The organism is Paludibacillus litoralis (assembly GCF_037646705.1).
In the GTDB taxonomy this organism is placed as follows: domain Bacteria; phylum Pseudomonadota; class Alphaproteobacteria; order Rhodobacterales; family Rhodobacteraceae; genus Pikeienuella; species Pikeienuella litoralis.
Window position 1 is genome coordinate 135,665 of the sequence record NZ_JBBHER010000007.1, and the last position, 112,020, is coordinate 247,684.

109 protein-coding genes and 2 tRNA genes (2 of these 111 only partly in view) are annotated in these 112,020 nt (G+C 66.5%); 47 read left to right on the plus strand and 64 right to left on the minus strand.

All coding sequences use genetic code 11. From position 1 onward, the window contains the following. The 4 genes from WG921_RS13470 to WG921_RS13485 form a co-directional block, all read left to right on the plus strand. Positions 1-1,010, plus strand: partial view of a cyclase family protein gene (locus tag WG921_RS13470; RefSeq protein WP_340109763.1) — the 3' portion only. It extends 34 nt beyond the left edge of the window; only the last 1,010 of its 1,044 coding nucleotides appear in the window; its start codon lies beyond the left edge, outside the window; the stop codon is at positions 1,008-1,010. Positions 1,011-1,182: 172 nt separating this feature from the next. After that, entirely contained in the window at positions 1,183-2,244 is a 1,062-nt protein-coding gene (locus WG921_RS13475; protein ID WP_340109764.1) for a TRAP transporter substrate-binding protein, read from the plus strand. A gap of 135 nt (positions 2,245-2,379) precedes the next feature. Further along, complete coding sequence (locus WG921_RS13480) at positions 2,380-3,045, plus strand: TRAP transporter small permease subunit (protein ID WP_340109765.1); 666 nt, start codon at positions 2,380-2,382, stop codon at positions 3,043-3,045. 3 nt (positions 3,046-3,048) lie between these two features. Then, positions 3,049-4,662: a TRAP transporter large permease gene (locus WG921_RS13485; protein ID WP_340109766.1), complete on the plus strand. Its 1,614-nt coding sequence runs from the start codon at positions 3,049-3,051 to the stop codon at positions 4,660-4,662. A gap of 40 nt (positions 4,663-4,702) precedes the next feature. On the opposite strand, the gene galE is transcribed toward WG921_RS13485, so the two are convergent. The 4 genes from galE to WG921_RS13505 all read right to left on the minus strand — a co-directional run bounded on the left by galE (position 4,703) and on the right by WG921_RS13505 (position 8,045). Then, positions 4,703-5,692 (minus strand): UDP-glucose 4-epimerase GalE, encoded by a 990-nt coding sequence (galE, locus tag WG921_RS13490; RefSeq protein ID WP_340109767.1) that lies wholly within the window; start codon positions 5,690-5,692, stop codon positions 4,703-4,705. Positions 5,693-5,725: 33 nt separating this feature from the next. After that, positions 5,726-6,520, minus strand: a complete 795-nt coding sequence (locus WG921_RS13495; protein WP_340109768.1) for a 3-deoxy-manno-octulosonate cytidylyltransferase — start codon at positions 6,518-6,520, stop codon at positions 5,726-5,728. 3 nt (positions 6,521-6,523) lie between these two features. Next, positions 6,524-7,315, minus strand: coding sequence for a 3'(2'),5'-bisphosphate nucleotidase CysQ (cysQ, locus tag WG921_RS13500; protein WP_340109769.1), 792 nt, complete (start codon positions 7,313-7,315; stop codon positions 6,524-6,526). Between the two features lie 100 nt (positions 7,316-7,415). Further along, a complete protein-coding gene (locus tag WG921_RS13505) occupies positions 7,416-8,045 on the minus strand; it encodes a glutathione S-transferase family protein (protein WP_340109770.1) in 630 nt (209 codons plus the stop codon). 205 nt (positions 8,046-8,250) lie between these two features. Here WG921_RS13505 and WG921_RS13510 point away from each other — a divergent pair, with 205 nt between their 5' ends. After that, positions 8,251-9,339: an isocitrate/isopropylmalate dehydrogenase family protein gene (locus WG921_RS13510; protein WP_340109771.1), complete on the plus strand. Its 1,089-nt coding sequence runs from the start codon at positions 8,251-8,253 to the stop codon at positions 9,337-9,339. Positions 9,340-9,373: 34 nt separating this feature from the next. After that, entirely contained in the window at positions 9,374-10,621 is a 1,248-nt protein-coding gene (gene kynU / locus WG921_RS13515; protein WP_340109772.1) for a kynureninase, read from the plus strand. A gap of 149 nt (positions 10,622-10,770) precedes the next feature. On the opposite strand, the gene WG921_RS13520 is transcribed toward kynU, so the two are convergent. After that, entirely contained in the window at positions 10,771-11,610 is an 840-nt protein-coding gene (locus WG921_RS13520; protein ID WP_340109773.1) for a LysR substrate-binding domain-containing protein, read from the minus strand. Between the two features lie 136 nt (positions 11,611-11,746). On the opposite strand from WG921_RS13520, the gene WG921_RS13525 reads away from it, so the two are divergent. From WG921_RS13525 to WG921_RS13540, 4 genes are all read left to right on the plus strand, one after another. Beyond that, positions 11,747-13,075 (plus strand): aminotransferase class I/II-fold pyridoxal phosphate-dependent enzyme, encoded by a 1,329-nt coding sequence (locus WG921_RS13525; RefSeq protein ID WP_340109774.1) that lies wholly within the window; start codon positions 11,747-11,749, stop codon positions 13,073-13,075. A 189-nt stretch (positions 13,076-13,264) separates the two neighbouring features. Beyond that, complete coding sequence (locus WG921_RS13530; protein WP_340109775.1) at positions 13,265-13,711, plus strand: HIT family protein; 447 nt, start codon at positions 13,265-13,267, stop codon at positions 13,709-13,711. 3 nt (positions 13,712-13,714) lie between these two features. Beyond that, complete coding sequence (locus WG921_RS13535; RefSeq protein ID WP_340109776.1) at positions 13,715-14,464, plus strand: NTP transferase domain-containing protein; 750 nt, start codon at positions 13,715-13,717, stop codon at positions 14,462-14,464. 395 nt (positions 14,465-14,859) lie between these two features. After that, positions 14,860-15,567, plus strand: a complete 708-nt coding sequence (locus tag WG921_RS13540; RefSeq protein WP_340109777.1) for a hypothetical protein — start codon at positions 14,860-14,862, stop codon at positions 15,565-15,567. Between the two features lie 3 nt (positions 15,568-15,570). Here the strand turns inward: WG921_RS13540 and WG921_RS13545 are convergent, their stop codons facing one another. Together WG921_RS13545 and WG921_RS13550 are read right to left on the minus strand one after the other, a co-directional pair. Then, positions 15,571-16,557, minus strand: coding sequence for an ELM1/GtrOC1 family putative glycosyltransferase (locus WG921_RS13545; protein WP_340109778.1), 987 nt, complete (start codon positions 16,555-16,557; stop codon positions 15,571-15,573). After that, positions 16,554-17,912, minus strand: a complete 1,359-nt coding sequence (locus WG921_RS13550) for a lipopolysaccharide biosynthesis protein (protein ID WP_340109779.1) — start codon at positions 17,910-17,912, stop codon at positions 16,554-16,556. The genes WG921_RS13545 and WG921_RS13550 overlap by 4 nt, the downstream gene beginning before the upstream one ends. Before the next feature lie 107 nt (positions 17,913-18,019). Here WG921_RS13550 and WG921_RS13555 point away from each other — a divergent pair, with 107 nt between their 5' ends. The 3 genes from WG921_RS13555 to WG921_RS13565 all read left to right on the plus strand — a co-directional run bounded on the left by WG921_RS13555 (position 18,020) and on the right by WG921_RS13565 (position 20,763). Next, entirely contained in the window at positions 18,020-18,913 is an 894-nt protein-coding gene (locus tag WG921_RS13555; RefSeq protein WP_340109780.1) for a hypothetical protein, read from the plus strand. Between the two features lie 160 nt (positions 18,914-19,073). Then, positions 19,074-19,994 carry a hypothetical protein gene (locus tag WG921_RS13560; RefSeq protein WP_340109781.1) on the plus strand — a complete coding sequence of 307 codons (921 nt, stop codon included), beginning with the start codon at positions 19,074-19,076 and terminating at the stop codon, positions 19,992-19,994. Between the two features lie 40 nt (positions 19,995-20,034). After that, complete coding sequence (locus WG921_RS13565; RefSeq protein ID WP_340109782.1) at positions 20,035-20,763, plus strand: phosphocholine cytidylyltransferase family protein; 729 nt, start codon at positions 20,035-20,037, stop codon at positions 20,761-20,763. Positions 20,764-20,767: 4 nt separating this feature from the next. Here WG921_RS13565 and WG921_RS13570 read toward each other — a convergent pair whose 3' ends face one another. The 19 genes from WG921_RS13570 to tsaD all read right to left on the minus strand — a co-directional run bounded on the left by WG921_RS13570 (position 20,768) and on the right by tsaD (position 42,821). Then, a complete protein-coding gene (locus WG921_RS13570) occupies positions 20,768-21,868 on the minus strand; it encodes a CDP-alcohol phosphatidyltransferase family protein (protein WP_340109783.1) in 1,101 nt (366 codons plus the stop codon). 375 nt (positions 21,869-22,243) lie between these two features. Beyond that, entirely contained in the window at positions 22,244-23,059 is an 816-nt protein-coding gene (locus WG921_RS13575) for a hypothetical protein (protein ID WP_340109784.1), read from the minus strand. Further along, positions 23,049-24,791, minus strand: coding sequence for a thiamine pyrophosphate-binding protein (locus tag WG921_RS13580; RefSeq protein ID WP_340109785.1), 1,743 nt, complete (start codon positions 24,789-24,791; stop codon positions 23,049-23,051). The genes WG921_RS13575 and WG921_RS13580 overlap by 11 nt, the downstream gene beginning before the upstream one ends. A gap of 27 nt (positions 24,792-24,818) precedes the next feature. Next, the gene (locus WG921_RS13585; RefSeq protein ID WP_340109786.1) at positions 24,819-26,117 is read right to left on the minus strand and encodes a TRAP transporter large permease; all 1,299 of its coding nucleotides are present in this window, start codon (positions 26,115-26,117) and stop codon (positions 24,819-24,821) included. Beyond that, complete coding sequence (locus WG921_RS13590) at positions 26,114-26,644, minus strand: TRAP transporter small permease (protein WP_340109787.1); 531 nt, start codon at positions 26,642-26,644, stop codon at positions 26,114-26,116. The genes WG921_RS13585 and WG921_RS13590 overlap by 4 nt, the downstream gene beginning before the upstream one ends. 53 nt (positions 26,645-26,697) lie before the next feature. Continuing rightward, positions 26,698-27,726, minus strand: coding sequence for a DctP family TRAP transporter solute-binding subunit (locus WG921_RS13595; protein WP_340109788.1), 1,029 nt, complete (start codon positions 27,724-27,726; stop codon positions 26,698-26,700). Between the two features lie 29 nt (positions 27,727-27,755). Continuing rightward, positions 27,756-28,730 (minus strand): alpha-ketoacid dehydrogenase subunit beta, encoded by a 975-nt coding sequence (locus tag WG921_RS13600; protein WP_340109789.1) that lies wholly within the window; start codon positions 28,728-28,730, stop codon positions 27,756-27,758. After that, positions 28,730-29,698: a thiamine pyrophosphate-dependent dehydrogenase E1 component subunit alpha gene (locus WG921_RS13605; RefSeq protein ID WP_340109946.1), complete on the minus strand. Its 969-nt coding sequence runs from the start codon at positions 29,696-29,698 to the stop codon at positions 28,730-28,732. Before WG921_RS13605 ends, WG921_RS13600 begins: the two co-directional genes overlap by 1 nt. A gap of 215 nt (positions 29,699-29,913) precedes the next feature. Next, entirely contained in the window at positions 29,914-30,684 is a 771-nt protein-coding gene (locus WG921_RS13610; RefSeq protein WP_340109790.1) for an amino acid ABC transporter permease, read from the minus strand. A gap of 15 nt (positions 30,685-30,699) precedes the next feature. Continuing rightward, a complete protein-coding gene (locus WG921_RS13615) occupies positions 30,700-31,455 on the minus strand; it encodes an amino acid ABC transporter ATP-binding protein (protein WP_340109791.1) in 756 nt (251 codons plus the stop codon). A gap of 188 nt (positions 31,456-31,643) precedes the next feature. After that, positions 31,644-32,459 (minus strand): transporter substrate-binding domain-containing protein, encoded by an 816-nt coding sequence (locus WG921_RS13620; RefSeq protein WP_340109792.1) that lies wholly within the window; start codon positions 32,457-32,459, stop codon positions 31,644-31,646. A 212-nt stretch (positions 32,460-32,671) separates the two neighbouring features. Further along, positions 32,672-33,490 (minus strand): transporter substrate-binding domain-containing protein, encoded by an 819-nt coding sequence (locus WG921_RS13625; protein WP_340109793.1) that lies wholly within the window; start codon positions 33,488-33,490, stop codon positions 32,672-32,674. 165 nt (positions 33,491-33,655) lie between these two features. Continuing rightward, positions 33,656-36,814, minus strand: a complete 3,159-nt coding sequence (locus WG921_RS13630) for a multidrug efflux RND transporter permease subunit (protein WP_340109794.1) — start codon at positions 36,812-36,814, stop codon at positions 33,656-33,658. A 12-nt stretch (positions 36,815-36,826) separates the two neighbouring features. Next, the gene (locus tag WG921_RS13635; RefSeq protein WP_340109795.1) at positions 36,827-38,044 is read right to left on the minus strand and encodes an efflux RND transporter periplasmic adaptor subunit; all 1,218 of its coding nucleotides are present in this window, start codon (positions 38,042-38,044) and stop codon (positions 36,827-36,829) included. After that, on the minus strand, positions 38,032-38,625 hold the full coding sequence (locus WG921_RS13640) for a TetR/AcrR family transcriptional regulator (protein WP_340109796.1): 594 nt from the start codon (positions 38,623-38,625) through the stop codon (positions 38,032-38,034). The genes WG921_RS13635 and WG921_RS13640 overlap by 13 nt, the downstream gene beginning before the upstream one ends. A 77-nt stretch (positions 38,626-38,702) precedes the next feature. Continuing rightward, positions 38,703-39,896, minus strand: a complete 1,194-nt coding sequence (locus tag WG921_RS13645; RefSeq protein WP_340109797.1) for a TIGR03862 family flavoprotein — start codon at positions 39,894-39,896, stop codon at positions 38,703-38,705. Between the two features lie 41 nt (positions 39,897-39,937). After that, entirely contained in the window at positions 39,938-40,735 is a 798-nt protein-coding gene (locus WG921_RS13650; RefSeq protein ID WP_340109798.1) for a phosphodiesterase, read from the minus strand. A 54-nt stretch (positions 40,736-40,789) separates the two neighbouring features. After that, a complete protein-coding gene (locus WG921_RS13655; protein ID WP_340109799.1) occupies positions 40,790-41,713 on the minus strand; it encodes an NAD(P)H-dependent glycerol-3-phosphate dehydrogenase in 924 nt (307 codons plus the stop codon). Then, a complete protein-coding gene (gene tsaD, locus WG921_RS13660) occupies positions 41,706-42,821 on the minus strand; it encodes a tRNA (adenosine(37)-N6)-threonylcarbamoyltransferase complex transferase subunit TsaD (RefSeq protein ID WP_340109800.1) in 1,116 nt (371 codons plus the stop codon). The genes WG921_RS13655 and tsaD overlap by 8 nt, the downstream gene beginning before the upstream one ends. An 87-nt stretch (positions 42,822-42,908) precedes the next feature. Here tsaD and hemC point away from each other — a divergent pair, with 87 nt between their 5' ends. The 5 genes from hemC to WG921_RS13685 all read left to right on the plus strand — a co-directional run bounded on the left by hemC (position 42,909) and on the right by WG921_RS13685 (position 47,766). After that, positions 42,909-43,871: a hydroxymethylbilane synthase gene (gene hemC, locus WG921_RS13665; RefSeq protein ID WP_340109801.1), complete on the plus strand. Its 963-nt coding sequence runs from the start codon at positions 42,909-42,911 to the stop codon at positions 43,869-43,871. Positions 43,872-43,885: 14 nt separating this feature from the next. After that, positions 43,886-44,584 carry a uroporphyrinogen-III synthase gene (locus WG921_RS13670; protein ID WP_340109802.1) on the plus strand — a complete coding sequence of 233 codons (699 nt, stop codon included), beginning with the start codon at positions 43,886-43,888 and terminating at the stop codon, positions 44,582-44,584. 71 nt (positions 44,585-44,655) lie between these two features. After that, a complete protein-coding gene (locus tag WG921_RS13675; RefSeq protein WP_340109803.1) occupies positions 44,656-45,981 on the plus strand; it encodes a COG4223 family protein in 1,326 nt (441 codons plus the stop codon). Between the two features lie 16 nt (positions 45,982-45,997). Further along, the gene (locus tag WG921_RS13680; protein WP_340109804.1) at positions 45,998-47,527 is read left to right on the plus strand and encodes a heme biosynthesis protein HemY; all 1,530 of its coding nucleotides are present in this window, start codon (positions 45,998-46,000) and stop codon (positions 47,525-47,527) included. Positions 47,528-47,689: 162 nt separating this feature from the next. Next, a tRNA-Arg gene (locus tag WG921_RS13685) sits at positions 47,690-47,766 on the plus strand. 271 nt (positions 47,767-48,037) lie between these two features. On the opposite strand, the gene WG921_RS13690 is transcribed toward WG921_RS13685, so the two are convergent. Continuing rightward, positions 48,038-48,113, minus strand: a tRNA-Lys gene (locus tag WG921_RS13690). A gap of 201 nt (positions 48,114-48,314) precedes the next feature. Here WG921_RS13690 and WG921_RS13695 point away from each other — a divergent pair. Next, positions 48,315-49,670: a sigma-54-dependent transcriptional regulator gene (locus tag WG921_RS13695; protein ID WP_340109805.1), complete on the plus strand. Its 1,356-nt coding sequence runs from the start codon at positions 48,315-48,317 to the stop codon at positions 49,668-49,670. Positions 49,671-49,674: 4 nt separating this feature from the next. Here WG921_RS13695 and WG921_RS13700 read toward each other — a convergent pair whose 3' ends face one another. The 4 genes from WG921_RS13700 to WG921_RS13715 are packed head-to-tail and all read right to left on the minus strand — an operon-like array spanning position 49,675 to position 53,065. Then, complete coding sequence (locus tag WG921_RS13700; protein WP_340109806.1) at positions 49,675-49,962, minus strand: DUF2312 domain-containing protein; 288 nt, start codon at positions 49,960-49,962, stop codon at positions 49,675-49,677. After that, complete coding sequence (locus WG921_RS13705; protein WP_340109807.1) at positions 49,962-50,282, minus strand: 2Fe-2S iron-sulfur cluster-binding protein; 321 nt, start codon at positions 50,280-50,282, stop codon at positions 49,962-49,964. Before WG921_RS13705 ends, WG921_RS13700 begins: the two co-directional genes overlap by 1 nt. 60 nt (positions 50,283-50,342) lie before the next feature. Then, the gene (locus WG921_RS13710) at positions 50,343-51,812 is read right to left on the minus strand and encodes an MATE family efflux transporter (RefSeq protein ID WP_340109808.1); all 1,470 of its coding nucleotides are present in this window, start codon (positions 51,810-51,812) and stop codon (positions 50,343-50,345) included. A gap of 2 nt (positions 51,813-51,814) precedes the next feature. After that, a complete protein-coding gene (locus tag WG921_RS13715) occupies positions 51,815-53,065 on the minus strand; it encodes an MFS transporter (RefSeq protein WP_340109809.1) in 1,251 nt (416 codons plus the stop codon). A gap of 181 nt (positions 53,066-53,246) precedes the next feature. Here WG921_RS13715 and WG921_RS13720 point away from each other — a divergent pair, with 181 nt between their 5' ends. Next, the gene (locus WG921_RS13720) at positions 53,247-53,927 is read left to right on the plus strand and encodes a molecular chaperone DjiA (protein WP_340109810.1); all 681 of its coding nucleotides are present in this window, start codon (positions 53,247-53,249) and stop codon (positions 53,925-53,927) included. A gap of 6 nt (positions 53,928-53,933) precedes the next feature. Here the strand turns inward: WG921_RS13720 and yihA are convergent, their stop codons facing one another. The 5 genes from yihA to def form a co-directional block, all read right to left on the minus strand. Then, entirely contained in the window at positions 53,934-54,587 is a 654-nt protein-coding gene (gene yihA / locus WG921_RS13725; RefSeq protein ID WP_340109811.1) for a ribosome biogenesis GTP-binding protein YihA/YsxC, read from the minus strand. Continuing rightward, positions 54,584-55,336: an MOSC domain-containing protein gene (locus WG921_RS13730; protein ID WP_340109947.1), complete on the minus strand. Its 753-nt coding sequence runs from the start codon at positions 55,334-55,336 to the stop codon at positions 54,584-54,586. The genes yihA and WG921_RS13730 overlap by 4 nt, the downstream gene beginning before the upstream one ends. Position 55,337: 1 nt before the next feature. After that, a complete protein-coding gene (yidC, locus tag WG921_RS13735) occupies positions 55,338-57,149 on the minus strand; it encodes a membrane protein insertase YidC (protein WP_340109812.1) in 1,812 nt (603 codons plus the stop codon). Positions 57,150-57,279: 130 nt separating this feature from the next. Beyond that, complete coding sequence (gene fmt, locus WG921_RS13740) at positions 57,280-58,194, minus strand: methionyl-tRNA formyltransferase (RefSeq protein WP_340109813.1); 915 nt, start codon at positions 58,192-58,194, stop codon at positions 57,280-57,282. A 58-nt stretch (positions 58,195-58,252) separates the two neighbouring features. After that, a complete protein-coding gene (gene def / locus WG921_RS13745; protein ID WP_340109814.1) occupies positions 58,253-58,768 on the minus strand; it encodes a peptide deformylase in 516 nt (171 codons plus the stop codon). 94 nt (positions 58,769-58,862) lie between these two features. Between def and WG921_RS13750 the strand changes: the two genes are divergently transcribed. Together WG921_RS13750 and WG921_RS13755 are read left to right on the plus strand one after the other, a co-directional pair. Further along, positions 58,863-59,201, plus strand: coding sequence for a DUF952 domain-containing protein (locus WG921_RS13750; RefSeq protein ID WP_340109815.1), 339 nt, complete (start codon positions 58,863-58,865; stop codon positions 59,199-59,201). Beyond that, positions 59,198-60,259 carry a quinone-dependent dihydroorotate dehydrogenase gene (locus WG921_RS13755; RefSeq protein WP_340109816.1) on the plus strand — a complete coding sequence of 354 codons (1,062 nt, stop codon included), beginning with the start codon at positions 59,198-59,200 and terminating at the stop codon, positions 60,257-60,259. The genes WG921_RS13750 and WG921_RS13755 overlap by 4 nt, the downstream gene beginning before the upstream one ends. Here WG921_RS13755 and WG921_RS13760 read toward each other — a convergent pair. Beyond that, positions 60,250-60,657, minus strand: a complete 408-nt coding sequence (locus tag WG921_RS13760) for a Smr/MutS family protein (protein WP_340109817.1) — start codon at positions 60,655-60,657, stop codon at positions 60,250-60,252. The two genes, WG921_RS13755 and WG921_RS13760, sit on opposite strands and share 10 nt — an antisense overlap. A 229-nt stretch (positions 60,658-60,886) precedes the next feature. Beyond that, complete coding sequence (locus WG921_RS13765; protein ID WP_340109818.1) at positions 60,887-61,534, minus strand: Tim44/TimA family putative adaptor protein; 648 nt, start codon at positions 61,532-61,534, stop codon at positions 60,887-60,889. A gap of 136 nt (positions 61,535-61,670) precedes the next feature. Here WG921_RS13765 and WG921_RS13770 point away from each other — a divergent pair, with 136 nt between their 5' ends. Together WG921_RS13770 and secB are read left to right on the plus strand one after the other, a co-directional pair. Further along, positions 61,671-62,147 (plus strand): FxsA family protein, encoded by a 477-nt coding sequence (locus WG921_RS13770; RefSeq protein ID WP_340109819.1) that lies wholly within the window; start codon positions 61,671-61,673, stop codon positions 62,145-62,147. Between the two features lie 71 nt (positions 62,148-62,218). After that, positions 62,219-62,719: a protein-export chaperone SecB gene (gene secB / locus WG921_RS13775; protein ID WP_340109820.1), complete on the plus strand. Its 501-nt coding sequence runs from the start codon at positions 62,219-62,221 to the stop codon at positions 62,717-62,719. A 1-nt stretch (position 62,720) separates the two neighbouring features. On the opposite strand, the gene dnaQ is transcribed toward secB, so the two are convergent. From dnaQ to WG921_RS13800, 5 genes are read right to left on the minus strand one after another with little or no spacing between them, the layout of a single operon-like run. Next, positions 62,721-63,428, minus strand: coding sequence for a DNA polymerase III subunit epsilon (gene dnaQ, locus WG921_RS13780; RefSeq protein WP_340109821.1), 708 nt, complete (start codon positions 63,426-63,428; stop codon positions 62,721-62,723). After that, complete coding sequence (gene coaE, locus WG921_RS13785; RefSeq protein ID WP_340109822.1) at positions 63,413-64,024, minus strand: dephospho-CoA kinase; 612 nt, start codon at positions 64,022-64,024, stop codon at positions 63,413-63,415. The genes dnaQ and coaE overlap by 16 nt, the downstream gene beginning before the upstream one ends. Further along, positions 64,021-64,857, minus strand: coding sequence for a shikimate dehydrogenase (locus WG921_RS13790; protein WP_340109823.1), 837 nt, complete (start codon positions 64,855-64,857; stop codon positions 64,021-64,023). Before WG921_RS13790 ends, coaE begins: the two co-directional genes overlap by 4 nt. After that, positions 64,854-65,450, minus strand: coding sequence for a Maf family protein (locus WG921_RS13795; RefSeq protein ID WP_340109824.1), 597 nt, complete (start codon positions 65,448-65,450; stop codon positions 64,854-64,856). Before WG921_RS13795 ends, WG921_RS13790 begins: the two co-directional genes overlap by 4 nt. After that, positions 65,447-66,262 (minus strand): pyruvate, water dikinase regulatory protein, encoded by an 816-nt coding sequence (locus WG921_RS13800; protein ID WP_340109825.1) that lies wholly within the window; start codon positions 66,260-66,262, stop codon positions 65,447-65,449. The genes WG921_RS13795 and WG921_RS13800 overlap by 4 nt, the downstream gene beginning before the upstream one ends. A 382-nt stretch (positions 66,263-66,644) precedes the next feature. On the opposite strand from WG921_RS13800, the gene hemE reads away from it, so the two are divergent. The 3 genes from hemE (at position 66,645) to rho (ending at position 69,554) form a co-directional block, all read left to right on the plus strand. Beyond that, the gene (hemE, locus tag WG921_RS13805; protein ID WP_340109826.1) at positions 66,645-67,682 is read left to right on the plus strand and encodes a uroporphyrinogen decarboxylase; all 1,038 of its coding nucleotides are present in this window, start codon (positions 66,645-66,647) and stop codon (positions 67,680-67,682) included. Next, positions 67,682-68,146 (plus strand): protoporphyrinogen oxidase HemJ, encoded by a 465-nt coding sequence (hemJ, locus tag WG921_RS13810; RefSeq protein ID WP_340109827.1) that lies wholly within the window; start codon positions 67,682-67,684, stop codon positions 68,144-68,146. The genes hemE and hemJ overlap by 1 nt, the downstream gene beginning before the upstream one ends. Before the next feature lie 136 nt (positions 68,147-68,282). Continuing rightward, on the plus strand, positions 68,283-69,554 hold the full coding sequence (rho, locus tag WG921_RS13815) for a transcription termination factor Rho (RefSeq protein WP_340109828.1): 1,272 nt from the start codon (positions 68,283-68,285) through the stop codon (positions 69,552-69,554). 140 nt (positions 69,555-69,694) lie between these two features. On the opposite strand, the gene WG921_RS13820 is transcribed toward rho, so the two are convergent. After that, positions 69,695-70,669 (minus strand): quinone oxidoreductase family protein, encoded by a 975-nt coding sequence (locus WG921_RS13820; RefSeq protein ID WP_340109829.1) that lies wholly within the window; start codon positions 70,667-70,669, stop codon positions 69,695-69,697. Between the two features lie 21 nt (positions 70,670-70,690). On the opposite strand from WG921_RS13820, the gene mnmE reads away from it, so the two are divergent. From mnmE to WG921_RS13845, 5 genes are read left to right on the plus strand one after another with little or no spacing between them, the layout of a single operon-like run. After that, positions 70,691-72,040: a tRNA uridine-5-carboxymethylaminomethyl(34) synthesis GTPase MnmE gene (gene mnmE / locus WG921_RS13825; RefSeq protein WP_340109830.1), complete on the plus strand. Its 1,350-nt coding sequence runs from the start codon at positions 70,691-70,693 to the stop codon at positions 72,038-72,040. After that, positions 72,041-73,933, plus strand: a complete 1,893-nt coding sequence (gene mnmG, locus WG921_RS13830; protein WP_340109831.1) for a tRNA uridine-5-carboxymethylaminomethyl(34) synthesis enzyme MnmG — start codon at positions 72,041-72,043, stop codon at positions 73,931-73,933. It abuts the gene before it with no gap. Next, complete coding sequence (gene rsmG / locus WG921_RS13835; protein ID WP_340109832.1) at positions 73,930-74,571, plus strand: 16S rRNA (guanine(527)-N(7))-methyltransferase RsmG; 642 nt, start codon at positions 73,930-73,932, stop codon at positions 74,569-74,571. Before mnmG ends, rsmG begins: the two co-directional genes overlap by 4 nt. Further along, on the plus strand, positions 74,555-75,388 hold the full coding sequence (locus tag WG921_RS13840) for a ParA family protein (protein ID WP_340109833.1): 834 nt from the start codon (positions 74,555-74,557) through the stop codon (positions 75,386-75,388). Before rsmG ends, WG921_RS13840 begins: the two co-directional genes overlap by 17 nt. Then, complete coding sequence (locus WG921_RS13845) at positions 75,385-76,257, plus strand: ParB/RepB/Spo0J family partition protein (RefSeq protein WP_340109834.1); 873 nt, start codon at positions 75,385-75,387, stop codon at positions 76,255-76,257. Before WG921_RS13840 ends, WG921_RS13845 begins: the two co-directional genes overlap by 4 nt. 1 nt (position 76,258) lies before the next feature. On the opposite strand, the gene holA is transcribed toward WG921_RS13845, so the two are convergent. The 4 genes from holA to WG921_RS13865 form a co-directional block, all read right to left on the minus strand. After that, positions 76,259-77,224, minus strand: a complete 966-nt coding sequence (gene holA, locus WG921_RS13850; protein ID WP_413788596.1) for a DNA polymerase III subunit delta — start codon at positions 77,222-77,224, stop codon at positions 76,259-76,261. A 59-nt stretch (positions 77,225-77,283) separates the two neighbouring features. Then, the gene (lptE, locus tag WG921_RS13855; protein WP_340109836.1) at positions 77,284-77,787 is read right to left on the minus strand and encodes an LPS assembly lipoprotein LptE; all 504 of its coding nucleotides are present in this window, start codon (positions 77,785-77,787) and stop codon (positions 77,284-77,286) included. Beyond that, the gene (leuS, locus tag WG921_RS13860) at positions 77,774-80,395 is read right to left on the minus strand and encodes a leucine--tRNA ligase (protein ID WP_340109837.1); all 2,622 of its coding nucleotides are present in this window, start codon (positions 80,393-80,395) and stop codon (positions 77,774-77,776) included. Before leuS ends, lptE begins: the two co-directional genes overlap by 14 nt. 83 nt (positions 80,396-80,478) lie before the next feature. Beyond that, positions 80,479-81,000: a DUF3576 domain-containing protein gene (locus WG921_RS13865; RefSeq protein WP_340109838.1), complete on the minus strand. Its 522-nt coding sequence runs from the start codon at positions 80,998-81,000 to the stop codon at positions 80,479-80,481. Between the two features lie 311 nt (positions 81,001-81,311). Between WG921_RS13865 and WG921_RS13870 the strand changes: the two genes are divergently transcribed. The 3 genes from WG921_RS13870 (at position 81,312) to WG921_RS13880 (ending at position 84,480) form a co-directional block, all read left to right on the plus strand. Beyond that, the gene (locus WG921_RS13870; protein ID WP_340109839.1) at positions 81,312-82,310 is read left to right on the plus strand and encodes a porin; all 999 of its coding nucleotides are present in this window, start codon (positions 81,312-81,314) and stop codon (positions 82,308-82,310) included. Between the two features lie 467 nt (positions 82,311-82,777). Next, positions 82,778-83,743, plus strand: a complete 966-nt coding sequence (locus WG921_RS13875) for a porin (RefSeq protein WP_340109840.1) — start codon at positions 82,778-82,780, stop codon at positions 83,741-83,743. Positions 83,744-83,826: 83 nt separating this feature from the next. Then, positions 83,827-84,480, plus strand: coding sequence for a YggS family pyridoxal phosphate-dependent enzyme (locus tag WG921_RS13880; protein ID WP_340109841.1), 654 nt, complete (start codon positions 83,827-83,829; stop codon positions 84,478-84,480). Here WG921_RS13880 and WG921_RS13885 read toward each other — a convergent pair. Both WG921_RS13885 and ribA read right to left on the minus strand, forming a co-directional pair. Then, the gene (locus WG921_RS13885; RefSeq protein ID WP_340109842.1) at positions 84,432-84,914 is read right to left on the minus strand and encodes a L,D-transpeptidase family protein; all 483 of its coding nucleotides are present in this window, start codon (positions 84,912-84,914) and stop codon (positions 84,432-84,434) included. The two genes, WG921_RS13880 and WG921_RS13885, sit on opposite strands and share 49 nt — an antisense overlap. Before the next feature lie 59 nt (positions 84,915-84,973). Beyond that, a complete protein-coding gene (ribA, locus tag WG921_RS13890; protein WP_340109843.1) occupies positions 84,974-86,071 on the minus strand; it encodes a GTP cyclohydrolase II in 1,098 nt (365 codons plus the stop codon). 181 nt (positions 86,072-86,252) lie between these two features. Here ribA and WG921_RS13895 point away from each other — a divergent pair, with 181 nt between their 5' ends. Continuing rightward, positions 86,253-86,939, plus strand: coding sequence for a response regulator transcription factor (locus WG921_RS13895; protein ID WP_340109844.1), 687 nt, complete (start codon positions 86,253-86,255; stop codon positions 86,937-86,939). A gap of 246 nt (positions 86,940-87,185) precedes the next feature. Next, a complete protein-coding gene (locus tag WG921_RS13900) occupies positions 87,186-87,977 on the plus strand; it encodes an exodeoxyribonuclease III (RefSeq protein WP_340109845.1) in 792 nt (263 codons plus the stop codon). Between the two features lie 32 nt (positions 87,978-88,009). Here the strand turns inward: WG921_RS13900 and WG921_RS13905 are convergent, their stop codons facing one another. From WG921_RS13905 to WG921_RS13920, 4 genes are read right to left on the minus strand one after another with little or no spacing between them, the layout of a single operon-like run. Further along, positions 88,010-88,624: a LolA family protein gene (locus WG921_RS13905; protein ID WP_340109846.1), complete on the minus strand. Its 615-nt coding sequence runs from the start codon at positions 88,622-88,624 to the stop codon at positions 88,010-88,012. A gap of 42 nt (positions 88,625-88,666) precedes the next feature. Beyond that, positions 88,667-89,335 (minus strand): LutC/YkgG family protein, encoded by a 669-nt coding sequence (locus tag WG921_RS13910; RefSeq protein ID WP_340109847.1) that lies wholly within the window; start codon positions 89,333-89,335, stop codon positions 88,667-88,669. After that, positions 89,332-90,771, minus strand: coding sequence for a LutB/LldF family L-lactate oxidation iron-sulfur protein (locus WG921_RS13915; RefSeq protein ID WP_340109848.1), 1,440 nt, complete (start codon positions 90,769-90,771; stop codon positions 89,332-89,334). The genes WG921_RS13910 and WG921_RS13915 overlap by 4 nt, the downstream gene beginning before the upstream one ends. After that, complete coding sequence (locus WG921_RS13920) at positions 90,768-91,538, minus strand: (Fe-S)-binding protein (RefSeq protein WP_340109849.1); 771 nt, start codon at positions 91,536-91,538, stop codon at positions 90,768-90,770. The genes WG921_RS13915 and WG921_RS13920 overlap by 4 nt, the downstream gene beginning before the upstream one ends. Positions 91,539-91,624: 86 nt before the next feature. Here WG921_RS13920 and WG921_RS13925 point away from each other — a divergent pair, with 86 nt between their 5' ends. Together WG921_RS13925 and WG921_RS13930 are read left to right on the plus strand one after the other, a co-directional pair. After that, on the plus strand, positions 91,625-92,248 hold the full coding sequence (locus tag WG921_RS13925) for a ribonuclease HII (protein ID WP_340109850.1): 624 nt from the start codon (positions 91,625-91,627) through the stop codon (positions 92,246-92,248). 80 nt (positions 92,249-92,328) lie between these two features. After that, on the plus strand, positions 92,329-93,420 hold the full coding sequence (locus WG921_RS13930; RefSeq protein WP_413788591.1) for a site-specific DNA-methyltransferase: 1,092 nt from the start codon (positions 92,329-92,331) through the stop codon (positions 93,418-93,420). Positions 93,421-93,445: 25 nt separating this feature from the next. On the opposite strand, the gene mutY is transcribed toward WG921_RS13930, so the two are convergent. After that, positions 93,446-94,486, minus strand: coding sequence for an A/G-specific adenine glycosylase (gene mutY, locus WG921_RS13935; protein WP_340109852.1), 1,041 nt, complete (start codon positions 94,484-94,486; stop codon positions 93,446-93,448). A gap of 93 nt (positions 94,487-94,579) precedes the next feature. On the opposite strand from mutY, the gene WG921_RS13940 reads away from it, so the two are divergent. Further along, positions 94,580-95,152: a DUF721 domain-containing protein gene (locus WG921_RS13940; RefSeq protein WP_340109853.1), complete on the plus strand. Its 573-nt coding sequence runs from the start codon at positions 94,580-94,582 to the stop codon at positions 95,150-95,152. Then, positions 95,149-95,805, plus strand: a complete 657-nt coding sequence (locus WG921_RS13945) for a DsbA family protein (RefSeq protein ID WP_340109854.1) — start codon at positions 95,149-95,151, stop codon at positions 95,803-95,805. Before WG921_RS13940 ends, WG921_RS13945 begins: the two co-directional genes overlap by 4 nt. Before the next feature lie 30 nt (positions 95,806-95,835). On the opposite strand, the gene WG921_RS13950 is transcribed toward WG921_RS13945, so the two are convergent. After that, positions 95,836-97,065, minus strand: a complete 1,230-nt coding sequence (locus WG921_RS13950; RefSeq protein WP_340109855.1) for an FAD-dependent monooxygenase — start codon at positions 97,063-97,065, stop codon at positions 95,836-95,838. Positions 97,066-97,151: 86 nt separating this feature from the next. On the opposite strand from WG921_RS13950, the gene WG921_RS13955 reads away from it, so the two are divergent. The 4 genes from WG921_RS13955 to WG921_RS13970 all read left to right on the plus strand — a co-directional run bounded on the left by WG921_RS13955 (position 97,152) and on the right by WG921_RS13970 (position 103,770). Beyond that, positions 97,152-98,486: an amidase gene (locus WG921_RS13955; RefSeq protein ID WP_340109856.1), complete on the plus strand. Its 1,335-nt coding sequence runs from the start codon at positions 97,152-97,154 to the stop codon at positions 98,484-98,486. A gap of 147 nt (positions 98,487-98,633) precedes the next feature. Then, positions 98,634-99,833: an aminotransferase class I/II-fold pyridoxal phosphate-dependent enzyme gene (locus WG921_RS13960; protein ID WP_340109857.1), complete on the plus strand. Its 1,200-nt coding sequence runs from the start codon at positions 98,634-98,636 to the stop codon at positions 99,831-99,833. Then, complete coding sequence (locus tag WG921_RS13965; RefSeq protein WP_340109858.1) at positions 99,830-102,274, plus strand: FtsK/SpoIIIE family DNA translocase; 2,445 nt, start codon at positions 99,830-99,832, stop codon at positions 102,272-102,274. The genes WG921_RS13960 and WG921_RS13965 overlap by 4 nt, the downstream gene beginning before the upstream one ends. Positions 102,275-102,399: 125 nt before the next feature. Further along, a complete protein-coding gene (locus tag WG921_RS13970) occupies positions 102,400-103,770 on the plus strand; it encodes a glutamine synthetase family protein (protein ID WP_340109859.1) in 1,371 nt (456 codons plus the stop codon). A 37-nt stretch (positions 103,771-103,807) separates the two neighbouring features. Here WG921_RS13970 and WG921_RS13975 read toward each other — a convergent pair whose 3' ends face one another. The 7 genes from WG921_RS13975 to WG921_RS14005 form a co-directional block, all read right to left on the minus strand. Next, on the minus strand, positions 103,808-104,200 hold the full coding sequence (locus WG921_RS13975) for a rhodanese-like domain-containing protein (protein ID WP_340109860.1): 393 nt from the start codon (positions 104,198-104,200) through the stop codon (positions 103,808-103,810). A 150-nt stretch (positions 104,201-104,350) separates the two neighbouring features. Beyond that, positions 104,351-105,538 (minus strand): winged helix-turn-helix domain-containing protein, encoded by a 1,188-nt coding sequence (locus WG921_RS13980; protein ID WP_340109861.1) that lies wholly within the window; start codon positions 105,536-105,538, stop codon positions 104,351-104,353. Between the two features lie 14 nt (positions 105,539-105,552). Then, the gene (locus tag WG921_RS13985) at positions 105,553-106,392 is read right to left on the minus strand and encodes an ABC transporter permease (protein WP_340109862.1); all 840 of its coding nucleotides are present in this window, start codon (positions 106,390-106,392) and stop codon (positions 105,553-105,555) included. Next, positions 106,389-107,234, minus strand: a complete 846-nt coding sequence (locus tag WG921_RS13990) for an ABC transporter permease (RefSeq protein WP_340109863.1) — start codon at positions 107,232-107,234, stop codon at positions 106,389-106,391. The genes WG921_RS13985 and WG921_RS13990 overlap by 4 nt, the downstream gene beginning before the upstream one ends. An 87-nt stretch (positions 107,235-107,321) precedes the next feature. Further along, positions 107,322-108,059, minus strand: coding sequence for a transporter substrate-binding domain-containing protein (locus WG921_RS13995; RefSeq protein ID WP_413788592.1), 738 nt, complete (start codon positions 108,057-108,059; stop codon positions 107,322-107,324). A 23-nt stretch (positions 108,060-108,082) separates the two neighbouring features. Next, a complete protein-coding gene (locus tag WG921_RS14000) occupies positions 108,083-108,904 on the minus strand; it encodes an ABC transporter ATP-binding protein (protein WP_340109864.1) in 822 nt (273 codons plus the stop codon). A 297-nt stretch (positions 108,905-109,201) separates the two neighbouring features. Next, positions 109,202-109,999 carry a tetratricopeptide repeat protein gene (locus tag WG921_RS14005; RefSeq protein ID WP_340109865.1) on the minus strand — a complete coding sequence of 266 codons (798 nt, stop codon included), beginning with the start codon at positions 109,997-109,999 and terminating at the stop codon, positions 109,202-109,204. Between the two features lie 55 nt (positions 110,000-110,054). Between WG921_RS14005 and WG921_RS14010 the strand changes: the two genes are divergently transcribed. Beyond that, entirely contained in the window at positions 110,055-110,909 is an 855-nt protein-coding gene (locus WG921_RS14010) for an SDR family oxidoreductase (RefSeq protein ID WP_340109866.1), read from the plus strand. On the opposite strand, the gene ygfZ is transcribed toward WG921_RS14010, so the two are convergent. Further along, positions 110,906-111,703 (minus strand): CAF17-like 4Fe-4S cluster assembly/insertion protein YgfZ, encoded by a 798-nt coding sequence (ygfZ, locus tag WG921_RS14015; RefSeq protein WP_340109867.1) that lies wholly within the window; start codon positions 111,701-111,703, stop codon positions 110,906-110,908. The genes WG921_RS14010 and ygfZ overlap by 4 nt on opposite strands. A gap of 146 nt (positions 111,704-111,849) precedes the next feature. Between ygfZ and WG921_RS14020 the strand changes: the two genes are divergently transcribed. Continuing rightward, a protein-coding gene (locus tag WG921_RS14020) for a class II aldolase and adducin N-terminal domain-containing protein (protein ID WP_340109868.1) crosses the window boundary here: on the plus strand, positions 111,850-112,020 show its start. 597 nt of this gene lie beyond the right edge of the window; the window shows 171 of its 768 coding nt (coding positions 1-171); it begins with the start codon at positions 111,850-111,852; the stop codon falls past the right edge of the window.

Genomic DNA, 112,020 nt, shown 5'->3' on the forward strand with positions numbered 1-112,020 from the left:
CCGCCGCCTTCGCTTTTCAGGCCGACGCGCAAGGGGTCAACGACAAGCCCCTGACCGAGAACTGGGCGCCGAGCGAATGGGGCGCGGACGACACCGCCGGCTCCGTGAACCGCACCACGCCCGAGATGGTGATGAAGGCCGTCGGCCTCGTGAAACAGGGCAAGGTCGCCACCCTCGGCAAGATCTACGCCGGCGACGCGCCGAACTTCGGCAGCCGCGTCTGGCGGATGACGATCCCCGGCCTGCCGACCGGCGGCCCCTACGGCGATCATCAGCTGGTCTACAACGACGAATATCTGGCCGCCGAGATCGGCCAGATCGGCACCCAGTTCGACGGCCCCGGCCATATCGGCGTCATCACCTCGAAGGGCACGTTCTTCTATAACGGCCGCATCCTTGAAGACGACCCCTCGATCAACGCCTACGGCATGGGCCCGCTCGGCGTCGAGCATGTGGCCGACAAGGGCTTCGTCTGCCGCGGCGTCCTGCTGGACGCGGTCGCGTACAAGGGCGGCCAGCTGCCGATCCCGAAGGGCGGCGTCGGCGATCCCGGCATCGTCAGCGACGCGGACGTGAAGGCGATGATCGAGGCGCAAGGCGTCGCCCCGCTCGGCGAGGGCGACTGCGTCTTCCTCTACACCGGCCACGGCGACCTCTGGCACCCGACGAACTGGGACACGTTCGACGCGGCGGAGAAGGCCCGGCGCGCCGAGGAGTTCAAATCCGGCGAGCCGGGATTCGGGCTCTCCGCCTGCGAATACATGGCCGAGCGGAAGATCATCCTGACCGGCGCCGACACCTGGGCGACCGAGGCCGTGCCGGGCGAGAACCCGGGCGACCCATTCGAGTGCCACCTCAACCTGCAAACGAAGCGCGGCGTCTGGAACATCGAGAATCTGGACCTCAGCCAGCTCGTCGCCGACAAGGCCTATGAGTTCCTCTTCGTCTGGTCGCCGCTGAAGATGAAGGGCGCCACCGGCTCCCCCGGCAATCCGATCGCGCTCTACTGACCGGACGCCTCCCGGAAACAGGCCTCCGCCGGCCCCCCGCCGGCGGAGAATTCACCGCGACCGGCGGGATCACGGATTGACAGGGCGCGTTTGATCCCGGTTAATCCCTCGCAGAAACAAATAAAGACGTCGTCAGGCGTCGAGAACGAAACGCAATCAGGGAGACCACAATATGCGACCGACCCTCCTCACGAAGCTCGGAGCCGCGGCGACAGTCGCCGCCCTGGCGCTCGCCTTCGCGCCGGGAGCCGCCGATGCGGGCCCGAAGGTTCGCTGGAAGATGCATTCCGCCTACGGAACCAATCTCGCCGTGCTCGGCCGGGTGCCGACCTATGTCGCCGATCAGGTTCACAAGATGTCCGGCGGCGATTTCGACATCAAGGTGTTCGAGCCGGGCGCCCTCGCGGGCGGCGCGGCCTATTACGACCCGATCAGCCAGGGCGCGTTCGAGGTCGCGTACGGCACGCCGGGCTTCAACGTCGGCAAGAACTCCGCCTACGCCTTCTTCGGCTCCTGGCCCTTCGGCCCCGGACCAAGCGAATATCTCGCCTGGATGATGTATGGCGGCGGCAACGAGCTGGCGGAGGAGTATTACGGGCGGGACAATATCAAGTTCTTCCTCTGCGGAATGATCCCGCCGGAGACCTCCGGCTGGTTCCGCGAGCCGATCGAAAGCATCGACGACCTCAAGGGCCTCAAGATGCGCTTCTACGGCATGGGCGCGCTCGTGATGCAGAAATTCGGCGTCTCGACCCAGCTTCTGGCGGCGGGCGACATCTATCCCGCGCTCGAGCTCGGCACCATCGACGCGACGGAATTCTCGATGCCGGCGATCGACCGCGACCTCGGCTTCGCCCAGATCGCCAAATACAATTACTTCCCCGGCTGGCACCAGCAGGCGACCACGACCGAATTCCTGGTCAACATGGACGCCTGGAACAAGCTTCCGGAAGAATATCAGGCGATGTTCGAAACCGCCTGCGCCGCCAATGTCGGCTATGAGCTGGCCGATGGGGAAGCGTCCCAGTTCCAGGCGATGCTGGACAACGAAGCGGCCGGCGTCACCAACATGGTCTGGCCGGACGAGATGCTCGACGCCTTCCGCGGCGCCTGGGAAGAGGTCCTGGAGACGGAAATCGCGGCCAACCCGGACGTCGCGCGCATCTGGGAGAGCTACGCCTCCTTCCACGAGAAGTACAAGGTCTGGGGCGACCGCGGCTATCTCAAACGGTGACACACCCATGACGCGGGCGCGGATCATGCGCGCGCCCGCGTCTTCGGCCGAACCCCCGCGCGTTTGTCGACGCTTTCGCCTGAGAGCCCAGGCCCCCGCCCCCGCCAGACCCGCAGCGGCAAGACAAGCAGGCCCATGAGAACCATTCTCGACATCTCCGCCGCGCTCGACGTGGTCGCGCGCGCGGCCGGCAAGGCGGTCGGCTGGCTGATGCTGCCGCTGATCGCCGTCATCATGTTCGACGTGACGACGCGAAAGATCGGAGTGACGCAGAACTTCTTCGCCGATTTCACCATCGACTACGGGTACTCCATTTCGACGATCATGCAGGATCTGCAATGGCACCTGCATGCCGCGATGCTGCTTCTGAGCTTCGGCTTCGGCTATCTCACCAACGCGCACGTCCGGGTGGATGTCTTTCGCGAATTGCTGCCGCGCCGGAAACAGGGGTGGCTCGAACTGGTCGGGCTTCTCGTCCTCGGCCTCCCCTTCCTCATTCTGATGATGGTCTACGGCTGGGAGCTGTTCCACGTCTCCTGGATACAGAACGAACATTCCGAATCCGTGACCGGCCTGAACTGGCGCTGGTTCATCAAGTTCTTCATGCCGGTCGGGTTCGCCCTCACCCTGCTGGCGGTAATCGCCACCCTGGGCCGCCTCGTCGTCTATCTCTTCGGCTCCGAGTTCGACGAGAAGGCCGCGATCGAGGCGCTTGAGATCTTCGCCGACGACTACGCCGAACTGGAGGCCGCGCGCCTCGCCGCCGAAGCCGCGCTTCGCGCCGAAGCCGAGGAACTCTGACCCATGCTTGAGCTTTGGCAGGTCGTCTACGACCATCTCTACGTCTATATCGGCGCCTACATGTTCCTGGCGTTGGCTCTGATGCTCTTCACGGGCATGCCGGTCGGCTTCGCGCTTGGCGGGGTCTCGACGCTGTTCGCGATCTGGGCGATCCATCTCGAATTTCTGGATTGGCCCGTCTTCTATCAGATCGTCACGCGGGCCTGGGGCGGCGGCTCCTCTGGGGCGGCGCACAATCCGATCCTCGTCGCGATCCCCTGTTTCGTGTTCATGGGCACGATGCTGGAGAAATCGAAGGTCGCGGAGGACCTCCTCCACATTCTTCAGATCATGTTGCGGCGGATACCCGGCGGCCTCGCGCTTTCGGTCACCCTGATGGGCACGATCATGGCCGCGACGACCGGGATCATCGGCGCCTCGGTGGTGATGATCACGCTTCTCGCGCTTCCGGCGATGCTGGCGCGCGGCTATTCGCCCGCGCTCGCCACCGGCACGATCGCCGCCTCATCGACGCTCGGCATCCTGATCCCGCCATCGATCATGCTGGTCCTGATGGCGAACCTGCTCGCCGTTTCGGTCGGCAATCTCTTCATCGGCGCGATCCTGCCGGGGCTCCTGCTCTCAAGTCTCTATTTCGTCTATATCATCGTCTTTGCGACGCTGGCGCCGTCCAAGGCGCCGTCGATGAAGAAATCGGAGATCCATCTTCTGCCGAGCAGCAGGCCGCGCGTGCTGCTTTTCTTCGCCATCGCCGCGGTCGCGGTCGCGGTCGCCTATTTCGGCGTCTCCGCCGATCTCGGCGGCGCCAGCATGAACTGGCCGTTCGTCGCCTTTCTGACGATCTTCCTCGCCGCGATGTGGATCGGGAAAATGGAGGGCTCCACCCTCCTTGGCGGCATTCTTCTGGGGTTCGTGCCGCCGATCTTCCTGATCGTGATGGTGCTCGGCTCGATCTTCGCCGGCTGGGCGACGCCGACCGAAGCCGCGGGCGTCGGCGCTTTCGGCGCCATTCTGCTCGCGGCGATCCACCGGACGCTGACCTATGACGTTCTGAAATCGGTGATCATCCGCACCGTCCTGATCAACTCGATGATCTTCTTCATCTATGTCGGCGCGACGGCGTTCTCCACGGTGTTCCGGAACGTCTACGGCGAAGACCTGATCATCGAATTGATCGAATGGATGGATCTTGGGCCCTGGCCGCTGCTCTTCGTTCTGATGGGCACGATTTTCCTGATGGGGTTCTTCTTCGACTTTCTGGAGATCACGCTGATCATCCTGCCGGTCTTCGCGCCGATCATCCGCACCGTCGCGCCCGCGTTCGCCGACCATCTCGGCTACGCCGACCCCACAAACGCCGCCGCGCTCGAGGCGCTACAGGCGCAGGTGATCTACTGGTTCGCGATCCTGGTGTCGGTGAATCTGCAAACGTCCTTCCTGACTCCGCCTTTCGGCTTCGCGCTCTTCTACATGAAGGGGGTCGCGCCGGGTTCGGTGAAGATGCAGGAGATTTATCTCGGGATCATTCCTTTCGTGCTGCTTCAGATTGTCGGGCTCGCGCTGGTTCTGGAATTCCCGAGCCTCGCGCTCTACCTGCCCTCGCTGGTGTTTGAGTGAGGCCCGCCCCGGCCGGAAAGGCCGGGCGCGGCGCGCGGTCTCAATTGCGATAACGCGCCATCGTCCGCCACGCCCAGGCGTCGGCCAGCATCTCCGCCATCGTCGAGCGGCGCGGCCGCCAGCCGAGCGCGGCTTCGGCGCGCGATCCGCCGCAGACGAGCCGCGGCGGATCGCCCGGCCGCCGCGGACCGACCCGCACCGGCGCGCGCAGCCCTGTCGCGGCTTCGGCGGCGTGGATCACCTCCTTCACCGAGAACCCGCGCCCGGTTCCAAGGTTGAGGGTCAGCGCCCCACCGCCCGCCAGAAGATGATCGAGCCCGAGGACATGCGCCTGGGCGAGGTCGAGGACATGAAGATAATCGCGAATGCAGGTTCCGTCCGGGGTCTCGTAATCCGCGCCGTTGACGACGATGGCGGGCCGCGCGCCGGCGATCGCGTCGAGGACGAGCGGCGCGAGATGCGTCTCCGGCTCATGCTGCTCGCCGATGCCGGCCGCCGGATCCGCGCCCGCCACGTTGAAATAGCGGAAGACGACGGCGGCGATCCCGTGGCTCGCATAGTCGCCGATCATCCGTTCGACGGTCAGCTTCGTCCGGCCGTAGGGGTTGATCGGATTCTGCGGATGATCCTCCGTCAATTCCGCGACCGCCTCGCCATATGTCGCGCAGGTGGAGGAGAAGACCAGCCGCCGCACATCGGCGGCGCGCATCGCGTCCAGAAGGTTGAGCGAGCCGACGACGTTGTTCCGCCAGTAGAGCGCGGGGTGCGCCACGCTCTCGCCGACATTGGATAGCGCGGCGAAATGCATCACCGCATCGGGGCGCGCCGCCTCGAAAGCCGCGCGAAGCGCCGCCGGATCGAGAAGATCGCCCTCGATCAGCGGCCCGAACTTCGCCGCCTCCCGCCAGCCCGTGCTCAGATTGTCGAACACGACCGGGCGATGCCCCGCCGCCTTCAACAGCCTGCACGCATGGGAGCCGATATACCCGGCGCCGCCAGTGACCAGAACCGTCGCCCCCGTCTTATCCATCGCGCCGCCCTCCTTCGTTGGCCGCGCGCGGGATCATGCGACTGCGCGCCCGGCCAGCGCGGCTTCGATCCGGGGCGTGTCTTCCGGGTTGTTCAACTCCCAGAACACCGCGCCGCGCGCCTCCACCTCGACGCAGAGGATCTCCGCGCCGTTTTCGAGGAATCTGAGCTGCTCCAGCCCCTCACGGCGCTCCAGCGCGCCTTCCGGCCATGCCAGATACGCCTTGAGCGCCGCCGGACGATACGCGTAGACGCCGACATGATGCCAGACCTCGGGCGGCGCGCCGGTCCAATCGGGGGGCGTGAACGGCAGCACCTCCTTGGAGAAATAGAGCGCGCGGCGGTCAGGGCGCATCACCGCCGTCGTGCCGCCGACGCGCCCGGCCGCGCGATCGGCCTGAAACCCCCGCAAGGCGGCGGCGTCGCAGCGCAGAACCGGCGTCGCCATGGCGCAGTCCGGCGCCGCCTCCATCGCGGCCACGAGCGCCTCGACGAACCATGGCGGCGTCAGCGGCGCATCGCCCTGAAGGTTGACGATGATGTCGTCCGGGGCGGCGCCGGCCGCGGCCTCCGCGCAGCGTTCAGTGCCGTTGCGCGCGGCGGGCGAAGTCATCACGACCTCGGCGCCGAAGGCCGCGACATGGGAGGCGATCCGTTCGTCATCCGTGGCCACCGCGACGCGGGCCGCGCCGGAGACCTTCATCGCGGCCTCCCATGTCCGCCGGATCAGGCTCTTCGTCACGCCGTCCGGGCCGCGAAGCGGCGCGAGCGGCTTGCCGGGGAACCGGCTCGAGGCGTAGCGCGCCGGGATGAAGATCGTGGCCGCCATCGTTCAGATCAGCCGCACGCCGGGCGCATAGGCGATGAAATGGGGATTGTCGGCGCCCGGCTTGCCGTAGCGCAGCGGCTGGTCCGGCGCATCCATTCTCACCACGCGCCCGCCCGCAGCGGCCAGCACCGCGTGGCCGGCGGCCGTATCCCATTCCATGGTCCGGCCGAGACGCGGATAGAAATCCGCTTCGCCCGCCGCGACGAGACAGAATTTCAGCGACGAGCCGGCGGGCCGGAACGCGCCGACCCGGTAACGCGCGATATAATCGTCGGTCGCCCGGTCCCGGTGCGAGGCCGACGCGACGACGGTCAGCGCGTCGTTGTCCGGCGTCGCGACCTGCAATTGGCGGCGCGGGCCGGGCGTGGCGGCGAAGTCCCCTGTCTCCTCCACGGCGCCGCCCGCGTCGAGGGTCTGGAACAGCCGTCCCTTCGCGGGCGCGTACACCACGCCGGCGACGGGCGCGCCATTTTCGATCAGCGCGATGTTCACGGTGAAATCGCCGCCCCGCTTCACGAATTCCTTGGTGCCATCCAGCGGATCGACAAGGATGAACTTCGCCTCGCGCGCGCCGTCATGGTTCGCCGCGCGCTCTTCGGTGACGATCTGGATATCCGGAAAGGCCGCGCGCAAACCTTCATGAATCACCTTGTCGGCGGCGAGGTCGGCGCGCGTGACCGGGCTGTTGTCGGCTTTCATCTCGACGCCGAAATCGTCCTCGCCGTAGATCTCCATGATCTCGCCGCCCGCCGCGAGAGCGAGGCGGCGGAAAACGGCTTCGACATGGTGCGGCATTGACGCTCCTTTTCGGACTTTTCACAGGTATATCGCCGCGATCGCGCGATGATAAGTCTGTCGGCGCCAATTCTCCCGACAGAGATCGACAGGGCCGCGCTCACACGGCGGCGGAGGGGCGCGCGCGGAGGCCCTTGAGCCACGTTTCAAGCGCGGCGCACCCATCCGGCGGGCCGCGGCGCAAGACGCGCATGAAATCGAGCCCCACCCAGGCGGTGATGTCGGCGATGGTGAAGCGGTCCCCGGCGACGAACGGGCTCGTCGCCAGCCGCGCGTCGAGGGCGCGAAGCGCGGCCTCCATCCGCGGGATGCAGGCCGCGCCCCATTCCGGCAGCTGCTCATGCTCGAGCGCGGCCATCGCCGGGATCGTATGGCGCGCGACGAACGCGATGTTCTGCAGGACGGAGAACTCCATCCGCCGCTGCCACATCTCGATGACCGCCGCTTCCTTCGGATCCGCGCCCATCAGGTTCGGCTCGGGATGGAGCGCCTCCACATAGCGGCAGATCGCCACGGTTTCGCTCAAAAAGGTTCCGTCCGAAAGTTCAGCGACCGGAATATGATGGCTGCCGGCTCTCCGCCGATGCGCGTCGTCGAAATGCTCCCCCGCCATGATGTCCAGCTCCACCCGCTCGACCGTGATTCCCTTCTCGGCGAGGAAGATCGAGACGCGGCGCGGGTTCGGCGCGCGGCGGGATTCGAAAATGCGGACAAGGGTGGGAAGAGGCATCGGACGCTCCTTTGAGGCGCAGCGGGCGGGGGACACGGCCGCGCCCATCGCCATAAAAGCGGAGCCGCCGCCGAGGTTCAACCGGCGTCTCGCGGCGGCGCGGCGAATCCGCTTTTCGGCGGAAGGTCGCAATGGATTGATCCGCGCATCCAATGCGCCGATTATCGCCCCCTCCGCGCACGCTTTCGACCGAAGGAGCATTTCAATGCAGGCTTTCAACATCGCCGTCTTTCCCGGCGACGGCATCGGCCACGAGGTGACGCCGGCCGCCGAGGCGGTGCTGGAGGCGGCGGCGGCGCGCTGCGGCTTTTCGCTGGCCCTGAACCGGCTTCAGGGCGGCGCCGCCTGTTGGCGCGACACAGGCCATGAGATCCCGCCCGCCGATCTGAAAGCGGCGGAGGCCGCGGACGCGATCTTCCTCGCCGCCATGGGCCTGCCGGATGTGCGCTATCCGGACGGGCGCGAGATAACGCCGCAAATCTCGCTCCGGTTTCATTTCGACCTTTACGCCGGCGTGCGCCCGGTGCGCCCGATCCCAGGCGTCCGGCGGGTGCTGGCGGACGAGCGGAGCGCGGGGATGGATTACGTCATTCTCCGCGAGAGCACCGAGGGGCTGTTCGCGCCCGCCGCGAAAGGATCCGTCGGCGCAGATGAGGCGCGCGAGACCATGCTGATCACCAGAAAGGTCTCCGAGAAGCTGTTCGACTTCGCCTTCCGCATGGCGGAGCGGCGGAAGGCGCAGGGGCGCCCCGGCCATGTCACCTGCGTCGACAAGGCCAATGTCTTCCCCGCGTTCTGGTTCTTCCGCGACATATTCAAGGAACGGGCGAAAGGCTTCCCCGCCATTGAAACCGGATGCGCCTATGTCGACGCCTTCGCCATGACCATGGCGCAAAGGCCATGGGCCATCGACGTGGCGGTGACCGAAAACATGTTCGGAGATATTCTCTCCGATCTCGGCGCGGCGCTGATGGGCGGCATGGGCTACGCGCCCTCCGCCGATATCGGCGATGCGCACGCCGTTTTCCAACCCTGCCACGGCACGGCGCCAGACATCGCCGGCAAGGGGATCGCGAATCCGACGGCGATGATTCTCTCGGGTGCGATGATGCTCGAATGGCTCGATGAGCGGCAGGGCGCGCCGGAGGCGGGGCGCGCGGCCGCGATGATCCGCCAGGCGGTGGACGCGGCGTTCGCGCCGGGGCGGCTGGTGACCTGCGAGCTCGGCGGAGCGGCCGGCGTGGACAAGGTGCGCGATGCGGTCCTGGCCGAACTGGCCCGAGCCGACGCGTGAGGGCGGGCGCCGCCAGCCGCCCCGGCGCGGCCAGATGACGACGGAGCGTGAGCGCGGGACCGATATCGCCGCACTGGACCGAGCGGACTCGCTTCGCGGAAAGCGGGCGGAGTTTCTGATTCCGGACGGCGTGATCTATCTCGACGGCAACTCGCTCGGCCCGCTGACGAAGGGCGCGAAGGCCCGGATCGCCGCGACGGTGAGCGACGAATGGGGCGCGATGTTGATTCGCGGCTGGAACGACGCCGGCTGGTTCACCGCGCCGGAGCGCGTCGGCGACAGGATCGGCGCCCTGGTCGGCGCGCCGGCGGGCGCCGTGACGGTGGCCGACAACACCTCGATCAACGTTTTCAAGTGCCTGTCCGCCGCGCTCGCCATGCGCCCGGACAGACAAGTGATCCTCTCCGACACCGGCAATTTTCCGACCGATCTCTACATCGCCGAAGGGCTCGTCGCCAGGCTTGGCGGCGGGCGCAAACTGAAGACCGTGGCGCCGGAGGATGTGGCCGACGCGCTCGACGAAAGCGTCGCGGTGATGATGCTGACCGAGGTCGACTATCGCACCGGCCGGCGCCACGACATGGCCGACCTCACCCGCAGAGCGCATGAGGTCGGCGCGCTGACGCTATGGGATCTCGCCCATTCGGCCGGCGCGTTCGAAGTGGACCTGACCGCGTCCGGGGCGGATTTCGCGGTCGGCTGCGGCTACAAATACCTGAACGGCGGGCCGGGCGCGCCCGCTTTCCTCTATGTTCGCCCCGAACGGCAGGCGCGGGTCCGCCCGCTGATTTGCGGCTGGATGGGGCATGAAGCGCCTTTCGCCTTCGACCCGGATTACCGCCCGCTCGCCGGCGTCGGGCGGATGCGCGTCGGCACGCCTCCGGTTCTCTCCCTCGCCGGACTCGACGCGGCGCTCGACGTCTTCGACGGGGTCGAGATGGCCGCGATCCGGGCGAAGTCCGTCTCGCTTGCGAACCTGTTCATCGCCGAGGTCGAACGGCGCTGCGCCGGCCATGATCTCAGGCTGATCTCACCCCGCGACGCCGCGATTCGCGGCAGCCAGGTCTCCTTCGCGCATCCGAACGGCTATGCGGTGACGCAGGCGCTGATCGCGGAAGGCGTGATCGGCGATTTCCGCGCCCCGGACGTGATGCGCTTCGGCTTCGCGCCGCTTTATATCTCCCACGCGGATGTCGTGGCGGCGGCGGAGGTTCTGGCGGCGATCCTGGACGGGCGGCGCTGGGACCGGCCCGAATTCATGATGAAGGCCGCGGTGACCTGAGCGGGGCGGGAACGCCCGCCCAAGCCGCGATGGAGGAGGGGACGCGCATGTCGTTCAAGGGCGGATGGCCCGGGGCGACGATCTCCCGCCCGCCGCCGTGGCGAGACGCGCAATCATGACGAGGCGTTCGCGCCGCCACGGCCCGCGCCTCACCCCGCCGCCAGAAGCGCTGCGATTCGCGCCGCCGCGTCCGCCTCGACCGGGGCGACGCTGAGCGTGAGGCGCCGCCCGGTCGGCGCGCGCTCCGAAAAGGGGGCGACCAGCCGGCCCGCCCGCATCCCTCTCCGCACCAGGGCGCCGTGGCCGATCAGGACGCCGCCGCCGCTTTCCGCCGCCTCGACCGCCAGCGCATAGAGCGAGAACACCGGCCCCGCGGGAGCCAGCCGCGGCGCCTCCGGCGCCGCCGCAGCCCAGAGCGCCCAATCCTCCGCCCATGCGGCGTCGGTCAGGAGCACCTCCCCCGCCAGGTCGGCCGGCCGCCGGAGCCTTCGGGCGACTGCGGGCGCGCAGACCGGGAAAATCATGTCGGCGCCAAGATCCCGCACCGCCCCGGCGCCCGCCGCCGCCTCATAGAACAGCGCGATATCGAACGGCTCGCGCAGAAGATTCGGCGCCCGCTCCACAGCCGAGACGGAGACCGTGATCTCCGGCGCCGCCCGCCTCAACCCGGCGAGGCGCGGCGAAAGCCAGAGCTGCGCCACGGCCGGCAACGCCGCGATCCTGACCGCGCCCGGCCCGGCCCCGGCGCGCAGCGCCGCCGCCGCCGAGCCGAGCCGGTCGAACGCGGCGCCGAGATCCGCCGCCGCCGCCTTGCCGAGCGCGGTCAACGCCACCCCGCGCGCCCCGCGTGTGAACAATTTGGCGCCGATCGCCGCCTCCAGCGCCTTGATCTGCTGCGCGACCGCGCCCGGCGTCACGGACAGCTCGCCCGCTGCGGCGGCGAATCCGCCAAGCCGCGCCGCCGCTTCGAAAGCGCGAAGCGCGGTCAACGGCAATCCTGAACTTCGCGGCGGGGAGAGCGACATGAACTAGGCATAGTTTTTCTCGCCCCGCTCCGCAAGAAAACTGGTTTGCGCCGCCCCGCGCCCGGGAGTTCTATCCGGCGAGGAATAGAGGAGACCCACGATGACCGCGCTCGCGCCCCGCCCCTGGCTCACCGCCGCATCCGCCCGGCTGATCGCGGCTGGAGCGGAGACCGCCGCCGCGCTGCCCGCACCGGCGATCGCCGGCCAGATCGAGGCGCTTGCGGCGCGAAGCCGCGACATTCACGAACGCGACTGTTTCAACCTGAACCCCGCGACCAATGTCCTCAACCCGCGGGCGGAGGCGATCCTCTCCGCGGGGCTCGGCTCGCGCCCCTCCCTCGGTCATCCGGGCGACAAATATGAAACCGGTCTCGAGGCGATCGAAGAGATCGAGATCATCGCCGCCGAACTTGCGGCGGAAGTCTTCAAGGCGAAGTTCGTGGAATTTCGCGTCGCTTCGGGCGCATTGGCGAATCTCTACGGCTTCATGGCGCTGGCGCGGCCGGGGGACGCGATCATCGCGCCGCCATCCTCCATCGGCGGGCATGTCACGCACCATGAAGCCGGAGCCGCCGGGCTTCGCGGGCTGGAGATCCATGACGCCCCGGTGGACGCGGACGGATACACCATCGACGCGGCGGCGCTCGCCGACCTCGCGCGGCGGGTGAAGCCGAAGATCATCACCATCGGCGGCAGCCTGAATCTCTTCCCGCATCCCGTCGCTCCGATCCGGGCGGTTGCGGATGAAGTCGGCGCGAAGCTGATGTTCGACGCCGCGCATCAATGCGGCATCATCGCCGGCGGCGCGTGGCCGAACCCGCTGGATGAAGGCGCGGACCTGATGACCATGAGCACATACAAGAGCCTCGGCGGGCCGGCCGGCGGGCTGCTCCTCACCAACGACCCGGCGATCGCCGAGCGGCTGGACGCCATCGCCTTCCCCGGCCTCACCGCCAATTTCGACGTCGCGAAGACCGCCGCGCTGGCGATCACCCTCGCCGACTGGAAGGTGGCCGGGGCCGATTACGCGGCGCGGATGATCGCGCTGGCGCGCGCGCTGGCGGCCGCGCTCGCCAAGGCCGGGCTGCCGGTGTTCGCCGCCGGGCGCGGCTTCACCCGATCGCATCAATTCGCGCTGGAGGCGGCGCGCTGGGGCGGGGGGCAGGCCGCCGCCAGACATATCCGGAAGGCGGGATTTCTCGCCTGCGGCATCGGGCTTCCCGGCGCGCCGGTCGAGGGCGACATGAACGGCCTCAGGATCGGAACGCCGGAACTCGCCCGCTGGGGGGTGGAGGAAGCCGACATTCCGGAGATCGCCGACCTTCTCATCCGCGCGTTGACGACCGACGCGCCCGAAACGCTGGCGGCGGAGACGAAGGCGCTCCGGTCGCGCTTCGACAGGATCGGCTTTCTCGCGGAGCCTCGATAGAACCGGCGGCCCGGGCGCATTTCGAAAACCAGGCGGCCGCGCATCCCGGCGCCTGGGGCCTCCCTTCACCGCGCCTCTCCTGCGGCGGGCGGGGCGATTGTCACGGCCGGCGGGGCGAATGGGCGTGAACCGCTTGCAGCGCCCGGCGCGCGCTGTAGTCTCAGGGCGGACCTCACTCCGGAAAGACTCATGACCGACACGCCTCCCAACGCCACATTCGCCAAGTTCGGCTGGCCGCGCACCCGCATCGCGGATCTGGAGCATTGGGGGGTGATGCTCCGCCCGGATCAGCCGACGCTCGGCGCGCTTGTTCTTTGCTGCAAGCAGCCGGTTCAGGCCTTCGGCGCCGTCGACGCCGCCGGTCACGCGGAGTTGGGGCGCGCGGTGAAGGCGGTGGAGGCGATGCTCGCCGCCGCGATCGGCTATGAGAAGATCAACTATCTGATGCTGATGATGCAGGACCCGGATGTCCATTTCCACGTCCTGCCCCGTTACGCGGGCGCGAAACGATTTGAGGATCTGGAGATCGAGGATCAAGGCTGGCCCGGCCCGCCCGCGCTCGGCGCGTTTCTGACCCCGGATGCGAGCCAGGCCGACAACCTGACCGCGCATCTCCGCTCCCATTGGAAATTCTAGTTCATGGCGCAATGGAAAGTGCTGGTTCTGGCGGGGGACCGCGGGCCGGAAGACCCGATCGCGAAGGCGGCGGGCGTCTCCACCAAGGCCTTCGCCAAGGTCGCCGGCGCGCCGATGATCGATCATGTTCTGGCGGCGCTGGAGGCGGCGCCGGAACTGGGCGAGGTGGCCGTCTCGATCTCGCCGGACGCGCCGCCGCTGCCGGCCGGCGTTCTGCGGCTCGATTCCGCGCCCACCCCGGCGACAAGCGCGGCTGAAGGGCTGGCGGCGCTCGGCGCGCCTCTTCTCATCGTCACGGCGGATCACCCGCTGCTGACCGCCGCGATGATTCATGATTTTCTGAAGGGCGTCGAAGCGGCCGATATCGACGCCGCCGCCGCCGCGAGCCTCCGCGCGGTGGTGGAGCGCGCCGGCAACTCCGCGCGCCGGACTTATCTGAAATTCGCCGACGGCTGGCTTTCAGGCTGCAATCTTTTCGCGATCGCGACCGAGCGCGGCGGCGGCGCGATCCGGTTCTGGACCCGGATCGAGGCGGATCGGAAAAAACCGCTGCGAATGGCGATGAATGTGGGCTTCTTCGCGCCGGTTCTCTACGCGCTCGGGCGTCTGACCCGAAAGAAAGCGGCCGCGATGATCGCCAGAAAGGCCGGATGCCGGGTCGAGATCATCCTTCTCGATCACCCCGAGGCGGCGCATGACGTCGACAAACCCGCCGACATGGCCTTCGCCGAAACGAGGCTCGCCCAGCGCTGAAAAACACCGCGCCATCGCCTCATGTTCCGCGCATGACATGATGAAACGCGCCGCTCCGACGATCGCGAAAACCGCATATTCAACGTCTGAGCCGCAAAGTGGCGCAAAGGCGACAGTCCCCGGCAATCAACCTTTGCGATTCTACCTTTCTACGGCCGTCTGGCTATCCTGATCCGGCACCCCGGAAGAAGATGGAGGCGACCGTAATGAAGTTTGCTACATTGATGGATCGGGAAATGTCCCAGCATGAAGAACTATCGGTTCTTCGCTCTGAACTGGACTGTACAGTCAGAAATGATCCCTTTCCCTATCTCGTGGAAGACTCTGTATTAGATGAAGACATTTATCGGAGTCTGGAGCGGGACTTCCCCGCCGATGAGGTGTTTTTTCACAATATGAACGGCGTGAAGAACAATCAGGCCGTGCGAATCGGCGCGGCCGAAGTGATCGGGAACCTGGCTTTCTCCCCTGAATGGCGCGCCTTCTTCGAATGGCACACGTCACACGGGTTCTGGCGCGACATCCTGCGGGTGTTTGGCCCAGCGCTCCGCGCCGAATTCCCCACGCTCGAGGAGAAGATCGGGCGCCCGATGGAGAAATGGCGCGTCAAGCGCCGGGGCGAGCCGGGGGAGGCGGAGGTGGCGCTCGACCTCCTCTTCGTCATCAACACGCCGGTGACGCGGGAAAGCTCCGTCCGCCCGGCGCATGTGGACCGGAAGAACAAGATATTCAGCGGTCTCTTCTACATGAAGCAGCCGGGCGACCCGACGCCGGGCGGCGATCTTTCGCTCTATCGGTTCAAAGCGGGCCGCGAAGGGTTCGGCGGGCATTACGCCGAGCTTTCCGATGTCGACGAGATCGCGACGGTCCCTTACGGCGCCAACAGGTTTGTCGGCTTCGTCAATTCCGCGCGCGCCATCCATGGGGTCACGCCCCGGCCCGTCACCGATTGGACCCGCCGTTACATCAATTTCGTCGTGGAGACGCCGGTGGACGCGTTCGCGCTCAAGCCGCTGCCGTTTTTGCGCCGCATCCCGGCCGGACTGAGGCGGCGCTGGACGAAATCTCGCGGCGTCGACCTGCGCTTGCCGCCGCCGGATTGACCCTCAGCCGCGGCTGAGCGCGGCGAGCCGCGCCGCCACCTCGCGCCGCTCCGCCGCCATGCGCTCCGCCGCGCCCTCGAGCCGGATCAGCGCCCCGTCGCGCCGCGCCCAGCCGCGCGAGACGAGCGCGGCGTGCAGCGCGTCGAGGTTGGGCGGCGGCGCGAAAAATCCGCGCCCGCCCGCCGAAAGCCAGCGCCGGCCCGGCCCGGTCGCACGGGCGGCGCGAATCCAGGCCGGGGCCGGAGCCGGCAGGATCGACACGGGCGCTCCGGTCGCCGCGGCGTCCGCGAGAAGGGAGATGCTGTCGCCTGAAACCAGCGCGCCCCGCGCTTCCGAAAGCCAGCGCCGATAGGGGTTGTCCCCATCCGCGCGCCATTCATGCAGCTCCGCCCGCGGCAGAAGCCGGGCGAGCGCCGCGCCCGCGCCCGCCGGGCTGCGCGGCGATGTGGCGATGGAGAGCGGCGCGTCGGCGGCGGCGGCGAGCGCGTCAGCGGCCGCCGCAAAACGCCTCAGATAAGCCGGCGTGACGCGGGCCGACCAGCTCGGCCCGCCAAGAAGCGCGAGGAAGCGCCGCTCCGCGGTCCGCCCGATCGGCGCGGTCAGCGGCAGGGTCATCTGAAGGACGTTGTCCGCGCTGGCGAGCCCGTATTGCGGCGTCGTGAGCACCAGCGAGAACCATGAGAGCGGCGCTCGCGGCCGCCCGATCCAGACCAGCCGCGCCTGTCCCGCGCTCGTCTCCGCGATCCAGCGCGCCGCCGGCGCGTTCCGCCGGCCCGCGCCGATCACCAGATCGGGCCAGGGGGGCCCGAAACCCGGATCGCCTTTCACCGTCGCCAGCGAGGCGCCGAGCCAGGCGTTCGGGATCTCGCGAAGACGGTTGTGACCGAGAAGAAATTCGCGCGCCGGCGCGCCGAGCATCGCCGCCAGCGCGCGAACCTGCGCGTCATCCCCGGCGCGGCGACTGAGCAGAAGCCAGACGCGCGCGCTCATTTGAGGCCGGCGCGCGCGGGCTTGAGCACCAACGTCCGGTAAAGCACCGCCAGCCGATGGACCAGAACGATCGCCTGCCGAAGAAGGAGCGCGAGCCCCGCGCCGACAAGTCCCCACCACTGAATGAAAAACCAGAGCGCGGCGCAGAAGATCGCGGTGGAGATGACGGCGGAAAACAACAGCGCCTTCTCCTTCCGGATCGTCAGCATCACCGGCTCCACGGCGAAGCCGAGCGCCATCAACCCCGCCGCCGTGCCCGCCGCGATCAGGAGCGCCGAGGCCGCCGCCGCCTCCGCGCCGAAGAGCGCCGTCAGCAGCGCCTCACCTCCGAGAAGGAGCGCGAGACAGAAGACCAGAAGCCCCGCCCCCGCCATCGTCAGCGTCCGCACCAGCAGCCGCAGGATGGTGCGCCGGTCTCCCTGCGCCTCAAGCCAGGCGAACTCCGGGAAGATGATCGGCCCGAGCAGGGAGGAGACGCGGGTGAGCGATTCCGTCATCTGCCGGACGACGCCGTAAAGCCCCGCGGCCACCGGGCCGAGCATGCCGCCAACCACCAGAACCGTGGCGTGGGTGAGGATCGTGTCCATGAGCGACGTCGCGTTCAGCACGATCACGAAGCGCCAGATGCGCGGGAACCCCCGCGTCAACTCGCTCCAGCGGGCGGCGAGGCGCGGCGCGAGGCGGCGGCGCCTGAGCTCCCCCGCCGCCGCCAGCATCAACTGGAACCCCGAGAGGAACGACGCGAGGATCCAGACGACGATCAGCTCCTCCAGCCCGCCGCCGAGCCAGTAGACCCCGGCGGCGCCGATGAACCGCAGCACCGCGTTGAGCGCATGCTGGCGCACCAACACCGCGAAGCGGTCGAAAAGCCGCAACACGCCCGTAGGCGTCGCCGACGTGATGAACGGGATGGTGAGCACGAACCAGGGCGCGAGCGCCATCGCCTCCGGCGGCCAGTCGAGCCAACGCCCGATCAGCGGCGCGGCGGCGAGCCCGACGCCGATCGACACGAAAAGCCCGATGATGTCGAGCCGGATGGTGAAGCCGACCACCCTGCGGAAATCTTCGTCCCGCCCGGCCGCCAACGCCTCCGCGCCGAATTTCGTCACCGTCGCCCATGACTGGAACTTGAGCAGCCCGCCGATCAGCCGGACATACGCCTGAAGAAGGATGACGACGCCGAAGGCCTCGAAGCCCACGGCCCGGACCGCGATCGCCGCGGCGGCGAGGTTGACGAGGCCGAACACCGCCCGGCCGCCCAGCAGCATCGCCGCGTTGCGGCGCATGCGCCGCCAGACGCCGCCATAACCGCCCTGGGCCTGAGGCTCCTTTTCTTCGGGCTGCTCAGGCTTCATGCCGCATGATCCCTCTGGCGCGGCGCTGGTCAGCCGCGGAGGGGATCGTTATATGAGTGGGGTTGCGGCCCGCAAGGGTCAACTCCTCGCCATGCGGAGCTTCTGAGATGATCGACACGGTATTCGTTCACACCAACGCCCAGCAAATGGTGGGGGCCATCGTCGCCAGACATTCCCTGAAGCGTCAGGCCTCCGACCCGGCGAGCTTCGACGTCCGCATTCTCCAGCGTGAGGATTTTCAGATCTTCGAGACCTTCGAAGGGCGCAAGTTCCTGCGCGCCGGCGGCTGGCGGGTCTGGAGGAATGACGACCTGCAAAGCTTCACGCCGCTGCGCTTCGCGCCGCCCGAGGTGATGGACTATCAGGGCCGCGCCATCGTGATCGATCCGGACGTCTTCGCCGTCGGCGACATCTGCGAGCTCTTGAAGCGCGACATGGGCGGCTGCGGCGTGCTCGCCCGCCCACGCCCCGGCCACAACGGCCGCGAAGACTACATGGCCACCAGCGTCATGCTGATGGACTGCGCCAAGCTCCGCCACTGGCGGATGCAGGACCAGTTCGAGGCCATGTTCCGCGGCGAGCTCGACTATGAGGACTGGATCATCCTCGCCAACCAGCCGGCGGGAACCGTCGGCCCGCTTGAAGAATACTGGAACCAGTTCGACCGGCTGACGCCGGAGACCCGGCTCCTCCACAACACCAAGCGGCGCACTCAGCCCTGGAAGACCGGCCTGCCGATCGACTTCACCAACCGCGTGCCGCTGGTTGGCAAGTTCCTGCCCAACGCCGGCATTCGGCTTCCCGGCAAATACAAGCAGCATCCGGACATGCGGCAGGAAAACCTGTTCTTCGCCTATCTCTCGGAATGTCTCGACGCAGGCGCGTTGACGGAGGCGGATGTCCGCCGCGAAATGGCGGCGAACCATGTCCGGCATGACGCGCTGGAGCGGGTGAAAGCCGCGCCGAGCGTGGACGCGGTGCTGTCCGCGGCCGCCGCGTAATATTTCATGGTTTTGGCCGGCGCGCTGTTCTTGCGCTAATTCAGGTTCTCCCTAAATCAGCATGGGCGGGACAAGCGAAGCCCTCGGTTCATTGAAAATATGAACCGAATCGCCGCGCTTTCGTTGTCCCCCCGAACCTCTGATTGGGCGGGCTTTCCTGATGAAGCTTCTTTTCACGTCGATTTGCGAATCCGGCGCCTATGTCATGCGCGGGCGGCAAATCGCCGCCTGCCGCGCGGAGTGGCGCGCCACCGCCGAACCGACTCGCGCCGACTTCCTGCACGCGGACGCGCTGGTCGTGATCAAGGACGTGAATGAAGAGGTCCTGCGCATGGCGCGGAAGTTCAGGCTCCCGATCATCCACGATGCGCTCGATTTCTGGCCGCAGGTGAAATCCACGCTCCTGCCGCCAAGCCGCGCGCAGCGCATTCAGGCCGTCGAAGAGATCGCGCCGGCGCTTTTCTGGCGTCTCAGGCGCCTGTCCCCCGCCCTGATCCTCTGTACGACCGCGACGATGGCGCGCGACCTCGCCGCCTTCCCGGCTCCGAAAGCCGTGGTTCGCCACCATGCCGACCCGCGCCTCAGGCCGTCGCCGGCCCAGACCGGCGCCGCCACGAGACGCCTGCTCTATTTCGGCAAGCGCCGGTTTCTTGGCGAATGGGCGGAGCGGATCAGCCGCGCCTGCAGGAAACTCGGCGCGGAGTTCCTGGCGGTGGATATCGGTCGGGGCGCCTGGACCCCGCCGCCTCCCGCCGCGGCGATGATCGCCGTGCGCGGCGGGCGCGACGGCTCCTGGCTTTCACGGCGCTGGAAATCGAACGTGAAAGCGGCGACCGCGCAGGCGCTCGGCCTGCCCTTCGTCGCCTGGCCCGAATCCGCCTATCTGGAGACGGCGCCGGAATCCTACTGGTTCGAGGATGAGCCCGGCCTGGTTGAAGCGATCTCCGCCGCGCTCGCGCCGAACGCGAGACGGCTTTCCCGCCATTTCACCGCCCAGGATTCGGCCGCGGAGCTGGAAGCCGCGGTTGAGCGCGGCCTCGGCGACGCCTTCGGCATGGACAAACACCTGCTCATGGTGTGAAAGAACCAGCGAAGCTCACAAGAAGACAGGTGGTTCGCCCTTGACTAACGCTGTTCTCCTTAGCGCCGGGCAGGGCCGGCGGCTTGGCGCGCTGACCGAGGATCGCCCGAAATGCACCGTGATGATCGGCGAGCGCAGCCTCGTCGAATGGCAGGTGCGCGCGCTGATCGCCGGCGGGGTCAAGGACATCGCCATCGTCACCGGCTTTCGCGCGCCGATGATCCGCGCCACGCTGGAGCAGGCCGACCTGCCGGCCAACATCGAATATATCTTCAATCCGTTCTACAGCGTCGCGGATAACATCGGCTCCTGCTGGCTCGCACGCGAGCGGCTCGGCGAGGACAGCGTCCTGATCAACGGCGACACCGTGTTCGACCCGCGCATTCTCGGAACGGTTCTGAAGCGCGCCTCCGCGCCGATCTCCATCACCATGGACCGCAAGCCCGCCTATGACAGCGACGACATGAAGGTGCGCCTGTCGGGTGAGCGGCTGACCGATATCGGCAAGACGCTGACCCATCCGATCGACGGCGAGTCGATCGGCATGCTGCGGTTCCAGGGCGAGGGCGCGCAGCTGTTTCGCAACAAGCTCGAAGAGGTTCTGGCCGATGTCGAGGCGCTGAAGCTCTGGTACCTCTCCATCATCGACCGGATCGCGAAGACCGGGTCGGTCGGCTTTGTCGATATCGACGGCCTGCCCTGGGCGGAGGTCGATTTCGCTCAGGATATCGAGACCGCGAAGGCGGCGGTCTCGCAGTTCAAGCTTTAGGCGCTCAATCCGCGAGCCATGAGGTGAGCGCGCCGCGCCGGGCGGCGACGAAGCCCTGCGCGATCTGCGCGCCATGAACGATCAGCCCGACCAGCACCCAGAGCGCGACGGCGAAAAACCCCTCGCGCGGCGCGCCGACAAGCGTCGCCACGGTCAGGATCGCGAGATTCGGGTTCCGCCGCGCCGTGATCTGGCGGAAGAAGCTGTCGAACGGACGCCAGATATGCATCTCGATGCCGAAACGGGCGATGAACACCCCCTCCATCACGCGCTGGATCACATAGCCCGCCAGGATCACCCCAAGCGCGAGCCCGCCATCGCCGGTCTCCTCGCCCACGGCCGCCAGACCGACCGCCCACGCCCACCACCAGAACGGCGGATGGATCAGATCGACGCCATGATCGAGAAAATCGCCGAACTTCGATGAGGTCAGCGTCGCACGGGCGAGCTTGCCGTCGACCGTGTCGAGAAAGGTCATCACCCAGGCGGCGATCAGTCCCGCGCCGAACGCGCCGTTCCAGAACAGCCAGAAGGTGAGAAACACCAACACGACGCTCGCCAGCGTCACCTGGTTGGGGCTGATCCCGAACCGGACGCAAACCCGGACCGCCATCAACGCCGGAGCCGGCCAGACATGTTTGGTGACGAAATCGGTGACGCCCTTGTAAGTGGCGTCGAAGATCTCCTGCTCGGCGCCCGCCTCATCGCCGGGGCCCACCCGCCGCACCATCGGGTCGGCGCGCTTGCGAAGCACCTTGTCGTACCGCCCGGCGAGGGCCGCCCCGGAAAGCGCCCCGGGAGGCGCCGCGTCTCCACCGGCCAACGCCGCCGCGGCCGCCGCCCGGTCCTCCGGGGCGACCACGCCCGCGAGGCGCCCCTCGCCATCCTTCAGCATCGTTCCGGGCGCCGCCGTCGCCAGCGCCGACAGCACCGAGCCGCCATAGACATGCTGCGCCGAAAGCAGGATGTCCGCGCCCGCCGCCGACGTCGCCGCGGAGAGGCCGGCGCGCGGCGCCTGCCGGGCCAGCCGTTCACGCGGGCTGAGGCCGAAGACGGACGCTGCGCTGTCTCCGACGATAAAGGCGGCTGGGCGGCTGTCGGTCATGCTGATCCTTCCCGGGGAGGCGAAGCGGAGCGCGCTCTACGCGCGCGCCGACGCGATAATTAGGGGATTGCGCCGCGCTGGTCCATCGCCCCTCTCTCGCTCTCGCGGGGGCCGCATCGGCAAGAGCGGATCTTCGGGGGCCTTCATTGGGTCTTATACGGCGTGCGTGACCGCGGCGCCCCCGGAGCCAACCTGTCCCGTAGCGCTTCATTCCCGTCTTCCAAAGGGATCAAACACCCAGGCTCGGGGCTCACACCCTGAATATGATGGTTGCGGCGATGCGAATGGCGGACATGAAGGTGCGCGCGCCTCGGGCGGGGCGATCCGCCGCCACTGGCGCCGCACGAATGGCGGCGGCGCCGGCCAAAATCTTCCCTATCCGCGCCCAGCCCACTCAAGAAGCACGCCCTTCGCCGGCGCGCCAACGGTTGCGCCGATGGCGGCGGCGGCGCGGTTGACCGCGGAGATCACGCCCGTCTCGAACGCTGAACGCGCGTCGCCGATGCGGCAACTCTCCGCGGCGACGGTGAAAGCGGCGATATCGCGCGCATCGAGCGCCGAAAGCCGCGCGAGGCCGGCGGCGTCCATTCCAATTCCGGCGTCGTTGAACACCGCCGCGTAGGCGTCCACCTGCAGCGCCATCCTGGGTTCGCCCCCGACAAGGCCGCCATGCGAACCCGTGACGACGATCCGCCCGGCGTCCTCCGGTCTGACCATGGCGGCGGAATCGATGAGAACGATCCGCCGCGCGCCGGCCTGATCGTAGAGGCGCCTGCCTTCATCGATCGGCGGCGGCGGCGCGGTGGACAGAGGCGCCGCCGCCAGCTTTTCCGCCGCCTCGCGCACGCCGTCGCCCGGCGCGACGCCGAGCGACGCCGCGATCCCGTTCACCCGGCTGACGCGTCCGCGCGCCAGCATGTCGGCGGTGTCGCCGATGCGGCAACTCTCGCTGGAGACCGCGGCCGCGGCGACGCCGAGCGCCTGAAGATAGGGGAGAGAGCCGACGCCGGCGTCGTCGAGGCCGATCCCGGCGTCGCAGAGAATGGCGGCGCGCACGCCGCCCTTCGCCATCAGATATCCCGGATAGACCCCGCCATGGGAGCCGCAGACCACGACCGCTCCCGCCGCGTCTTGGGGCAGTTTGGTCGCGGTGTCCGCGGTGACGAACATCGGCGCGCGCTCAGGCGACACGGTCGCCCTTCTTGACCTGGACGGTGCGGTTGTCGACGCCGGGCAGCATGTTCGCGGGGTCGCGGGTGACGACCACGTCGATCAGCGTCGGGCCATCGGCGTTTTCAAACGAGCGCGCGAGCGCGGCGCCGATCTCGCCCGGATCCTCGACCCGGACGCCCATGCAGCCGAGCGCCTCGGCCACATTGGCGTAGTTCATCTCCGCCAGATCGCTCGACTGATAGGCGTCGCGCCCATACATCAGGTGCTGCAACGCCTTCACGTAGCCGGAGGCGCCGTTGTTCACCACGATCACCGTCAGCGGCAGCTTCAGCCGCCGCGCGGTCTCCAACTCCCCCATCACCATGTTGAAGCCGCCGTCGCCGGTGAGGCCGATCACCCGCCGGCCCGGCGCCGCCAGCGCCGCGCCCATCGCCCCCGGGAGCCCGTAGCCGATGGAGGCGAAGCCCCGGTCCGGCACGAAACCGCGCCCCGCCGTCTTGGTGTCGAAAAGCAGGGCGCCCCAATGCGCGGCGAAACCGCCATCGGCGACGAGAACGCCATCCGCCGGCAGCGCCTTGTTCACCTCATGCAGCAGGCGCGCCATGTTGATCGGCCGCTCCTCAGAGGTGAGGCGCGCATCCACCGATTTGCGCCATTCGGCCATTTTCGACGCCACCTCGTCGGCGTAGCCCTGCTGGCGGGCCCTGATCGCGGCGGCGTCGGTCGCCAGCGCGCCGGCGATGTCCGACAGGCCTTCCCTCGCGTCCGCCCAGAGCCGCAGCGTCGGCGTGAAGGTCCGGCCGAATTCCTCCGCCACATTGTCGAGATGGATGACGGTCTTGTCGCCCGCCGGCACCGTGTAGCGTTTCGTCGCGATCTCACCGAGCTTGCAGCCGACGACGAGCAGGCAGTCCGACTGCTCGATCAGGGCGTTCGCGATCCGGTCGTACCGCCCGAACACGCCGGCGCTGAGCGGGTCCGCGCAGGCGATCGCGCCTTTGCCGGTCATGGTGTGCGCGACGGGAAGGTTGAGCGCATGCGCCAGCGCCTCCGCCGCCTTCGCCGCGCCGCTGATATGGACGCCGCCGCCGCACAGCATCAGCGGCCGCTTCGCCGCGCCGAGCAGGCTGGCCGCGCGGGCGAGATCCGCCGAGGCCGGCCGGCAGCGCAGCGCCGGCGCGCTCGCCAGCGCCTCGTCGATCTCGAATTCCGCCGGATCGAAGGCGAACGTGTCGTGGCAGATATCCTCCGGGATATCGACGACGACCGGCCCGGGGCGCCCCGAGGTCGCGACATGGAAGGCGCGCTTCACCAGTTCCGGGATCCGCTCGATCATCTCGACGCGGATCAACTCCTTGCAGGCGGGGCGCAGAATCTCCACCTGCCGCGATTCCTGCGTCATGTTCTTCCAGGAATGCATCCGGTGCGTGTCGCCGACGAAGACGACCAGCGGCGAGCCGGCGTTCAGCGCCTCCACAAGCCCGGTGACAAGGTTGGTCGCGCCCGGCCCCAGCGTCGCGTCGCAGACCCCGACCCGGCCGGAGACCTTGGCGTAGGCGTCCGCGATGAAAACCGCGCAGCGCTCATCGTTGATCAGGTTGTGGTCGAGCCCGATCCGCCGCGCCGCGTCATAGAACGGCAGAAGCTGGAACCCGCCCATCCCGAACATCGGCCCGATCTTCGCAGCCTTCAGAATCCGCGCAATGGCTTCCCCGCCGGTCATTTCATTGGGGATTGAGATTGCGGTCATATGGCGTCTCCTTCGCGGACGGTCATGTCAAATTCGATAGCCGAGGTAGTCCGGCAGCCAGAGCGCGATGCCGGGGAAAACGATCACCAGCAAAAGCGCGCCGCCCATCGTCAGCATCAGCCAGAGCACCCAGGGGACGGTGTGCTCGATCGGAACGCGCGCGATCCGCGCGGTGATGATCAGGTTGACGGCGACCGGCGGCGTGAACTGCCCGATGGCGATATTCATCGCCATCAGGATGCCGAACCAGGTGAGGTTCCACTCGAACGCCATGGCGATCGGGATGAGGAGCGGCAGCGTGATCAGATAGATCGAGATGCCGTCGAGAATCATGCCGGCGAACAGCAGGAGCGCCATGATCATGACGAGGACGACCATGCTGTCCCCGCTGAACGCGAGGATCGCGGCGGCGGCCTGATCGAACGCGCCGAGCGTCGAGCCGGCCCAGGCGAAAAGCCCGGCGAGCGAGATGATGACCATGATCACCGCCGATGTCTCGGCGCTCTCGGCCATCACGCGCCAGACGTCGCCGAGCCCCATGGTCCGGTAGAAGAAAACTCCGACGAAAAGCCCATAGGCGACCGCGACCGCCGCCGCCTCGGTCGGGGTGAAGAGGCCGGACCGGAGCCCGCCGAGAATGATCACCGGCGCCAGAAGCCCCGGAACCGCATCGCGGAGGCTGCGCCAGAAGGGCGGACGGTCCGCGTCCTCCGCAGCGCCGAAATTCTTCACCCGGCTGATCAGCAGCGTCGGGAGTATCACCGCGAGCCCGGCGATGACCCCCGGGAAAAGCCCCGCCGCGAACAGCGCCCTGAGGTCGACCCCCGGCACCAGGATCGAATAGACGATCAGCGCGATCGAGGGCGGAATCAGGATCGCGGTGGAGGCCGAGGCGGCGATCAGGCTGGCCGAGAAGGCGCGGGGATAGCCCGCCTTCATCATCGACGGGATCATGATCGTCGCCACCGCCGCCGCGTCGGCCGGCCCGGAGCCGGACATGCCGCCCATGATCAGGCAGACCAGCGTCGCGACGATGGCGAGCCCGCCCCGGCGCGGCCCGACGACGGCCTGCGCGAAGGTGACGAGCCGCGCCGCGACGCCTGAACGCTCGAACACCATGCCGGTGAGAACGAAGAGCGGAATCGCGATCAGCGGATATTTCGCGACCGCGGCGTAAGTGTTGGTCCCGATCATGGCGACCGTGTTGAGATCCAGCCCGACCGCGACCGCCGCCGTCCCGGCGAGCCCGAGCGAGACCGCGATCGGCGCGCCGATCACCAGAAGGACGATGAACGTCCCGAGCAGCAGGAAATTCGCGGCGATCACAGGCGGCCCCGGAACAGCGCGATCAGGCGCCCCGCGACCCGCCCCATGATCGCGAGGCTGAGGATCGGCAGCCAGACCGTGTAGATCCAGTTCGGATAGCCGAGCCCGGGCGACGTCTCCTCGAAGATGAACTCGTCCCAGCTGAGTTCGGCGCTGTAATAGAAGACGAGCGCGAACATCAGGAAGGAGGCGAGGAGCGCCAGGGTCTCCGCGATCTTGCGCATCTCCGGCGGAAGCCGCTTCAGGATGAAGGTGATGCGGATGTTCTCATCCGTCGCGAAGGCGAGCGAGGCGCCGGCGAAGGTCATGATCACCAGCAGGAAGACGGAAAACTCCTCGGTGAAGGCGAAGGAATAGTCCGTCACGTATCTGACGACGACATTGGAGAAGCTGATCAGGCAGATCACGGCCATCGCCGCCGCCGCCACCGACCGTTCGATCGAGATTGGAACACGGGTGTGCGTCGTCGCCGGGCGGGCGAGCGCGCCTTCGTCGATCTCGTCGCTCGACGGGCCGGTCTCGGACATCACGCTCTCCAGATGCGGGGCGGGCGGCGCGCCGCCCGCCCCCCGTCTTCAGATCACCGGTTGGCGATCGACTCTTCGGCCATGTCGACGAGGTCCGAGCCGATCTGCTCTTTCCATTTGGCGTAGACATCGCGGGTGGCGTCGACGAAGGCCTGCCGCTCCGCATCGGTCAGCGTGACCACCTTGACGCCCTCGGCTTCGACCGCCTTGATAGCGGAATCGTCACCCCCGGTCAGCCCGTCCCGCGCGATCTCGACGCCCTTCGCGCCGGCGTCGAGCGCCGCCTGCCGGACGATCTCCTGGTCCTCGGGCGTGAACGATTCCCATACGTCGTTGTTGACCGCGAAGATCAGCGGGTCGGCCACATAGCGCCAGAGCGTGAGGTTGGTCTGGCCGACTTCGTAGATCTTGGCGACGGCGAAGACCGAGAGCGGGTTTTCCTGCCCGTCCACGGCGCCGGTGCTGAGCGCGGGCTTCGCGTCGGCCCAGCTCATCTGGGTGGGATTCGCACCGAGCGCGGTGAAGGTGTCGTTGAAGAGCGGCGAGCCGACGACGCGCATCTTCAGCCCTTCGAGGTCAGCCGGCGTATGGATCGGGCGCCTGGAGTTCGACACCTCGCGAAAGCCGTTCTCGGCCCAGGCGAGCGGCTCGACGCCCTTCTCCCGCAGGATCTCGAACAGCTTCTCGCCCACCGGCCCCTGCGTCAGCGCGTCGATCGCGGCGTAGTCCGGCATCAGGAACGGCAAGGAGAAGATGTTCAGCTCCTTGATCTGCGGCGACCAGTTGATGGTGGAGCCGACCGCCATGTCGATGACGCCGCGGCGCATCGCGGTGAATTCCTTGGTCTGATCGCCCGAGACGAGCTGCGCGCCCGGGTAGACCTTCATCTTGATCCGCCCGTCGGTCCGCTCGCCCACCATCTCCGCCCATGTTTCCGCGGCGATGCCCCATGGGAAGGGCGCCGGCACCACGGTGGAGATCTTGTATTCCGCCTTGTAGTCGGCGGCGAGCGCGGGCAGGGCGGTCATCGCGCCGAGCCCGGCCGCGAGCCCGGCGATAAGCGCGGTGTTCAGGATACGCATGTCTGTCTTCTCCCTTTTTTCCGTTATTTTCAGTTTTCGAGCAGGTTTCGCGCCGCGGCGGCGATGGCCGCGGCGGTCACACGCGCCTCGTCCTCAAGCACCGGCGCGTAGCTGATCGGAATGCGCGGCGCGCCGAGGCGCTTCACCGGCGCCTTCAGCGCCTTGTGCATGTGTTCAGCCACGCTCGCCGCGACTTCGGCGCCAAACCCCGCGACCGCGACCGCTTCATGGGTCACGATCAGCCGCCCGGTCTTCGCGACGCTGGCGAAGACCGTGTCCCGGTCCCAGGGCCAGAGGGTCCGGAGGTCGATCACCTCCGCTTCGATCCCGCCCGCCGCAAGGCTCTCCGCCGCCTCCATCGCGGTATGGACCGTCGCCGACCACGAGACGATGGTCAGATCCGCGCCTTCGCGCGCGATCCGCGCCTTGCCGAATTCACCGACAAGCCCCTCCTCCGGGGCCTCGCCCTCCAGCGGCCAGAGCCCCTTGTGCTCCATGAAGACCACGGGGTCATCGGCGCGGATCGCCGCCTTCAGCAGCGCGTAATTGTCCGCCGGCGTGGCCGGCACCGCGACCACAAGCCCCGGGATATGCGCATACCACGCCTCCAGCGACTGCGAGTGCTGCGCGGCGGAGGAGCGCCACATGCCGATCGGCTCGCGCACCACCATCGGCACCCGGGTCTGGCCGCCAAACATGTAGCGCGCCTTGGCCGCCTGATTGACCAGCTCGTCCACGGCGCAGAGCGCGAAATCGGAGAACCGCATCTCGACCACCGGCCGCGTTCCCATCATCGCCGCGCCGACCGCGGCGCCCATGATGCAGGATTCGGAAATCGGCGCGTCGGAGATCCGATCGGGGCCGAACTCCTCCGCCAGGCCCTTGTATTGCCCGAAAACGCCGCCCCGCCCGAGATCCTCGCCAACCGCCCAGACCAGCGGGTCGCGGCGCATCTCTTCGGCCAGCGCCTTCCGGCCAGCCTCGATATAGGTGATCGTCGCCATCAGAACGCCCTCACGCGCGGATCGCCGATATCCTGAATATCGGTGTATGCGAGCGCCTTCGCCGGCCAGTCGGTCGCCTTGGCGGTCGCGTAACAGTCGCTCATCTCCTTTTTCGCGTTCGCGGCGATGGCGTCAAGCTCGGCGTCGGTCGCGCCTGCGCTTGAAAGCACGTTACGGACCCGCGCGATCGGGTCGCCGCGCCAGCGCTCCTCCACCTCTTCCGCCGGCCTGTAGGCGGCGGCGTCGGCGCTGGTGTGGCCGGTCAGGCGATAGGTGCGCGCGAGAAGAAAGCGCGGCGCGCCGCGGCGGGCTTCGTCGATCAGTTCGCGCGCGATCTCGTCCACCGCCAGCACGTCGTTCCCGTCGACCTCCGCGGTCTTGATCCCGATCGACGCCGCGCGCGCGGCGGGGCCGGGGCCCGAAGTCATCGCCCGGGTCCGCGTCGTCGCGGCGAAACCGTTGTCCTCGCAGACGAAGAGAATCGGCAGGCCGAACACGCCGGCCCAGTTCAGGCCCTCGAGAAACGGGCCGCGATTGGTCGCGCCGTCGCCGAAGAAGCAGACCACGACCTCGTCGCCGCCCTTCAGCTTGATCGCATGGGCGGCGCCGGCGGCGATGTTGATGTTCGCCGAGACGACGCCGTTCGCGCCGAGCATCCCGACCTCGAAATCAGCGATATGCATCGAGCCGCCCTTGCCCTGGCTGAAGCCGCCGGCGCGGCCGAAAAGCTCCCGCATCATCGCCAGAGGATCGGCGCCCTTGGCCATCGTGTGCCCATGGCCTCGATGGGTCGAAAGGATGATGTCTTCGCGCCGGAGATTGCCGCAAACGCCGGTCGCGACCGCCTCCTGACCGATGGAGGGGTGAATCGCCCCCAGCACCAGCTTCTCTTCAGCGGCGCGCATCGCGACCAGCTCAAACTCCCGTATCCGACACATTTCCCGAAAATGACCGAGGTGACGGTCCATATCCAGGTTGGACGCGCGTGACGATTGCTCCACTGATGACACCCTGTCATTCCCCTTTGACGATGTGATTTCGTCCCTTGAGACAAGAGAATGCGGCCGCTTCTGCGGCTCACTCCCATCCGCCTCATGTCCGGATGCGTCCCGCCTTATGGAACGTGTTGACGTTAAATTGGAACAATATGCTCGTCAACTCGCCGCGCGATGCCGCGGCCGGCTCAGAGCCGCGCCGCGCCCCTGTCGCCGCGCGCCATCCGCCGCTCCAGCCAGCGCACGCCGCGCGACGCGATCAGGATCAGCACCAGATACTCCAGCACCAGGAAGGAATAGATCTCCAGCGGCCGATACTCCGTCACCACAAGCTCGTTCGCGCGCCGCGTAAGCTCCGACAGCCCGATCACGGACAGAAGGGACGAGGTCTTGAGCATGTAGACGAACTGATTGCCGAGCGGCGGCAGGATCCGCCGCACCGCCTGCGGCAGGATGATGTAGCGCAGCTTGTCCCGGTAGTTGAGGCCAAGCGCGTCCGCCGCCTCGCGTTGGCCCGGGTCGATGGACTGGAGCCCCGCGCGGAAGATCTCCGCCTCGAACGCGCTGTCGCAAAGCGCGAGCGCGATCACCCCGGCGACGAACACCCCGAGCTGGATCCCCAGAACCACCGGCACGCCGTAATAGACCCAGAGAATCATCACCAGCATCGGGATCGAGCGGAAAAGCTCGATATAGGCGCGGCTGGCGCCCGCGAGATAACGGTTCGCGGAAAGCGTCGGCAGCGCGAACAGCAGGCCGAGGGTCACCGAGAGACAGATCGAGACCACGGCCACCGAAATCGTCAGGCCGAGCCCTTTCGCAAGGAACATGATGTTGGTGACGCCACGCTCATCGAATGGCGAGACGACGTGCCAGCCCCAGGAATAATCGCCGCCCGCGCACCCGCCGAGAAGCAGGAGTAAAGAGAGCGCGATCGCGTGGCGGCCCGTATGCGACATGGCTGACGGCTCCGTTCAGTGCGACAGGATCTGATCGAGAAAGAGGCGGGTGCGCGGATTGCGCGGCGCCGAGAAGAACTCGTCCGCCGGCGCCCGCTCGACGATCTCGCTCTGGTTCATGAACACCATCACGTCCGCCACCTTGCGCGCGAAACCCATCTCATGCGTGACGCAGATCATCGTCATGCCCTCGGTCGCAAGTTCGGTCATCACGTCAAGGACTTCGCTGATCATTTCAGGGTCGAGCGCCGATGTCGGCTCGTCGAAGAGCAGGATCTTCGGCCGCATGCAGAGCGCCCGCGCGATCGCCACGCGCTGCTGCTGGCCGCCGGAAAGCTGCTCGGGGTATTTCTTCGCCTGCTCGGGGATGCGCACGCGCTCCAGAAGCTGCATCGCCATCGCCTCCGCCTCGGCGCGCGCCATGCCGCGGACCCGCACCGGCGCGAGGGCGAGATTGTCGAGCACGGTCATATGCGGGAAAAGATTGAACTGCTGGAAGACCATGCCGACATCCCTGCGAATCGCCGCGAGATTTTCGGTGTCGTCCGTCAGCTCGATTCCCTCGACGAAGATCTCGCCGGCGTCATGAGATTCAAGCCGGTTGAGACAACGTATGAGAGTCGACTTTCCCGACCCGGACGGGCCGCAGATAATGACTTTCTCGCCGTTTTCGACACGAAGATCGATATTTTTCAGCGCCTGATACTTGCCGTACCACTTATCCACCGCCCGCATCTCGATCATCGGCGCCGTGCGCGCCCGCTCCGTCATCGGCATTTCCTTTCACGCCGCACAGTGAAGCGCGTGCCTTGCAAGATGTCAGCCAGATGGACGACACGCCACATGATACCGCGAAAGCGCGAGCGGGTCTCCCCCGCCGGCGCCTTCGCCAAGTCGACGTCGTGACCGATCCGCCCGCGCCGGCGCCGCCAGGCGCCCCGCCTCGTCTGTTCCAGCGTCTATTCCAGCAGCACCACACCCCATTTTTCGTTCAGCGCGTCAAAATACCCGCTGGTCTTTTTCAGGTAGATCCAGGTGTTCAGGTAATTGATCCAGATCGGGTCCCCGATCGGCGCGAGGAACGTCATCGGCAGGGCGCTGCGCACCTGATTGGGGAAGATCATCTTCAGTTCGCTGTAACGCTCCTGCAGGCCCGAAGCCTCGACCAGCGTCGTGACGGTGTAATCCGAGCGGCCGGCCAGAACCTCCTGCCAGCCGGTGCCCGGCGCCTCGACCCGGCGCATCTGCGCGTTGGGGAGCGCCGCGCGGATGTAGTCCTCCATCGTGGTGCCGAGGGTGACGCCGGCGGTCTGATCCGCTTGATCGAGATCGTCCCAGCTCTGATATTTGTCGACGTTCTTTTTCAGAACCACCGGCACGAAGCCGTTCATGCCCCATGAATCGGTCAACCCGACCACCTTCGCCCGCGCCAGGCTCATCGACGCCGGCATGGCGACATCGTATTTGCTCGCCTGAATTCCGGTGATGATCGTCTTCCATTCCGTCGTCACGAACTCGACCTTGACGCCGAGGTCCTTCGCCAGCTCCCGCGCGGCGTCGACCTGATGGCCGACGAACTCCTCCTCGCCCGGCTCCCTGTAGGTCATCGGGTAATAGTCCCCGGTCATGCCGACCCGAAGCACCCCCCGATCCTGAATCTCGAAGAGAAGGGATTTCGCGCTCGAATCCTGCGCCTCCGCCGCGCCCGCGCCGAGAAGCCCCGTGACGCCGGCGGCCAGCGCCAGCCCGATCGCCGAATGTCTCCAAAAACTCATTCCTAACGTCTCCTTGCCGGCCCTTGTTCTTTCATTGGATGCATTTCTGTCGGCGAAGTTCCGCCCTGCGCGCTCCCGCGCCGATATGCGGCGAGAACCGGCGCCCCTGACGGGCCCGAACGCGCCCCCGCACCCCGATCATCCGCGCGGCGGGCGGCCTCGCACGGTCATCGACGATCTTGTCGAGATGCGAGGCCGCCCGCTCCGCGCGCCTATTTCAGCAGGACCACGCCCCATTTCTCGTTCAGCGCGTCAAAATACCCGCTGGTCTTTTTCAGATAGATCCAGGTGTTCAGGTAATTGACCCAGACGTAGTCCTCGATCGGCGCGAGGAACGCCATCGGCAGGGCGCTGCGCGCCTGACGGGGGAAGATCATCGCCAGTTCGCTGTAGCGTTCCTGCAGCGCGGACGCCTCGATCAGCGTCGTCACCGTGTAATCCGAGCGGCCGGCCAGAACTTCCTGCCAGCCGGTGCCCGGCGCCTCGACCCGGCGCATCTGCGCGTTGGGCAGCTCGGCCCGGATGTAATCCTCCATCGTCGTGCCGAGGGTGACGCCGGCGGTCTGATCCGCCTGATCCAGGTCGTCCCAGCTCTTGTACTTGTCGATGTTCTTTTTCAGGACGATCGGCACAAAGCCGTTCATGCCCCATGAATCGGTCAGCGCCACCACCTTCGCGCGCGACAGGCTCATCGAGGTTCCGCTCATGGCGACATCGTATTTGCCGGCCTGAAGCCCGGTGATGATCGTCTTCCAATCCGTCGTCACGAACTCGACCTTGACGCCGAGATCGTTCGCCAGCTCCCGGGCCGCGTCGACCTGGTGGCCGATGAACTCCTCTTCGCCCGGCTTCCTGAAGGTCATCGGGTAATAGTCGCCGGTCATGCCGACCCGAAGCACCCCCCGGTCCTGAATCTCGAAGAGAAGAGATTTCGCGCTCGAATCCTGCGCCTCCGCCGCGCCCGCGCCGAGAAGCCCCGTGACGCCGGCGGCCAGCGCCAGCCCGATCGCCAAGTGTCGCAAAAATCGCATCCTCAAATCTCCTTGTTTGCGCCGGCCCTCTCGTCAGACGCCTTCCAGCCGACAAAGTTCCCGCCGCCGTCGTCTCGCGCCGAAATCTGACGAGAGACACTCTCGTCCAGACCGCAAGGTCAATACAATGCTCAACCTGAGAAGTAACGATTGCGCGCCGTCACATCATATTGGCGGGAGCTGGTCCGTGGGACCGGCCGCGCGCGCCCGCTCCGCGTCCAGAGGCGCCGGCTTCTTGCGGGCGATCCGGCTCATCACGAAGACGAAGAACGCCGGGACGAAACTGAGCGCGAAAAGCGTCGCGGCGATGATGCCGCCGAAGACGGCGATGCCGATCGCGTTCTGGCTCGCCGAACTCGCCCCCGTCGCGAAGGCGAGCGGCGTGACCCCGAGGGTGAACGCGAGCGACGTCATCAGGATCGGGCGGAACCGGATTCGCGTCGCCTCCAGCATCGAATCGATCAGGGAGCGGCCTTCGGCGGCGATGTCCTTGGCGAATTCCACGATCAGGATGGCGTTCTTGGTCGAAAGGCCGATGACGGTGATCAGACCCACCTTGAAATAGACGTCGTTCGCCATGCCTTGCGACAACACCGCCAACACAGCCCCGATCGCGCCGAGCGGCACCACCAGCATCACCGAAAGCGGGATCGCCCAGCTCTCGTAAAGCGCGGCGAGGAGAAGGAAGATGAAGACGACGCTGAGCCCGATCAGGGCCGCGGCCTGATCCCCGGATTCGATCTCCTGCAGCGATTGGCCGGTCCATTCGAAGCCGAATCCGGCCGGGAGCGCCGCGACCAGCCGCTCCATTTCCTCGATCGCCGCCCCGGAAGAGTACCCCGGCGCCGCCGAGCCCGAAATCCGCACCGCAGGATAGCCGTTGTAGCCGACGATCTGAAGCGGGCCCCTGATCCAGTCAACCTCCGCGAACGCCTTGAGCGGGACCATGCCGCCATGCACGTTCTTCACATTGAGATCCAGAAGATCGTCGGCCGTCATCCGCGCCGGCGCGTCGGCCATCACGGTCACCCGCTGCATCCGGCCCGCATTGGGAAAGTCGTTGATGTAGGTCGAGCCGAAATTTGTGCTGATCGCGGAATTGATATCGGCGAAAATGACGCCGAAAGCGTTCGCCTTCTCCCGATCGACGACGAGGCGCACCTGCGCCGCCGACGGCAGGCCGCTGACGCGGAGCCCGGTGACGACAGGGCTCTCGGCCGCAGCGGCGAGAAGCTGCGCTTTCGCCGCGTCGAGCGCCTCCTGACCGGCGCCGTTCCGGTCCTGAAGACGGAAGTCGAATCCCGCGCTGGTCCCGAGACCCTGAATCGCCGGGGGCGACAGGGCGAAGGCGATGGCGTCATTGATGCCGAAAAGCTTCCCCGTCACACGTTGCGACAAGGCGGCGGCGGAATCTTCGGGCTCGCGCTCCGACCAGTCCTTCAGCGAAACGAAAGCGAGCCCCGCATTCTGCCCGACGCCGGAGAAACTGAACCCGAGAATCGCGGTCACATGCTCCACCGCGGGCTCGGATCCGAGCACCGCCTCGACCTTCTTCATCACCTCGAGCATGCGGGTCTGGCTCGCCTCGGGCGGAGCCTGAACATCGACCAGAAGAAAGCCCTGATCCTCGTTCGGAAGGAAGGCGGAGGGAAGCTGGACCCAGCCGAAGGCGAGGCCGCCCACAAGAACGAGATAGAAGGCCATCATCGCCCCGGAGCGACGCGCCGAGAACGAGGCCACGCGGCCATAACCGCGCGTCAGGCGGTCAAAGCCGCGGTTGAACCAGCCGAGCGGCCCGCGGCGCGCGGCGTGGCCGCCCTTTTTCACCGGCCTCAGGAAGCTGGCGCAGAGCGCAGGAGTGAGAGAAAGCGCGAGAAAGCCCGAGAACAGGATCGAGACCACCATGGTCAGGGAGAACTGCCGGTAGATCACGCCGACCGACCCGGGGAAGAACCCCATCGGAATGAAGACCGCCGAGAGCACGAGAGTGATGCCGACGATCGCCCCGGTGATCTGCGACATCGCCTTTTGCGTCGCCTCGCGCGGAGGCAGCCCCTCCTCGGCCATGATCCGCTCGACATTCTCCACCACGACGATCGCATCGTCGACGAGAATGCCGATCGAGAGCACCATCGCGAACATGGTGAGCACATTGATCGAGAAGCCGGCCGCCAGCAGCACCGCCGTCGTCCCCAGAAGCGCGACCGGCACGACGAGCGCCGGAATCAGCGTGTAGCGGAGATTCTGCAGAAACAGCAGCATCACAAGAATGACGAGGCCGAGCGCCTCGACGAGAGTCTGGAACACCTTCTGGATCGACAGGTCGACAAAGGGAGCGGTGTCGTAAGGCACCTGATAGGTGATGCCCTCCGGGAAGAACCGCGACAGCTCCTCCATCTTGTCGCGCACCGCCTCCGAGACCGCCAGCGCGTTGCCCGTGGGCGAGAGCTGAATCCCGAGCACCGCCGCCGGATTGCCGTTGAGCCGGGAGGAGAAGTTGTAGCCCTCGGCTCCGATCTCCACCCGCGCAACATCGGAAAGAAGAACGGCGGAGCCGTCCTCATTGGCGCGAAGGACGATCTTTTCGAACTCCTCGACGGAGGAAAGCTGCCCGTCCACCAGCACCGTCGCGGTGATCTGCCGCCCCGCCGGGTTCGGCGGGCCGCCGATCTGTCCGGCGGCGACCTGCGCGTTCTGCGCGCGCACCGCCGCGATCACGTCCTCGGCGGAGATGTTCAACCCGAGCATCCGGTCCGGCTCCAGCCAGATCCGGAGCGCGCGCTGCGAGGCGAAGACCCGCGCCCCGCCGACGCCTTCGATCCGTCGGATCTCGCCGACCACATTTCGGCTGAGATAGTCGCCGAGCCCGACCTGGGAGATCGATCCGTCCTCGGAGATGAGCGCGACCACCATCAGGAACCCGGAGGACGCCTCGTCCACCTGAACGCCGAGCCGGGTCACCGTCTCCGGAAGGCGGGCCTCCACGCGCTTGATCCGGTTCTGGACGTCGATGGACGCCTGGTCGAGCGAGGTGCCCGGCGCGAAGGTGGCGTCGATGGAGACGCTGCCGGTCGCGCTCGATGTCGATTCGAAATAGAGAAGTCCGTCGACGCCGTTCAGCTCGTCCTCGATCGGGCGGGTCACGCTCTGATAGAGATCCTCGGGCGACGCGCCGGGATACGATGTCTCGATCGAGACCTGCGGCGGCGCGACGGCCGGATATTGCGACACCGGCATCAGCGGCAGCGCCAATCCTCCCGCGAGCGCGATGAAGATCGCGACGACCCACGCGAAGATCGGACGATGGACGAAAAATTGAGCCATACTGGGCGGTCCTCAGCCGGCGCGCCCGGCGGCGCCCGTGATCTGCAGCGCGGCGGCGCCGCTCCAGGGTTCCGGCGCGACCGGCGCGCCCGGCCCGATTTTCTGGAACCCCTCGACGATCACCTTGTCGCCGGGGGCCAATCCGTCCTCGATCACCCGTCTCTCGCCGACGACGCGGCCGGCGGTCACGGTTCGAAGCTCCGCCTTGTTTTCCGCGCTGACCACATAGACCTGGGCTTCGCCGCCGCCGCCGCGCTGGACCGCCTGCCTCGGGACCGCGAGCGCGTCCTTCTCCACGCCCTGTTCGATCAGGACCCGAACATACATGCCGGGCAGGAGATCCCCCTCCGGGTTCGGAAATTCGGCCCGGAGCGTCACCTGGCCGGTGCTGGCGTCGACCACCGACTCGGAAAAGAGAAGCCGCCCGATATGGGCGTATTCCGAGCCGTCGTCGAGGAGAAGGCGGATCGCCGCCTCGCCGCTCTCGGACCGTACGAGCTGGCCCGCGTCCTGAGCGCGCCGCAGCGCCAGAAGCGCCTTCGAAGGCTGGGTGAAATCCGCATAGACCGGATCGAGCTGCTGGATCGTCGCCAGACTTTCCGGATCGTTGGGTGAGACGAGCGCGCCTTCGGTGATCCGCGCCCGGCCGATGCGGCCGCTGATCGGGGCCCGGACTTCCGAGCGCCCGAGGTCGATTTCAGTGGCCGCCACCTCGGCCTTCGCCACGGCGACGAGCGCGTTTGCGCGCGCGAGGCCGGCGATGGCGTCGTCATACTGCTGGGCGCTGACCACGTTGCGCTCCCGAAGCTCGACCTGACGCCTGGCGGATTGCTCCGCCGCCTTCCGCGACGCCTCCGCTTCGGCGAGAACGGCTTTCGCGCGGTCCACCGCAACCTGAAACGTCTCCGGGTCGATCCGGTAGAGCACGTCGCCCTCTTCAACGGCGGCGCCCTGGGTGAAGACGCGGCTGATCACGATGCCGGAGACGCGCGCGCGCACCTCGGCGATACGCGTCGGCGCGATTCGGCCCGGCAATTCGTTGATCACCGGAATCGCCTCCGGCGCCACCTCGACGACAGCGACCTTCTGCGGCGGCCGCTGCCGCGCCTGGCCTTGGGCGGGGGCGTCCGTCTGACCCAGACCGACATATTCCAGACCGCCATATTGCAGGAACGCGAGAGCGAGACCGGCGGCGACGATCAGACCGAAGAGGAATGTCAACCATCGCATCGGGAGGCTCCTTCAGATTCGGGCGCGGCGGGCGCCTGTTCGGCCAACCAGGCGATATCCGCGAGCACGCGTCGGCGGTTTTCCGCGTCGAGGCGGAATACGTCGAATCGTTCGAGACAGTGAAGCCCCTCCAACGCCAAAAACGCCAGAAATGCGCCGCGCGGCTCGGTGGATGTATCCATAATGTCGCGCACGCAATGCGCGTAGTGAGCGCGGATCGGCTCCGCCAGCTCATTCTGCCGCGCGAGCGCGGCGGCGAATGAAAGGATGACCGCCCGCTCCTCCTCCGTCGGCGCGCGTCCGGCGCGGGCGACATGGGCGCGGATGGCCGCATCGCGCGCGTCAGGGCCGAGAGCGGCGCGGAATGCGGCGCTTTCTGCGCTTTCCGCGGCGAGCCGACGCTCGATCAAGGCTCCGATCAAGCCGTCCTTGCTCTTGAAATCATAAAGCACGGTCGCCTTGCTGACGCCCGCTTCGGCCGCGACCGCGCCCAGCGTCAGCCGCGCGGCGCCAAGCCGGCGCGCCGCCGCCTCGGCGGCGTCAAGAATCTCGTCACGCTCCAGCGCGCGGGGCCGACCCATCGCGATTCTCCAAATTCCAACCGTTCGGTCGGATATGAAGCGGAGGCGGTGACGCGTCAACCGCCGCGGGCGCGCCCTTACGCGAGGGAATGCGCCGAACGCCCCGCCCAGCGCGCCGCCGCGCGCCCCGCGAGACGCCCTGTCGCCATGCTCGCCGTCAGAAGATACCCGCCCGTCGGCGCCTCCCAATCGAGCATTTCCCCGGCGACGAAGACGCCGGGCCGGGCCAGAAGCATCAGGCCCTCGTCCAGCGCCTCGAATTCGACCCCGCCAGCGCTGGAGATCGCCTCCGCCAGAGGCCGGGCGCGCAGAAGCGGGAGCGGCAGCGCCTTGATCAGGGCGGCGAGCGCGAGCGGCGCGTCCGGGGCCTCCGGGGCGAGCTCCCGAAGGAGCCCGGCGCGGACACCGACGAGGCCGATGGTCTTGCGAAGATGATTCGCGCGGGAATTCCGCCCACGCGGCCGCCCCAGCCGCCGCGCGAGGGTTTCCACGGTCCGATCCGGCGCGAGATCCAGCGACAGCGCGGCGGGCCCGGTCGCCAGCGCGTCGCGAAGCGGAGCGGAAAGCGCGTAGATCGCGCCGCCCTCGACGCCGGAGGCGGTGATCGTGAACTCGCCCCGAACCCTGCGGCCGCCATGGGAGAGCGCCGCCGCCTTGACCGGCGCGCCGGCGAATCGCGCCCGAAAATGCGCCGACCAGGCGCAATCGAACCCCATGTTGGCCGGGCGGAGCGGCGCGACGGAGGCGCCCGCGGCCTCCAGAAGCGGAACCCAGGCCGCATCCGAGCCCAATTGCGGCCAGGACGCGCCGCCAAGCGCGAGAACGGTCGCCCGCGCGTCGATCCGGCGCGGGCCCGACGGCGTCTCGAACGTCGCCCCGCCGTCCTCCCACCCGGTCCAGCGCCAGCGCGTCCGAAGCTCGGCCCCGCGATCCGAGAGCCGCGCCAACCATTTTCGCAGGAGCGGCGAGCCCTTCATGGCTTTCGGGAAAACCCGGCGGCTGGAGCCGACGAACAGCGGCTCGCCAAGATCCTCCGCCCAGTCGATCGCCGCGTCGGGCCCGAACGCCTCCAGCGCGGCGCCGAGCCGCTCGACCCCGATCGCCTGAGCGAACCGGGCCGCCGGCTCCGCCATGGTCAGGTTCAGGCCCGACTTTCCGGCCATCAGAAACTTTCGGGCGGGGCTCGGCTTCGCTTCGAGGATGAGAGGCGGCGCGCCCGACTCAGCCAGCGCCTCCGCCGCCGCCAGCCCCGCGGGGCCCGCGCCGATCACGATGGCGCCGCGCTCCTCCGCCGCCCCGCGCCCGGCGCCGTTCAAAACGAATACGGGCCCCGTCCCGGATCGACCGAAACATGCGTGGTCCTGAACGCGCCGATCCATTCATGAATCAGGAATCCGCCGGTCTCCACCATGAAGCCCACCTTCGCCTCCGGCCGGTAGTCGACTGCGATGGCGTGCGCTGTCGAAGGCGCGGTCAGCGCCGGCCAGCCTCCCGCGCTCCCGGTGATGTGGCGGTGGACATGGCCGCAGATCACCCGCGTCTCCGCGCGCCGCCCTTCGAGGATCCGCCCGAACTCCTCGGCGTTGGCGAGGCCGATCCGGTCCATGAACCCGACGCCGGTGAGGAAAGGCGGGTGATGCAGCGCGACCAGAGCCGGGCGGTCGGCGGCGTCATCGAGCGCGGCGCGGAGGAACTCCAGAGAGTCCGCGCCGAGCGCGCCGCCGGCCTGCCCCTCCACCAGCGTATCGAGGCCGATGACCCGGAAATCCTTCAGATCCAGGACCCAGTCGATCGGGCCGGCCGCAGGCGTCAGCGGGTTGTCGGCGAAAGCGGCGCGCAGCGCTTCGCGCCGGTCGTGATTGCCCGGAATCGCCGCGAAGGGCGCCTCGATGGCATCGAATATCGCCCGATACGCGCGATAATCCTCATCCCGCCCGAGATCGACGAGATCGCCGGTGGCGAGGATCAGGTCCACCGGCCCGATCAGCGGGATCAGCTCGCGAATCCGCTCGAGCGCGCGTTCAAGACGTTCGCGGGTGTCCACCTGGCCGCCGACGAGCGCGGGCGGAGCGACGATATGCATGTCGGAAATCTGAATTATGCGCGTCATGAGGACCCCCCTGCTCACCGCTTCGCGGCGGTTTACACCGATGGGCGGCGACCGTCACGTCTCCCGGCGCAGCGGGCGGGAGAGAAGCGCCGCCATCTCCTCATCCACGTCGCTCTCGCCGGCGGCGAGACGGGCGACGGCGGCGATGATCGGCGCCTCCACGCCGAGGCGCGCGGCGAGCGCGGCGCTGGCCGCCGCCGTCGCCACGCCTTCCTGGGTGACGCCGGCCGCCGGCGGCTCCCCCCGCCCGAGCGCGAATCCGAAGGCGAAGTTCCGCGATTTCAAGCTGGCGGCGGTCAGCGCGAGGTCGCCAAGCCCCGAAAGCCCGGCCAGCGTCTCCGCCCGTCCGCCCTTCGCGGTCGCGATCCGGGTCATCTCCGCGAAGCCTCGCGTCATCAGCGCCGCGCGCGCGCTGTCGCCGAGGCCGCGGCCGATCGCGGCGCCGCAGGCGATGGCGATGACGTTCTTCAGCGCGCCGCCGATCTCCGCGCCGATGACGTCGTCCGAAAGGTAGGGGCGAAAGGCCGCCCCGGCGAGCCGCGCCTGCGCCGCCCGGCCGGCGTCGGCGTCGGTCGCGGCCAGCGTCACCGCCGTCGGCAGGTCGGCGGCGATATCGGCCGCGAACGACGGACCGGTCAGCGCCATGAATGGGCGCGGCGGGCCGATCTCGGCGGCGATCTCGCTCTGAAGCGCGCCGCCGTCGGTCTCCAGCCCCTTCGCGGCGAGGATCAGCGGCGCGCCCTCCGGGATGGCGCGCGCATAGGCCGCCAGCACCGCGCGCGTCGCCTGCGCCGGAACCGCGAGGATGACGAGATCGGCCCCGCGAAGCCCCGCCGCGACGTCGGTGGAGACCCCGTCGGCCGGGCGACGCCCCAGAAGCGCGACCGGCCCGCTCATGGCCGCGACATGCGCCAGCGCGCGCCCGAAGGCGCCGGCGCCGAGCACCGCGACGCGGGGGAAGGGCCGGGGCTCAGGCACGAGGGCCCTTCTTGCCGCCGCCGAGCATCGGCGCCGCAGCTTCATCCAACGGCCAGCGCGGCCGCGCCCGAACCGGCCCGCCGCGCTCGCCCAGCGCCCAGCGCTCCGCCGCCGCCCACGCGATCATCGCCGCATTGTCGGTGCAGAGCGCCAGCGGGGGCGCGGAGAATTCGAAGCCGAGCCCGGCCGCCGCCTCGTGAAGCGCGCCCCGGATCGCCCGGTTCGCCGCCACGCCGCCGGCGACCGCAAGCCGCCGCCCGCCTGCGGGAAGGGCGCGCTCCGCCACAAGCAGCGCCATGGCCGCCCGGGTCTTCGCCGCCAGAAGATCCCGCACCGCCGCCTGAAACGAGGCGCAGAGATCGGCGCGATCCGCCGCGCGAAGCCCGCCCGAGGCGGCGACAAGCTCGTCGCGCGCGCGCAGCACCGCGGTCTTCAGCCCGGAAAACGACATGTCGCATCCCGCGCGGTCGAGAAGCGGGCGGGGAAACGCGAACCGCGTCTCATCGCCCGCCATCGCCTCGCGCTCCACTTCCGGCCCGCCCGGATAGCCGAGGCCGAGGAGCTTCGCGATCTTGTCGAACGCCTCGCCCGGCGCATCGTCGATGGAGCCGCCGAGCCGGCGATAGACGCCGGGCGCGCTCACCTCGATCAGCTGACAATGGCCGCCCGACACCAGAAGAAGAAGATAGGGCGCCTTCATCCCGTCGGTCAGCCGCGGGGTCAGCGCATGGCCTTCGAGATGATTGATTCCGATCAGCGGCAACCCTGCGCCCGCGGCGACGCCTTCGGCGCACATCACGCCCGCCAGCACCCCGCCGATCAGGCCGGGCCCCGCGGTGACGCCGATCAGGTCGATCTCCCGCAGGCTCGTTTGCGCCTTCTCCAGCGCGGCCTCGATCGCGAGATCCAGCCGCTCCGCATGGGCGCGGGCCGCGATCTCGGGCACCACGCCGCCGAAATCGGCGTGAAGGCCGTTCTGCCCGATCACCACGCTGGAGAGAATTTCCCCGGGGCCCGACGCGCCGGACGGGCCGAGCTTCGCGCGAACCACCGCCGCCGCAGTATCGTCGCAGCTCGATTCGACACCGAGCACCATGATCCGTTTCATGCGCCGCACCCGTGCGCGAGGGTTTCGCCCAATCAGCGCCGCGCCGCCAGATTGCGCGCCGCCGAGCCACGGGGTAGAGGGTTTTCCATGACGACGCAAACTCCGACCTCGGCACCGTCCCCGACCCCGACTCCGGACGCCCCGCTCCGGATTGGCGCGCGCGGCTCGCCGCTGGCGATGGCGCAGGCGATCGAGGCCCGCGACCGCCTGATGGCGGCGCACGGGCTCGCCGAAAGCGCCTTCACGATCACGGCGATCGCCACCACCGGCGACAACGTGCAGGATCGGCCGCTATCCGAGATCGGCGGCAAGGGGCTTTTCACGAAGGAGCTGGAGGTGGCGTTGCTCGATCGGCGGATCGACATCGCGGTGCATTCGATGAAGGACGTCGCGACGGTGCTGCCGGCCGGCCTGATCATCGCCGCGCTTCTGCCGCGCGAGGATCCGCGCGACGCCTTCATCTCTCTCCGGCATGAGAGCTTCGACGCGCTTCCGCGCGGCGCGACGATCGGCACGTCTTCGCTTCGACGCGGCGCGCAGGCGCTGGCGCGGCGGCCGGATCTGAAGGTCGTCGGATTCCGCGGCAACGTGCAGACGCGGATGCGAAAGCTGAACGAAGGCGTGGCCGACGCCACCTTCCTCGCGGTCGCCGGGCTGCATCGGCTCCGCGCCGACATCACGGCGGCGCCGATCCCCGATGACGTGATGCTGCCCGCCGTCGCGCAAGGCGCGATCGGGATCGAGACGCGGGCCGACGACGCGGCGACCCGGCGCCTTCTCGCGCCGCTGAACGATCCGGAGACCACGGTTCTTCTCACCGCGGAGCGGGCGTTTCTGCGCGCGCTCGACGGCTCGTGCCGGACGCCGCTGGCGGGGCTCGCCTCGCTGTCGGGCGGGCGGCTCCGATTCCGGGGGGAGATCCTGCGCCCCGACGGCGCGCGCCGGCATTTCACGAGCCGCGAAGGCGCGCCGGAGGACGCGGAGGCGATGGGGCTCGACGCCGCGGCGGAACTGCGGGCCGCCGGCGGCCCCGGTTTTTTCGACTTCTGAGCGGGGCGGACGCGATGCCCCGCGTTCTTCTCACCCGGCCGCAGGCCCAATCCGAAGCGTTCGCCACCTCCATCGCCGGGCTGGGATGGGACGCGTTGATCTGGCCGGTGATCGAGATCGCGCCGACGCTCTTCTCGGCCCCGGATCTGTCCGGCGTCGACGCGCTGATCTTCACGTCCGCGCGCGGGGTCGAGGCGCTCTCACGTTTCGGCGCGCCCGATCTGCCGGCGTTCTGCGTCGGCGCGGCGACGGCGGCGGCGGCGCGGCGCGCGGGCTTCACCGAGGTGACCGCCGCCGGCGGCGACGCGGTCCGGTTGCTCGAATTGTTGAAAGCGCGCGCGCGCGGCCGGCTCATGCACATCCGCGGGCGCGACGCGGCGGCGGATATCAAGGGCGCGCTCCGCGCGCACGGGATCGACGCCGATGAAATCATCGCCTATGCTGCCGAGCCCGCAGCGCCGCCATCGGACGGCGTAGACGCGACGGTTCGTGCGGGAGACGTTGAGATGGCGATGTTTTTTTCTCCGCGGAGCGCGCGTATCTTCGCGGCGACCGCGCCGGCCGCATGGCGGAGCGCCTATCCGGCGATGCGCGCGGCGACGATCAGCGAGGCGGCTGCGGCGCCGCTCCTGGATCTCGGCTTCGCCGACATCCGAGCGGCCGCGCATCCCGACGCCGACGCCATGCGGGCGTTGCTGCGGAGCGCCGCTTGACCTCGGCGGCGCCCTGTGAAGGCTAGAGGTGCAAACAGGCCCATGATCGGGGCCGACCGGGAGCGACATGGATGACGGATCAAGACAGGCCGAATCCGGCCAGCGAACGGCTGGACGCGACCAAAACGGAGACGCCCGACGTCGCCGAGGCCGAGGTCGTCGAGACGACCGTATCCGGCGAATCGCCTGAAACGAACCAGACCGACGCGGAAACCGAAACGCCTGACGCGCCCGCCGCCGAAACCGGCGCGGCGGAGTCCGGGCCGCCGATCTTCGAGGATCCGCCCACCGGCGCGCACGCGGTCGAGCAGGAGGAGGGCGAGCATCGCTCCTTTTCCGCCATCGCGCTGCAGGCGGTGGTGTTTCTCCTGCTCGGCGGCGCGCTCGCGCTCTGGGCCGGGCCGCGAATCGCTCCGCATCTGCCCGCCTGGGCCGCGCCGGTCGCGACATTCCTGACGCCGGGCGCCGATCAGGTGGCTGAGCTCCGATCCGAGACGGAGGCGCTGGCGCAGCGGATCGCGGCGGTCGAGGGCGCCGCGCGCGAAGCGGCCGAGAGCGCCGCGGAGGACGCGGCCGCCGCGGTCGAGACGCGGCTCTCGGCGCGGATCGACGAGATCGCGGCTGATGTCGATTCGCGCGTGGAGGGAGACAAGACCGCGCTCACGGCTCTCGCCGCGCGCATCGACGCGCTGGAGGCCTCACGCGTCGAGAGCCCGCCGGCGGGCGGGGCCTCGACGTCTCTGAACGACGAAATCGCCGCGTTGCTGCGCAAGGATATCTCCAGGATCGACGATATGGCGACGGCGGAGGCCCTTGAGGCCGTCGAAGCCCGCGTCGCCGCGCTCGAAAGCGGCGAAGCGGCCACGGCCGGCGCGCGGAGCGAGGCCGAGCGGATCCGCCGCAGCGCCAATCTCGACGCCGCGCTCACCCGGATTCACGAGGCGCTCTCTTCTGGCCTCCCATACGCGCGACCGCTGAACACGGCGGTCTCCCTTTCCGGCGTGGCCGCGCCCGACGCGCTCAGCGCGCTCGCGGAGAGCGGCGCGCCGACGGTCGCGGAATTGGCTCGGACGTTTCCGCAGGCGGCGCGCAAAGCCTACGCGGCGTCGGTCGAAGCCGAAGCCGGGGACGGATTCACCGAGAGGCTGATCGCAGGAATTTCAGGGCGGATCGGCGGCCGGCCCGCCACCGAGACGCCCGGCGACGACGCCGGCGCGGTGCTCTCGCGGATCGAGGCGCGGCTGAACGAGGGGAACCTGGCCGCCGCCGCGGATCAGGCGGCGGCGCTGCCGCCGGCCGCCGCCGCGGCGATGGGGGCCTGGCTGACCAATCTCGAAAAGTCGGCCGCCGCGGAACGCGCGTACGGCGAATGGCGCTCAGCGCTCAGCACGAATTGAGAGGGAGAGAGCCGACATGATCCTCATGTTGATCCGAACGGCGCTCTGGGGGCTGGCGATCATCGCCGCGGCGTTCGCGTTCGTCTGGCTGAAGGATTCCGACGGCGGCGTGACGCTGACCCTCGCGGGGCGCGCCTATGGCCCGTTCCGCCTGATCGAGACGGTCGCCATCGTGCTCGCGGTCGCGTTCCTGCTCTGGTTCACGGTGAAGGCGTTCAGCTTCCTCGTCGCGCTGGTGCGCTTCTTTTCCGGCGACGAAACCGCGCTCAGCCGTTTCTGGACCCGCTCGCGGGAACGGCGCGGATTCGACGCGCTCGCGGGCGGACTGATCGCCATGGCCGAAGGGAATGGGCGCGCCGCGCTCACGAAGGCGCGAAAGGCGGAGCGGCTTCTCGACCGCCCGGCGCTCACCCGGCTCCTCGTCGCGCAATCGGCGGAGGCGGCGGGAGAGACCGCGGTCGCGAAAGAGTATTACAAGCGGCTCGCGGGCGAGCCCGGCACCGCCTATGTCGGTGTGAAAGGCCTTCTGGAGCAGGCGCTTCGAGCCGGCGACAAGGCGAAGGCGCTGAAGCTCGCGACCCATGCGTTCGAGCTGAAGGCGCGCGAGCCCGAGCTTCTGACCACGCTCTTCGACCTTCAATGCGCCGCCGGCGAATGGGAGGGCGCGCGCCGCACTCTCGACGCGGCGACGAAAGCCGGCGCGCTCACCAAGGATGTGGCGCAACGCCGGGCCGCGGTCCTGCAGGTCGCGGACGCCCGCGAGGCGGAGAATCGCGGCGAAGCCGCGAAAGCGCGGGAGCTGATCGCCCGCGCCCGGCGACAGGCCCCGGGGCTCGTTCCCGCGGCGGTGATGCTCGCGGCGCAGCAGAACGCCGACGGCGCGCCGCGAAAGGCGGCGAAAACCCTGCGCGAGGCGTGGCGGGCCGAACCTCACCCCGATATCGCCGCCGCCTTCGCCGCGCTCGCGCCTGACGAGAGCCCCGCGGCGCGGCGGAAGCGGTTCCAGGACCTGTTGAAGATCCATCCGGATGCGGCCGAGACCCGGCTTCTGAGCGCGGAGATGGCGCTGGCCGACGATGACGCCCCGGCCGCGCGCGCGGCGATGGGCGATCTGGCGGAGACGCATCCGACAGCTCGGACGTTGGCGCTGATGGCGGCGATCGAGCGCGCGGATGGCGGTGACGAGTCGCTGGTGCGCGGCTGGCTCGCCCGCGCGGTCGCGGCGCCCCGCATGGCGCAATGGACATGCGCGAATTGCGGCGCGCATCACAATGAGTGGGCCCCGATCTGCCGGCGCTGCGAGGCCTTCGACACCCTCGCCTGGACCGAAGGCGAAGCCGGGACGAGCAAGGCCGAAGCCGATTCCGCGCTGTTGCCGATCATCGCCGAAGTGGGCGCGGCCGGAACAGCCTCGCCCACCCCGGACGACGGAGAGCCGGCCCCGTCAGATCCCGATAACAAGCCCGAGCGGGATGAGGGAGACCCCGCGCCCGCTGAGGCCACGGATGAACCCGCCGCGGCGCCGGATGATGCGAAGCGATCCTGACGCGACCATTGCGATCGCTCCCGAGGCGGACTATAGGGTCCCGAAATCAACCGGATGGAGATCCGCCCTCCAAAAGCTTTTGATTAAATCGGCGGGTTGCTGTAACGGAAGTCGGACTGTCCGGCCGTGGATTCATCTTCGATGAAGCGGCGGAAATCATAGGCTCGCATAGCTCAGCTGGATAGAGTGTCGCCCTCCGAAGGCGAAGGTCCCAGGTTCGAATCCTGGTGCGAGCACCACCACCCAAACACATCTGACAGTCTGAAGGCGCCGAATGGATTCGGGGGCCGAGCCTTTCCTCGAACCTGCGTCGCGGCTCGCCGCCCTTGGCGACCCGGTCCGGTAGAATCAGGTTTTCGTGTACGAACGCCGCGATTCGCGCGCATGGGCGGCGATCGCCCCAGGGCCTTCGGCGCCGATGACCCGGTTCACCAAGGTCGCGGGCGAGCTGAAGAGCCGGCCTGGATCGCTCGCGCGCATATCCAGCGCCAGCTATCATCCTGGGATTATTGGTGGGTGATGTAGGGTTCGAACCTACGACCCGCTGATTAAGAGTCAGCTGCTCTGCCAACTGAGCTAATCACCCACTGCGGGCGGAGATAACCTCTTCGGCGAAGCGGCGCAAGGGGAATGGGAACAGTCATCTTCGCGCGCGCAGGACCGTCTCCGGATGGAGGCGGGCGACCTCCGGAGTCAGCCGTCGGAGTCAGCCGTCCTTAACCATCCGGCCATATCATGATTCCGCCGGGCCTCGCTGGCGCCCGATGATCTGACCCGATGGGCTGGAATGATCCTGATTGTTGACGATGACGACACACAGCGGCGCATGACCGCCGCGATGATGACGGCGGCGGGCCGCCCCTGGGTGGAGGCCTCCGGCGGCGAGGCCGCAATCGACCTTCTCAGCGGGCCGGCCGCGGGGACGTTCCGGCTGGTCCTTCTCGACCTCGCCATGCCGGACCTTGATGGGATGGAGGTGCTGTCTCGGATCCGGCCGATCCGCCGCCATCTTCCAGTGATCGTCCTGACCGCCCTCAGCTCCGTCTCCCACGCGGTCGCGGCGATGCGGGCCGGCGCGCAGGATTTTCTGATCAAGCCGATCTCGTCCCGCCAGCTTGAGGACGCGGTGCGCGACGCGCTCGGGCAAGCGCGCGCGGCGCGCCGGCCTTCGGAGAGGCGGAGAAGCGGCTTCGACGGGTTGATCGCCAAAAGCCCGACGATCGTAAAAACGATCCGCATGGCCGAACGCGGCGCTCGGTCAGGCATCCCCATCCTCATCGAAGGCGAAAGCGGAGTCGGCAAGGAAGTGTTCGCGCGCGCGATTCACGCGTCGTCAGACCGCGCGGAGCGCCCCTTTGTCGCGGTCAACTGCGGCGCGCTCCCCGAGATGCTCGTCGAATCGCTGCTCTTCGGTCACGAAAAGGGCGCGTTCACCGGCGCTGTCGCACGCCGGGCGGGCAAGTTCGAGGAGGCGGACGGCGGCGTTCTCTTCCTGGATGAAATCGGCGATCTGCCGCTTGAAGCGCAGGTCAAACTGCTGCGCGCGGTGCAGGATGGCGAGATCGACCCGGTCGGCGGGGCCAGAACGGTGAAGACCGACATACGCCTGATCTCCGCGACCAATCGCGATCTCGCGGCGGAGGTCGAGGCGGGGCGGTTCCGTGAAGATCTTTACTACCGGATCAGCGTCTTTCCCCTCTCTCTGCCGCCGCTGCGCCGCCGGAGGGAGGATATCATCCCGCTTGCGGAGCGCTTCATCTCCCGGTTCGCCGCGCGCGAAGGCAGACCCGCGCCCACCCTGAGCGACGATGCGCGCGCGCTGCTGGCCGCGGCCCCATGGCCCGGGAATGTCCGGCAACTGGAGAACGCCATCCACCGCGCCGTCGTTCTCAGCGAACGGCGGATCCTCTCCGCTGAGGACTTCGCGCATCTGCGCGCGGCGAGTTGCGCGGCCCCAATCGCCGGCGAGCATCCGTTCTTCGACCCGAGCGGCCATATCCGGCCCCTGGCGGAGATAGAGACGGCCGCCGTGGAGACGGCGCTCAGCCGCTATGGCGGCAGCATGACGGAGGCCGCCCGACGCCTGGAGATCGGCCGCTCCACGCTCTACCGGAAGACCCGCGACGAGCGCGCCGCGGGATAGGTCCTCAGGCCGCCGGTTCCGGGACCATGCCCAGCGCATGGAGGTAGAGGTCGAGCATCGCCTCCTCCTCCTCCCGCTCTTCGGCCTTCTTCTTGCGAAGGCTGATGACAGTCCGGAGCGTCTTCACGTCGAAGCCGTTTCCCTTGGCTTCGGCGTAAACCTCCTTCACCTGGTCGGCGATTTCCCGCTTCTCCTCCTCCAGCCGTTCAATCCGCTCAACGATGGATCGCAACTGGTCGGCGGCCACGGTGGTGGTCGAAAACCCGGGGCCTTCAAGAACATCATCGGCCATCAGATCTGTTTCTCCGGCATGCGCACGACGAGCCCTTCAAGCTCCGGCGTCACTTTCAACTGGCAGGTGAGACGGCTGTTCTCATCCGGTTCATAAGCGAAATCGAGCATATCCTCCTCCATCGGCTCTTTTGCGGGCAATTTGTCGATCCAGGCCGGGTCGACATGAACGTGACAGGTGGAGCAGGCGCAGGCGCCTCCGCAATCAGCGTCGATGCCTGGTATGTTATTGTCCCGCGCGCCTTCCATTACGGTCAGACCCACCGGGACATCGACCACATGTTCGGTCCCGCCATATTCGATATAGGTGATCTTGACCATTTCGCCGTCTTTCCCTCAGTTCTGCGATACCCGCCGTTTTCGCGCATTCCGGTCGGTTGTCTAATCGGTTCCACGATCCGGCGCCAGCCGTTCGCGCCCCGGAAGTTCGTCGGTTTCCTCGGCCAGCATGACCGCGGCGGCGCTTCGGCCCGTCATCGCCGCCATCGGTTTCGGCGACCATGGCGCCGTCTGGACGGCGCCTTCGAAGATCATGTTGTGGCTCAACCGCCAGCCGGCCCAAACCGCCAGCGTTCCGATCAGAACCCCCGCGCTCGCCTGCGCATAGACGACGCCCGGGGCGCCCCAGGCCACCGGAACAAGCAGCAGCGCCAGAGGCGTGACCGCGCCGTCGCGCATCCAGTTGAAGGCCGTGGAGAACAGCGGCCGATTGAGATTGTTGAACGCGGCGTTGGCGACAAAGAGCGCGCCGTTGAACATGAAGCCGCCGGCGCCGACATAGCAGAAGGCGAGAATCACATCCGCGCCGGCGTCATCGACCCCGAAAGCGCGGGCGATCAGCGGCGCCAGCGACGCGAGGAGGATCCACACCGACGCGACGTAACCGCTCGCGAAGATCAGGCTGTCGCGATAGGTTCGGGCGACCCTGTCTCCCAGTTTCGCGCCGTAGTTCTGGCCGATGATGCCGCCGATCGCGCCGGAGAGCGCGAAGATGCCGCCAAAGGCGAGCACGGTGAGCCGGCTCGCCACCGCCCAACCGGCGACGGCGCTGTCGCCATGGCCGGAGATCCACCAGGTCAGGAGAATATTGCCGAACGGCGTCGAAAGCTGCGTCGTCACCGCTGGCGCGGCGATCCCGAAAAAGGGCCGCATGAACGCGCGCGCATCGGCGATGGACGGCCGCGCGCAAAGCCCTTTGCGCGCACACATCCAGAGCCCGAACCCCGATGAGATCATGCGGCTCATCACCATCGCGTACGCCGCCCCGTCGACCCCGAGGTCGAGCCCGAAAATGAGAAGCGGGTCGAGCACCATCGCCGCCAGCCCGGCGACGACGGTCACGAGCATCGCCCGGCGCGCGTCTCCCTCGGCCCGAAGAACCGATGAGGAGATCATGCTCAGCCCGATGAAGGGGAGGGAGGGCAAGGCGATCAGCAGGAATTCCGCCGCGACGCCGCCCGAATCGCCCACGGCGCCGATCAGACCGAGAATCTCGCGCCGCGCGGCGATGACGAGCAACACCGCCACCGTCAGAAGGCTGACGGCGATGAGCATCGCCGAGGTTGCGCGCCGCCGGGCGCGCTCGAGTTCGCCCGCGCCTATGGCCTGGCTGACCAGCGCCAGCGCGGCGATCGAGAATCCGATGCCGACCGAGACCGTGAAGAACTGAACCGTCCACGCGTAACCGACGCCGGCGGTGAGCACATCCTCCCCGAGCAACGAGACGTAGAACAGCGTCACGAAATCGATCAGGAACATGAAGAACAGGCCGATGGAGCCGGTCGCGGTCATCACCGCGACATGGCGCATGGTCGAGCCGGTGGTGAACCGGCCTGGACGCGAATTCAGCACGCCTATTCCGCGGCGAGCGGCGCGACCGCCTTGCTGAACCTCGTCTCGCGCCCCTTTTCCGGCCAGCGCGGCACCATGGTCGAGAGCATGAGCGAGACCACCGCCATCGACGCCGCCAGCGCATAAACCGAAGCCGGATCGACCAGCCAGAGATAGCCGAGGAGCGCCGGCAGGAACACCGCCGCGATATGGTTTATCGTGAAGGCGACCGCCGCCGTCGGGGCCTGATCCTCCGGGTCCGCGATCTTCTGGAAATAGGTCTTCTGGGCGAACGCCATCGAGAAGAGGATATGATCGGCGATATAGAGCGCGGCGGCCACCTGCCACGGCCATTCGAACCAGTAGAGGCCGGCGTAGAGCATGAAGATCATGACCAGGCCGGAATATTCACAGATCAGCGTGAACCGCTCGCCCATCCCCGCGATCATCTTGCCGACCTGCGGCGCGGCGACCATCGTCGCGCAATAATTCACCAGCATCAGCCCGGCGATATGCTGAAGGCCGAAATCGTAGAGCTCCACCATCATGAACGCGGCGAACACGGTGAAAATCTGCCGGCGCGCGCCGCTCATGAACACCAATCCATAATAGAGCCAGTAGCGCTTTTTCAGCACGATGCTTTTCCGCTGAACCGTGTCGGAGCGAAATTGCGGATAGGCGAACCATGAAAAGAGCGCCACACCCATGCAGAGGCCGCCCGAGGCCCAATAGACGGTGCTGTAGGAAAGATCGAACGCCTCCCACATGGTCAGGATCGCGCCATAGGAAATCAGCGCTCCCGCAGCCCCGGCGGAGACGATCCAACCGAGCATCTTCGGCGCCCGCGCCTTCGGCAACCACTGAAGCTGGAGACTCTGCGCGACCGTCTCGTAATAGTGAAAGCCGAGCGATGAGATGAACGTGACGACGAGAACGCCTTGCAGCGTCGGAAACTCGGCGGTCAGCGCCGAGCCGAGGCCGAGGAGGAACAGCGAAAAGATCCCGAAGGTCTGCTCACGGATCAGCGCGAAGATGAAAATGGCCAGAAAGGCGAGGAATCCGGGGATTTCCCTGACCGTATGCATCCAGCCATTGTCCGAGCCATCGAAATGCACCACCTCGATGACGAAATTCGCGGCCACCGCCATCCATGTGGAGAACGCCAGCATCGAGCCGAACGCCATCAGCACCAGCATTGATTCCGGCCGCCGCCAACGCGGCAGTTCGCGGCCCTCTTGAAGGGAGATTTCCGGCCGGTAAATGGGGAGTGGCATTGAATTGCGCTCCTTGATTCAACCGATATATCCCGTTCCGCGAGGAACGCCACGCATAATGCGCACGCTCACGGCTCTTGCATGCGCGTCCACGATGAAATTCATCCATGCGAGCGCGACACGACGTCTCCACCGAACGAAGCTCTCGCGCCCCGCCACCGCTTTGGACTATGCTCCACTCATGTCGATCTGGTCCCGCATCGCCGAAGCCGTATCCGCCCTCGCAAAGGGTGAAAGCCTTTCGGCCGTTTTCGCGAAGCTGAAGACGCCCCCGGAGCGGTCGGTCGGCTTCACCATCGCGGTTATCGCGCTTGGCGCGAAAATGGCGAAAGCCGACGGGCGGGTCACCCCCAACGAAGTGACCGCGTTCCGCGAGGTTTTCCATATCCCGCCTCGGGAGGAGGCCAACGCGGCCCGGGTCTTCAACCTCGCCCGCAACGACATCGCCGGTTTCGACGGCTACGCAAGGCAGATCTCGCGCCTGTTCGGCCCCGATAGCCCGGTGCTCGAAGACGTGCTCGAGGGGCTCTTTCACATCGCGCTCGCAGATGGAGCCTATCACCCGGCGGAGGATGAGTTTCTCGCCAAGGTCGCGAGCATTTTCGGCGTCTCGGACGCCACCTTTCAATCCATTCGCGCCCGCTATTCGCCCGAACACCGCAATCCCTACGCCGTGCTCCAGGTGACGCCGGACACGCCGTTGCCTCAGATCCGGCGCCGGTGGCGCGAGATCGTCAGGGAGACGCATCCCGACCGAATGATCGCCCGCGGCGTGCCGGAGGAGGCGGTGAAGATGGCGACCCGGCGCCTGGCCGAGGTCAACGCCGCCTACGAGGCGATCCTGGCGAAGCGCGCCGCCTGAAGGCGGCTATTCCGCCAGAAGCCGCGCCACCGCCGCCCGGAGCGTCGGCACGCCCGCGCCCGTTTCAGCCGAGGTCGCGATGATCTCGGGGAACGCTGTCGGATGGCGCTTCAGATCCTCGCCCGTCTTCGCCGCGATCTGCGCCAGCGCCGCCGGGCCGATCTTGTCGGCCTTGGTCAGCACCGCCTGAAAGCTCACGGCCGCGCCATCGAGCAATGACATGATCTCATGATCGACCGGCTTCACCCCATGGCGCGCATCGATGAGGACATAGGCGCGGCGCAGCGTCGCGCGGCCCGCGAGATAGGTCTTCAGCAACGCCTGCCACCGCGCGACGACCGCGACCGGCGCCTCCGCGTACCCGTAGCCGGGCAGGTCGACCAGCCAGAGCGCGCCGGAAAGATCGAAGAAATTGATCTCCTGCGTCCGCCCCGGCGTGTTCGACGCGCGCGCGAGCGCCTTTCGGCCCGTGAGCGCGTTGATGAGCGACGATTTCCCCACGTTCGAGCGCCCGGCGAAGCAGATCTCGATCCGGTCCGCGTCGGGCAGCCCGTCCATCGCGACGACGCCCTTCACGAAATCGCAGCGCCCGGCGAAGAGCTTGCGCCCCGCTTCGGCCAGGTCCTCTTCGGGTTCGGGCGCGACCGGAAACAGGCTCATGCCGCGGCCTTCCCGATGCAGGCGTCGCCAAGCGCGATGGCCCCGCCTTCGATCACCTGCGCGTAGACGCCGAAATCCATATGGCCAAACCGCCCGTGAAGCAGTTTCAGGAATTCAATGTCCCGGGTCCCGGTCTCGGGGCTGGCGTCGGGCGCGCGGCAGCGCTTCACCCGCCGCAGAATCCGAAGCCGCGCCGCCCCCACCGTCACCTCTCCCCAGCCCATTTCCGCCCAGGGCTCGATTTCATCGATCCAGAGATTCATCCGGAGCCGGATATGCGCGAGCGGCTTTCCCGCGATCTCCTCCAGAACCCGCAAACTGGCGAGCGATCCGATGGAGATGTCGCTGTCGGGAGCGTCCATCATCGCCGCTCCCGGAACCCGAGCAAGGCGGTAGGGGCCCGGGTCCGACTGCGCCGCGATCGGCGCAAGCCAGGCGCTCAGCGCCTCCTCGTCCGCTTCAGGCCGCGCCCTGATCTCGCCAAGCTCCGGGTGCGAGAGCGTCACGAACCCGGTCCCCGCATCGAATGTGCAGACGATCCGCGCCAGTTCCGGGCAATTCCTCTGGGTCACGAAATTGCGGCAATGCGCCCATTCCGGCTTCGCCGCGTCGAACGCGCTGGCGCCATGGGCGACCGCCCAGATCCGGTCCCAGGGAAACGGCCGCCCGGCGCCCAGCGTCTCATGGTCGAGAGCCTCCTCCCCGAAACTCTTGACGGGATGGCGATATATGGCGGCGAGATGGGGCAGGTCAGCTTTCCTTCGGTTTGCGTTTGAAGGTCTTCTTCACGTTGCCGAGCAGATCGACATCCACCCCCTGGCTGCGCATGATCACGTATTGCTGCGTGAAAGTGATGATGTTGTTGGCGCACCAGTAGATCACGAGGCCGCTGGCGAAGCGCCCCAGCATGAACATGAAGACGAACGGCATCCAGGCGAAGATCTGCGCCTGCATCTTGTCGGCGGGCGCCGGGTTCAGCTTCTGCTGCATCCACATCGTGAAGCCCATCACGATCGGGAAGACGCCGATCGACAGGATATGAAGGAGCGACGTGGGGTCGGGCGGCGCCCAGGGCAACAACCCGAACAGATTGAGGACCGAGGTCGGATCCGGCGCCGAAAGGTCGCGAATCCACCAGATGAACGGCGCATGCCGCATCTCGATGGTGACGAAAAGCACCTTGTAGAGCGAGAAGAAGATCGGGATTTGCAACAGGATCGGCAAACAGCCGGCGGCGGGGTTGGCTTTCTCCCGCTTGTAGAGCGCCATCATCTCCTGCTGCATCTTCTGCCGGTCGCCGGCGACGCGCTCCTTGATCTTCTCCATCTCGGGCTGAAGCTTCTTCATCTTCGACATCGAGACGTAGGACTTGTAGGCCAACGGGAAGAGCGCCGCCTTGATCATCAACGTCAGGACGATGATCGACCAGCCCATATTGCCGATGATCCCCTCGACCCAGACCAGCAGCTTGAAGATCGGCTTCGTCAGGAAAAAGAACCAACCCCAATCGATGCTGTCGTCGAATCTCTCGATGCCGAGATCCTCCTGATAGCCGTGGATCGTCGCGTATTCCTTCGCGCCGGAGAAGAGATAGGTGGACACCTCCGAACGCGCGCCCGGCGCGACCTGCCGCGTGGGGAGCAGCGCCTCGGTGCGGAATTCCGGCCTGTCGGCGCGCGGGATATATTTGAGCGCGGTCTCGAAACCGACTCCGGAGCCGGGGACGATGGTCGTCATCCAGTATTTATCGGTGAAACCGACGAAACCGCTCGTCGTCGCGCTCAGGCGCTCCTCTCCCACGCCGGACGGCGCCAGATCTTCCATGTCGCCGTAATCGAGCTCCTTCAGTTCACCGTCGATATCGGCGACCACGCCCTCGTGGAGGAGGTAGAAATTCTCCGTCTGCGGCTTCCCGCGCCGGGCGATATAGCCATAGGGCGTGAGGTTGACCGCCGCGTCGGTCGTGTTTTCGACCGATTGCTCGATCGTGAACATGAACTTGTCGTCGATGCTGATGGTCCGCCGGAAGATCAGCCCCTCTCCATTGTCCCAGACCAGAGTGATCGGCGTCTCCGGAGTCAGCGTCTCTCCGGATTCCAGCGTCCATTCGGTGTTCGGTTCCGGCGTCTTCACATCGGCGGCGCCGGGAGCGAGCCAGCCGTAGACCGCGAAATAGGGATACGCCGTGCCGGTCGGGGAGAGCAGGACCACCGGGGGCGAGTCCGGGTCCAGCGTCTCCCGGTATCCGGTGAGGCTGAGGTCGTCGAAACGGCCGCCGCGGAGCGAAATCGAGCCGGAAAGCGCCGGCGTCCTGATCTCCACCCGCGCTGCGGGCGCGGCGGAAGCCTCATTCTCCAGACCGGCGGGCGCCGTGGCGACGGGCGCGGTCGTGAGTGAGCCCACCGCGTCCGACGGCAAGCTGACGCCTCCCGCCACGCTCTCCGCCACATTCGGGGCGACCGGCGCCTGGTCCGGAACCGGCGGCGTGAAAAAGAAGGACCAGGCGATGATAACGAGGAAGCTGAGGCCAGCGGCGGCGATCAGATTCTTCTGGTCATTCATGTCAGGCTCCTCACAGCGTGCCGCGGGTTGAACCCTCGCCGGGCGCGCAGGTCAAGGGGCGCGCAGCCCCGCGACCTTCAATAATGCGGCGGCGACGTCCAATCTCATGGCGAAAGCGCAACGAAAGCCTTCAGGCGCCTTCCAGAATCGCGCCCGCCGCGACCGGGCGGCCGCGAAGAAAAGCCTCAGCCTCCATCGGCGCGCCTCCGGCCCGTTGCAGCCGGGTCAACCGGACCGCGCCCGAGCCGCAGGCGATGGCGAGCCGGTCGTCCAGCACTTCGCCGGGCGCCCCCGCGCCCGGAACGGCTTCCGCCATCAGAGCCTTCACGCGCTCGCCCTCCATCATGAACCACGCGCCCGGAAAGCGCGAGAGCCCGCGGATCTGGCGGTCGACGACTTCACTGGGCCGACGCCAGTCGATTCGCGTCTCCGTCTTGTCGATCTTGGCCGCGTAGACGCCTTCGGCGGGTTGCGCCGTCAGCTTCAGATCTCCCGACGCGAGCCGCGCCAGCGCCTCCACCATGAGCGGCGCGCCAAGCGCCGCGAGCCGATCATGCACGCTCGAGGCGGTGTCGCTCGCCCGGATCGGCGTCACCGCCGTCGACGCCACCGGCCCGGTGTCCAGCCCGGCCTCCATCTTCATCACGCAGACGCCCGTTTCCGTATCGCCGGCCATGACCGCGCGCTGAATCGGCGCGGCGCCCCGCCAGCGCGGCAGAAGCGACGCATGGAGGTTGAAACATCCATGAACCGGCGCTTCAAGCAGCTCCACCGGCAGCAAAAGCCCATAGGCGACGACCACCGCGACATCGAGCTCAAGCGCCGCGAAGGACGCGCGGTCCGCGGGGGCGCGAAAATTCAGCGGCGTGCGGATCTCCAGACCGAGTTCGCCCGCCCGCTCCGCCACCGGCGTCGGCCGCGGACGCTTGCCTCGCCCCGCGGGCCGGGGCGGCTGCGTATAGACGGCCGCGATGTCATGAGTGGCGGCCAACGCGTCGAGCGTCGGGACCGAAAACTCGGGCGTCCCCATGAATGCGATCCGCATCACCCTCTCCGCCGCCGTTTCGCCTGGTTGTCGTATCGGGCCTTATGGGCGCCGGCGCTCACGCTTTCGCGCGCTCGCGTTTCAGTTTCTTCATCTTCTGGGTGATCATCTGCCGGCGCACCGCGCTGATATGATCTATGAACAGCTTGCCGTTCAGGTGGTCGATCTCGTGCTGCACGCAGGTCGCCCACAGCCCGTCGAACCGGCGCTCGGCGGCTTCGCCCGCCGGCGTCGTCCAGCGCAGCGTGACCTCCGCCGGCCGCTCGACAAGCGCATATTGCTCCGGGATCGAAAGACAGCCCTCTTCATGCTCGTTCATCGCCTCCGACACGGCGACGATTTCGGGATTGATCAAGGCCATCGGCTCGGGCGGCTCATCCTTTCCGGCGCAGTCCATCACCAGAAGCCGCGCGTTCACGCCAACCTGCGGCGCGGCGAGCCCGATCCCCGGCGCGTCATACATCGTCTCCAGCATGTCGCCAATGAGCTTGGCGACGGAAACCGGATCCGGAACCGGGTCGCACATCTTTTTCAGACGAGGATCCGGGTGAATGAGAATGGGACGAACAGCCATGCATGCGAATTAGGTAATCGCGCGCGCATCGTCAATCCGCGGACGGCGGCGGAAATCTCTTGACCCGGCGCGCGCGCCGCCCGATTCAGCGCTCATGCTTATCTACAAGATCTTCACGGGCGACGAATGGGCGGCTCTGGACGCGACCGGAGCGACGACCGGCGCGCCGGTCGATCTCGCCGACGGATTCATCCATTTCTCAACCGCTGAGCAGACGCCGGAGACGGCGCGAAAGCATTTCGGCGGACGGGAGGGGCTCATGCTCGCCGCGGTAGACGCCGACGCCCTCGGCCCGGCGCTGCGATGGGAGCCCTCGCGCGGCGGCGCGCTTTTCCCCCATCTCTACGCGCCGCTTTCTCGCGCCGCCGTAGTCTGGGCGGAAGCAGTGCCGGTCGGCCCCGACGGCCGGCATCGATTCCCGGCGCTGACGTGAGGCTCCTGGAGGATCTCGGGCTGGCGGCGCTTCGGACGCTCGACCCCGAACGGGCGCATCGCCTGGCGATTCTGGCGCTCAAGGCCGGGCTCGGTCCGAAGGCGGCGCCGGAGCCGATCCTCTCGACCACGCTTTTCGGGCTCACGCTCCCATCGCCGATCGGCGTGGCCGCGGGGTTCGACAAGAACGCGGAAGCGCCCGAAGCGATGCTCGCGGCGGGGTTCGGTTTCATCGAGATCGGCGCGGTGACGCCGCGGCCGCAACCCGGCAACCCGCGGCCGCGCCTGTTCCGGTTGAGCGAAGATCGGGCGGCGATCAACCGGTTCGGCTTCAACAATGACGGAGTCGACGTCATCGCCGCACGGCTCCGCGCGCGCGTGACCGATTCGGCGCGGCCGCGCGTCTGGGCCAATATCGGCGCGAACAAGACCAGCGCGGACCGCGCCGGCGACTATGTCGCGGTGATGCGCGGGCTTCACGGGACGGTCGGCGCGATGACGCTCAATGTCTCCTCCCCGAATACGGAGCGATTGCGGGAGCTGCAGGGCCCGGCCGCGCTCGAGGCGCTGATCGCGCGCGCGCTGGCGGCGCGGGACGCCTTGGCCGAGACCGGAGAGCGGACGCCGATTCTGGTGAAGATCGCGCCCGACCTCAGCGGCCCGGAGATCGACGATCTCGCCGCGGTCGCGACAAATTGCGGCGTGGACGGACTCATCGCCACCAACACCACGCTGGCCCGCCCGGGCCTCCGCTCACGCCATGCGGCGGAGGCCGGCGGGCTTTCCGGCGCGCCGCTGAAGGCGGCCGCGCTCACGGCGCTGAAGCGGCTTTACGCGGCGACGAAGGGAAAGACCCCGCTGATCGGAGTCGGCGGGATCGCCAACGCCGACGACGCCTATGAGCGCATACGCGCCGGCGCTTCGGCGGTGCAGGTGTACACCGCCATGGTTTATCAGGGTCCCTCATTGGGCGCGCGGATCGGCGAAGGCCTCGCCATGCGGCTTCGCCGCGATGGATTCGAGAGCGTGGCCGAGGCGGTGGGCGCCGATCAGCGCTGACGCTGGCGCTTCTTCAGATAGACATAGAGCGCGCCGCCGCCGCCATGCCGCGGATGGGCGGGCGAGACGTTGACGATCATCTCCGCAATCGGCGGCGACGACAGCCAGAACGGCGCCTCCCGCCGCAGGACGCCCGGCGCCCCGTCGCAAAACCCGCCCTTGCCCGTGATGACGAGGACGCAGCGATGCCCGGCCGCGCGGCTCCGATCGATAAACGCGATAAGCGCTCCGTGGGCGCGCATAGCGGTCATGCCATGAAGATCGAGGCGCGCATCCGGCGCGCGCCGCCCCTTGCGAAGGCGGGTTTCGGTTGCGCGGTCAAGGCCGCTCGCCACCGACGCGGGCGCGCGCGGCGCGCTATACGCCGGCCGGGCGGGCCCCACGGGCCGGATGGTCATCGTCGGCTCTGTTCGCCGCGGAGGCCCGACAGTCGGCGGGGGCGGCGGCGCGGTGTCGTTTTTCCCGGGCGACGCCGGCGCGTTCACCGCCGTCCTGGTCCGACGGCGAAGAGACGCCGCGACTTCTCGCCAGAGCGCGCGCTCCTCCTCGGTCGGGCGCCGGCCGCTCATCGAGCCAGATGCGCGCCGCCGCCGCCGCGCCGCCGCTTCCTTCTTCTCGGACCGGCGTTCATCCCCCGGTGGCGATCAGGAGCCAGTTTGGATCACGCGAGCCAAGCCGCCGTCCGAAAGTCCACCGCCCCGTCTCACGTCTGATCTCGTTCGGGTCGCCTTCGACCACCCGATGCTCGCTGTCGCGGACCACGGTGACGAGTTCCGCGACGATGCGCATCTCGATCTCGGCGATCTTTTCGTCCGCATCGAGCCGGGCGTCGACGATCTTCGCCTCGCGCACGCCGACAAAACGCGCGTCCACCGTCAGGCCGTCCGCTTCGCGCTGGTCGATCACCGCGGCGAAATCCTGGTAGACATCCGGCGAAAGATAGGTCTTCAGCGTCGCCTTATCGCCGTTTTCAAAGGCCATCAGCAACATTTCATAGGCCATCTTCGCGCCTTCGGTGAATTCTCGCGGGGAGAAATCCGGCTCGATCTCGCGAAACGCCGCCCATGTCTCCGCCAGCGGATCGTTCGCGGCGATCTTCTCCGGCGCCGCGGGCGGCCGGGGCGGCGGCGCGGGCTGCGAATCGTGACCTACGTTTCGCGCGGGTTCGATCTTTTTCTCGAATCCCGTCTTCGTCCCGAGAACGTTCTTGAGCCGCAGCACAAGAAACACCGTGATCCCGGCCAGAATAACAAGGGTGATCAGGCCGTCGCCCATCATGCGCCTCCTGTCGCGAACACGCCCGGATGGCGCGCGCGGCTTCATTCCCCTATGTAAGCGCTGACGCCACGACTGTCCACGTTGCGCCGGACCGCCCCAACGCGGCGGGCGCAGAGTGCGCAAAGGAGGTCATATGTGGATTTTCATCGCGCTCGCCGCGATACCCATCGTCGAGATCGCGCTTTTCATCGAAATCGGTGGAGCGATCGGCCTCTGGCCGACGATCGCGCTCATCGTGTTGACCGCCATCGTCGGCGGCGTGCTGATGCGGACGCAAGGCTTCGTCGCCATGAGGCGCCTGCAGATCGCCATGGCGGAAGGCGGGGATCCTCGTGGCCCGCTCGCGAACGGCGCGATGATCCTCGTCGCGGGCGTGCTGATGCTGACGCCGGGATTCTTCACCGACACGCTCGGCTTTCTCTTGTTGCTGCCCCCGGTTCGCACCGCGTTGATCAACTGGATCGGCCCGAAGCTGGCGGCGGGCGCGTTCCATGTCTCCGCCGGGCGGCCAGAATCCTCCTCCGACGGCCCGATCGACGCCGAATACGAAGATGTGACCGAGACCGACAAGCCCCGCCCGCCGAGCGGCTGGACCCTCCCGCCCCGCTGAGCCGCGCCGATTGCTCCGGCGTCGGCCGCATGCTAGCGAACTGATCGAACTTCAGAATCGAGGAGACTGTGATGGCTGACGCTGAAGCTGGACCGACGGCCGCTCAGGCGCCGCGCGTCTCGATCAAGGCGCAATATGTGCGCGACGCATCGTTCGAGAACCTCGCCATGCAAAAGGCCGACGGGCGCATGGACCGGAAGCCGGAGATTCAGGTCGGCGTGAATCTTGACGCGAAAAAGCACGGCGACAACCTCTATGAGGTGATCCTCAAGATCAACGCCACCGCCCGGCACGAAGAGGCGGTGATGTTCATCGCCGAAATCGAATATGCGGGCCGCTTCGAGATCGCCAATGTTCCGGATGCGCAGCTGCACCCCTTTCTGCTCGTCGAGTGCCCGCGGCTGTTGTTTCCCTTCGCCCGGCGCATCGTGGCGGACATGACGCGAGACGGAGGCTATCCGCCGCTGATGCTCGACATCGTCGATTTCGCCAGCCTCTATCGGAACGAGGTCGAGAAGCGGCGCGCCGCCGCCGCGAGCGGGCTGGACGGCGAGGTTGCGGGCTCCGCCTGACTTAGGCTCGCCCGCCCGACTTTCTTCGCCAGAGCGCATCCGGGCCCAACGTCTCCACGAACGCCGCGTGACGTTCGAGATCGGCCTCGGTCAACCGCGTCGGAAGCGGCGCGGGGCGCGGCGTGGGGCGCCACGCCTCGGCGGAGACGCCTTCGCTCGAACGCTTCTTCGGGCCGAGGTCGACCCCCAGGTCAGGCTGCCGCCCGCCGATCAACTCCAGATAGACCTCCGCCAGCAATTCGCTGTCGAGGAGGGCCCCGTGCTTTTCGCGGGCCGAATTGTCGACGCCAAATCGCCGGCAGAGCGCATCCAGCCCCGCCGGAGACCCCGGAAACCGCTTTCGCGCCATCGCCAGAGTGTCGATCGCACGTTCCGCCGGCAGCGGATCGCGCCCGATCGCCCTGAATTCCGCGTTGATAAACTTCATGTCGAAGCTGGCGTTATGGATGACCAGCCGCGCCTCGCCGATGAAAGCGATGAACGCGTCGGCGATGGCCGCGAAAACCGGCTCCCTCGCCAACCGCTCCGTCGAAAGCCCGTGCACGTTGAACGCCTCTTCCGGCATGTCGCGTTCGGGATTGATATATTGATGATAATAGCGGCCGGTCGGCATGTGGTTGAGCAGCTCCACCGCGCCGATCTCGACGATCCGGTGTCCATCGGAAGGATCGAGCCCGGTGGTCTCCGTGTCCATCACGATCTCGCGCATCGTCCGGCCTCCTTGCTCAACGCGCGAATCAGCGCCCTGATCTGTTCGCGCGCCACCTCGACGCCGCGCCCGGTCTCGATCACGAAATCCGCCCGACGCCGTTTCTCCGCATCCGGCGTCTGCTTGTCGAGGATCGTCTTCAGCGCCGCTTCGTGCATCCCCGGCCGGGCGAGAACCCGGGCGCGCTGCATAGGGGCCGGCGCGCTGACGGTGACGATATGATCGAAGGCGGCCTCGCCCCCAGTCTCGAAGAGCAGAGGAATATCGCAGACGGCGATTTGAACGCCGTCTTTCTCGGCCGCCGCCAGCGCAGCGGCGCGATCGGCGGCGACGAGCGGGTGAATCGCCGCCTCGACACGCTGCAGAAGCGCCGGGTCGCGAATGATCGCGTCGCGAAGCGCCTGGCGGTCGACGCCGTCGGCGCCGACGGCGTCGGGAACGAGGCTTTTGATCGCGCGCGCGCCGGCCCCATCGGCCGCGTAGAGCCGATGCACCGCCTTATCCGCATCCCAGACGAACGCGCCTTCCTCCGCGAAGAGCTTCGCGGTCGTGGATTTTCCCATGCCGATGGAGCCGGTGAGGCCGATGGTGATCATGCCGCAAGCATGAACGCCCGGAGCCCGGCGTCAACCTCCGGCTCCACCCCAAACCAGGCGGCGAATCCCGGTCGGGCCTGATGAAGCAGCATCCCCAGTCCATCCACGGTTTTCAGCCCCCGCGCCGCCGCATCCGCGAGAAACGGCGTCATCAGCGGAGTGTAGACGATATCGGTCGCAACGGCGGTTTTCATCGCTCCGGACAGGTCCAGATCCAGTGGCGGCCGGCCGGCCATGCCCGCGCTCGTCGTGTTCACGATCAGGCTCGCGCCCGACAGAGCCGCGCCCGCATCCCGCCAATCGACGACACGGACGCCGCCGCTGAAATTCCCGGCGACGGTTTCTGCGCGGGAGCGGGTTCTGTTCGCCAGAATCACTTCCGGCGCCCCGGCGTCCAACAGCGCATGGATCACCGCCCGCGCCGCGCCGCCCGCGCCGAGCACCATCGCAGGCTCATCGCGCCTCCAGGCGGAGCCGGCCTCAGCCTTGAGGTTCTCGCTGAAGCCGAACGCGTCGGTGTTGTCTGCGAGAATCCGGCCGTCATCGTCAAAAACGATCGTGTTCGCCGCGCCGATGGCGCGCGCGCGCGGCGTCACTTCATCCGCCAGGCCAAGCGCCGCCTCCTTGTGAGGAATCGTGACGTTCACGCCCCGCCAGCCCTCGGCGGCGAGCCGCCTGAGATCTGCGGCGAACGCCTCCGGCGACGAGGAGACGCGATCGTACCTCCCTGGAATATGGTGCTTTTCAAGCCAATACCCATGCAGCAGCGGAGAGCGCGAATGCTCGATGGGCCATCCCATGACCCCGGCGCGAAGAGGCCCCGTCGTCTTCATTCCTGCAACACCCCCCTCACGCGAAGAAACGCCAGAAGCTCCAGCAGCGGCAACCCGAGAATGGTGAACCAGTCGCCCTCCACCCTCGCGAAAAGCTGCGCGCCGGTCTCCTCTATCCGATAGCCGCCCACGGTCGAGAAGACATCGTCGCCGATCGAGGCCAGATAGTCGTCGATGAAAGCCTCGGAAAACCGCCGCATGGTCAGCCGCGCCCGGCCGATGTGACGCCAGATCGGCGCGCCGTCGAGCGCGATCACCGCCGCGCTGAACAACTCGTGCCGCGCGCCGCGGAGCCGCAACAGATCCTCACGGGCGGCGGCGACGCTCTCCGGCTTGTCGAGCGCCTCTCCCGCAAGGTCCAGAACCTGATCGGCGCCGATGACAAGCGCGCCAGGGTGGCGGGTGGAGACCCGCACCGCCTTCATTTCGGCGAGCGAGTCAGCCTGATCGCGCGGCGAGACGCCCGCGGCGCGAAGCGACAGTTTTGTTTCCGCTTCATCAACCCGCGCCGGCGCGATCTCAACCATCACGCCGGCGCGGCGCAACATCGCCGCGCGCGTCGGGCTGCCGGAGGCCAGGATCAGCGCCGTCATAGCCGCCCCATCTTCCGCAGGATCGACATGATCTCCGCCGCGGTTTCCTCAATCGAGCGCCGGGTGACGTCGATCACCGGCGCGCCGATCCGCTCGAAAAGCAGCCTTGCGTCGGCGACTTCGCCGCGGATCGCCTCGAGCGACGCGTAGTCCGACTCCTGCCCGTGCCCGATCGCCTCAAGACGATGGCGGCGGATCTGGGCAAGCCTGCTCGGGCTGGCCGTGAGCGCGACAACCGGCACACCGCTTTCGATCGCTGAGAAAAACGCCTCCGGCGGGTTCGATCCCGGGATCAGCGGCAGGTTCGCCGCTTTCAGCCCACGGACCGCGAGATATATGCAGGTCGGCGTTTTCGACGTCCGGCTGACGCCGGTCAAAATCACATCCGCGCGTGAAAGCCGCTCGAACAGCGCGCCATCATCATGCGAAATCGCGTATTCTATGGCGTCCACGCGGCGATAATAGAGATCGTCGACGACGTATTGCCCGCCCATCAACGGTTTCGATTTCTCCCCGAGATAGGTCTCGAGCAATCGGACGACCGGTTGCAGGATCGAGGTCGCGGCGACCCCAAGCTCCTCCGCGGCGGCCAGAATCCGATTGCGCAGACCCTGATCGACCATCGTCACGATCACCGCGCCCGGCTCCCGCCGCATCTCTTCAATCACCGCATCCGCCTTGATCTCGCTCCGAATGAACACGCGAAGACGGCGCTCCACCGGAACGCTGAAAAGACTGAGGCTTGCGGCGCCGATCCGCGAGACGGTCTCTCCGGTCGAATCCGAGAGGAGATAGACGATCTTTGGCATCATCTCCGAATTCCCTGAAGCCCCACGTGTCCCGCCTCTCATCGCCATGAGGATAAGTCGGCGCACCGGGGATAACCAGCCGCGGAAATCCAAACCGCGGGAAAACCGCCATTTCATCCCCCAAGGGATAAATGCGAGCGGATTTCCGCGACACTATGGCGATAACTCGAAATCCGCTCGCGCTCCCCACAATCCACATCGCCGCCGGCGCTCATCAAGCAACTGAACACTCTGATCTAACCCCGACCGCCAAACTTTATCCCCAGAGTTTTCAACATTCCGCGCGCCGATCCCGTTTTCTGGACAACCCTGTGCGAAACTCGGCCAACATGTTAATCCCCGTTATCCGCCGCCCATACTGAATCACAATAAGACAAAGAAAATCATGAACACGACCGAAGGTCAGAATCCGAACGCGTTCCTCCGCTCCCTCGCCGGCGAGACGCTTCCCCGCCCTCCGATCTGGCTCATGAGGCAGGCCGGGCGCTATCTCCCTGAATATCGCGCAGTCAGAGAAAAGGCGGGCGGCTTTCTCGAGCTCTGTTATCGACCCGAGCTCGCCGCGGAGGTCACCTTGCAGCCTGTTCGCCGTTTCGGCTTCGACGCGGCGATCCTCTTCGCGGATATCCTGCTCATCCCTCAGGCTCTCGGCCAGAAACTATGGTTCGAGACCGGCGAAGGCCCGAGGCTCGATCCGATCAGAAACGCGTCGTCGCTGAACGCTGTCGAAGACATCCACGACGTGCTGAGTCCGGTCTATGAGACGGTCGGGCGCGTGAAGCAGGCGCTCCCAAAAGGCACGCCGCTCATCGGTTTCGCCGGTGCGCCCTGGACCGTCGCGACCTATATGATCGCCGGGCGTGGAACTCCCGACCAGGCTCCCGCCCACCAGCTGATGCGAGACGACCCCAACGCGTTTCAGGAGATCATTGACCGCATTTCAGATGCGACGATCGCATATCTTTCCGCGCAGATCACCGCTGGCGCAGATGTCATAAAACTGTTCGACAGCTGGGCCGGATCTCTCGATGATCAGGCGTTCGAGCAGTTCTCAGTCGCGCCCTGCTGCAAGATCGTGGAAGCCTTGCGTCATCTTCACCCCGGGATCCCGTCCATCGGATTTCCCCGCGGCGCCGGCGTCAGAGCCACATCCTTCGCCGATGCGACAAAGGTAAATGCGATTGCGATAGGTCAGGACGTAGACATTGAATGGGCGCGGGATCATCTTCAGACACGAACTACGGTGCAAGGTAATCTCGATCCCAAACTTCTTGTCGAAGGCGGCGATAGAATGAAACGCGCGGCGGAAAAGATCATCGAAACCATGGCTGGCGGGCCGCACATCTTCAATCTCGGACATGGCGTCACACCTGATGTCGATCCGCGCACGGTTGAAGAGCTTGTCAGGATCGTGAAGGGCTGATGTTGGAATTTATCGAAGACATCCTGATCGATCTATACCCATGGACGCTTGTTCTTCATTTGATATCTGTCATTTCATGGATGGCAGGTCTTTTGTATCTACCGAGGCTTTTCGTATATCATGTGGAATCCGCCAACGGTAATCCGGAAACGTCGCTCCTGTTCAGTAAAATGGAGAAGAAACTTCTCCGTATGATCATGAACCCGGCCATGAGCGCGACCTGGGTCTTCGGGTTGATGCTGATTTTCACTCCGGGCCTGGTGGATTGGAGTGACGGCTGGCCCTGGGTCAAGGCGCTTATGGTTCTGGCTCTAACCGTATTGCATCATGCGCTCGCGCTCTGGCGCAAGGATCTCGAACTTGGCAGAAACCGCAAGAGCGGACGTTTCTTTCGGCTGATGAATGAAGCGCCTGCGATCATGATGATCGTCATTGTCTCAATGGTGATCGCACGGCCATTCTAACCTGGGAATTGACATTGCGTCTCTGACGACACATAAGATTTCCGCGCGTCCGCGCTTGGCCTCTCCCGGATTGAAAGCATCGATTCCGCATGGAGAACCTGCAAATTTACCGACACTTCCTCTAGTAGGACTGACAATGGACATTACTCAACTCAAGCTTTCTGAATTGAAAGCAAAGAGCCCGACTGATCTTCTTAGCTTTGCGGAAGATCTGGAAGTTGAGAACGCAGGTGCGATGCGCAAACAAGACATGATGTTTGCGATCCTCAAAGAACTTGCTGAACGGGACGTTGAGATCATAGGAGAGGGTGTTCTTGAAGTTCTTCTGGATGGATTTGGATTCTTGCGGTCTCCGGACGCCAATTACCTTCCGGGACCGGACGATATTTACGTTTCTCCGAACCAGATCAGGAGATTCGCCTTAAGAACTGGCGATACTATTGAAGGTCTTATTCGTGAACCGAAGGAAGGCGAAAGGTATTTCGCGCTTACCAAGGTTCACACCATAAATTTCGAAGATCCGGAGAAGGTGCGTCACAAAGTACATTTCGACAACCTGACGCCGCTTTATCCCGATCAGAGATTCAAGATGGAAATCGAGGATCCTACGGTCAAGGATCGCTCTGCTCGGGTGATAGATCTCGTGGCTCCGATAGGAAAGGGCCAGAGATGCCTGATCGTCGCTCCGCCGAGAACCGGTAAAACCGTACTTCTGCAGAATATAGCTTACTCAATTGAAAGAAATCACCCTGAGTGTTTTCTAATTGTTCTTTTGATTGATGAAAGACCGGAAGAAGTCACCGACATGCAGCGTTCGGTCAAGGGCGAGGTCGTAGCTTCCACGTTCGATGAACCGGCGACCCGGCATGTCGCCGTGGCGGAAATGGTTATCGAGAAGGCGAAGAGACTGGTCGAGCACGGTCGCGATGTGGTGATTCTTCTCGATTCCATCACAAGGCTCGGCCGCGCCTTCAATACTGTCGTTCCTTCTTCGGGGAAGGTTCTGACCGGCGGTGTTGATGCGAATGCGCTTCAAAGGCCAAAGCGGTTTTTCGGCGCAGCGCGGAATATCGAGGAGGGTGGATCTCTTACAATCATATCCACCGCTCTTATCGATACCGGCAGCCGGATGGACGAGGTTATTTTCGAGGAATTCAAGGGGACAGGAAACTCGGAGATCGTTCTTGACCGGAAGGTCGCCGACAAGCGTGTCTTCCCGGCGATGGATATTCTTAAATCCGGGACCCGGAAAGAAGAGCTTTTGGTTGATAAGGCCGAGCTGACCAAGATGTTCGTCCTCCGCAGGATCCTGAATCCCATGGGAACGACGGACGCCATCGAATTTTTGTTGGGCAAGTTGAAGCAGACCAAGACGAACGCGGAATTCTTCGATTCCATGAACGCTTAGTCGGAGAGGCGAGCGCATCCATCAGCGGCGCCTCCCTTTAATCTTCCATCCGATACGGTTCACACGCCGATAAGTAACAGGAGCTTGTTACTTATCGGCGCTTCTGTAACCGCAGGAATAAACTGGGTTACAGAGACGTTTTACGGCCGAAGTATCGTCGACCCTGTGGTCTTTCGCGCCTCGAGGTCCCGATGAGCGGTGACCGCAGCGTCAAGCGGATATTCCGCGTTGATGTCGACGGTTACGGCTCCAGAGGCGATGACATCGAATAGGTCTTTCGCCGCCGCGTCGAGATCCTCACGCGTTTCTGTGTAATCAAACAGGGTCGGTCTCGTAACGAAAAGCGACCCTTTTGACGCCAGGATACCGAGATTTACCCCGGTTACCGGGCCGGACGCATTGCCGAAACTCACCATCAGGCCGCGCTTCCTGAGGCTATCGAGTGACGACTCCCAGGTGCTCTTGCCAACGCCGTCAAAAACGACCGGCACCTTGTCCCCGTTCGTTATCTCACGAACGGCGGCGGATACGTCGTCCTTATCGTATCGAACGATATGATCGCATCCAGCTTTCGCCGCCAGCGCGGCCTTTTCTTCGGATCCTACGGTCCCGATCACCGTCGCCCCGAGATGCTTCAACCATTGGCAGGCGATGAGGCCGACGCCCCCCGCGATCGCATGAAAAAGAACGGTTTCACCGGCCTTCACGTCATATATACGCCGGATCAGATATTGAACGGTCAACCCTTTGAGCATGGAGGCCGCCGCGGTCGCGCTGCTGATGTTCTCGGGCAGCTTGATCGCTCTCTCCGCCTTGACGACATGGACCTCGGAATATGCTCCGATGGGGCCGGAGAAGTAACCGACGCGGTCGCCAACGCTGAGATGCGTCACTCCGTCCCCGACCTCAGCGACTGTTCCCGCCGCCTCCAGGCCGATTCCAGACGGAAGAGGCATGGCGTAGAGGCCGCTGCGATGATAGGTGTCGATGAAATTCAGGCCGATTGCTTCATGTTGGACTGCGATTTCTCCCGTCCCGGGCCGAGGAGTGTCGACGGTGACGAGTTTCATCACCTCGGGTCCGCCGAATTCCTCTATTGAGATGCGCTTGATCATCGTGAATCCCTTCCGTCCCTGATGCTGATCGATATGAATCGCTGGAAGACGAGAGGTCAAGTGTCCGCACCAATAGAAGACGATACCATCTTTGCGTTGGCGACCGCGCCTGGCCGCGCCGGGATTGCGGTCATTCGGATTTCCGGAACCCGGTCAAATGAGGTCCTCATGGCCCTGGCGGGGCCGCTTCCGCCACCGCGGTTCATGAGCCTAAGGACGCTTCGATCGGTTACTGAGGATGGCGCGAAAATAGATCGTGCTCTCGTCGTCCGATTTGTGGAATCCGCGAGCTATACCGGCGAAGATATGGTGGAGCTTCATGTTCATGGAGGGCGCGCGACGGTGGCGCGTGTCCTTGATGAGCTGTCGGGATTGGCCGGGCTGAGGATGGCGAAGCCGGGCGAGTTTACCAGACGCGCGCTCTACAACGGCGTTCTGGATATCACACAGGTTGAAGGTCTGGCGGACCTGGTGGATGCCGAAACGGAGATGCAGCGGCGGCAGGCTCTCTCGCTCACCGAGGGGGTGTTTTCCCGCCTTGTGGGGGAATGGCGCGATACCCTGATTTCCGCGTTGGCTCATCTCGAAGCCGCAATAGAGTTTGGGGAAGAAGTGGACACGCCCGACGATGCGCTGGCGCACGCCCGACCCGCATTGTCGTCGGTGATCGCCGGGATCGAAACCGTGCTGAAGTCGTCAACCGAATCGGTTCGGCTGAGGGACGGGTTCGTGGTTGCGCTGATCGGCCCGCCGAATGTCGGGAAATCGTCTCTTATCAATGTGTTGTCCAACGATGAGGCTGCGATTGTCTCTCCGATCGCTGGCACCACCCGGGATGTTCTGCGCGTTCCGATGGACCTGGAAGGCCTTCCGGTCACCTTCCTTGATATGGCCGGGATCAGGGAGGCGAAGGACGAGATTGAGCGAATAGGCGTATCTCGCGCTCGTGCGGCGGCCGACGCTGCGGACATCAGGGTTTTCATGTCATCACGTGATGCTGGCGATGCTGCTGGTCTGATGGAGCGGCGTAGCGGAGATATATCGGTCTGGTCCAAGTCCGATCTGGGCGCTGGACCCGGCGATATAAGTTTGTCGACTGTTGATCTGTCTGGCGTCGATGATCTGAAGGCGCGGGTGGTTGAAAGACTTTCGACCATGATCGAGAAGCCGGGGCTGGTGGCGCACAAGCGCCAGGTTGATAGCTTGAGGCGGGCGCAAGCGGAGCTCGATGCGGCGCGATCGGCGGGTCTTGATGAGATTTGCGTAGAATATACGCGATCTGCTATTCGGACGCTTACGGGGCTGGTTGAAGCTGTAGATGCTGATGATGTGCTCGACGATGTCTTTTCCCGGTTTTGCATTGGCAAATAGGTGTTTCACGTGAAACAGGACTCAGAGATTTTTGATGTGATCGTCGTGGGCGGCGGCCACGCCGGGGTGGAAGCGTGCCTCGCCGCCGACCGCGTAGGCGCGCGCACACTGCTGGTGACTCTCCGTTCGGACAGAATCGGAGAAATGTCCTGTAATCCTGCGATTGGGGGCCTTGGAAAGGCGCATCTCGTCCGCGAAATCGACGCCCTCGATGGCGTCATAGGCCGCGCAGCGGACGCCGCGGGCGTCCAATTTCGCCTGCTTAATCGGAGCCGTGGGCCAGCTGTTCAGGGACCGCGGGCTCAGTGTGATCGTTCGATCTATCGTGCGACCATCCAGTCCATGCTCGCCGAGTCGAGTGTTCAGGTCCTTGAGTGTGAGGTCGCCGATCTGATCGTCGAAAGTGCGCAGGTTTGCGGTATCGTACTTGCTGACGGCGCCAGGATCTCTGGCCGCTCCGTCATTCTGACAACCGGAACTTTCCTACGCGGCGTCATACACATAGGCGCGGTCAAGAAGGAAGGCGGAAGGATGGGTGACGTGTCATCCACCCGCCTTGCCAAGCGTATTGAAGACTTTGGGTTCAAGATCGGAAGGTTGAAAACGGGAACTCCTCCACGTCTCGATGGCCGCACCATCGATTGGGAAACGATTCAAAGCCAGCCGGGCGACAGCGTTCCAGAGATGCTTTCGTTCCTGAGTTCGTCGCCCAGTGTGCGGCAAATTGAATGCGGGGTCACTCATACGAACGAGGCAACCCACGATATCATTCGGGGTTCGATCCATCTCTCGGCGATATACTCCGGAGCCATCTCCAGCGGGGGGCCACGGTATTGCCCGTCCATAGAAGACAAGATCACACGGTTCGCCGATAGAGACTCGCATCAGATATTCCTCGAACCCGAAGGGCTCGACGATCACACCGTTTATCCGAATGGCATCTCGAGTTCCTTGCCGGAGAATGTTCAGGAGCAATTTGTCCGGACGATAAGGGGATTGGAACACGCGGCGATTCTGCGGCCGGGATATGCGATCGAGTACGACTATATTGATCCGCGGGCTCTGGATCATCGCCTCGCGGTAACAGAGGTCGGAGGCCTCTATCTTGCGGGCCAGATCAACGGAACCACAGGATATGAGGAGGCGGCCGCGCAGGGCCTCATTGCCGGATTGAACGCCGGTCTTGCTGCTCGGGGGGCGGAGCCCGTGTGCTTGAGGCGCAGTGATGGTTATATTGGCGTTCTGATAGACGACCTGATCAGACGCGGTGTAACCGAGCCCTATAGGATGTTCACGTCGCGGACCGAGTTTCGCTTGCATCAGCGCACCGACAATGCCGATCAGCGTCTGACGGAGCTCGGGTGGTCCGCGGGTTGCGTCAGTGATTATCGGTACGAAAAATTTCAGGCGAAGATGGACCGTCTTGAAAAGGCGCGCCGGACCTTGGCTGGTCTGAGCCTTTCTCCGACCCAGGCGCGGGCGTTCGGTTTCCCGGTAAAGTTGGACGGCGCGCACAGGACCATTCGGCAGCTGCTTTCGGATCAAAACGCGTCAATTGAGCAGCTTCTGTCCGTTTTTCCCGAGCTGGCGTCAATTGGTCGGGCCGAGCTGGAGCTTTGCCGGGTCGAGTCTCTTTATGACAGTCTGATCAAAAGACAACAGGCGGAAGTCCGCAAGCTGGTTGAAAGCGAGTCATTCGTACTGCCACCGAGCATCGATTATTCATCGGTGTCAGGCCTATCGAACGAGATGCGTCAGAAGCTCGCGCGCGCCCGTCCCAAAAATCTGCATGACGCGTCGCAAATCGAAGGCGTGACTCCGGCGGCGATGACGATCCTGTACGGTCTGGCGCACCGCGCTATGGCCGTCGATGCCGCCGCGGCCAGCACATGACCGTTGAGATCGGCGCGGGCCTCCGTGTTTCACGTGAAACATTCGAGCGCTTCGAGGTCTATGCTCAACTTCTTGCGCGTTGGAACAAGAAAATAAATCTCGTTTCAGCGGCGACGATCAAAGACCTGTGGACCCGTCACATCGTCGATTGCGCCCAGATCGAGAGGCTTGCCCCGTCTGACGCCAAAACCTGGGTCGACCTGGGCTCGGGGGCGGGCCTTCCAGGGTTGCTGGTCGCCGCAATTCGGCATGAGGCCGCGCAACCGATCCGAATGCACCTCATCGACAGTGACTCCAGGAAAGCCGCATTTATCGCCGAGGCCGCGCGCGCCATGGGGATATCGGTGTCAATCGATACAAACCGGTTGGGTGCGCATGAGACCAATCCACAACAGCGCGAAACGTTCGATGTCGTTTCCGCCCGCGCCCTCGCGCCGCTACCAAGGCTGCTCGAATACGCGGAGCCGTTTATCGGACCGAGCACGATTTGCCTCTTTCCAAAAGGAAAAGCGCGGGAATCGGAGATAATGGCGGCCACCCAGGCTTTCCATATGAATATGGACGAGATACCCAGTATAACCGATGGCGAAGGAGCTATCCTGCGCATTAAGGAGTTATCACGTGTCAGGGCTTTCTGAATCGCCGAGTGACACGCATATCATCGCGATCGCCAATCAAAAGGGCGGCGTGGGCAAGACAACGACAGCGATAAATCTTGCGACGGCGCTGGCGGCGGCGGGCCGAAAGGTGCTGCTTGTCGACCTTGATCCGCAAGGGAATGCGAGCACCGGACTTGGGATCGATCCTGCGGATCGCTCTCCGAACACATATGATCTGATGCTCGGGCAGGCGACTCTCGCGGATACGATCCGCCGCACGGATATCCCCGGCCTTGAAATTGCACCCTCTGTGATGGATCTGAGCGGCATCGACGTAGATCTAAGCGATGAATCGGGTAGGACACGCCGCCTTCGCGACGCCTTTTCATCAATAGGACAGGGCCCCGACCGGAAATTCGATACTGTTCTTATTGATTGTCCGCCATCTCTCAATCTTCTCACGGTCAATGCGATGGTCGCGTCAAACGCCATCCTGATCCCCCTTCAATGCGAGTTTTTTGCATTGGAAGGGCTCTCGCAATTGCTGAAGACGATCGAACGTGTCCGCAGAAGCCTTAATCAGCAACTTTCGATCGAGGGAATCGTGCTTACGATGTATGATCGGCGGAACAATCTTTCGTCTCAGGTGGAAGAGGATGTTCGCGGCGCGCTTGGCGATCTGGTTTTTGAGACGGTCATTCCCCGGAATGTACGGCTATCGGAGGCGCCCTCTCATGGGGTTCCGGCTTTGATATATGATCAAGCGTGCGCGGGCAGCCAGGCATATCAACATCTCGCCGCCGAATTCGTCCGGCGGAAGGATCGTCAAGCGGTAAAGAGGCGAACAGATAAATGACTGATAACAAACGAAAAAAGAGGGGTCTTGGGCGAGGGCTGTCCTCCCTGCTGGATGATGGGGCGTCCGACCAGTCCACCGGCGCGGCCCCGGGGCATCTGTCGATTTCGATCGATCTCCTTCGTCCCAATCCAGGGCAGCCGCGGAAGGCTTTTCCGCAGGCCGAAATGGACGATCTGATCGCATCGATCCGGGAAAAGGGCGTCATTCAGCCGCTTCTGGTTCGTCCCGATCCTGATCGCGCGGAAGGCTATCAGATCATCGCGGGAGAGCGGCGCTGGCGCGCGGCGCAGGCCGCGGGCCTCCATGAGGTGCCGGTCCTCGTTCGAGAGATGCCCGATGAGGATGCGCTTGAGATCGCAATCATTGAAAACGTTCAGCGCTCTGATCTCAATGCGATCGAAGAGGCGCTCGCCTATTCACAGTTGATAGAGCAGTTCGGGCACAATCAGGCGGTGCTCGCCCGTACGATCGGGAAAAGCCGGCCGCATATCGCAAATACGCTTCGGCTTCTGTCATTGCCGGATGACGTCAAGGACCTCCTCGCAGACGGCCGGATCAGCGCAGGGCACGCCCGTGCGCTGATCACGGCCGCCGACCCGTCCGCTCTGGCGCAAAGGGTGGTCTCGGACGGTCTCACCGTCAGGCAGACCGAGGATCTGGCGCGCAAAATGGCGTCACCCGCACAGACGAAGAAGCCGCGTCAGGAAACAAAAGACGCGGATACCGCGGCATTGGAAGGCGATCTTTCGGCCGCGCTCAGCTTGAAGGTTGCGATAAGCCATCGCGGATCCAAGGGCGGCGATCTTCGGATCTCGTATCGATCGTTGGAGGAACTGGACACGCTTTGCCGCCTGCTGATGCAGTAGGTCAGCCTCTTCCGCGTGCGACAGTCAGAGAGAGCTTGAGCAGGCAGCGCTCAACGAGCGCGAATCCGGAAACGCCGGCGGAGCCGCGGAGCTGATCGTCGAGATCGAGAATCAAGCGCAATGCGCCCTCGACCCGTCTGACGGGCCATGATCGTGCGGCCTTCATCAGCGTGTCGCGCCGCGCGCCGAATACCGGCGGCCTCAATTTCGAAATCGCCGCCTCGGCCGATCCAGCGGCGGCGACAATGTGTAACTGCCTGAAACGCCAGGATAAATTACGTGTGACCGCGATGCTTGACTGGCCCTGGATCTCAAGCCGCCGCAGCATTGCGGAGAGCGCTCCGCTCTCGCCAAGGATCGTCGCGTCGATCAGGTCGTCGATCCCCGCGTCGTCGGCGCCCCGGCCGAGGGTCTCCACGTCTTCAGCGGTGATCTCGCCGCCGTCCTGAAGGTGATAGAGCGCGAGCCTTTCAATCAGGTCCCGCGCCGCTCCGGCGCCCGCCGCGGCGCCAAACGCTCGTAGCGCCTCTAACGCTTCTCCCGTCGCACGGGCGCCGACGGATGCGGAAACCATGCGTTGGACGTCCTCGGTGGTGAGTCGATCCGCATAGCAGGGGGCGGCGGCGGCGTTCGGCGCCGTTTCAAAGAGCTTTCGCAATTTCGACCGGGCCGGAAGCACGCCCGCAGTGGCGACCAGGAATGCGTCGGCTCGTCTCCAGTCGGCGAGAGCGGAGGTCAGCGCCGCGCAGTGGCTGTCGCCGACATCCTCGACGGTAACGACTCGCGGACCCTCGAAAAAGCCGAGCGCCTTCAGCGCATCGATGACGATCGCGGGGTCACGGCGAACATCCGTAGCGGAGATTTGCGTCAACCGCAGGTCAATATCGCTCCCAGACCCGAGAAGGGCTCGGCAAACGCGTTGTTTTCGGTCAGAGATTTCGACCGGGTCGGCGCCATAGATCAGCACGCCGGCCAACGACCTGTCTGGCTGGTCGATAAACCGGGCGGCTTCAGCAGCGCTCAGCTTCACGATACCGGCCGGCGGGGCGATGAAAGAAGGCGCGTCGCGGTGAGCTCGGCCAGCTCGGTGGAAATCTCTCGCCGTTCGGCCGTCTCGGCGGCTCGTGTGGCGTAGGCGGACGCGGTGGCGTCATAGGCGCCTGTAACGCTGACCTTGCCGCGTATGGGCGCTGCGGCGGCGTCTCTGAGCGAAGAAAGCGCGTATCGCGCGGTGCCGGTCAACCGATAGCGGGTGGTGTCCGCATCGGACGTGATCGCCACGCCCTCGGATTCAAAATCGAGCGCCCATGTCAGCCGCCATGCCGCGGAGGCGTCGCCGCTCTGGAGGTCCAGACGTCGTCGCAACCGCTCCCTGTATGCGAAATCTTCCGGACTGAGCGCCTCCTGAAGCGCCACCGCTCCCAGAACCGCGTCTGCGGGGCCGCCTTCTCCGTAGAGAGGCCGAAATCCGCAGCCGGCCAAACCTCCGGCGAGGATTGTGAGCGCCGCGCGCCGGTCAAAGCACGACATTGACGATCCGGCCCGGTACGACGATGATTTTCTTCGGCGTGGCGTCGCCGATCAATCGCCGGACATTTTCGTCCGCCAGCGCCAGCGCCGTGATCGCCTCTCGGCTGGCGTCGGCGGGCGCCTCAATCTCCCCACGTTTCTTGCCGTTCACCTGAATTGGCAGGGTGATCACGTCATCGACGAGAAGTTCCGGGTCCGCTTCGGGCCATTCCGTCTCCGTGAGAGGGCGGTCGCGGCCAAGGCGCGCCCAGCTTTCTTCGGCAAAATGCGGGATCATCGGCGCGGAAAGCCGGACGACGGTCTCCAGCGCCTCGCGAAGCGCCGGGCCGATATCTGCCGCCGACTCCTGCTCCGCGCGGCTGATCATGTTCGTCAACTGATAGATATGGGCCACCGCCTTGTTGAAGGCGAATCCCTCGATGTCCTTCGTCACCGCGTCGATCGCGCGATGAGAGGCGCGCCGAAGGGCGACTGCGGCCTCTGACGTCGCCTTCGGCTGTGTCGACGCGCCCACCGGAGGGATGTGGTCCGCAACGTCGTCGATCAACCGCCACAAGCGTTGCAGGAACCGCCATGCGGCCTCGGCGCCGGCGGTTGTCCATTCCACATCGCGCTCCGGCGGGCTGTCTGACAGCATGAACCACCGGGCGGTGTCGGCGCCGTAATGAGCGATGATCGTTTCAGGGTCGACCACGTTCTTTTTCGACTTCGACATCTTGACGGATGGGCCGACCTCGACCGGCTCGCCGGTCTCAGCGACGACGTATCCGTCATCAACCGCCTTTATCTCCTCCGGCGAGATCCAGCGCCCGCCGGCCCGATAGGTTTCATGGCATACCATCCCCTGGGTGAAGAGCGCGTTGAAGGGCTCCACCGCCTTTTTCGGCAGCCAGCCGGTCTTGTGCATGGCTCGCGCCCAGAAGCGGGAATAGAGAAGATGCAGGATCGCATGCTCCACTCCGCCGATATACTGGTCGACGCTCATCCAGTAGTCGACCTCCGCGGGGTCGGTCGGGTTCGCGCAGTCCGGCGCCGTAAACCGCGCGTAATACCAGGAACTGTCCGCGAACGTGTCCATCGTGTCGGTTTCGCGCCGGGCGTCTCCGCCGCAGACGGGACATGCGACATGCTTCCACGTCGGATGCCGGTCGAGCGGGTTGCCGGGCTGGTCGAAGGTCACATCGTCGGGGAGCTTCACCGGCAGGTCGGCGGCGGGCACGGGCGACGCGCCGCATGTCTCGCAATGGATTACGGGGATCGGGCACCCCCAATACCGTTGCCGCGAGACGCCCCAGTCGCGCAGCCGATAGTTGACCCGCTCAGAGCCGGCGCCGGCGCCGGCGATCCGCCGCGCCACCTCGGCCTTCGCGTCCTCGACCGTCATTCCATCGAGGAAGCGTGAATTGATGAGCCGTCCGGGCCCGGTGTAGGCCTCGGCGCCAATGGAGAAGTCTTGCGGGTCCACGTCCGACGGGCAGACCACCGGCAGAACGTCGAGCCCGTATTTTCGCGCATAGTCGAGATCGCGCTGATCATGCGCGGGGCACCCGAAGATCGCGCCCGTTCCATAATCCATCAATACGAAATTGGCCACGTGAAGCGGAATTGTGCGTTCCGGATCAAGAGGATGGCGCAGGCGCAATCCGGTGTCGAATCCGCGCTTCTCCGCGATCTCGACCGCGGCCTCCGACGTTCCTTCCCGCCGGCAGTCGCTGATGAATTCGGAAAGTCCGTCCACTTTCTCCGCCAGCGCCGTCGCCAGGGGGTGATCCGCTGAAATCGCGCCGAAGCTGGCGCCGAACAGCGTATCGTGACGCGTGGTGTAGATCTCGACCCCGGATTCGGTGGTGAGCGCGTTCGGCAGGATCTCGAAGCGGATCTGCATGCCGGTGCTGCGCCCGATCCAGTTGCGCTGCATCGCGCGGACCTTCTCCGGCCAGGCGTCGAGCCCATCCAGCGCCGTCAGCAACTCCTCCGCCATGTCGGAGATGCGGAAAAACCATTGCGTCAGTTCGCGCCGCTCGACCAGCGCGCCGGACCGCCAGCCCTTGCCGTCGATGACCTGCTCATTGGCGAGGACCGTGTTGTCGACCGGATCCCAGTTCACCATGGCCGACTTCTGATAGACGAAGCCAGCCGCCATCATGTCGATGAAGAGGCGCTGCTGCTGAGTGTAATATTCCACATCGCAGGTTGCGAACTCGCGGCTCCAGTCGAGGCTGAGGCCCATCTGTTGCAGTTGCGCGCGCATGGCGGCGATGTTTTCGCGGGTCCATTTGGCGGGATGCACGCCGCGCTCCACGGCGGCGTTTTCCGCCGGAAGGCCGAATGCGTCCCACCCCATCGGGTGCAGAACGTTGAAGCCGCGTGCGCGTTTGAATCGCGCGATCACGTCTCCCATCGCGTAATTTCGCACATGTCCCATATGGATTCTGCCAGAGGGATATGGGAACATTTCAAGAACGTAGTATTTTGGGCGATTCGGATCGCGCCGGGCTTCGAAACTGCGGCGTTCGGCCCAGACATCGCGCCATTTGCTTTCGACCCGCTGCGCGTCGTAGCGCGGAGCGGTGGCGTCAGGCGTATTTTCAGAGACGTCGCTGAGCATGGCTGGGCTTTCGTCGATCGATGAAGGTCGACGAGGTGATAGGCGAGCCCGCGCGCTCTTTCAACGTCAACTCGCTCCGGTCGTCAACCGGCTTCACGCTCTTCGATCTTGAGCTGACGGGCCCGGAGCAGGATCGCGTCCTCGAGCTGGCGCGCCGTCGTTCCCGCGACGGGCGCCGTCGCCCATGCGCCGTCGTCGCCTCGAACCTCGCGGTACACCGCGACCTGGAGCGACGTGGCGGCGAGGGTGGGGCTTTTCACATAGGCCGTGACCTTGAACCGCTCGTCGGGGGTCGCCGGGGCGGTCGCCCAGTCGGTGGCGACGACCCCGGTGAACGGGTCGGTCGAGGCCAGCGGCAGGTACGCCAGCGTATCGAGCGAAGCGCGCCAGAGATAGCGATTGACCGGGGTCAGGCCGTCTCCCGTCGCGCCGGTGGACTCGTTGAATTCGAAGATGTCGCCTACTTTCGACATATTATAAGTGCCGAAACCGCCCCCGAGCGATTCCCTGGCGTCGACAGGCACATCCGCGCGCTGCGAGCCTGAGCAGCCGACGAGAAACGCGACCGCGATCACCGCGAACCATGGATATCTACGCTTCAGCATGTCACCGTCCACTATGACCATCGCGACCGATTATTCGTTCGGCGCCGGAAAGTCAAAGCCCGGCCCGGCGCCGCGCCCCCAGCCTTGCGCCCAGCGCGGGCGGCTCGCTTGCGCGTGAGAATCCCGGTGCGGGCGGCTCGCGAGCGCGTGAGAATATCGCGCGCGCGCGAACACATTTGCGCACAGTTGCGTGGACGGCGCCGAGGTCGCCTTGACCGGGTGCGGCCGCTGTCGCATTCGCGTTCTGTTAGGGGGTGCGAAAGGCGTCCCGTCCGTGGGCGCGGAGAGCGCCCGAAACTGTAGAGGGTTCAATGAAAAAATTTCTACAGACCTCGTCCGCGCTGGTGGTCGCCGCGGGCTTCGCTTCCGGCGCAACGGCCGCGGAATGGGAAACCACAGTCGGCGGTTACATGTTTGCGGGCGTCGCCCTGACGGACAATGACAATGACGCCGATGGCGTCGGCGTGCTGCGTGACGGCGAGGTCCATTTCGATAGCAGGCTGACCGCCGACAACGGCGTCACCTTCGGCGTCCATGTTGAGCTCGAGGCGTGGTCGCAGGGTAGCGACCAGATCGACGATAACATTCTCTTCGTGGAAGGTGGGTTCGGCCGCGTTGAAATCGGCGGCAATGACGACGCCGCCTACGTGATGATCTCGTCGCTCGCCGCGTTCGGGGCCCAGGGCGTCCATATCGGCTACCAGGATCAGTTCGGCATCACCGGCGCCGCCAGCGGCGCGGGCGCGAGCTCCGGCCTCATCGGCGGCGATACTACGGACGCCGTCGGCATCCATTACTATTCGCCGCGCCTCTTCGGCGTCCAGGTCGGCGCGTCGTACATCCCGAGCAAGTCCGCTGATGGCGTCGGCGATACGAACAACTTCCAGTTTGACGACAATGTCGACGAGGCCTGGGCGGTCGCGGCGAACTATTACGGCGATTTCGGCGATTTCAGCGTCGATGGCGGCGTCGGCTATTTCAACCGTGAGGGCCGGTCCGGCCCGGGCGGCACCGGCTACGACAGCCTCGGATTCGCCGGCGGCGTCACCTACTCGGGCTTCGGGGTTCGCGGCTATTACGACGATGACAGCCGCGGCGACGAGTGGGGCGCCGGCGTGCAGTACCAGACCGGCCCCTGGACCATCGCCGGCGGCTATTCCGAGTCGAACGTCAAGGATGTCGACATCGCCACGACCTGGGTCACCTATGACGTGGCGCCGGGCGTGTCCGTCTCGAGCGCCGTCGAATGGGCCGAGCGGGGAACCGCCGAGGACATCGGCGGCGCGGTGATCCTCGGCCTGAAGTTCTGATCTCGGAACCAGACATGAGAAGGAGCGGGCCGCCGCCCGCTCCTTCGATCAACCGCGTCACGTTTGCAGGGACGTCCATCCTCCGCGCCCGTGACGCTTGGCGCATAACGCCTCGGCGTTTGCCGCGAGCAATGGATATCCCCGCTCAAACACATCATCCCTCGATCCGCCCGTCGGGACCGGATATGTGTTCGGCGCTGGAGAGCGTGAACCCGGCGCGGGGGCGCCTCTCGCTGTCGCCGCCCCCGCCCCTCGCGCGACGCCAGTTGCACGCCGCACCCGCCTGTTGCGTAAAAAACACGGTTGCGCGCGCAGTTGCCCGTCCCGGGTCGGGCGCCGCCTGAACCAGCTTGACCAGTTGCGACTTCTGGCCCATTCCCACGTTACTAGCGGGTCGCGAACGGGCTTCCTGCTCACGGGCGCGGCAAGCGCTTGAAACTGTGAGGGACACAATGAAAAAGTTTCTAATGACTTCCTCCGCTCTCGTCGTCGCCGCGGGCTTCGCTTCCGTCGCCTCGGCCGCGGAGTGGGAGACGGGCGTCGGCGGCTACATGTTCGCGGGCGTTGGCCTGACCGACAATGACAGCGCCGCGGACGGCGTTGGCGTGCTGCGTGACGGCGAGGTCTACCTCAACGCCAAGCTGATCGCCGACAACGGCATCACCTTCGGCACCGTGGTTCAGCTCGAGGCGTGGTCGCAGAACGGCGACCAGATCGATGAAAACTACGTCTATGTCGACGGCTCGTTCGGTCGCCTCGTGATCGGCGGCAACAACGACGCGGCCTACAATGTCGCCGGCTCGCTCGCGGCGTTCTCGGCTCAGGGCGCGCACATCGGCTACTATGACCAGTTCGGCATCACCGGCGCTGGCAAGACGGGCTCGGCCACCATCGGCAACGGAACCGACCCGGTCGGCATCCACTACTACACGCCGCGGATCGCCGGCTTCCAGGCTGGCGCGTCGTATATCCCGAGCAACTCGGCTGACGGCGCGGGCGACACGAACAACTTCCAGTTCGACGACAATGTCGACGAGGCTTGGGCGATCGCAGCGAACTACATCGGCGACTTCGGCGACTTCGGCGTCGACATCGGCGTTGGCTACTACGAGCAGGAAGGCCGCTTCGGCGCGGGCTTCAACGACCTCGGCGTCGCCGGCGGCGTGTCCTTCTCCGGCTTCGGCGTTCGCGGCTTCTACGACGACGACACCCGCGGCAACGATTGGGGCCTCGGCGCGCAGTACCAGACTGGTCCGTGGACCATCGGTGCTGGCTATTCTGAGGCGAACACCACCGGCGTCCACCTCGGCACCGGCTGGGTCACCTACGCCGTGGCGCCGGGCGTGAGCGTCTCGACTGGTATCGAGTGGGCCGAGAATGATTTCGGCGACAACGATATCGGTGGCGTGGCGATCATCGGCCTCCGGTTCTGATCTCGGAACGAAACACGGGGAAGAGCGGGCCACGGCCCGCTCTTTCTCTTTGCGCCGTCCGCACTACGGCGTAGAAGGCCGGCATGACGCTTGCTCTGGTAGAATCACGTATCAACGCCGCTCTCGCCGATGCGAACCGCACGGCCGGCGCCGCGCGCTTGATCGCCGTTTCCAAACAACAACCTCTGGATCGGGTGGAAGCGGTGCTCGAAGCCGGGCATCGACTCTTCGGAGAGAACCGAGTGCAGGAGGCCGCCGGCAAATGGCCCGCCTTCCGTGAGCGGTATCCCGGCGTTGAGCTTCATCTTCTCGGCCCGCTGCAGAGCAACAAGATCAAGCAGACCCTGGAGCTTTTCGACGCGATCCAGTCGCTGGACCGGCTCAGTCTCGCGAAAAAGCTGGCGAAGGCGGTTCAAGCGCGAGGCGCCTGCCCGATGCTCTTCGTTCAGGTGAATACCGGGGAAGAGCCGCAGAAATCCGGCGTCATCCCCGATGAGGCCGATTCGTTTATTGCCGAATGCCGGTCCATGGACCTGCCGATCGCCGGCCTGATGGTGATTCCGCCCGTTGACGAGGACCCTGCGCTCCATTTCGCGCTTCTTGGCAAGATCGCCGCGCGGAACGGTCTCGCCGAGCTGTCCATGGGCATGAGCGCCGATTTCGAGATCGCGGCGCGCATGGGCGCGACCTATCTTCGCGTCGGCTCGGCGATTTTCGGCGACCGCGACCACCCCTGAACCACAAGCCGTGAGCAGGGCGCCCATCGCGCCCAGATCCAGAGAAGATCCGCCTTGCGAAACGCGACGCAGCCTGCGGTGGGTGTCCGCGGGGCGCGCCAGAGATGGACGAAAATGGCGCTGCCGGCGCCGGGCGTCGGCGGCTGATTGTGGTCGGTGAAGAGAACGAGATCATAGAGCGGGTCCGCGCGGCGCATCCTCTCGTGGCTGAACCCGGTCGCTCCACCGCGCCCGAGCTGGTTATAGGCCGGGTCGGAAGGATCGTCCGACCAGGTGTCCCGGAGGCCGGCGGGGCTCAACGAGGGGCCGGCGGGCCGCGCGATCCGATCCGGCCGGTACATCCCCCCGACAATGCGGAACGCGCCGATCGGCGTCACCCCGTCGCCTTCCCGCTTTTGCACGGAAATTCCGCCGCGGCCGATCGCGCACGGCATCGTCCGCCCCCGAAATCTTGCGCCCCAGCGCCCGATGACGAGATCCGCGGCGCCGGGCTTCAAAGCAGATGCCCGCTCTTTTTCGCTTTCGTGGCGAGGTATCGAACATTATGGGCGGTCTGGCCGACGATGAGAGGGACGCGCTGCGCCACACGGAGCCCCTCCGCCTCCATCGCCAGGACCTTTCGCGGATTATTGGTCATCAGCCGCACCGCTGAAAAACCCATCGCGCGGAGGATCTCGGCTCCGATCCGAAAATCCCGTTCGTCATCCTCGAAGCCGAGCCGATGATTCGCTTCGACGGTGTCGAACCCCTCGTCCTGCAGGTGGTAGGCCCGCATCTTGTTCGCGAGGCCGATCCCACGCCCTTCCTGATTGAGATACAGGAGAACGCCGGCCCCCTCGGCCCCGATCTGGTCGAGCGCGGCGTGAAGCTGCGGGCCGCAATCGCATTTCAGCGAACCGATCAGATCGCCGGTGAAACAGGCCGAATGCAGCCGTGAAAGCACGGGAAGGGCGCGATCCGGCTGCCCGATCTCGACCGCGTAATGCTCCTCTTCGCCGCTCGCGGGCCGCCAGACGTGAACGCGCGCGTCCGTGGCGACAGCGAGCGGCACCTTGCCGGTGGAAACCTTCGTCAGCCTGATCGCCGCCGCCGCCGCCGTCCGCATCGTCTCGGCGTCGACCACCGTCAACCGCTCGGTCGCCGCCAATTCCCGCGCCTCGGAAGGGGGAATCGACACGGCGATGACGGCGGGCAGCAACCGCGCGGATTTCGCAAGCCGGAGCGCCATCCGCTCGGCTCCGACCGCGCCGCCCCGCCGCGTGTGATATGGCCCGAGCAGCGGGCGCGCCAGCGCGAGCGCGGGGTCCGCCGTCGCCTGAATCTCCTCCAGGCCGAAATCCGCCGGCAGGCGGATACGCGCCAGATCGTCGTCATATGCGCGGGCTTTCAACGTCTCGGCCCGCCGGCGGGTCACGACCAGGTCGACGCCATCCCTGGCGCGCGCGCGAAGGGCGGCGAGGCGGGCGGAGCTCAAGGCCTCCGGCGCGACGACAATGGCGGCGGACTCGTCATCGATGACGATGACCGGCGCGCCGATTCTGAGATCTCCCCGCGCGCGGGCGATCGTTTCTTCCGGGGAGAGGCTCAGCATCTGCGGTCCGCCATAGTTCGCTCGCTCCTCCTATATCAGACCCCACGCGAGTTGAAACAATCCCGCGGCCAGACTGACAGGTCCGTGAATGGTCGGCCAGCCGGCTTGATTAACGCGGCATGTCGGGCGAAATCCGGTGCAAGGGCCCGCGCAGACGCGCCGGCGATATCGGAGAGCTGCAATGGCGACTCAGAAAAAGATTCTGCTGATCGACGACGATCCCGATCTGCGTGAGGCGCTCGCCGATCAACTCGTCCTGACCGAGGATTTCGATGTATTCGAGGCGGAAACCGGCGCGGACGGCGTCGCCCGCTCAAAGACGCAGCCGCATGATCTGGTGATCCTGGACGTCGGCCTGCCGGACATGGACGGACGGGAGGTCTGCCGCCTGCTCCGCAAGGGGGGCGTCCGCTGCCCCGTCATCATGCTGACCGGGCATGACAGCGACAGCGATACGATCCTCGGGCTGGATGCGGGCGCGAACGATTACATTGCGAAACCATTCAAGTTTCCGGTCCTTCTCGCCCGGATTCGCGCCCAGCTTCGGCAGCATGAGCAGTCGGAAGACGCGATCTTCACGATCGGCCCCTATAGTTTCCGTCCGGCCATCAAGATGTTGACCGACGAGGCGGGCCGGAAAATTCGTCTGACCGAGAAGGAAACCAATATCCTGAAGTTTCTCTACCGCGCCTCCGATCAGGTCGTCGCGCGCGATGTGCTCTTGCATGAGGTGTGGGGGTATAACGCCGGCGTCACAACGCATACGCTGGAGACGCATATTTACCGGCTTCGCCAGAAGATCGAGCCTGAGCCTTCGAACGCGCGGCTTCTGGTGACGGAGAGCGGCGGTTATCGGCTCGCGTCCTGACATTTTCGTGCGCGCACCGGCGGCGGGCTTGCGCCGCCGCCGGGCGCTCACCATCTCTGGTGGAGGGCGAGGCGCATATTTATCGCGCTTCGATCCCACTCTCCGGGCTGACCCTCGGCGCCGGAGCGCCTTGAAACAGAGGCGAGCGCCCGGCGACCCCCCTCTCGCCGGGCGCTTTTCATTTCCGACCCCTTGAGTGACGCGCCCCCCACGGCCATGATCGCAGGCGCTTGGAGGGGAGAACGCATGGCTGTCACCATCTGCACCTGGAACATCAATTCCGTTCGCTTGCGCGAGGGGCTCGTTCTGCGGCTTTTGCGGGAGGAGGCGCCGGATATCCTCTGCCTTCAGGAAACGAAATCCCCGGTGGACAAGATCCCGCGCGAAGGGTTCGCGGCGCTTGGCTATGAGACGATGATCGCACGCGGCGACAAGGGCTATAACGGCGTCGCGATCATATCGAGGCTGCCGCTTGAGCCGCTCGATCCGCAGAATTTTGGCGGAAAGGGCGATGCGCGTCATGCCGTCGGTCGGCTGAAGAGCGGTGTGGAGATTCATAACGTGTATCTCCCGGCGGGCGGCGATGTGCCGGATCCCGCAGTGAACGAGAAATTCGCGCACAAGCTCAGCTTCATTGATGATCTCACGCGCTGGGGCGAAGCGGAGAAAGCGCCGGCGATTCTCGTCGGCGACCTCAACATCGCGCCGCGCGAGGATGACGTCTGGTCGCATAAGCAGCTTTTGAAGGTCGTCAGCCACACCCCGATCGAGGTGGAGGCGTTCGAGCGCGCCCGCGCCGCAAGGGGCTGGACCGATGTCACGCGCGGCGATCTCGACGAGGGTCTGCTCTATAGCTGGTGGTCCTATCGCGCGAAGGACTGGGACGCGGCCGACAAGGGCCGGAGGCTCGATCATGTCTGGGCGACGGCCGACATCGCGCCCCGGCCGGGCGCCGGCGGCTCACGCATTCTTCGCGCCGCGCGCGGCTGGGAGAAGCCGTCCGATCACGCGCCGGTCTTCGCGACGTTTGATATCTGAAATTCCGGGGGGGGGCGAGCGGCGGGCCGCGGCTATCTGTCGATGGGGCCGTCGGTTCCCTTGTTTGGAATGACGAATTTCGCCGCCGGAATGGTCACGTTGGAGCGCACTTCGCTCAACGCGACCGTGGTCGCGCCGCCCTGCGCGTCGTCGATGATCCATTGACGAAGCTCAAGCGGATTGGCGCCGAAGATCATGGTGATGGAGCCCCGCTCCGGGTACTCGGGATCGTGCGCGCGAACCCGCATCTGGCCGTCGGAGACCTCGACGCCTTCGACCGCGCCCTCACGCGCGAGATCAATATCCTTCTTGAGGATCAGATTCAGCGGCGTTTCGCTCAGCGGGTAGCGGTCGACCTTGTCGTATCGCTTGTCGACGACGGAGACCCAGACGCCGTCAGAGATCACCAGCGCAGGATTCGGCTCATTGTATTCGAACCGGATCCGCCCGGGCCGCGACATGTAGAACCGCCCCTCGGACAGGATTCCATCAGGGTCGATCTGGACGAAATCCCCCTCCAGCGTGCCGATGGCGTTGAGATAGGCTGAAATGCGCGCCAGCTCCCGGGCGTCGTTCGCGTCGGCGGGCGCCCCGAGGCCGAGAAGCGGCAGGGCGAGAGCGGCGGTAAGGAGATCTCGTCTGTTCATCAAGACCATATAGACGCGATTCGCAGCGAAAAACAGGCCCGCTCACGCGGCGGGCGGCTCTTCGATCAAAAACACATGAAGCGCGACCGGGCCGTGCGCCCCGAGTTGCAGCTTCTGGCCGATATCCGCGGAGCGCGACGGGCCGGTGACGAAATTCAACGTGCGCGGGTCCCGCCCCGAGGCCCGGTGCGCCGCGAAGAGGTCTTCGAAGCCTGCGTGGATGTCCGACGCGCGAAGGGCGACGAAGTGGGTCTCGCCAAGGAAGGTCAGCGTCACCGGGTTGTCCGGCCCGGAGCAGAGGGCGAGCGTCCCGGTCTCGGCGAGGCCGTAGGGCGCGATGGAGAGCGTCGCCGGCTCCTCCAGCCGGCCGACGCCGACGCTGGTCTCGATCCCGCCCCAGTCGAGAGCGGCGAGCGCGGGGTCGGCGCCCATGCGAACGCTCTGGCCAAGATTGCGCTGACGCAACGCGTCCGAGAGCGCGGCGGGCAGATCGGCCAGCGAAGCGATGCGGCTCACCGTCGCGTCCGCCGCCTCCGCCCTGGCGATGAATTGCTCGACCCTCGCGGCGCCCTCGCTCCGGCTCTGGCTGGGGCGGGGGCCGTCTCCGCCGCGCGCCGCAAGCCGGGCCGCGACGGCCGCCTTGCGGGCGGCTTCGTCAGCGCCGGCGGCGCGGCTTCGGATGCGGTTCAGAATCCGGTCGCGCGCGCTCATTCCGCAGCCCTCGCCCGCTCGGCGTCGCGCCAGGCCGCCATGAAGGTCTTGCCCTCCGGCGCGGGGAAATCGCGATGATCGGTCCAGCCGCCGGCGAGAGGCAGGCGCCGGAACCGCCGCGTCTTGCCGCCGAAAAGTCTGAGAAGCGCCATCCCCGCCCGCGTTCCGATGCGATAGAGCCGGGGCCGCTCCACGAAATAGGCCCAGAGCGCGAGCCCGTAGCGCGCCGCGCCGGGCGACAGCTTGCGTTCGAACTCCCGCTCCCGCCAGTGGCGCATCATCTTCGGCAGCGGAATCCGCATCGGGCAGACCTCTTCGCAGCGTCCGCAGAAGGTGGACGCGTTCGGCAGCATGCCGCCTTCCTCCACGCCGATCAGGGCGGGGGTCAGAACCGCGCCCATCGGTCCTGGATAGACCCAGCCGTAGGCGTGGCCGCCGACCGCCTGATAGACTGGGCAATGGTTCATGCATGCGCCGCAACGAATGCAGCGGAGCATGTCCTGAAAGTCCGTGCCGATCATCTCGCTCCGGCCGTTGTCCAGCAGGATGACGTGATATTCCTCCGGCCCGTCCAGGTCCTCCGCGCGGCGCGGACCGGAGGAAAAGGTGGTGTAGACCGACATGTCCTGTCCGGTCGCCGAGCGCGCCAGAACCCTGAGCACCGTGGCCGCGTCCTCGGGCGTCGGCACGATCTTCTCGATCGACGCGAGAACGATATGGACCTTCGGCAAGGATTGGGAGAGATCGCCGTTGCCCTCATTGGTGACGATCACAGACTGCCCGGTCTCCGCGATCAACATGTTGGCGCCGGTGATCCCGACCTCGGCCTCGAAATATTTCCGCCGCAGGATCGTCCGCGCCTCGGAGAGCATGGAGGAGAGCTCGGAGAGATCGCGGTCCTTCGGCAGATCGGCGTGCTTCTCCCGAAACAGGGTCTCCACCTCGTCGGTGGTCACATGGATCGCCGGGGCGATGATGTGGCTCGGCCCTTCGCCGCGAAGCTGGATGATGTATTCGCCAAGATCGGTTTCGATCGGCGTGATCCCGTTCTCTTCGAGGAAGGCGTTGACCCCGGCCTCCTCCGAAATCATCGTCTTGCCCTTGTTGACGGTCTTCGCGTCCACGCTGCGGCAGATCTCGAGGACGATGCGCCGCATGTCCTCCGCCGTTTCCGCCCAGTGGACATGGCCGCCGGCGGCGGCGACCTGCTCCTCGTAGGTTTCGAGATAGAGATCGAGATGGTCGAGAACATGGTTCTTCAGGTCGCGCGCCGCGTCGCGAATCCGGTCGAACTCGGGGACGCCGGCCCGCGCGACGGCGCGCTTGTCCACGAAGCCGGCGCCTGTGGCGCGCATCGCCTTCTGCAGATTCGGGTCCGCGAGGGCGGCGTGGGTGTTGGCCTTGAAGTTCCGGACCGTCGGCTCGTGCATGCTCATGAATCGCTCTCCCCGATCGCCGGCCGGTCCGCCATCCCGGCCAGGACCTCGATCACGTGGCGGGCCTTCACAGGGCGGCCCTCGCGCGTCAATTTTCCGGCCATGTTCATCAGGCAGCCGAGATCGCCCGCGAGCAGGGTGTCCGCCCCGGTCGCGGCGATGTCCGCGGTCTTGTCGGCGACCATCTTGTTGGAGATTTCAGGCATCTTGACGCAGAACGTGCCGCCGAAGCCGCAGCAGACATTGGGATCCTTCATCTCCACCAACTCCAGCCCCTCCACCATCGAAAGCAGCGCGCGGGGCTGGTCGTGAACGCCAACGCCGCGCAGGCCGGCGCAGCTGTCATGATAGGTCGCGCGCCCTTCGAACTTCATGTCCGTCGGCGTGAACCGCATGACGTCGACGAGAAAGGCGGTGATCTCGTAGGATTTTTCCGCCAGCGCGCGCGCGCGGGCCGCCCATTCCGGTTCGTCCTCAAAAAGGGTTGGATAGTCCTTCGCGATCATGGCCATGCAGCTTCCGGAAGGGCCGACCACGTAATCGTAGCCTTCGAAAGCCGCGATGACCGCTTTCGCGACCCGCCGCGTCGTGGTCCGGTCGCCGGTGTTGTAGGCCGGCTGCCCGCAGCAGGTCTGGGCCTCCGGAACCTCGACCTGGCATCCCGCCTCAGTCAGAAGCGCGACGGCGGCGAAGCCGATCGTGGGTCGGAACATGTCCACGAGGCAGGTGACGAAAAGACCGACGCGCGGCTGAGTGGGTATGGCCATTCATGCTTCCTCTTCCTTCTCTTCGGCTTACGAAACCGGGACATGGTTTTCCATGACGAAATCGCGCGGGCGGGTTAGAAACGGGCATGGAGAGCCCTGATTTCAGTTTTGAGCGCGCCGCGCCCTTCGGTCCCGTCGCCGGGGTCGACGAGGCCGGGCGCGGCCCCTGGGCGGGGCCGGTGGTCGCGGCCGCGGTGATTCTGGACCCCGCGACCGCGCCGTCGGGGCTGAACGATTCGAAAAAACTCAGCGCCCGGAAGCGCGAAGCGCTGTTCGCCGCGCTCAGCTCTGTCGCGGAGATCGGCGTCGGCGTCGCCACCGTCGCGGAGATCGACCGGCTGAACATTCTCCGCGCGGCGGATCTCGCCATGGCGCGTGCGCTCGGCGCTCTGCCGCGCGCCGCGGGCTTCGCGCTGATCGACGGGAACCGGATCCCGCCGGATCTGCCCTGCCCCGCCCGCGCGATCGTTCGCGGCGACGGCCGCTCGCTTTCCATCGCGGCGGCCTCCATCGCCGCGAAGGTGACGCGGGACCGGATCATGGCCGATCTCGCCCTCCGCTATCCGGAATATGGCTGGGAGCGGAACGCGGGCTATGGCGTCCCCGCGCATCGATCGGCTCTGGAGGCGCATGGGGTGACACCACATCATCGGCGGAGCTTCCGGCCCATCTACTATATGGTGTATCAAGAAGACCAAATAACACCTTGATTCGAAATACTTATTGACCAGAGTCAAGGCTTGAATCATCTTGGCCTCGCAAGATGATTCGAGGCTTGGACATGATCAGGATGAAGACCGAACCCGCGGCGGCGCCGTTCGACACTATAATCGCGGGGGACTGCGTGGCCGCGATGAACGCCTTGCCGGCGGCGTCCGTCGATCTGATCTTCGCCGATCCGCCCTACAACCTGCAACTCAGGGGCGAGCTTCACCGGCCTGACAATTCCCGCGTCGACGCCGTGGATGACGCATGGGACCAGTTTGACGGCTTCGCGGCCTATGATCGCTTCACCCGCGAGTGGCTTTCGGCGGCGCGCCGGCTCTTGAAGCCGAACGGCGCGCTCTGGGTCATCGGCTCCTATCACAACATCTTTCGCGTCGGCGCGGCGGTGCAGGATCTCGGCTACTGGATCCTGAACGACGTCGTCTGGCGGAAGACCAACCCGATGCCGAACTTTCGCGGCAAGCGGCTGACCAACGCGCATGAGACCCTGATCTGGGCCGCGCGTTCCGAACAGTCGAAATACTGCTTCAACTATGACGCGCTCAAAGCGCTGAATGACGGCGTGCAGATGCGCTCCGACTGGGAGATGCCGATCTGCTCCGGCCACGAAAGGCTGAAGACCGCCGACGGCCAGAAGGTCCACCCGACGCAAAAGCCAGAAGGGCTTTTGCATCGGATTCTCATCGCCTCGACCGAGCCGGGCGATGTCGTGCTCGATCCGTTCTTCGGCACAGGCTCCACCGGCGCCGTGGCGAAGCGGCTTGGCCGCCGCTGGATCGGCATCGAGCGCGAGCACGCCTATCGCGAGGCCGCCCGCGCCCGTATCGCCAATGTCGTTCCCGCCGGGACCGAGGCGCTGACCGTCACCGCCTCCAAACGCAAGGAGCCCCGGGTTCCCTTTGGCCGCGTGGTTGAGCGCCGGATGCTGGAGCCGGGCGAAGTTCTGGAAAGCGTGAATGGCCGCCACCGCGCCCGGGTTCGGGCCGACGGCACGCTGATCAGCGCCGACGCCGTCGGCTCGATCCATCAGGTCGGGGCCGCCGTCGAAGGCGCGCCGAGTTGCAACGGCTGGACCTACTGGCACTTTCGCCGCGATGGCCAGCGGGTGCCGATCGATGTGCTTCGCCAGCAGATCAGGGCCGAGCTGACCGTCTGACGCGCGGCACCCCGGAAAGGATCGGTCAGCGGGGAAGGCTCGCGCGGGCGATCTCCATCGCCTTGCGCATCACCGTCGGCGCGGCGCGGCGCGCGGCGTCATAGGCCATGTATGATCCATCCAGCGCCGGTCCTTCGGCGACCAGCACCGCAAGCGACAGGGTGAAATGCGTGAAGACATGGCGCGCCTCCCGGGGCGCCCGCGTCCATTCCGCCGCGCCGGGCGCCGCCGCCTCGATCTCGGCCGCCGTCGGCGGGGTCGGGCTCCAGGCGGGGCCGGGCAGGCCCAGCATGCCGCCGAGCAGGCCCTTGTCGGGGCGCGTCTCCATCAAAAGCGCGCCATCGGGCCGAAAATGCGCGTAGACCACGCTCGCCCGCGCCGGCTTCGGCTTTTTCGGGCTTTTTCGCGGCAGGTCCGCCGCAATCCCGGCGCGCCGCGCCGCGCAAGCCGGGCTGAGCGGGCAAAGATCGCAGCGCGGCGTCTTGGGCGCGCAGATCGTCGCCCCCAGATCCATCAGCGCCTGCGCGAAATCGCCGGCGCGGCGCCGCGGAACCAACGCCTCCACGGCGTTTCGTATCGCGGGCTTCGCGGCGGGGAGCGGCGTCTCGATCGCGTGAAGGCGCGCCATCACCCTCTCGACATTGCCGTCGATCGCGGCGACCGGCCGATCGAACGCGATCGCGGCGATGGCGGCCGCCGTGTAGGGGCCGACGCCCGGCAGCGCCAGAAGATCCTCGATCCGGTCCGGGAATCGTCCGCCATGCGCGTCGACGACGACGCCCGCGCAGGCGTGAAGATTGCGCGCGCGCGCATAATAGCCGAGCCCCGCCCATTCCGAGAGCACGGATTCGCGCGGGGCGGCCGCGAGCGCGTGGATATCGGGCCAGAGCGCGGTGAAACGCATGAAATAGGGCGCCGCGGCGGCGACGGTGGTTTGCTGCAGCATGATTTCGGAAAGCCAGACCCGGTATGGGTCGGCAGGCCCCGCGCCGGGCGGCGCGCGCCATGGGAGGACGCGGGCGTTGGCGTCGTACCAGGCCAGCAGATCTCCGGCGACGCCGCTCATCCGCGCTGTTTCACGCAATAGTGAACCACGCCGGCCGGCGCCGCGGCGAAATCTGCGCTCCTCTTTCGCGATCCGATATGCGAGACAGACCTCATGACGAAGGAGACACCAGAACCCGCCGGGCGACGCAAGCCCCGCGCGTCCGACCGGCGCGCCAGGGGGTTCTTGCGCGCGGGCGATCTCGCCCCGGGCGCTCTGAAGTCCAGCGGCGCGCGCCGCGGCTTCGCCGAGCTTCGCCTGCTGACCGAATGGCGTGCGATTGTGGGCGAGTCCCTCGCGGCGATCTGCCGGCCGATGAAGGTGACCTATCGCGAACGCGGCGGCCTTGGCGCGGTGCTGGTGCTCACCGCGGAGGGCGCGCGCGCCCCCGAGGTGGAGATGGAGAAGGCGCGGATCATCGAGCGGGTCAACGCCTTCTACGGTTACCGCGCCGTGTCGCGAATCCGCATCGACCAGTCGCGCGCGCCGCTGATGAACGCCTCGCCCGGAGGGCCGACAGGCGCTTTGGAGGCGGAGGCGGCCGCGCCGCCCGCGCCGATCCCCGGCATCGAGGATCCCGATCTCGCGCTGGCGCTGGCGCGTCTCGGCGCCAACATCAGAGCGAAGGCCGCGCGGACCGCCGCGGCCGGCCAGAACACGAATGACCCGAAAAGGAGCTCCGAATGAAAGACCCCGCCCTCCCCACAAGGCGCGGCGCGCTCGCGCTCGGCGCGAGTTTCGCCCTGATGGCGGCGGCGCCCGCCGGCGCGCAGGAGACCGAAGACAAGGGTTACGCGCTTGGCGACGTGGCGCTGGGGGACGAAGCGGCGCCGGTGACGATCATCGAATACGCCTCGCTGACCTGCCCGCACTGCGCGAATTTCCACGTGAACTCCTTTTCTGAAATCAAGAGGAACTATATCGACACCGGCAAGGTGAGGTTCATCCTTCGCGAGGTCTATTTCGATCAGTTCGGCCTCTGGGCGGGCATGATCGCGCGTTGCGGCGGCGACATGGGCTATTACCGTTTGACCAGCATGTTCCTCGACCGCCAGCAAACCTGGTATCTCGACCATGTCAGGGCCTTCAACGAGACCCAGAATGCTCAGCCGATCCTCGACGAGATGATGAAGATCGGCCGCCTCGCCGGACTTTCCAACGACAGGATGAACGCCTGTCTCACCGATCAGGCGCTTCTCGAGCAGATGGTGACCGATTTCCAGACCAACACTGAAAAGGACGAGGTGCGCTCCACCCCGACTTTCTTCATCAATGGGGAGCGTGTCTCCGGCGCGGTGTCGGCGGCGGCGATGTCGGAAGAGATCGAGAAATTTCTCTGATGATTGCGCGGCGGCCCTGGCCGCCGCCTCTCAGATGCGCTCGCCCCGCAGCAGGCGGGGCGTTTCGCCGCCCATGCCGGACGCGGCCCGCATGAACATGCGTTTCATCGGGCCGGACCGGTTCACGAGATCAAGGCCGAAATCCCGGAGCGCGCGGACCGGCGCGACGTCGTTCGAGAACAGCCGGTTCAGGGCGTCCATCGAAAGGGCGAGCGCGGCGGAGTCGAACCGGCGCCATTGCTGATACCGTTTCAGCACCGCCGCTTCGCCGAAATCCTCGCCCCGCCGCATCGCTTCGGCCAGAACTTCCGCCAACGCCGCCGCATCCCGTATGCCGAGATTGAGGCCCTGCCCCGCGATGGGATGCACCGCGTGGGCCGCGTCGCCGATCAGCGCGAGGCGGGGCGCGACATAGGCGTAGGCGAGGCTGAAATGCAGCGGATAGGTCCACCGCCGCCCGTCCAGCGTCAGCCGGCCGAGAAAGTCGCCGAACCGGTTCTCCAGCTCGCAAAGGTACTGATCGTCCGGCAAGGCGTGGATCCGCGCGGCCTCCTCCCGTCTCTCGGTCCAGACGAGGGAGGATCGCCCGCCTTTCAGCGGCAGAATCGCGAACGGCCCGGCCGGCAGGAACAATTCATGCGCGATTCCGTGATGCGGCCGTTCATGCGCGACGGCGGAGACGAGCCCGCTCTGATCGTAGCTCCAGCGCACCCGGTCGATGCCGGCGGCCTGGCGGAGCCGGCTTTCGCGCCCGTCCGCGGCGACGATCAGCCGCGCCGAAATCTCTTCGCCGGTTTCGAGAACCGCCACCGCCCGCCCCGGCTCGGTCCGCGTCGAGACGACGCGGGCGCCGTGGCGGAGATCGACATGCGCCGATTCGCGGACCGCTTCGAGCGTCGCCGGCCTCAGGTGCCGGGCTTCGACCATGCGGCTGAAGGCGCCGCCATCCGCCTCGCGGTGGTCGAAATGAAGGAAAAGGGGCGATGCGCCCTCGCTGACCCGGCCGTCAGAGACGAGGATGTCGCTCACGGCCTGGGCGTTGTCCGCCACGCGCTCCCAGACGCCGACAGCGCGCCAGAAGTTCTGCGACGCCGCCGGCGTCGAGTAGGCGCGCCCGTCGAACGTCTCGGGTTCGGGCGCGTCTGGCGCGGCGTCGAGCTGGATCACGTCGAAATCGGCGCTCGCCAAAGCGAGCGCCGCCGCCGCGCCGACAAGGCCGCCGCCGATGATGAGAACGTCGCAATCGGGCGTCTGTTTCATGCTTGTTGTATCGACTCTGCAATGAAGATTGTCCACGCGCGCGTCGGCGCATAGGCTCGGGCGGATCGGAGGCGAGGAGGGGCGGAATGACCGAAGTGACCAAAATGAGCGCGGCGGAGATCGGCCGGCGTATCGAAACTGGCGCGCTCGACGCGCGCGAGGCGACCGAAGCCTATCTCTCCGCCATCGACGCCAACGGCGATGCGGCGCGGATCTATACGCGCGTGCTCCATGATTCGGCCCGAAGGGAGGCCGCCGCCGCCGCGGATCGCGCGAAGCGCGGTCTCCGGCGCGGCCCGCTGGACGGGGCGCCGATCTCCTGGAAGGACTTGTTCGACACCGCGGGAGACGTCACGGAATCCGGCTCCGCGATGCTCAAGGGCCGCGTCTCTCCCGCAGACGCCACGGTGGTGGCCAACGCCCGGCGCGCGGGTGTCGTCAGCCTCGGCAAGACGCATATGACCGAACTCGCCTTCTCGGGGCTCGGGCTGAACCCGATGACGGCGACGCCGCCGAACCGCTTCGACCCGGCCCTCGCTCCGGGAGGCTCTTCGTCCGGGGCGGCGGCGTCGGTCGCGTTTGATCTGGCGTCGGCCGCGATCGGCTCGGACACGGGCGGCTCGGTCCGCGTGCCGTCGACATGGAACTCCCTGGTCGGCCTCAAGACGACGCATGGGTATCTGCCGGATGACGGCGTGATCTTCCTCTGCCCGGGATTCGACACGATCGGCCCATTGTGCCGCACGGTCGAGGACGCCGCGCTCCTGACCGCGACGATGGCCGGCGGGCGCGCGCCGGATCTCGAAGGCGCCTCGCTCAAGGGCGCGCGGCTCGCGGTGCTGGAGACGGTGGCGCTCGGCGAGGACTGCCGCGATGAGCCCCGCGCCGCGTTCGAGGCGGCGGTCGCCGCGCTCGCGCGCGCCGGCGCCGTGGTGGAGCGGATCGAAGCGCCGGAAGTGGCGGAGGTCATTTCGCTCTCCGCCCCGCTCTTCACCGGGGAAGCCTGGGCCGAGTGGGGCGAGACGATCGAGGAGAAGGGCGACCTCATGTTCGCGCCGATCCGGGAGAGATTCCGCGCCGGCGCCAAAGTGACCGCCGCCGGGTATCTTCGGGCGGCGAAGCGGATGCGCCAGCTTCGGGCCAAATGGAACGCGCGCGTCGCGGCGTATGACGCGGTGCTGATCCCCTCGTGCCCGATCCTGCCGCCGAATGTCGAGCGGTTGCTCGCGGACAAGGCGTTCTTCGCGTCGGAAAACCTCCTGACGCTCCAGAACACGCGGATCGGGAACCTGCTCGGGCTCTGCGCGCTGACATTGCCGACGCCGACCCCATCCTGCGGAATCATGCTGATGGGGAAACCGTTCGGCGAAGCGGCGCTGTGCCGGATCGGCGCCGCGGCCGAGGCGGTCGTCGCGGGCTGAACCGCGCCTGTGTCCTTGGCGTCACTGTTGCGAGAGTATCACATACAATTCGATGAATCACGTTTAATTTCTGGACCGTAATGGTGGCGCCGTGTACGGTCTCTCGCGACGAGAGTCCGCCAGAGGCTCCGCAAGAGGTATGATGAGATGCAGGTCCCCGAGCGGTTTTCGGACCTCCCGGAGTATGCGTTTCCGCGTTTGCGGGCGCTGCTCGATCCCTATCCGCCCGGCCCCGCCGGGGCGAACGGCGCGCCCGTGTCGATGTCCATCGGCGAGCCGAAACATCCCCAGCCGCCGTTCTTGGCGGAGGCGTTGGCGCGGCATGTTCACCTCTACAGCAAATACCCGCCAAACGAGGGCCACCCCGACCTTCTGGAGGCCTGCGCCGCGTGGATCGGCCGCCGCTACGGCGTCCGGGTCGAGGCGGACGCTCATGTCTTCCCGCTGAACGGCACGCGGGAGGGGCTCTTCAACGCCGCCGTCGCGCTCAGCCCCGAGCGGAAGAACGGCGCGCGCCCGGCGATCCTGCTGCCGAACCCGTTCTACCAGTGCTACGCCGCTGCGGCGCTCGCTGTCGGGGCGGAGCCGATCTACGTGAACGCGGTCGCGGAAACCGGTCATCTTCCGGATTTCGCCGCGCTCGACCCGGCGCTGCTGGACCGGGTGACCGTGGCCTATATCTGCTCGCCCGCCAATCCGCAGGGCGCGGTGGCGGGGCCGGAATACTGGGCGCGGCTTCTCGCGCTGGCGGAGCGGCATGATTTCCGGATTTTCGCGGACGAGTGCTACGCGGAGATTTACCGCGATGCGCCGCCGCCCGGCGTGCTGACCACGGCCAAGGCGGTCGGGGCCGATCCGGAGCGGGTTCTTTCCTTTCATTCGCTGTCGAAGCGCTCGAATCTTCCGGGCCTTCGCTCCGGGTTTTGCGTCGGCGGCGAGGCGACGATCGCCGCCCTGCGCCGACACCGGTCCTACACCGGCGCGCCGTTGCCGCTGCCGGCGCAGCTCGCCGCGGCCGAGGTCTGGCGGGACGAGGCGCATGTGACGGAGAACCGCGCGCTCTACGCGGAAAAATACGCGCTCGCGGAGCGGATTCTCGGGTTCGCGCCCGCCGCCGGGTTCTTCCTCTGGGTCGGGGTGGAGGATGGCGAGGCGGCGACGCTCCGGCTTTGGCGCGAACATGGCGTCAGGGTTTTGCCGGGAAGCTATCTCAGCCGAACCGCGAGCCCCGGCTGCGGGGTTGGCGATCCGGGGCGGGGTTACATCCGGGTGGCGCTGGTGGACGAGCCGGCGCATGTCGAGCGGGGGCTGACCGCTATCCGCGAGGTGATTGGGGGGAGAGAATGACCAGCTGGGCCGATGGAGAGCGCGCGCCGTTGCTGCCGCCGTCCGCGCAGGCGTTTCTGAAGCGCCGCGGGGCGGAGCTGACCGGAGTCGGCTTCCTTGTCGCGGCTCTCGCGCTTGGAGCGGCGCTGGTCAGCTACCATGCCGACGATCCGAGCTGGTTGAATGCGACGGAGAGCGCGCCGCAGAACTGGCTTGGCGCGCCCGGGGCGCTTCTCGCCGATCCGTTGTTGCAGACGCTTGGCCTCGCCGCCTTGGGGCTTCCGCTGGTTCTGTTCGTCTGGGCGGGGCGGCTGATCCTGCACGCCGGGGACGAGCGCGCATGGTCGCGGATGATCCTGACGCCGTTCGCGATGCTGGCCGGCGCAGTCTTCGCATCGGCGCACGCGCCATTCGCGGCATGGGCCTTTCCCGCGGGGCTTGGCGGCGTGATCGGCGATGGCGCTCTCTCCATGCTGCTCTCGGCGCTTCCCTTTCCCGCCGCGGAGGTCGTGAAGCCGGTGACGCTGGCGCTCGCCCTTGCGACGCTGACGCTCGCGGCGCTCGCGCTTGGCGTGAACATGACCGAGGCGCGCCGCGTCTTCCGGTTCCTGCTGCGCTCGCTGCTCACGGCGGCGGTCGCGTGCGTCTCTCTTCTGGCCAGGGCGGTCGGCGCGGCGGCGGCGATGCTGCGCGGCGCGCTGGCGAAACCGAGATCGGAAAAGCATGCGCCGCCGGCGCCGCTCGGATTCCGGCGGCGCGAACCTTCGCTCGATGGCGGCGCGCCCGAGGCGGGCGAGGCGCCGACGCTCGAGGGGGAAAGCGCGCTGCCGGCCATATTGCGGCGCGGAGAGACGCCGAAGGCGCGCCCCGCCCCGAAGCCGGTCAAGAAATCGCGCGCCGCCGCGGAGGAGGAACAGCCGCGTCTCGCGCTCGATGAAGCGGCTGGCGACGGCGGCTTTGTCGCGCCGGCGCTGTCGCTGCTTCAGACTCCGTCGAAAATCGCCCGCCATCGGGAGAGCGACGCGGCGCTGGAGCAGAATGCGAGAATGCTGGAAAGCGTGCTCGACGATTACGGCGTGAGAGGCGAGATCGGCGCGATCCGGCCCGGCCCCGTGGTCACGATGTACGAGTTGGAGCCCGCGCCGGGGCTGAAGGCCTCGCGGGTCATCGGCCTCGCGGACGACATCGCCCGTTCGATGTCGGCGCTCGCCGCCCGGGTCTCGACGATCCCGGGCCGGAATGTGATCGGCATCGAATTGCCGAACGCCAACCGGGAGATGGTGCTGCTCCGCGAGATTCTCTCGGCGGACGTCTATGGCGATTCGAGCTATCGGCTCGCGCTGGCGCTCGGCAAGGATATCGGAGGCGACCCGGTGGTCGCGAATCTGGCAAAGATGCCGCATCTGCTCGTCGCGGGCACCACCGGTTCGGGCAAATCCGTCGCGATCAACACGATGATCCTGTCGCTCCTCTACCGGCTCGGCCCCAAGGAATGCCGGCTGATCATGATCGACCCGAAGATGCTGGAGCTCTCCGTCTATGACGGCATTCCGCATCTTCTCTCGCCGGTCGTCACCGACCCGAAAAAGGCGGTGGTGGCGCTGAAATGGGCGGTGGCGGAGATGGAGAGCCGCTACAAGAAGATGTCGAAAATGGGCGTGCGTAACATCGACGGCTACAACGCCCGGGTCCGCGACGCGCTGGAGAAGGGCGAAGCGTTCAGCCGCACCGTCCAGACCGGATTCGACAAGGACACCGGCCAGCCCGTGACCGAGACCGAGGAGTTCGAGCCCGAGGAGATGCCCTTCATCGTCATCATCGTCGACGAGATGGCGGATCTGATGATGGTGGCCGGCAAGGAGATCGAGGCCTGCATCCAGCGTCTCGCGCAGATGGCCCGCGCCTCCGGCATTCACCTCATCATGGCGACGCAGCGCCCCTCGGTCGACGTCATCACCGGCACGATCAAGGCCAACTTCCCGACCCGGATTTCGTTTCAGGTCACGTCCAAGATCGACAGCCGAACGATTCTCGGCGAGCAGGGCGCGGAGCAGCTTCTGGGCATGGGCGACATGCTCTACATGGCCGGAGGCGGCCGCGTCACGCGCGTCCATGGGCCTTTCGTCTCCGACGAGGAGGTCGAGGAAGTCGTGCGCCATCTGAAGACGCAGGGCCAGCCGGAATATGTCTCCGCCGTGACCGAGGGCGGCGACGACGACGAGGAAGCCGCGGCGATCGATGAGATCCTGGGCCTCGGCGGTGATGGAAGCGATGACGCGCTCTATGATCAGGCGGTGATGATCGTGGCGCGGGACCGGAAATGCTCGACCAGCTATATCCAGCGCAAGCTCGCCATCGGCTACAACAAGGCCGCGCGCATCGTCGAGCAGATGGAGGATCAGGGCGTGGTCAGCGCGGCCAACCATGTCGGCAAACGCGAAGTCATGATCGAGGAACGGTAGCGCGCCGGCGGGTCGCTGGATATGCGCCTCCTGGTCGGGGCTTGGGCGGCGCGTCCAGCGTCCGGGCGGTCACAGTGGGACGGGTCTGTCATGCTTGAGCTTCCTCATCTCCATGCCGGTTCGCGATGAGCGGCGTCATCCGCGCCGCGCTCGACGCTTTTTTCGCCGAGCATCCGGACATCGAATTCGTCGAGATGGTCTGGCCCGACATGAACGGCGTGATGCGTGGCAAATGGCTGCCGATCGGAGAGATCGCCAAGCTCGGGCCGCGCGGCCAGCGTCTTCCGGTGTCGACCTACGCGCTCGACATCTTCAGCCAGGACACCAACGCCGACGGGTTGGCGGAGAAGGTCGGCGATCCGGACGGCGTGGCCAGTCCGCTGATTCATACGTTGAGGCCGATGCTCTGGTCTCAGCGCCCCGCAGCGCAATGCTTGATGACGCTGACCGGCGACGACTGGAATTCACCGAACCCCCATGACCCGCGCGCGGCGCTTGCGCGGGTTCTGGCGCGGTATCGGGCCGCTGGGCTCTCGCCTGTCGCGGCGCCTGAGCTGGAGTTTTATCTGGTCGAGGGCGAAGCCGCGCCAAGCGGGCGCGTTCGGCCCCCGGTGGGGCCGGGCGGCCGTCGGCTCGAATCGGGCCAAGTCTATCTTCTGGACGTGCAACGCCACTTCGAGCCGCTCCTCTCGGAAATCGAAGCGGCGGCGGTGGCGCTCGATGCGTTGACGACAGGGTTCCTCGCGGAATCCGGGCCGGGCCAGTTCGAGGTGAACCTGCACCATGTCGATGACGCGCTGATCGCCGCCGATCGCGCCATCGCTCTTCGCCGCGCGGTGCGCGGCACGGCGCGGGCGCATGGGCTCGACGCCTGCTTCATGGCCAGGCCCTATGGCGAAGCGCCCGGCTCCGGCCAGCATTTTCATGTCTCCGTGCTCGATGAGGCGGGGCGAAACATCTTCTCCGGCGATGACGCCGATACGCCGAACCGGCCGCTTTCAGGCGCCATTGGCGGCGTATTGGCGCGGATGGCGGAATCCACGCTTGGTTTCGCGCCGCATCTCAATTCCTATCGGCGGCTCCGGCCCGGCGGCTTCGCGCCATCCGCCGCGGCCTGGGGGCTCGACAACCGCAATGTCGCCGTCCGCGTGCCGACGGCCGCCGGCGCAGGCGCGCGGCTTGAACATCGGCTCGCGGGGGCCGACGCCAACCCCTATATCGCGTTGACCCTGATCCTCGCGGCGATCCTCGAAGGAATCGAGACCGACGCGCCGCCGGGGCTTGCGACGGACGGCGCCGCGCCGCCGGAAGGCGCCGGCGCCCTGCCGGCGGGCTGGCGCGAGGCGATCCGGCTTTTCGAGGAGTCAGCCTTCGTCAACGAGGCGCTCGGCGAGGAGTTCACGCGGGTTTACGCCGCGATGAAACGGCAGGAGGCGGACGGATTCGCCGCGCGCGTCTCCGATGTGGAGCACATCGTCACCGCGCGCATGATCTGACCGAATGCGGGCCGCCCGGCGAGGCCCGCCGGGAAGCTCAGGACTCCCCGCCCTCGATCGGGCCGCCGGCCTCCCGCCACCCGGCGAAGCCTTCGCCAAGCTGCGCGATGTTCTCCATCCCCATGTCCTGCAACGTCTTGACCGAGATCGCCGACCGGCCGGCGGCGGCGCAGAAGAACACGAATTTCTTCTTTTCGCCGAAGATCGGCTTGTAATAGGGGCTGGCCGGGTCGATCCAGAACTCCAGCATCCCGCGAGGAGCATGATAGGCGCCGGGAATCCGGCCTTCGCGTTTCAACTCGCGTGGGTCGCGGATATCGACGAGAAGGAAATCCTCGTCGTTCATCCGCTTGATCGCGTCCGCCGGAGAGATGGTTTCAATCTCCGCCGTCGCCTCTTTCACCATGTCAAACGCTGCTTTGATCGCCATGTTTCGCTCCACGCCTCCTGTGCCGAAAAGATCCGCTCGCAATAGAAGGAACCCAAGGCGAGCCGGCGGCATGATAGCCGCCGCCGGCGGGGCCCGCCACCTTCGGCGGCGGAGAAAAGCCGTCGCGCCGGCGCGCTCCGCGCGTTCGGATCATGTCTTGATCCATCCATTCTCCATCCGGAGACCGCCGACCCCGGCGAACCGTCTCTGGCGCTCCAGTTCCGCCTCCAGGCGTCTGATTCGCCCAATGGCGGCGCGCACGCCCGGCTCCAGCCAGAGCCCGGAGACGATCAGCTCGTCCCGTCCGCGGTCGGCCTTCATGTCGATCCGGCCGATCAGACGGTCGCCCTCCAGGAGCGGAAAGACATAATAGCCGTATCTGCGCTTGGCCGCCGGCACGAACACCTCGATCGTATAGTCGAAACCGAACAGCCGCCTCGTGCGCTTCCGGTCGCGGATCAGCGGATCGAACGGGCTGAGCGCGCGGATCCGGGTGGGCGGCGGCGGGGGCGCCTCCTCCTCAAGGCCGCGCCGCGCGAAATGGCGTCGGACGGCGCCGTTCGCCCCTTCGATGTCAACGTCGATCAGCGATGGCTGCGCCGCGCGCCAGTCTTTCGCCTCCGCCGGTGTGATCAGCCCCCAGAAGGCGGCGATCTCTCCGCTGGTTGCGAAGCCGAGCCGGTCGAGCGCCGCGCCGCAGGCCCAGTCGACCAGCGCCGCGCGGTCAGGCGGCGGGCCGCGATGCGGGGCCGGGATCACGTTCTCCGTCAGATCGTAAACCTTCTGAAACCCCTCGCGCCGCGCGACGCAGAGCTCGCCGGACCGCCAGAGCCATTCGAGAGCGGTCTTCGACGGGTTCCATTCCCACCAGCCGCCGGAGGTCCGGGATTCGCTCTCGCCGATCTCCCGTGAGAGGCGCGGACCGCGCCGGGCGATCTCGGCCAGAACAGCCCGCCCCTGTTCGCGAAACCCGGCGCGGCCGCGATTTTCCCAATGGGCGGCGATCCGCGGCGCGATCTCCGCCATCGCCGCGCGCCAATAAGGGAAAAGCCGCGTCGGAATCACCGAGGCGTCATGGGTCCAGTTTTCGAACAACGCCCGCTCGCGTTCGATCAGCCGATGGAGCGCGGCGGGGCGATAGGTCTGGTTTCGCGCGAACAGGATCATGTGATGGGCCCGCTCGACCGTGCGGATGCTGTCAAGCTGAACGAACCCGAGCCGCTCGATCAGCGCGAGCAGGGCCGAATCGTCCTGCTTCGGCGTCGGCGGGTCGCAGAGCGCATGGCGGTGCATGAAAATGCGCCGCGCGCGCTGGTTGTCGATCGCGGACGAAGCCACCCGCGCGTCCCCGCTTATCGGATGATCTGCGGCCGAAAGCGGGTCTTCGCGCGCACGGCGGCGGGAAGATGCCGGTTCAGCCTGCGATTGATGAGCCCGAACACGCCGAGAATCGTCAGGGTGAAGAGCACGAAGAAAGCCGCGACGATGGGATAGGCGACGAACGGGTTGAACGTCGCCTCCGCGAAATAGGTCGCGTAATAGAGCGCGTCGCCTTCACGGCGCCAGGCCGGGAAGCCGGAGAAGAACACCAGCGCGGTCGCGTGGCCCATGAAGATCGCTTCGTTGGTGTAGGCGGGCCAGGCGATGCGGAGCATGGTCGGCCAGACGATACGGCGAAACTTTCGCAGGCCGCTCATCCCCATCGCATCGGCGGCCTCGATCTCTCCTTTCGGCACGTTCATCAGCGCGCCGTGAAAGATCTCCGCGGAATAGGCGGACGTGTTCAGGATCAGGACGATCAGCGCCCCGAGCCAGGCGCGGGTGAACCACGCGGTCTCGACCGTGATCGTCACGAAGCCGAGGTCGAGCGCGCCGGCGGCCTTCGGGATCAGGACGAAAGCCTCATAGAAGAGGAAAAACTGGATGAAGAGCGGAGAGCCGCGAAAGACGAAGATGAACCCCCGGGCCGCCCCCGAGACGAGCCGGTTGGGGCTGGCCTTTCCAAGCGCGATCACGGTCGCGAGGCAGAAGCCGAAGCCGAGCGCGAGCACGGTGAAATAGATGTTCCAGAGCATGCCGGAGCCGATCAGCGCCGTCTGTTCGCAGAGCGTGATGTCGCCGCGCGGAAGGATCCGCTCGCCAACGCCGACGGACCTCAGCCCATAAGCGATGATCGCCTCGGCGCAGGTCACGCGTGCGCATCCGGTCCGAGCCTGCGCGTAAGGCGGCTGAACCCTCGTTCGCTCACCCAGGTGAGCGCCAGATAGAACACGAGGAGCGCCATGAAATATCCGAACCGCCAGTCGCCATGAGGATAGAGGTAGCGCGAGGTCTTGGCGGCGCCAAGCTCGCGCGCCCAGTAAACGATGTCCTCGACCCCGAGCAGAAAAAGAAGCGGCGTCGCCTTGATCAGGACCATCCAGAGATTGGTCAGGCCGGGAAACGCGAACCGCCACATCTGCGGCAGATGAATGCGCCGGAAAACCTGCGCGCGGCTCATCCCGATCGCCTCGCCGGCCTCAAGCTGGCCTTTGGGAACGGCGGAGAGCCCGCCGTCGATCACGTTCGCCGCGAAGGCCCCGAAGACCACGGTGAACGCGAGCAGGGCCAGCGCGAAGCCATACATGTCATGCACCGCTTGCGGCGCGGTCGAGAGCGGGAGCTTCGCAGCGGCGCAGACGATGAAATCGGCGCCCTGGCGCACCGGCGCCGTCACTTCGGGGCAGAGCGTCTTGTGGCGGACATATTCGAGCGTCTGATCGAGCGCGATCGGGACGAAGAGGAAGAAGACGATATCGGGGACGCCCCGCACCATGGATGTGTAGAGAAGCCCGAACCAGCGCAGCGGCGCGATGCGGGCGCGCCGCGCCAGCGCGCCGGCGACGCCGACGATGAGCGTGAGCGGCGCCACGAGCGCCAGAAGCAGGAGAACCGTTCCGAACGACGCGTAAAAGCTGACATGTTTCGGCGTGCTCAGGTAACAGAGCCACCAGCTCAGCCCTTCAAGTGCCGAAGGATCGGCGCAGGTGTCCATCGTTCGCCCCCAAGCTGAGCCCGGCCGCCCCCTCGGCGCCCGGACTCGCGATCATCGAGCCGGCTTCATCCTCGGCCAAGGCCGCCGTCAGTAGACATCGTCCATGCCGTCGAACCATTTTGACAGAAGGACGTTCAATGAACCATCCTCCTTCATCGAGGAGATCGCGGCGTCGAGTCTGGCTTTCAGGTCGCCGTCGCTCTCGCGCACGCCGACGCCGATGCCGTCGCCGATCTCCACATCCGGGCCGACGAAGACCATCTCGCCGTCGCTTTCGTTCACGATGTCTTCGAGAAAGCCGCGATCGGCGAGAACGGCGTCCGCCTCCCCGTTCCGGACTGCGGCGACGCTGTCGTCGAAGGTCGCGAACTCCATCAGCGTCGCATCGCTTTCAGCGACATGGGCGGCCTGGATGGAGGCGGTTTGAGAGGCGACGACGCCGTGGATCACGTCGTCTCCCGCGCCTTTCAGCGCAACATAGGCGGACGGGTCCGGCGGGAAATAATCCTGCGTGAAATCAATCACGGCGTCCCGCTCGGCGGTGATCGTCATCCCGGCCATGATCATGTCGAAATTGCCGGAGACGAGGTTGGGGATGATGCTGTCCCAGTCGTTCTTGACCCAGGTGCATGTAAGCTCGGCGCGTTTGCAGATCTCGTCGCCGACCTCGCGCTCGAAGCCGTCGACTTCGCCGTTTTCGTTGATGAAGTTGTATGGAGGATAGGCCCCCTCAGTTCCTATCCGGACCGCATCGGCGGCCAGCGCCGGAGCGGCCAGACTGGCGGCGGCCATGGCGAGAACGCTGAAAATCAGGCGGCGATTCATTGGTTTGTCTCCTTGTGCAGGCTTCAGAGCGCACTGGCGAGAAACGCGCGGCAGCGCTCGGATTTCGGGTTGGCGAAGATCTCTTGCGGCGGGCCTTCCTCTTCCACGACGCCTTCGTGAAGAAAGACGACCTTGTTCGAGACCTCGCGCGCAAAGCCCATTTCATGCGTGACGACCAGCATGGTCCGCCCCTCGTCGGCCAGGTCGCGCATCACGCGCAGAACCTCGCCGACCAGTTCGGGGTCGAGCGAGGATGTCGGTTCGTCGAAGAGGATCGCCTTCGGGCGCATCGCCAGCGCGCGCGCGATGGCGACGCGCTGCTGCTGTCCGCCGGAAAGCTGGCTCGGATAGGATCCGGCCTTGTCGGCGATGCCGACCTTCTCAAGCACGGCCATCGCTTCGTCTCTGGCCTCCGCCTGATTGCGGCGCTGAACCTGCACCGGGCCTTCCATCACATTGCCGAGCACGGTCATGTGCCCCCAGAGATTGAATTGCTGGAACACCATGCCAAGCTGGGCGCGGAGCCGCGCGATCTGTTTCGCATCGGCGCCGATCGGCCGCCCGCGGGAATCGGCGCGCACGCGCACCTCCTCGCCTTCCAGCACGATCCGGCCGCTGTCGGGCGTTTCCAGGAAATTTATGCAGCGCAGGAATGTCGACTTGCCGGAGCCCGACGAGCCAAGAATGGAGATCACGTCCCCCTGCCGCGCAGCGACGGACACACCCTTCAGAACTTCGACTTTGCCGAAACTCTTATGGATATCCTCTGCGATGAGGGTAGGTGCTTCCCCCAACTCGTGCCCCCTCTTGGCCCAGCTCCGCGGCGAGTAAGCGTGATATTGCATCGTCGCGCAAGCCGGAATGCTGAGTCAAATGACCACCTTCTTCCGAAAAACCGGTCAGAACGGGCCCATTCATGCTCTAAAGGCGTCATGGAAAGAGAGCTATACACGCTTAGGAGGATTGGACCGCCGACCTCACACTCCATTAATCCGCGCGCCGGGTTGTTTTTTCGTTAACCAGGACCGTCTCCGCCAAAGGGTTCCCCCGCCCCTCCTGTTTCTGGGCGGCTTCTTGGAAGGCGGTCCGCGTCATCCGATGAGAGGATCGCCGCTGACCGCCCGTCGGAGTTTCCATCCCGATCATCGGGTCGTGTGTGAGGGCGGCGCGGGCGCGGCGCCCTGTCGCTTCGTCCCGGTCGGCGCGCCGGCTTCCGGCGCGGCCATGTCCTGCAGGGCGTTTCGCGCCATGGCCGCGCTCGGGCTGTCGGGGGCGGCTTCGATGGCGCCGAGGAACGCCTTCCGGGCGGCGCCGGCGTCGCCGCGCGCGCGCTCGGCCACGCCAAGCTCCAGCCAGCCGGGCGCATGGCCGGGATCCGCCGCGATGGCGGCTTTCGCATCGAGGACCCCGCCGGCGGCGTCGCCCAGATGCCGGCGCGCGGCGGCGCGGAGCGCAAGCGCCTCCGCATCACGCGGCTGGAGGCGCAGCGCGCTGTCGAGATCGGCCTTCGCGCCCGTCCAGGCCTGATCTTCGGCCTGCAGCGCGGCGCGCTCGACATAGGCTGCCGCCGCTGCGCCGGGATTGGCCGCGATGGCCTCGTCGAGGATGGCGCGCGCGCCGTCCAGGTCATGATCGGCGCGATAAAGCCGCGCCGCCTGAACCCGGACGGCGACGCTCTCTCCGGCGGAAAGCTCCGGCGCGCCGGCCAGGGCGGCGAGCTTCTGGGCCGCGGTCCTGAACGCGCCTTCCGCCGCGAGAGCGAGCGCCTCGCAGTGAAGCGCCCCGAGCGCGCCGGTGGCCGCATACCAGTCGACGGCTTCGTTTCGCGCGCGCTCCGGGTCTTCGTCGACCATCGCGGCGCAATCCGCATAGGACGTGACCGCCCCGGCGCGGGAGGGAAGAAGGGCGATGAGAAGGGCGGCGGCGAGGGCTCGCGTCATGTCGGCTCCGTCATGTAGAAGAGGCGCATCATAGCGCCGAGCGAGAGGAGACCCAATGCGGGATCGACCTGTGATGTTGTGCGCCGGATCCGGATATGTCGCGCAGGCTCTGGCCGCGCGCCTGCTCCGGCGCGGCTGGCGCGTCGTCGGGACGACCCGCGATCCGGCGCGCAAGCCCGCGCTCGCCGCGATGGGGATCGAGCCGGAGATCTGGCCGCCGGCGCCGGCGGCCGCCGCCGGCGCGACGCATGTTCTGGTCTCCGCCCCGCCAGACGAGCGGGGCGACCCGACACTGCGGGCCATCGGCCCGGCGCTGGCCGCGAATCCGGGGCTGAAATGGGTCGGCTATCTGTCGACGACCGGCGTCTACGGCGACCATGGGGGCGGTTGGGTCGATGAGGCCAGCCCGCTCAACCCGGCGCCGGGGCGCGCCGAGCGGCGCGCGGCGGCGGAGGCGGAATGGCGTGCGGCGGGGCTGCCGCTGCACATATTCCGCATCGCCGGGATTTACGGGCCGGGCCGGGCGCCGTTTGAGCGGATCAGGGCCGGCGCCGCCCGGAGAATCGTGAAGGAGGGGCAGGTTTTCAGCCGTATCCACCGCGACGACATCGCAGCGGCGCTGCTCGCCTCCATCGAGAGGCCCTCGCCCGGCGCCGTCTACAATCTCTCCGACGATCTTCCGGCCCCGCCGGAGGATGTGATCGCCTATGCGGCCGAGTTGCTCGGCGTCGCCGCGCCGCCGGCGGTGCGCTTCGAAGACGCTGAAATGTCGCCGATGGCGCGGAGCTTTTACGCTGAATCCAGGCGCGTCTCGAACCGGCGGATGCGCGAGGAGCTCGGCGTTCGGCTCGCCTATCCGACTTATCGCGAGGGGCTCGCAGCGATCCTGGCGGAAGAATCCCGAAGCTAAGCGTCTATCCGCCGAACGGTGGCGCCGCCCGCCCGCATCGCGCCCTCCGCGCGGTCGAAGCGGAGATGCGCGAGCCCTTCGCCGCCCGCGACGGTGAAGAGCGCGCCCGCGGGTTTGCCGTCCGCCTCGATCGGCGTTCCGGGGGCGGCGTCGCCCTCGACGCTGACGCGGACGAGCCCCTTTTTCAGGGTGGTCTTGTGCTTCATCCGGGCGGTCACCTCCTGCCCGACATAGCACCCCTTGCGAAAATCGACGCCGTTGAGGCGTTCGAAGCCGGCCTCGAGGATATAGGTCTCGTCGGGCTGGAGCTCGACCCCGGTTTCCGGGACGCAGTGGCGAACGCGGAGCAGGTCCAGATCCGCGCGGCTCGCTTCTCGGGCGCCCTCCGTGAGCGCGAGATCGGCGCCGTAGATCCGCCAGCCCATGGCCGCGGAGCGCGGATCGGCCCGCGCGCCCGGAGGCGGCGGGGCGTCGCCCCAGAAAAGCGCGACGGACAGATCCGCGGGCGCGATCTCCATTTTCCGGCGCAGCCGGTACATGGCGAGCCTCTGGGCGAAGGCGCCCGCGCGATCCGCCGCGATGTCGATCAGGAACCCGTCGCCGCCCTCATCGGCGCCGATGAAAAAGTCGAACAGATATTTTCCCTGCGGCGTGAGGAGCGCGGCGTAGACCAGATCGCCCTCCCCGAGTTGATCGAGATCATTGGTCACGAGATCCTGAATCATTGCGCGCGCGTCGGGGCCCGAGGCCCGGAGGACCGCGCGGCTCGCGTCGAGAAACCAGTTGGCCGACATGTCCACTCCATTTCGCTATGGTGGTCGCGCACCGTCAGCGGCGTCGCCCGGCGCGAATGATAGGATTCGCGCCAAAAATTTGCGAGCCCCTTGCTTGCGCCGCACGTAGGCGAAAGACTGGGGTCAAATATCTGAAAGGAAAACAAATGTCGTCCGCGCTTCTTCACCCCCCATCGACGCATAACGACCCGCATTGGGACGTGCGCGTCGATCTCGCCGCGGCGTTCCGCTGGACCGTGCGGATGAATTGGCACGAAGCCGTCGCCAACCATTTTTCCGTCTCCGTGAACGATGACGGAACGCAGTTCCTGATGAAC

Coding starts and splice junctions, on each gene's coding strand:
- WG921_RS13480 (WP_340109765.1), top strand. CDS start 2,380: ATGAGAACCATTCTCGACATCTCCGCCGCGCTCGACGTGGTCGCGCGC.
- WG921_RS13880 (WP_340109841.1), top strand. CDS start 83,827: ATGACGCTTGCTCTGGTAGAATCACGTATCAACGCCGCTCTCGCCGAT.
- leuS (WP_340109837.1), bottom strand. CDS start 80,395: ATGCTCAGCGACGTCTCTGAAAATACGCCTGACGCCACCGCTCCGCGC.
- WG921_RS13960 (WP_340109857.1), top strand. CDS start 98,634: ATGCAGGTCCCCGAGCGGTTTTCGGACCTCCCGGAGTATGCGTTTCCG.
- WG921_RS13990 (WP_340109863.1), bottom strand. CDS start 107,234: ATGGACACCTGCGCCGATCCTTCGGCACTTGAAGGGCTGAGCTGGTGG.
- WG921_RS13680 (WP_340109804.1), top strand. CDS start 45,998: ATGATCCTCATGTTGATCCGAACGGCGCTCTGGGGGCTGGCGATCATC.
- WG921_RS13535 (WP_340109776.1), top strand. CDS start 13,715: ATGGCGCAATGGAAAGTGCTGGTTCTGGCGGGGGACCGCGGGCCGGAA.
- WG921_RS13790 (WP_340109823.1), bottom strand. CDS start 64,857: ATGAAGACGACGGGGCCTCTTCGCGCCGGGGTCATGGGATGGCCCATC.
- WG921_RS13700 (WP_340109806.1), bottom strand. CDS start 49,962: ATGGCCGATGATGTTCTTGAAGGCCCCGGGTTTTCGACCACCACCGTG.
- cysQ (WP_340109769.1), bottom strand. CDS start 7,315: ATGCCGCACCATGTCGAAGCCGTTTTCCGCCGCCTCGCTCTCGCGGCG.
- WG921_RS13595 (WP_340109788.1), bottom strand. CDS start 27,726: ATGCGTATCCTGAACACCGCGCTTATCGCCGGGCTCGCGGCCGGGCTC.
- WG921_RS13770 (WP_340109819.1), top strand. CDS start 61,671: ATGTGGATTTTCATCGCGCTCGCCGCGATACCCATCGTCGAGATCGCG.
- coaE (WP_340109822.1), bottom strand. CDS start 64,024: ATGATCACCATCGGCCTCACCGGCTCCATCGGCATGGGAAAATCCACG.
- WG921_RS13715 (WP_340109809.1), bottom strand. CDS start 53,065: ATGCCACTCCCCATTTACCGGCCGGAAATCTCCCTTCAAGAGGGCCGC.
- WG921_RS13965 (WP_340109858.1), top strand. CDS start 99,830: ATGACCAGCTGGGCCGATGGAGAGCGCGCGCCGTTGCTGCCGCCGTCC.
- WG921_RS13510 (WP_340109771.1), top strand. CDS start 8,251: ATGCAGGCTTTCAACATCGCCGTCTTTCCCGGCGACGGCATCGGCCAC.
- WG921_RS13760 (WP_340109817.1), bottom strand. CDS start 60,657: ATGACCATCCGGCCCGTGGGGCCCGCCCGGCCGGCGTATAGCGCGCCG.
- WG921_RS13475 (WP_340109764.1), top strand. CDS start 1,183: ATGCGACCGACCCTCCTCACGAAGCTCGGAGCCGCGGCGACAGTCGCC.
- WG921_RS13925 (WP_340109850.1), top strand. CDS start 91,625: ATGGAGAGCCCTGATTTCAGTTTTGAGCGCGCCGCGCCCTTCGGTCCC.
- WG921_RS13970 (WP_340109859.1), top strand. CDS start 102,400: ATGAGCGGCGTCATCCGCGCCGCGCTCGACGCTTTTTTCGCCGAGCAT.
- tsaD (WP_340109800.1), bottom strand. CDS start 42,821: ATGAAACGGATCATGGTGCTCGGTGTCGAATCGAGCTGCGACGATACT.
- WG921_RS13895 (WP_340109844.1), top strand. CDS start 86,253: ATGGCGACTCAGAAAAAGATTCTGCTGATCGACGACGATCCCGATCTG.
- WG921_RS13605 (WP_340109946.1), bottom strand. CDS start 29,698: ATGGACCGTCACCTCGGTCATTTTCGGGAAATGTGTCGGATACGGGAG.
- WG921_RS13750 (WP_340109815.1), top strand. CDS start 58,863: ATGCTTATCTACAAGATCTTCACGGGCGACGAATGGGCGGCTCTGGAC.
- WG921_RS13610 (WP_340109790.1), bottom strand. CDS start 30,684: ATGTCGCATACGGGCCGCCACGCGATCGCGCTCTCTTTACTCCTGCTT.
- WG921_RS13870 (WP_340109839.1), top strand. CDS start 81,312: ATGAAAAAATTTCTACAGACCTCGTCCGCGCTGGTGGTCGCCGCGGGC.
- WG921_RS13910 (WP_340109847.1), bottom strand. CDS start 89,335: ATGAGCGCGCGCGACCGGATTCTGAACCGCATCCGAAGCCGCGCCGCC.
- WG921_RS13525 (WP_340109774.1), top strand. CDS start 11,747: ATGACCGCGCTCGCGCCCCGCCCCTGGCTCACCGCCGCATCCGCCCGG.
- kynU (WP_340109772.1), top strand. CDS start 9,374: ATGACGACGGAGCGTGAGCGCGGGACCGATATCGCCGCACTGGACCGA.
- WG921_RS13795 (WP_340109824.1), bottom strand. CDS start 65,450: ATGACGGCGCTGATCCTGGCCTCCGGCAGCCCGACGCGCGCGGCGATG.
- WG921_RS13940 (WP_340109853.1), top strand. CDS start 94,580: ATGACGAAGGAGACACCAGAACCCGCCGGGCGACGCAAGCCCCGCGCG.
- WG921_RS13695 (WP_340109805.1), top strand. CDS start 48,315: ATGATCCTGATTGTTGACGATGACGACACACAGCGGCGCATGACCGCC.
- WG921_RS13530 (WP_340109775.1), top strand. CDS start 13,265: ATGACCGACACGCCTCCCAACGCCACATTCGCCAAGTTCGGCTGGCCG.
- dnaQ (WP_340109821.1), bottom strand. CDS start 63,428: ATGCGCGAGATCGTGATGGACACGGAGACCACCGGGCTCGATCCTTCC.
- WG921_RS13495 (WP_340109768.1), bottom strand. CDS start 6,520: ATGGCGGCCACGATCTTCATCCCGGCGCGCTACGCCTCGAGCCGGTTC.
- lptE (WP_340109836.1), bottom strand. CDS start 77,787: ATGTCGTGCTTTGACCGGCGCGCGGCGCTCACAATCCTCGCCGGAGGT.
- WG921_RS13800 (WP_340109825.1), bottom strand. CDS start 66,262: ATGATGCCAAAGATCGTCTATCTCCTCTCGGATTCGACCGGAGAGACC.
- ygfZ (WP_340109867.1), bottom strand. CDS start 111,703: ATGTCGGCCAACTGGTTTCTCGACGCGAGCCGCGCGGTCCTCCGGGCC.
- WG921_RS13995 (WP_413788592.1), bottom strand. CDS start 108,059: ATGAATCGCCGCCTGATTTTCAGCGTTCTCGCCATGGCCGCCGCCAGT.
- WG921_RS13635 (WP_340109795.1), bottom strand. CDS start 38,044: ATGCGATGGTTGACATTCCTCTTCGGTCTGATCGTCGCCGCCGGTCTC.
- WG921_RS13505 (WP_340109770.1), bottom strand. CDS start 8,045: ATGCCTCTTCCCACCCTTGTCCGCATTTTCGAATCCCGCCGCGCGCCG.
- hemJ (WP_340109827.1), top strand. CDS start 67,682: ATGTTGGAATTTATCGAAGACATCCTGATCGATCTATACCCATGGACG.
- WG921_RS13705 (WP_340109807.1), bottom strand. CDS start 50,282: ATGGTCAAGATCACCTATATCGAATATGGCGGGACCGAACATGTGGTC.
- WG921_RS13945 (WP_340109854.1), top strand. CDS start 95,149: ATGAAAGACCCCGCCCTCCCCACAAGGCGCGGCGCGCTCGCGCTCGGC.
- WG921_RS13540 (WP_340109777.1), top strand. CDS start 14,860: ATGAACGGCGTGAAGAACAATCAGGCCGTGCGAATCGGCGCGGCCGAA.
- WG921_RS13580 (WP_340109785.1), bottom strand. CDS start 24,791: ATGACCGCAATCTCAATCCCCAATGAAATGACCGGCGGGGAAGCCATT.
- rsmG (WP_340109832.1), top strand. CDS start 73,930: ATGACCGTTGAGATCGGCGCGGGCCTCCGTGTTTCACGTGAAACATTC.
- galE (WP_340109767.1), bottom strand. CDS start 5,692: ATGGATAAGACGGGGGCGACGGTTCTGGTCACTGGCGGCGCCGGGTAT.
- WG921_RS13485 (WP_340109766.1), top strand. CDS start 3,049: ATGCTTGAGCTTTGGCAGGTCGTCTACGACCATCTCTACGTCTATATC.
- mutY (WP_340109852.1), bottom strand. CDS start 94,486: ATGAGCGGCGTCGCCGGAGATCTGCTGGCCTGGTACGACGCCAACGCC.
- WG921_RS13950 (WP_340109855.1), bottom strand. CDS start 97,065: ATGAAACAGACGCCCGATTGCGACGTTCTCATCATCGGCGGCGGCCTT.
- WG921_RS13845 (WP_340109834.1), top strand. CDS start 75,385: ATGACTGATAACAAACGAAAAAAGAGGGGTCTTGGGCGAGGGCTGTCC.
- mnmE (WP_340109830.1), top strand. CDS start 70,691: ATGCTGATCGATATGAATCGCTGGAAGACGAGAGGTCAAGTGTCCGCA.
- rho (WP_340109828.1), top strand. CDS start 68,283: ATGGACATTACTCAACTCAAGCTTTCTGAATTGAAAGCAAAGAGCCCG.
- WG921_RS13885 (WP_340109842.1), bottom strand. CDS start 84,914: ATGCCGTGCGCGATCGGCCGCGGCGGAATTTCCGTGCAAAAGCGGGAA.
- WG921_RS14005 (WP_340109865.1), bottom strand. CDS start 109,999: ATGACGCGAGCCCTCGCCGCCGCCCTTCTCATCGCCCTTCTTCCCTCC.
- WG921_RS13570 (WP_340109783.1), bottom strand. CDS start 21,868: ATGACCGACAGCCGCCCAGCCGCCTTTATCGTCGGAGACAGCGCAGCG.
- WG921_RS13865 (WP_340109838.1), bottom strand. CDS start 81,000: ATGCTGAAGCGTAGATATCCATGGTTCGCGGTGATCGCGGTCGCGTTT.
- WG921_RS13955 (WP_340109856.1), top strand. CDS start 97,152: ATGACCGAAGTGACCAAAATGAGCGCGGCGGAGATCGGCCGGCGTATC.
- WG921_RS13765 (WP_340109818.1), bottom strand. CDS start 61,534: ATGGGCGACGGCCTGATCACCCTTGTTATTCTGGCCGGGATCACGGTG.
- yidC (WP_340109812.1), bottom strand. CDS start 57,149: ATGAATGACCAGAAGAATCTGATCGCCGCCGCTGGCCTCAGCTTCCTC.
- WG921_RS13920 (WP_340109849.1), bottom strand. CDS start 91,538: ATGGCCATACCCACTCAGCCGCGCGTCGGTCTTTTCGTCACCTGCCTC.
- secB (WP_340109820.1), top strand. CDS start 62,219: ATGGCTGACGCTGAAGCTGGACCGACGGCCGCTCAGGCGCCGCGCGTC.
- WG921_RS13630 (WP_340109794.1), bottom strand. CDS start 36,814: ATGGCTCAATTTTTCGTCCATCGTCCGATCTTCGCGTGGGTCGTCGCG.
- WG921_RS13720 (WP_340109810.1), top strand. CDS start 53,247: ATGTCGATCTGGTCCCGCATCGCCGAAGCCGTATCCGCCCTCGCAAAG.
- def (WP_340109814.1), bottom strand. CDS start 58,768: ATGGCTGTTCGTCCCATTCTCATTCACCCGGATCCTCGTCTGAAAAAG.
- ribA (WP_340109843.1), bottom strand. CDS start 86,071: ATGCTGAGCCTCTCCCCGGAAGAAACGATCGCCCGCGCGCGGGGAGAT.
- WG921_RS13915 (WP_340109848.1), bottom strand. CDS start 90,771: ATGAGCATGCACGAGCCGACGGTCCGGAACTTCAAGGCCAACACCCAC.
- WG921_RS13625 (WP_340109793.1), bottom strand. CDS start 33,490: ATGCGATTTTTGCGACACTTGGCGATCGGGCTGGCGCTGGCCGCCGGC.
- WG921_RS13675 (WP_340109803.1), top strand. CDS start 44,656: ATGACGGATCAAGACAGGCCGAATCCGGCCAGCGAACGGCTGGACGCG.
- fmt (WP_340109813.1), bottom strand. CDS start 58,194: ATGCGGATCGCATTCATGGGGACGCCCGAGTTTTCGGTCCCGACGCTC.
- WG921_RS13615 (WP_340109791.1), bottom strand. CDS start 31,455: ATGACGGAGCGGGCGCGCACGGCGCCGATGATCGAGATGCGGGCGGTG.
- WG921_RS13820 (WP_340109829.1), bottom strand. CDS start 70,669: ATGATCAAGCGCATCTCAATAGAGGAATTCGGCGGACCCGAGGTGATG.
- WG921_RS13875 (WP_340109840.1), top strand. CDS start 82,778: ATGACTTCCTCCGCTCTCGTCGTCGCCGCGGGCTTCGCTTCCGTCGCC.
- WG921_RS13555 (WP_340109780.1), top strand. CDS start 18,020: ATGATCGACACGGTATTCGTTCACACCAACGCCCAGCAAATGGTGGGG.
- WG921_RS13930 (WP_413788591.1), top strand. CDS start 92,329: ATGAAGACCGAACCCGCGGCGGCGCCGTTCGACACTATAATCGCGGGG.
- WG921_RS13975 (WP_340109860.1), bottom strand. CDS start 104,200: ATGGCGATCAAAGCAGCGTTTGACATGGTGAAAGAGGCGACGGCGGAG.
- WG921_RS13650 (WP_340109798.1), bottom strand. CDS start 40,735: ATGACGCGCATAATTCAGATTTCCGACATGCATATCGTCGCTCCGCCC.
- WG921_RS13560 (WP_340109781.1), top strand. CDS start 19,074: ATGAAGCTTCTTTTCACGTCGATTTGCGAATCCGGCGCCTATGTCATG.
- WG921_RS14000 (WP_340109864.1), bottom strand. CDS start 108,904: ATGCAATATCACGCTTACTCGCCGCGGAGCTGGGCCAAGAGGGGGCAC.
- hemE (WP_340109826.1), top strand. CDS start 66,645: ATGAACACGACCGAAGGTCAGAATCCGAACGCGTTCCTCCGCTCCCTC.
- WG921_RS13600 (WP_340109789.1), bottom strand. CDS start 28,730: ATGGCGACGATCACCTATATCGAGGCTGGCCGGAAGGCGCTGGCCGAA.
- hemC (WP_340109801.1), top strand. CDS start 42,909: ATGACGACGCAAACTCCGACCTCGGCACCGTCCCCGACCCCGACTCCG.
- WG921_RS13900 (WP_340109845.1), top strand. CDS start 87,186: ATGGCTGTCACCATCTGCACCTGGAACATCAATTCCGTTCGCTTGCGC.
- WG921_RS13905 (WP_340109846.1), bottom strand. CDS start 88,624: ATGAACAGACGAGATCTCCTTACCGCCGCTCTCGCCCTGCCGCTTCTC.
- WG921_RS13590 (WP_340109787.1), bottom strand. CDS start 26,644: ATGTCCGAGACCGGCCCGTCGAGCGACGAGATCGACGAAGGCGCGCTC.
- WG921_RS13550 (WP_340109779.1), bottom strand. CDS start 17,912: ATGAAGCCTGAGCAGCCCGAAGAAAAGGAGCCTCAGGCCCAGGGCGGT.
- WG921_RS13620 (WP_340109792.1), bottom strand. CDS start 32,459: ATGAGTTTTTGGAGACATTCGGCGATCGGGCTGGCGCTGGCCGCCGGC.
- WG921_RS13670 (WP_340109802.1), top strand. CDS start 43,886: ATGCCCCGCGTTCTTCTCACCCGGCCGCAGGCCCAATCCGAAGCGTTC.
- WG921_RS13640 (WP_340109796.1), bottom strand. CDS start 38,625: ATGGGTCGGCCCCGCGCGCTGGAGCGTGACGAGATTCTTGACGCCGCC.
- yihA (WP_340109811.1), bottom strand. CDS start 54,587: ATGAGCCTGTTTCCGGTCGCGCCCGAACCCGAAGAGGACCTGGCCGAA.
- WG921_RS14010 (WP_340109866.1), top strand. CDS start 110,055: ATGCGGGATCGACCTGTGATGTTGTGCGCCGGATCCGGATATGTCGCG.
- WG921_RS13545 (WP_340109778.1), bottom strand. CDS start 16,557: ATGAGCGCGCGCGTCTGGCTTCTGCTCAGTCGCCGCGCCGGGGATGAC.